Genomic DNA, 112,169 nt, shown 5'->3' with positions numbered 1-112,169 from the left:
GTTCCTCGTCGGCTGGCCTGCCACGCCGGGCGGCGCCGGCGCGCGCGACGATGGCCATGGTCTCGGACGCCTGTTCGGCGCCCATGACGGCGGTGCGTGCATTCGGCCAGGAGAAGCAGAAGCGCGGATTGAAGCCGCGTCCGCACATGCCGTAATTGCCCGCGCCGTAGGACGCCCCGCAATAGAGCGTGATCTGCGGCACGGTGGCGTTGGTCACCGCCTGGATCATCTTGGAGCCGTGCTTGATCATGCCGGCTTCCTCATAGGCGCGGCCGACCATGAAACCGGTCGTGTTGTTGAGGTAGATGATCGGCGTCTTCGACTGGCAGCAGGCCTGAATGAAGTGCGTCGCCTTGTTGGCGCCGGCGGGGTCGAGCGGACCGTTATTGGTGATGATGCCGACGGGGTGGCCCTCGATGGCGGCATGGCCGCAGACGGTCGCCGGGCCGTAGGTTTCGCCAAAGGCGAGGAAGTTGGAGCCATCGACGATGCGGGCGATCACCTCGCGCATGTCGACCGGCCGCTTCAGGTCCGCCGGCATGATGCCGAGGAGGTCTTCCGCGTCATATCGCGGCTCCTCGAAATCGGGAGCCGGATAGGGCGGCACGTCCCTGTCCCAGCCGAGCCCCGCGACGATCTCGCGCGCTATGCGCAGCGCGTCGCGGTCGTCCTCGGCCATGTAGTCGCCGAGGCCCGAAATGGTCGTGTGCATCTCGGCGCCGCCGAGCTCTTCCTCGGTTGCGACCTCCCCTGTCGCGGCCTTCAGCAGCGGCGGGCCAGCGAGGAAGGCGCGCGTGCGTCCGCGCACCATGACGATGTAGTCGGAGAGACCGGTCTGATAGGCGCCGCCAGCCGTCGAGGAGCCATGCGTCACGGTGATGACCGGCAGGCCGGCGGCCGAAAGGCGCGCGAGATTGCGGAAGGTCGTGCCGCCGTGAATGAAGTGCTCGACACGGTAGCGCAAGAGGTTGGCGCCGGCGCTCTCGACCAGCTGGATATAGGGCAGGCGGTTCTCCAGCGCGATCTCCTGGCCGCGCAGCTTCTTCTCAAGGCCCATCGACTGGAGCGCGCCGGCATCGATGCCGGCGTCCGAGGCCGAGACGTAGCAGCGCACGCCCGAGACGAAACCGATGCCGGAAATGACGCCGCTGCCCGGCACGCTCTTGTCCGGGTCTTTCGTATCCATCTGGTAGCCGGACAGCGTGGCAAGCTCGATGAACGGCGCTCCGGGATCGAGCAGCAGGGCGATGCGCTCGCGCGGCAGCAGCTGGCCGCGCTCGTGGAAGCGCGGCCCGGCGGCGGCGGAAGCGGCGCGGGCTCGGCCCTCCAGACCGCGCACCTTCTCCAGCAGGCCGAGCATATGCGTGCGGTTTGCCTGGAAGGCCTCGCTCGCGGCGGAGATGCGGGTGTCGATGACGGCCATAGTCTCAGAAGCTCTCGCGGCGACACTGCGCCGGTGTTCCGCGAGACTGTCGGCGGGCCGCCGCGCCGTCTTGCGCGGAGTGGCTGATGGCGGGCTACCCCGCCTTGGCCGTCGGGAAGATCGGCGGAATGCCCTGCGCATCAGCCGCCTTCTGCTGGGCGGCCAGCGCGCGCTTGAAGCCGTCGCGCGCCTTCAGCCGCGCCCAGTAGGCGGCCGTCTGCGGCTGGAACTCCTTCGACAGGCCCAGCACTTCGGCCAGCATCAGCGCATAGCCGATGGTGACGTCGGCGGCCGTGAAACGACCGGCCGCCAGCCATTCATTGGCGAGAAGGTGGGCATCCAGCATGCGCAGTCGGCCGAGGAACCATTTGGCGTAGTCCTCGGCGACCTGCGGCTGGCGGCGCTCCGGCGGCTCGAAGCGCGCATAGCGCAGCACCAGCGTCTGCGGGAAGGTCAGCGTCGCGTCGCTATGATGCAGCCAGTTGAGCCAGAGGCCGAAATCCTTCTCGTCGGGCGTGACGGCAAGGGGCGTCGGGCCGTGCTTGATGGTGAGGTATTCGCAGATCGCGGCGGACTCGCTCATGCGCGTCTCGCCGTCGATCAGGAAGGGCACGGTGCCGAGCACGTTGATCTCGAAATACTCCTTCGCCGCGGCGCGCGGCGGGAAGGGCAGCACCTTCAGATCGTAGGGAAGCTGCATCTCCTCCAGCAGCCAGAGTGGCCGGAACGAGCGGGCGGAGAGGCAGTGATAGAGGGTGATCATCGGTTGCTCATGCCGGGCAGCGTGCCCATGGCCTTGGAGATGATGGACAGCATCACCTCGTCGGCGCCGCCGGCGATCGAGGTGAGGCGCGAGTCGCGGTAGTAGCGGGTGACGGGCGTCTCGTTCATGTAGCCCATGCCGCCCCAGTACTGCATGCAGCTGTCGCCGACCTCGCGGCCGAGCCGCCCGGCCTTGAGCTTCGCCATCGAGGCGAGCGTGGTCATGTCCTCGCCCGCGACAAGCTGCTCGGCGGCCCGATAGACGAGGGAGCGCAGCAGCTCCACTTCGGTCTTGAGTTCCGCAAGGCGGAAATGAACCACCTGATTGTCCAGGATCGAGCGGCCGAACGCCTTGCGGCCGCTCGTATACTCGATGGTCTGGTCGATGATCCGCTCGGCCGGCTTCAGCTTGGCCGCCGCCCCCCACAGCCGCTCCTCCTGGAACTGCATCATCTGGTAGGTGAAGCCCTTGCCCTCCTCGCCGACGCGGTTCTTCTTCGGCACGCGCACCTCGTCGAAGAAGATCTGCGCGGTGTCCGAGGAGCGCATGCCGAGCTTGTCGAGCGTGCGCGCGACGGTGACGCCCTTCTCCTTCATCGGCACGCAGATCAGCGACTTGTTGCGATGGACCGGGCCCTCGCCGGTATTGGCGAGGAGGCAGATCCAGTCGGCCTGCGCGCCGTTGGTGATCCACATCTTGCCGCCGGAAATGACGTAGTCGTCCCCGTCGGAGCGGGCGGTCGTCTTGACCGAGGCGACGTCGGAGCCCGCGCCCGGCTCCGAGACGCCGATGCAGGCGACATAGTCCCCGCTGATCGCGGGGGCGAGGAACTCGCGCCTGAGTTCGTCCGAGCCGAAACGGGCGAGCGCCGGCGTCGCCATGTCCGTCTGCACGCCGATGCCCATGGGCACGCCGCCGCAGGTGATGCCGCCGAGCTCCTCCGCCATCAGGATCGCGTAGGAATAATCGAGCCCCATGCCGCCATACTCGACCGGCTTGTTGAGGCCGAGAAGCCCGAGATCGCCCATCTTCTTGAACAGGTCGTGCGCGGGGAAGCGTCCGGCTTCCTCCCAGGCGTCGACGTTCGGGTTCACCTCGCTGGCGATGAATTTCTGGAGCGTCCGGCGGACCTCCTCGTGCTCGGCGGTGAACAGCATGGCGGATTCCGTCTGGTGATGGGGGCCTGCCGGCAAGGCTAGGGCCGACGCGGTCCCGTCTTCTTGCGTGAACTGGTCATGCCTCGGCGGGGTCGTTGCGGAAGATTTCGAGACGCCGGGAGCCGGAGAAGATCGCGCGCGGCTGGAGCCCGTAGAAGCGCCGGATCGAATGGGAGAAATGGGTCGAGTCCGGGTAGCCGATATCGAGGGCGAGATGCGCCATGTTGATCGTGGCGTTGGCGTAGTTGAGCAGGTGCCGCGCCCGCTTCCAGGCCCGCACGGCGCGGAAGGCGAACCCCGTCTCCTGCTTGAACAGATGCAGGAAGCGCGAGACCGACAGGTTCACTTCCCCTGCGCAGTCCGAGGCGGTCAGCGCGTCGCCGGGGCGGGCGTGCAGCATGGCGACGACGCGGGCGATGCGCGGGTCGATGTCGCGGCGCGCGAGCGGCGCGCCGAGCGCCACCCGGTCGAAGGCCTCCGTGGTCATCTCGTGCTTCAGGGGCGTCGCGCGGAGCGTCGCATAGGCGTCGCGGATGCGGCCGGCGAGGCGGGCTTCGTCGGTCGCGAGGGCCTCGGCCTGCAATTGCGCGAGCGCCGCCGCGTCCACCGTCTCCGGCTCGATCAGGATGCCGATGGCGTGCGGGTGTTCGCTCTCGATCGTATGCTCGGCATAGGCGGGCAGCACCGCGGCCTCGACCCATCGGCTCGGCTGTCCGGAGACCGTCAGGCACAGGCGGCCTTCCATCGAGGCGAAGAGGACGAAGGAACCGAGGGTGCGGCGTCGCGGCCGGCCGAGCAACCCGGCGTAGAAGACGCGGTCAGGGCCAACCAGCATGAACCGTTCGGAACAGGCGCCTGCCCCATCCATCGCGTTCTCCCCAAGCCGCATTCGACGGCCGTTTTTCTTGTCGTTTCACGCCACTATAGGCGTTGGCGCGTTGCACGCCAGCGTGCCGAACGGCCACGGGAGGCCCGTATGGCGGGCGTCGATCCGAAGGGGCTCCCGACTAGACGAAAGTTGACACGGGTGGCAGCCATGCGGGCAGGGCATTGCTGATTTGCCCCGGCATCAGGCTTATGGCCCCTCCGCTGAACTGTGCCGGGAATCCGGCTTTTCGCTTCTGAGGAGGAGCCCCGATGAAACGCCGCAATTTCCTGGCCGCTTCCACCGCCGGCCTCGCTGCTGCCGCTGTCGCCGCGCCGGCCGTCGCCCAGTCCGCGCCCGAGGTGAAGTGGCGCCTGACCTCGTCCTTCCCGAAGTCGCTCGACACCATCTTCGGCGCCGCGGACACCATCTCCAAGCAGGTCGCGGAGATGACCGACAACAAGTTCCAGATCCAGGTCTTCGCCGCCGGTGAGATCGTTCCCGGCCTGCAGGCCCTCGACGCGGTGTCGAATGCCACCGTCGAGATGTGCCACACCTGCTCGTACTATTATGTCGGCAAGGACCCGACCTTCGCGATCGGCACGGCCGTTCCCTTCGGCCTCAATGCCCGCCAGATGAACGCCTGGCTGATCCAGGGCGGCGGCAACGAGCTGTTCAACGAGTTCTACAAGAAGTTCAACATCCACGCGATCCCGGCCGGCAACACGGGCGCCCAGATGGGCGGCTGGTTCCGCAAGGAGATCAAGACCGTTGCCGATCTCAGCGGCCTGAAGATGCGCATCGCCGGCATCACCGGCCAGGTGATGGCGAAGCTCGGCGTCGTGCCGCAGCAGGTCGCCGGCGGCGACATCTACCCGGCTCTGGAAAAGGGCACGATCGACGCGGCGGAGTGGGTCGGCCCCTACGACGACGAGAAGCTCGGCTTCAACAAGGTCGCGCCGTTCTACTACTATCCCGGCTGGTGGGAGGGTGGCCCGACGGTTCACGCCTTCATCAACTCGGAGAAGTGGAACGCCCTGCCGAAGACCTATCAGGCGGCCCTGACCAATGCCTGCGCCAGCGCCAACCAGGTCATGCCGGCCAAGTACGACCTGCAGAACCCGGCCGCCCTGCGCCGCCTGGTGGCCGCCGGCACGCAGCTCCGCCCCTTCCCGCAGGAGGTGATGGAAGCCGCGTTCAACGCGACCAACGAGCTCTATGCCGAGATCTCCGCGAAGAACGCCGACTTCAAGAAGATCATCGAGTCCATGCAGGCGAGCCGCAACGAGCAGTATCTCTGGTGGCAGGTCGCCGAGTTCACCTACGACGCCTTCATGATCCGCGCCCGCGCCCGCGCGACGCGCTGATCGGAACTTCAGTTCCACGGGTGGAGGGCCGCGCGACGAGCGCGGCCCTTTGCTTTTGGGGCCTCCGCAAGGGGTGCGACAGCGGAAGGGAGCCCTGCCGGAAAAACGGGGCTCGGCTCTGGCTTTTTGTCCCGGAATGGTGGCAGGTTCTGCGCCCCATCTCCGAATTCGGCATGATCGGGGCCATAAAGCGCGTTTGGAGGACGAAGGCGATGTCGAACAACCTGAAATTCTACATCAACGGCGAGTGGGTTGCGCCGACCGGCAGCGCGACCATCGACGTGATCGACCCGTCCACCGAGGAGGCTTTCGCCACCATCGCGCTCGGCACCGAGGCCGACGTGGACAAGGCGGTGAAGGCCGCGCGCGAAGCCTTCAAGACCTTCTCGCAGACCACCAAGGAAGAGCGCCTCGCGCTGATGCGCAAGGTCGCCGAGGCCTACAAGGCGCGCTATGCCGACATCGCCGATGCGCTGTCGAAGGAGATGGGCGCACCGAAGAAGCTCGCGCACACGGCGCAGGCCGGCATGGGCACGGCCCATCTCGCCAAGATGATCGAGACGCTCGAGAACTTCGAGTTCGAGGAATTGCGCGGCTCGACCCTGATCGCCAAGGAGGCGATCGGCGTCGTCGGCATGATCACGCCGTGGAACTGGCCGATCAACCAGATCATGTGCAAGGTCGCCCCGGCGCTTGCCGCCGGCTGCACCATGGTCCTGAAGCCGTCCGAAGTGGCGCCGATCAACGCCATCATCTTCGCCGAGGTCATGCATGCCGCCGGCGTGCCGAAGGGCGTGTTCAACCTCGTCAACGGCGATGGGCCGACCGTGGGCGAGGCGATTGCCCGCCATCCCGGCGTCGACATGGTCTCGTTCACCGGCTCGACCCGCGCCGGCATCCTCGTCGCCAAGGCGGCGGCCGATACCGTCAAGCGCGTCCATCAGGAGCTCGGCGGCAAGTCGGCCAACATCATCCTGCCCGATGCCGACCTCGCCAAGGCGGTGAAGCTCGGCGTCGAGGGCATGATGCGCAATTCCGGCCAGTCCTGTAACGCTCCGACCCGCATGTTCGTGCCGGCCGACAGGCACGACGAAGCCAAGCAGGTCGCCAAGGAGACCGCCGAGAAGCTGAAGGTCGGTTCGCCGACGCTCGACGACACCTGGATGGGTCCGGTGGTCAGCGAGATTCAGTACAACAAGATCCAGAAGCTGATCGAGGCGGGGATCAAGGAAGGCGCGGAGCTCGTCACCGGCGGTCCCGGCCGCCCGGAGGAGCTGAACCGCGGCTACTACGTGCGCCCGACCGTCTTCGCCGGCGTCACCGACGACATGACCATCGCGCGCGAGGAAATCTTCGGGCCGGTGCTGTCGATCCTGCCCTACAAGAGCGAGGACGAGATCGTCGACCGCGCCAACGACACGCCCTACGGGCTTGCCTCCTACGTGCAGTCGGGCTCCATCGACAAGGCGCGCAAGCTCGCCTCGAAGATGCGGTCGGGCAACGTCTACATCAACTATCCCGCCTGGGACGGCGGCGCGCCCTTCGGCGGCTACAAGCAGTCCGGCAACGGCCGCGAATATGCCGATTTCGGCCTCGAGGAATTCCTCGAGATCAAGGGCACGGTCGGCTACGGCGCCGCCTGAGCCTTTCGCCCTGAGAGTATCTGATTCCGGGCGGCCTCGTGCCGCCCGGTTTCGTTTCGGGGTGCCTCAGACAGTCTCGCCCGCGATGGTCCACAGCCTGTCGATGTCGAGATGAGCCGCGAGGTGGTCGGCGAAGCGGTCAAGCACCGCGTCGACCATGGCCTCATAGGCGAGGTTGCTGGTCTCCGCACCCAGTGCCGACAGGAACGCCCGGCGCATGCCGTCATCTGCAAACAGGCCGTGGACATAGGTTCCCGCGACCCGGCCATCCGCCGAGACCGCGCCGTCGCCTCGTCCGTCCGACAGCATTGCGAAGGGCCGCGCACAGTCCTCGCCCGTCGTGACGCCGAGATGCATCTCATAGCCGGAGAAGGCCGCGCCGCCGGCCGTGCCCGTCACCGCGACGAGGCTCTTGTCGCCGGTCAGCACGGTATCGGCGGCGATGAGGCCGAGGCCCGGTACCGTGCGCGCTGCCCCCTCGATGCCGTTGGGGTCCGCGATGGTCCGCCCAAGCATCTGGTAGCCGCCGCAAATGCCGAGCACCCGCCCGCCGCGCCTGACATGAGCGGCGATGTCGATGTCCCAGCCCTGCTCACGCAGGAACAGAAGGTCGTCAATGGTGGTCTTCGACCCCGGCAGCAGCACCAGCGCCGCCTCGGCCGGAAGCGGCTGGCCGGCCTCGATGAGCCGCACCTCCACGCCGGCCTCGGCCTTGAGCGGGTCGAGATCGTCGAAATTGGCGATGCGCGGCATGACCGGCACGGCGATCACCGGGCTCCCCGCGCGCGCTTCGCCGAACCCGGCCCTGAGGCCGAGAATGTCCTCGGCCGGCAGGCGCGCGGCGTCGGGGAAATGCGGCACAAGTCCGATGGCGGTCCAGCCGGTGCGTTCGGCAACGAAATGCATGCCATCCGCGAACAGCGCGGGATCACCCCGGAAGCGGTTGACGATGAAGCCGTGGACCAAAGCCGCATCCTCCGGCGAAATCACCGCCTTCGTGCCGACGAGGCTCGCAATCACGCCGCCCCTGTCGATGTCGCCGACGAGCACGACCGGCACGCGCGCGGCTTCGGCAAAGCCCATATTGGCGATGTCGCGCGCGCGCAGATTGACCTCCGAGGCCGAGCCGGCGCCTTCGACCAGCATCAGATCGGCTTCTGCCGAAAGGCGCGCGTAGGAATCGAGCACCGCTTCCAAGAGGCGCGGCTTCCAGTCCTGAAATTCCCGCGCTTTCGCCGCGCCGACCCGCTTGCCCTGCACGATGACCTGCGAGCCAACCTCGCTCTGCGGCTTCAGGAGCACCGGGTTCATGTGAACGCTGGGCGCGATACCCGCCGCGCGCGCCTGCAGCGCCTGTGCCCGGCCGATCTCGCCGCCATCGGCGGTCACCGCCGCGTTGTTGGACATGTTCTGCGGCTTGAACGGCCGGACCTTCAGGCCGCGCCGCGCGAACAGGCGCGCCAGCCCCGCCACCAGCAGCGACTTGCCGACGTCGGAGCCGGTGCCCTGGATCATCAGGCGGCGCGTCATGATCTAGAACTCGATGCCCTTCTGCGCCTTCACCCCGGCGGCGAAATGGTGCTTCACCTGCCCCATCTCGGTGACGAGGTCGGCGGCCTCGATCAGTTCCGGCTTGGCGTTCCGCCCCGTCACGACGACATGCAGGCCGTCTCGCCGGTTCTTCAGCGTCTCCACGACCTCCGCCAGCGGCAGGTAGTCGTAGCGCAGCGCGATGTTCATTTCGTCCAGCACGAGGAGGCCGATGGTCGGGTCGGCCATCAGTTCCTTCGCCTTGTCGAAGGCGCGCGTGGCGGCGGCGATGTCGCGGGCCTTGTCCTGCGTCTCCCAGGTGAAACCCTCGCCCATGGAATGCCAGGCGATGCGCTCGCCGAAAGCCTCCAGCGCGCGTCGCTCGCCGGTGTCCCATGCGCCCTTGATGAACTGCACGACGCCGACGCGCCAGCCATGGCCGAGCGCCCTGAGGATCAGCCCGAAGGCCGCCGTCGACTTGCCCTTGCCCGGCCCCGTATTGACGATCAGCAGGCCCTTCTCGAGGGTTTTCGAGGCGACCTCGGCGTCCTGCACCGCCTTGCGCTTCTCCATCTTGGCCTTGTGGCGCGCGGCCTCGTCGGTTTCCGTCGTCATCGCCGCCTCACTTCACCCGCATCGGGATTCCCGCGACCACCAGAACCACGCGGTCCGCGATGGCCGCAAGCTCCTGATGCAGCCGCCCGGCCTCGTCGCGGAACCGGCGCGCCAGCGCGTTCTCCGGTACGATGCCGAAGCCGACCTCGTTCGACACCAGCACCAGCGGGCCGGCCGCGCGCCGGCAGGCATCGACAAGACCGGCGCGCTCAGTGGTCATGTCACGTTCCGCCAGCATGACATTGGTCAGCCAGAGCGTCAGGCAATCCACCAGGACGGGCGTGTTGCCATGGGCCGATATCGTTGCGGCAAGCTCCAGCGGCGCGTCCACCGTGCGCCAGCTGTCGCTGCGCCGCGCCCTGTGCTCGGCGATGCGCGCGCGCATCTCGTCGTCCCATCCCTGCGCCGTCGCGACATAGGTCCACGGGGCCGTTTCGGCCTCGATCAGCGCTTCGGCGTGGCGGCTCTTGCCGGAGCGCGCGCCGCCGAGGACGAGGGTCATGCGGGGAAGGGGCAAGGGGTCTGGTCCGGCTTCGGTCGAAGGGCATCCATTGCAAATGCCGGCGCGGGCCGATAGTCCTACGGGCGACGGTGCCGCCTTCAAGGGCGGTGAAAAGGGAACATGGTGAGACACCATGGCTGCCCCCGCAACTGTAAGCGGTGATCCGCGCGCCACACGCCACTGGGCGGCAAGACCCGGGAAGGCGGCGCACGGAGAAGACCCGCGAGCCAGGAGACCTGCCGTCAACAGTGCTTCTCATGGGCCCATCGGACGGGGTGTTCCGCTGGCGGCTGTGTCCGGGTGATTCCCGGCTCCGTCCTTGGGAGCTTCGCCGGCATCTCGCCGGCCGTGACCGACGGAGAAGGCCCATGACGTGCTTGCGCGGCACTCGGACCCACACGTGGCGGATGCGGTGAGCCGCGCGCCATGACGACAGCCACCCAACCCGCTCCCGCCACCGGGCCGACCGCCGAACCCCCCGGGGCGATCCGCCTGATGGTCTGCACCACCTGTCGCGCGTCGGGCGCTGATCCCGACGCGCCGCGTCCGGGCGCGCGCCTCCATGCCGCGCTTGAGGATGCCATCGCCGCCGATCCCGCGCTCGCGCACCTGTCCGTCGAGCCGGTCGAATGCCTGTCGGTCTGCAAGCGGCCCTGCACGGTCGCTATCTCGGGGCCGGACCGCTGGACCTATGTCTATGGCGACCTCGACCCCGACACGGCCGCAGCCACGCTGATCGGCTTCGCCGGCCAGTATCGCGCCACCGGCGACGGCATCGTCACCTGGCGCGAGCGCCCCGACATCATCCGCAAGGGCGTCGTCGCCCGCATTCCCCCGCTTCGCTGACCGAGACCGCCATGACCGCCGCAAGCACCTCTCTTTCGAAAGTTCCCTGCACCATCGTCACCGGCTTCCTCGGCGCGGGGAAGACCACTCTCGTCCGTCACCTGCTGCAGAATGCCGGCGGGCGGCGCATCGCCGTGCTCGTCAACGAGTTCGGCGATCTCGGCTTCGACGGCTCCTTCATCGCCGGCTGCGGCATCGAGGGCTGCACGGCGGAGGACATCGTCGAACTGCCCAACGGCTGCATCTGCTGCACGGTGGCCGACGACTTCGTGCCGGCGCTGGAGAAGCTCCTGAACCGGCCGAATCCGCCAGAGCATATCCTGATCGAGACTTCCGGCCTCGCCTTGCCGAAGCCGCTGGTCAGCGCCTTCAACTGGCCGGCCATCCGCGCGCGTGTCACGGTCGACGGCGTCATCGCCGTGGTCGACGGCCCGGCTGTGGCCGATGGCACCTTCGCCGACGATCCGGAGGCGCTCGCCGCGCAGCGCGCCGACGATGTCGCGGTCGATCACGACAACCCGCTGGAGGAGGTGTTCGAGGACCAGATCCTCTGCGCCGACCTGATCCTGCTCAACAAGTCGGATGCCATCGACCTCGACACCCGCAACCGGGTGAAGCACGAGATCAACCAGCACCTGCCCAAGGCGATCAAGATCGTCGAGACGGCGCATGGCGCGGTCGAACCCGCTCTGGTCATCGGCCTTGGCGCGGCGGCGGAGGCCGATCTCGCCGCGCGCCCCTCGCATCACGAGAGCGAGGCAGACCACGACCATGACGATTTCGACAGCGAGGCCTTCCCGCTGCCGAAGGTGGCCGCTCCCGAGGAGCTTGCCGCGCGCGTCGCCAAGGCGGCGGAAGCCGCCGGCGTGCTGCGCCTGAAGGGCTTCTCGGCGGTGGGCGACAAGCCGATGCGCCTCGTCGTGCAGGGCGTCGGCCGGCGCGTCTCGCACCATTACGACCGCGCCTGGACACCGGGCGAGGACCGCGCCGGCCGGCTGGTCGTGATCGGCCTCAAGGGCTTCGACCGCGACGCGGTTGCCGCCGCGCTCGTCGGCTGAGGGAGACGCGTCGCCCGATGCACCTCCTGCCCGCCACGACCGTCACGCTGGACGAGGCCGACGCCGCCGTCGACCTCGCCCTGCCGCCCGGCGACGTGGTGGTGCTGTCCTTCTCGGACAGCGAGCTGTCGGCGCTGGCGGCCGTCGCGCGCGGGTGTGGCCTCGAGGTGCGGCTGGCAAGCCTGCGCCGTCTGCGGCACCCGCTCTCGGTCGACCTGCTGATCGAAAAGACGGTCGCGCGATCGCGCTTCGTCGTGGTCCGCTGCCTCGGCGGGCTGGACTACTGGCGCTATGGCATCGAGCAACTCTCCGCCGCCTGCCGCGCCGCCGGCATTCCGCTCGCGGTGCTTCCGGGCGACGACCGCGACGACATCAGGCTCGCCGGCTATGGCACCGTTGCTCCCGATCTGGCGGATGCCCTCCTCGCTTATTTCCGTGCGGGCGGTGGGCTCGGCAATATGGACGGCTTCCTTGCCCGAATAGGGCAGGCGCTGGGCGCGCCGCGGTGCGTGCCGCCGCCTGTGCCCATGCCGACCTTGTTCGCCGTCTCCAACGGCGCTCCGCAGGATGCGCGCGCAGTCCTCGATGGACTGCCGCCGGACCGCCCGCTCGCGCTCGTGCTGATCTATCGCTCCGCCGTCGCGGCCGGCGACACTGCCCTTTCGGTTGCGCTGGAAGCAGCTTTGGTTCAGCGCGGCCTCGCGCCGCTGGTCATCGCGCTCACCAGCCTCAAGGATCCTGCCGCCACCGCGCCGCTGGCCGAACTCATCGCGGCGCGCCGCCCGACTGTGATCGTCACGACGACCGCCTTCTCGGCGCGCGACGGCGATGGCTTCGTGCTGGATGCGGCCGACTGCCCGATCCTGCAGGCCGTGCCGGTGGGCAGTCCGCGCGATGCATGGGAAGCCTCGCCGCGCGGGCTCTCGGCGGCGGACCTTGCGATGCAGATGGCGCTGCCGGAATTCGACGGCCGCATCGGCGGCATTCCCGTCGCCTTCAAGGCCGACGAGGACTATGCCGGCGGCTTCGCCGGACGCTCTTTCGTGCCCGACCCCGAGGGCATCGATCACCTCGCGTCACTGGCCGCGCGCTGGGTGGCGCTCGCCGCGAAACCGCGAGACAAGCGGCGCGTCGCCATGGTGCTGACCGACTATCCCGCGCGCGGCGGCCGCGTGGGCTTCGCGGTCGGGCTCGACACGCCGGCGAGCGTCGCATCCATCCGCGATATTCTTCATGTAGCCGGCTATGCAGTCGGTGATCCGATCGCGCCGGATGTCGTCATGCCCGCGCTCGCGGGTGGGCATGAGGCGCTCGAACTGCCGCTTGCCGACTATCGCATCTTCCTTGACGCGCTGCCGTTTGAAGCGCGGAGCGCCCTGACGGAGGCGCACGGCGCGCCTGAAGCCGACCCCGCTTTCCGCGATGGTCTGTTCCGCTTCGGCGTCTTGCGGCTCGGCAACCTCATCGTCGCGCTTCAGCCCGCGCGCGATCCATCCGCCGACCGCAAGGCCGCCTATCACGATCCCGACGTGCCGCCCGGGCACGGCTATCTCGCCTTCTATGCGGCCTTGCGATCTGCCGAGGGTATCGACGCGCTGATCCATCTCGGCACGCACGGCACGACCGAATGGCTACCGGGCAAGGCCGTCGCGCTGTCGGCGTCCTGCTGGCCCCGCCTCGTCGTCGGCAGCGTGCCGGTGATCTATCCTTATATCGTCGACGATCCCGGCGAGGCTGGCCCCGCGAAGCGGCGGCTGTCGGCCGTCACGCTCGGCCATCTGCCGCCGCCGCTCGCCACGGCCGGGCCGGGGCCGGCGGCCGGGCTGCTGCGTGAGCTGGTCGAGGAATATTCTGCGGCGCAGGTGCTCGACCCGCGCCGCGCCGACCTTGTCGCCCGCGACATCCGCGACCGCGCCGAGGCGAACGGCCTCGCATCGGCCTGCGGCGTCACCCGCGACATGCCGATGGCCGATGCGCTCACCGCGCTCGACGCCCATCTCTGTGATCTCGCGGAATTGCCGTTCCGCGACGGCCTGCATGTCTTCGGGCGCGTGGCGCGCGACGAGGTCTCGTCGGCGGGCGAGCGCGCCGGGCTGCTGGCGGCCCTCGACGGCCGCTTCGTCGCGCCCGGCCCCTCTGGATCGCCCCATCGCGGCCGGGCCGACGTGCTGCCGACCGGCCGCAATCTCGCTACCCTCGATCCGCGCGCCATTCCGACCCGCGCCGCCGCCGCGCTCGGCGCGCGCGCCGCCCGTGCGGTGCTGGATCGCCATCTGCAAGACCAGGGCGACTGGCCGCGCCGTATCGTGATGGATCTCTGGGCCTCGCCGACGCTGCGCTCCGGTGGCGAGGATGCCGCCCACGCCATGGCGCTGATGGGCGCGGTGCCGGCCTGGGACGCGGCGTCGACCCGCGTCACCGGCTTCACCATCTTGCCGCAGGCGCGGCTCGACCATCCGCGCATCGACGTGACGCTGCGCATATCCGGCGCGTTTCGCGACACTTTCCCCGATCTGATCGCGCTGCTCGATTCCTGCGCGCGCGCCATCGCGGCTCTCGACGAGGACGATATCGTCAACGAGCCTGCCGCCGCCCGCCGTCGCGGCGAGGATGGCGCCCGCATCTTCGGCGCGGCCCCCGGCCGCTTCGGCGCGGGCGTGGCGAAGACCGCGCTCGATACGGACTGGCGGGATCGCGCCGACCTCGGAGCAACCTACCTCGCCTCTGCCAGCCATTCTTATGGAGGCGCGGGCGGCGAGGGCATCCGCAGCGACGCCTTCGCCGCGCGCGTCCGCGGCGCAGAGGCCTTCGTCCATGTCTCGGACACCGCTGGCCGCGACATTCTCGAAGCGTCGTCGGGCGCCGATCTGATCGGCGGCTTCGCGGCGGCGGCGGCAAGCCTTGGCGTTACGCCGCGCGCATACAGTCTCGACACTTCCGATCCCGAAAAGCCGCGCGGCCGGACGCTTGCCGAGGATATCTCGCGCGTCGTCCATGGCCGCCTTGCCAATCCCGGCTGGATCGACGGGCAGCTGCGGCATGGCTGGCGCGGCGCGGCGGAACTCGCGGAGGCGCTCGACAGCCTGTTCGTCTTCGCGGCGACCTCCGACGCCGTACCGTCGGGCCATTTCGACACGCTGTTTACGGCATGGCTGGGCGATGCCGTGGTCGCGGGTCGTCTCGAACGGGCCAACCGGCCGGCGCTGGACGCCATCCGCGCGCGCTTCGCCGAGGCGCGGCGACGCGAACTCTGGATCAGCCGGCTCAATTCCATCGACGCGCTATTGGCCATCTCGCCGCGCGAGGCTGCCGAATGATCCGGACGAACGCCGCCCTGCGTCGCGGCTGGTGCCCCGGCGCGCTGCGTCCCATGGAAACCGGCGACGGCTGGCTGGTGCGTCTGCATCCGCGCGGCGGCAGGCTCTCGGTGGACGACCTCCGCCGCATCGCCGATCTCGCGCGCCGCCACGGCAGCGGCCTCATCGACATCACCGCGCGCGGCAACCTGCAGCTTCGCGGCGTGCGGCCGGAGACGCATGGGCCGCTGGTCGAGGAGCTTCTGGCCACGGGCCTTGCGGATGCGGACGAGGGCGACGGGCCGCGGCGGCTGGTTCTGGCCTCGCCGCTGGCCGGCCGCCAGGCGGGTGAGGCCGTCGATGCCGCGCGGCTCGCGGAAGGGATCGAGGCGGCCTGCGCGGACCTGACCGGCCTGCCGGCCAAGGCGCTGGTCGTGGTCGATGGCGGCGGTCTGCCGCTCGAGGATATCGCAGCGGATCTGCGCCTTCATGCGGATGCGGCGGGCGCGCTGGTGATCGCGCTGCCGGATGGACGCTGGATCGGCAGCGTGGCCCCCGCCGAAGCGCCCGCCGCCGTGCGGGCCCTGCTGGCGCCGCTGGCCGAGGCGCACCGCCGCGAGCCGGGCCGTTTTCGGCGCCTGCGGGACCTGCCCGGCGAAGCGCTGGAGCCGGAGGCCGCAGCGCTCGGCCTGCATCCCGTCGACGCCCCCGTCAGGCGCCCCGCCGCGCCGCGCGCCGGCATCGTGCCCGAGCGTGGCGGAGCCTTCGCGGTGATGGCCGCCGCGCCTTTCGGCCGCCTCGATGCTGCGCAGCTGGATGCCGTCGCGGCCGTGGCGCGGAGCCACGCCGCCCATGACATCCGCACGACGCCGTGGCGTGGCTTGTCGCTGACCGGCCTTGTCGACCCCGCCGCGACGCTGGCCGCGCTCGCCGGCATCGGGCTGATCGCCGACCCCGCCGACCCGCGTCTCGCCGTCCATGCCTGTCCCGGTGCGCCCGCATGTCTACGCGGGGAAGCTCCCGCGCAGGCCGACGCCACGCGTCTCGCCATGGCCGCAGCCGGCCGCATCGCGGGCGGCCTGACCCTTCACGTCTCCGGCTGCGCCAAGGGCTGCGCCCATCCCGGCCGGGCCGGCGTGACGCTGGTCGGGCAGGGCGGCGGCTATGGATTGGTGCTTGACGGGACAGCCTCCGATCCCGCCCATGGCCGCTTCGCCGCGGACATCCTCGCCCGCCTGCTTGCCGCGCCCGGCGATCTCGCCTTCACATCCGTTCCGGACACCGTCTCGCCATGACCGCCGACGCCGCCACCCGCTCCGATTATCTGCGCGACGGCGCGGCGATCTACGCGCGCTCCTTCGCGATGATCCGCGCCGAGGCGGACCTGTCGCGATTCAGCGGAACCGCCGAGCGGGTCGTGGTGCGCATGATCCATGCCTGCGGCATGACCGACCTGCCGGCGGATGTCGAGATGTCTGCCGATTTCGCCGCCGTGGCCGAGGCGGCGCTCGCCGCCGGCGCGTCGATCCTCTGCGACGCCAGGATGGTCGCCTACGGCATCACCCGCGCGCGCCTTCCGGCCGCGAACGAGGTTCTCTGCACCCTCGACGATCCACGCGTGCCGGGCCTTGCGGAGGCCATGGGCACAACCCGCTCGGCGGCGGCCATGGAGCTCTGGCGTGAGCGGCTTGCGGGCAGCCTCGTCGTTGTCGGCAATGCGCCGACCTCGCTGTTCCGCCTGCTCGACATGCTTGACGACGGCGCGCCGAGGCCGGCCGCCGTCATAGGCATTCCCGTCGGCTTCGTCGGCGCGGCGGAATCGAAGGAGGCGCTGGCGAAGGACGGGCGCGTGCCCTTTCTCGTCGTTCATGGCCGGCGCGGCGGCTCGGCCATGGCTGCGGCCGCCGTCAACGCGCTCGCCAGCGTGAAGGAGTGAGTGCGGTGACGCTTGGTCCCAGCTTCTACGGTGTCGGCCTCGGCCCGGGCGATCCGGGCTACGTGACCGTGCGCGCCCGCGACGTGCTGGCGACGGCCGACCGCCTGGTTCATTTCTGCCGGAAGGGCCAGCGCGGCAATGCCCGCACCATCGCCGACCACATCATCGGCGCCGATCCCGCCCGCGAGATCGCGCTGGTCTATCCGGTCACGACCGAAGCGCCGGTGGCGGATGCCGCCTATGCCGGGCCCATCGCCGCCTTCTACGCGGAATCCGCGGCGCTGCTGGCGGCAGAGGCCGAGGCCGGCCGCGTCGTCGCCATCCTCTGCGAGGGCGACCCCTTCTTCTACGGCTCGCTGATGCATCTGTGGCGAAGGCTGGCGCCGCGCTTCCCCTTCGAGGTGATCCCCGGCATCTCCGGCATGTCCGGCGCCTGGACGCTGGCCGAAGCGCCGATCACCTGGGGTGACGATGTGCTGACCGTCCTGCCTGGCACGCTGCCCGAACAGGATCTCGCCCGTCGCCTGAAGGACACAGACGCCGCCGTGGTGATGAAGCTCGGCCGCAACCTGCCCAAGGTGCGCCGCGCGCTGGAGGCCGCGGGCCTCGTCGGCCGCGCCATCTATGTCGAGCGCGCGACCATGGCCGCGCAGAAGATCCTGCCGCTGGCCGAGAAGACCGACGATGAGGCGCCCTATTTCTCGATGATCCTCGTGCCGGGCGAGGGGCGGCGGCTGTGACCGGCTCCCTTACCGTCATCGGCCTCGGCCCCGGCGATCCGCGCTGGCTGACGCCAGCCGCAACCGCCGCTCTCGATGCCGCGACCGACCTCGTCGGTTATGGCCCCTATGTCGGCCGCGTAGCCGAGCGTGCCGGCCTCGTGCGCCATGCATCCGACAACCGCGTCGAGCTGGACCGTGCCCGCCATGCACTGGATCTCGCGGCCGCCGGCCGCGCCGTGGCCGTCGTCTCGGGCGGCGACCCCGGTGTCTTCGCCATGGCGGCGGCGGTCTTCGAGGCGCTGGAGGATGCGCGGCCGGAATGGGCTTCCGTCGACATTCGCGTCGAGCCGGGCATTACCGCTGTGCTGGCAGCGGCTGCGAAGCTCGGCGCGCCGCTCGGCGGCGACTTCGCGGTGATGTCGCTCTCCGACAACCTGAAGCCCTGGGATGTGGTGACGCGCCGGCTGGAAGCCGCGCTGGCGGCCGATTTCGTCGTGGCGCTCTACAACCCGATCTCGAAGGCCCGGCCGTGGCAGCTCGGCGAGGCGCTGAAGCTCGCCGGTCGCCACCGCGCGGCCGATGCGCCCGTCGCCTTCGCCCGCGCCATCGGCCGCGCGGACGAGGCCATCCGCGTCCTGCCGCTCGCGGAAGCGGAAATGGCGGCGACCACGGCCGACATGGCGACACTGGTGCTGATCGGCGCTTCCGGGACCCGAACCGTCGGCGGCGCCGATGGCAGGCGCTTCCTCTACACGCCCCGTTCGGTCGGGAGGATGCCGTGATCCTTCAGCCAGCCGACGGCCGCCTCCACCGTCTCGACCACGGGCACGCCGGGCTTCGCCGGCCGGGCCACCATCACGACGGCAATCCCGAGCGCGCGCGCGGCGGCAAGCTTCGCTTCGGTCGCCGAGCCGCCGGCATTCTTGGCGACGACGGTGTCGATGGCCGCGCTGCGCATCAGGTCGATTTCGTCGGCCAGCGCGAAGGGGCCGCGCGCGCGGATCACCGTCAGATCCGGCAGACCGTGGCCGGCTTTCGGCTCATCGATCATCCGCGCGAGGTAATGATGCTGCGGGGCGGCGGCGAAGGCGGCAAGCTCCTGCCGGCCGATGGTCAGCAGCACCCGTTTCGGTTCGCGCCCCAGGGCAAGCGCGGCGGTCGCCATGTCCGGCACATCGAGCCAGCGGTCGCCGGCAACGGGCGCCCATTCCGGCCGGCGCAGCGCGACCAGATTCACGCCGGCGGCGCGGCAGGCGGTCTCGGCGTTGAACGGCATGATCGCGGCGAAGGGGTGGGTCGCATCGACCACGGCCTTCACGCCGCTGTCGCGCAGGAATGCGGCAAGTCCGGTCGCGCCGCCGAAGCCGCCGACGCGCATGGGCAGGGCGAGCGGAAGCGGCGCGGATGTGCGCCCCGCGAGCGAAACCAGCGCGGGCACGTCCGGCATGGCGGCGACCTGTGCGGCGAGCGCGGCAGCCTCGCTCGTGCCGCCGAGGATCAGCAGCGCGATCTGATGTCCGCCGGTGTCGGTCGGGGGGCTCGCCATGGCTGACTTGTCGCGGAACGAAGCGCCCCTGTCGAGCGCGGCGATCGCGCCGTGGCTCATCGTCATCGGCATCGGCGAGGACGGTCGCGCCGGTCTCTCGGCGGCGGCGCTCCATGCGCTTGCCGATGCCGAGCTGGTCGTCGGCGGCAAGCGCCATCTCGATCTCGTCGCGCCTCTTGCGGGTGAGACGCTCGCCTGGCCGAGCCCGATCCATGATGCCTTCCCGGCCATCACGGCGCGGCGCGGCGGCAAGGTCGTGGTGCTCGCGAGCGGCGATCCCTTCCACTATGGCGTCGGCGTCCAGCTTGCCGCCCTCGTGCCGCCGGCCGAGATGCGCGTCATCCCGCAACCTTCCGCCTTCGCGCTCGCCTGCGCGCGGCTCGGCTGGGCCCAGCAGGATTGCGCCCTCGTCTCGCTGCACGGCCGCGCGCTGGAGCGCATCGTGCCGCATCTCCAGCCCGGCGCGCGCATCCTCGCTCTGTCGTGGGACGGCGCGACGCCCCGGAAGCTCGCCGCGCTGCTCGCCGCGCGCGGCATGGGCCGGTCGAGCCTGACGGTTCTCGAAGCCATGGGCGGGCCGCGCGAGCGCCTGCGCATTGCGCGCGCGGACGCCTTCGACCTGTCCGGCATCGACCCGCTCAACCTCGTCGCCGTCGAGGTCGTGGCGGATCGCGACGCGCGGGTGGTGCCGCTGGCCGTCGGGCTCGACGACGATTGGTTCGAGAATGACGGCCAGATCACCAAAGCCGAGATCAGGGCGGTGACGCTGGCGGCGCTGGCCCCCGGCGCCGGCGAACTGCTCTGGGATGTCGGCGCGGGCTCGGGTTCGATCGGCATCGAATGGTGCCTGCGTCACCCGGCGAATCGCGCGATTGCCATCGAAGCCCACGCCGAGCGCGCCGCTCGTGTTGGTCGCAACGCGCTGGCGCTGGGCGGGCTGGCCGTCATGGTGATCGAGGGCCGCGCGCCGGAGGCGCTGGCCGGCCTGGAACCGCCACATGCGGTCTTCATCGGCGGCGGTATTGCCGATCCCGCGATGTTCGATGCCTGCTGGCAGGCGCTCAGGCCGGGCGGGCGGCTGGTCGTCAATGCCGTGACGCTGGAGGGCGAGGCCCGCCTCGCCGCCCTGTTCGCCGAGTATGGCGGGACCATGCGCCGCATCGGCATCGAGCGACTGGGTGCGGTCGGCGGCAAGCATGGCTGGCGCCCGGCCATGGCGGTGACGCAATGGCGCGTGGTGAAGCCATGAGTCGCGGGTCAGGCATGATCGCGGCGGGCATCGGCCTTCGTCCCGGCACGGACGAGAAGGATATCCGCGCCTGCCTCGACCTCGCGCTCGCGCGCCTCGACCTCGCCATGGATTCCATCGGCTGTCTGGCGACGGCTGCCGCGCGCGCCGCCGAGCCGGGCCTGACCAGGCTCGCCATGGCCCTCGGGGTGCCGGTGGTCGCGATTCCCGATGAGGCCCTGCGCGGCGAGGATGCCGGCTGCGCCACCCGCTCCACCCGTGTCGTCGCCCTCTATGGCGTCGGCTCCGTGGCCGAGGCCGCCGCGCTTGCCGCCGCCGGGCCGCGGGCGAACCTCGTCCTTCCCCGCATTTCCCTCGGCCGCGTCACATGCGCGCTGGCGCGCGGAGCCTCTTCATGACGGTTCATTTCATCGGCGCCGGCCCCGGCGCGCCCGACCTCATCACCGTGCGCGGGCGCGACCTTGTCGCCGCCTCGCCGGTCTGCCTCTACGCGGGGTCGCTGGTGCCACCAGAAATCCTCGGCTGGTGCCCGCCCGGCGCACGCATCGTCGATACCGCGCCGCTGGACCTCGACGCCATCATGGCCGAGATCGAAGCGGCCCACCGCGCTGGCCAGGATGTCGCGCGGCTCCATTCCGGCGATCTCTCGATCTGGAGCGCCATGGGCGAGCAGCTTCGCCGGCTCGACGCGCTCGGCATTGCCTACACGGTGACGCCGGGCGTGCCGGCCTTCTCCGCCGCCGCCGCGACCCTCGCCCGCGAACTGACGCTCCCCGAGATCGCCCAGTCCGTGGTGCTGACCCGCACCTCCGGCCGCGCTTCGTCCATGCCGGAGCGCGAGACCCTCGCCGCTTTCGGCGCGACTGGCGCGACGCTCGCCATCCACCTGTCGATCCACGTCATCGGCAAGGTCGTCGCCGAACTGACACCGCTCTACGGCGCGGACTGCCCCGTGGCCGTTGTCTTCCGCGCCTCCTGGCCGGACGAGACGGCCATCGCCGGCACGCTCGCCACCATCGCGGCGCAGGTCGCCGAGGCGAAGCTGGAGCGTACGGCGCTGATCCTCGTCGGCCCGGCGCTGGGCAGCGCCGACTTCCGGGAGAGCGCACTCTATTCGGCCGGCTACGACCGGCGCTTCCGCCCGCGCGGCGGGGGAGGCGCATCATGATCCCGGCCCTGCCGAACCATCTTCTGCCGGCCTTCGCGCCGGGCACCGTCTGGCTGGTCGGCGCCGGTCCCGGCGATCCCGGCCTGATGACGCTGACCGCGCTCCATGCTCTCGCCGAGGCCGACGTCGTCGTTCACGACGCGCTGATCGATCCACGCGTGCTGACGCTGGCGCGTGCCGGCGCGCTGCTGGAGAATGCCGGCAAGCGCGGCCACCAGCCGTCGCCGAAACAGGCTGAGATCAGCGCCATGCTGGTCGCCCATGCCCGCGCCGGCCGCCGCGTCCTGCGGCTGAAGGGCGGCGACCCCTTCATCTTCGGGCGCGGCCACGAGGAAGCCGAGACGCTGGCGGCTGCCGGCATCGCCTTCCGTATCGTGCCGGGCGTTTCGTCCGGCCTCGCCAGTCTCGCCGTCCACGGCATTCCCGCGACCTCGCGCGACACCAACCACGCGGTCATCCTCGCCACGGGCCATCTCGCCGAGGACAAGGCGCTGGACTGGGCGGCGCTCGCTCGCACCGGCCAGCCCATCGTGCTCTACATGGCGGTGTCCAATCTGGCGCCGATCACGGCCGCCCTGATGGCGGGCGGGCTTGGCCCGGACACGCCGGCCATCGCGGTTTATCGCGTCTCGACCGATCGCGAGCAGGTGGCCGAGAGCCGGCTCGGCGACCTCGCCGGCCTTGCGGAGACCGGGGCGATCCGCTCGCCGGCCGTGATCGCCATCGGCGCCATCGCCGAGCTTCGCCGGGCAATCGCGGCTTATGTGCTGTCTCCGGCGATGGACCATCAGTCATGAAGCCGGCAAAGGGATTGCTGATCGGCGCGCCGCGCTCCGGCTCCGGCAAGACGACCGTGACGCTCGGCCTGCAGCGCGCGCTGCGTCGGCGCGGGCTTGCCGTGCGCGGCGTCAAATGCGGGCCGGACTATATCGACCCCGCATTTCACGCCGCCGCGACTGGCGCGCCCAGCTGCAATCTCGACAGTTTCGCCATGCCGGACGCGCTGATCGACCGGCTCGCGGCGGAAGCCTCGGCTGCCGCCGATATCGTCGTCGGCGAGGGATCGATGGGTTTGTTCGACGGCGTCCGCGCCGCGAAGGGTCGCACCGGCGCGAGCGCCGACATCGCCGCGCGGCTGCGCTGGCCCGTCGTGCTGGTCATCGACGTGTCGGGACAGGCGCAGTCGGCCGCCGCCGTCGCGCTCGGCTGCGCGACTTACGATCCGCGCATCAAGGTGACCGGCGTCATCCTCAACAAGGTGGCGAGCGAACGGCACCGCCGCCTCGTCGTCGACGGCATGGAGCGGATCGGGTTGACCGTGTTCGGCGCGCTGCCGCGCGAGGCGAGCCTGATCCTGCCCGAGCGCCATCTCGGCCTCGTCCAGGCCGGCGAGACGGCCGATCTCGCGGAGCGCCTCGACCGGCTGGCGGACGCCGTGGCCGCGGCCGTGAACCTCGACGCGCTTGTCGCCGCCGCGGATGCCGCGATTCCGGCGGTCGCCCATGCGAACGCACCACCGCTGCCGCCGCCGGGCCGCCGCATCGCGGTGGCGCGCGATGCCGCCTTCTCCTTCGTCTATCCGCATGTCGAGGCCGGCTGGCGCGCCGCCGGCGCCGAGATCGTGCCGTTTTCGCCGCTGGCCGACCAGCCGCCGCCGGACGATTGCGACGCCTGCTGGCTGCCGGGCGGCTATCCCGAACTCCATGCGGCAACGCTGTCGGGCGCGGCCCGCTTCCGGGAGGGCGTTCGGCGCTTCGCCGAGGCGAGGCCCGTCCACGGCGAGTGCGGGGGCTACATGGTTCTCGGCGACATGCTGGAGGATGCCGAGGGCACCGGCCATCCCATGCTCGGCCTGCTGCCGGTCTCGACCAGTTTCGCCAGGCGGAAGATGTCGCTGGGATACCGGGTCGTGACGACCGCGTCGCCGAGCGTTCTCGGGCCGGGCGGCAGCCGGCTCACGGGGCACGAGTTCCACTACGCGACGATCATCGCGTCTTCGCCGGAGGGGACGCTGGGCGAGGCGGTCGATGCCGAGGGTGCGAGCCTCGGCCCGGTCGGTCATGTGCGCGGCCGGGTATCGGGTTCGTTCTTTCACGCCATTGCGCGGGCGTGACGCCTATCCGGCGATCCGCCGCAGCAGATAGGTGTCCATGATCCAGCCCTTGGCGGAACGTTTCTCCCGCCGCAGACGCAGGATCTCCGCCTTCACCTCGCCGAGCGGACCGGCGACCAGAACCTCGTCCGGCGTGCCGAGATAGGCACCCCACCAGATCGCGATTCCGTCGGGGTCCAGGGCCTCCAGCGCCGATCCGTCGTCCAGCATGACGACCGTCGAGTCGAGATCGTGCGGCGGTCCGGCGGCGAGCCGGCGTCCGGTCGTGACGTGGATCGGCTCGCCGATCCGGTTGAGTGGAATTCCGTGGGCGGCGGCGAGCGCCTGCGGCGCGCTGATGCCGGGAATGACCTTCAGGGCGAAAGTCGCGCGGCCGGTCGCGGCCTGGTCGAGGATGCGGATGGTCGAATCGTAGAAGGCCGGATCGCCCCAGACCAGGAACGCGCCGTGCGCATCGTCAGGCAGCCCGGCAATCGCTTCCGAATAGAGCGCGACGCGCGCGCCATGCCAGCGGTCGACGCCGGCGCGATAATCCGGATCGGCCGCGTCGCGTTTCGGATTGGCGATGCGGACGATGGCAGGCATGCGGCCGTCGAGCACGCGGTCCAGGATGGTCTCGCGGATCGCCACGAGCTCGTCGGCCGCCGTGCCCTTCTCGATCATCAGGAAGGCATCGGCCGAGCGGATCGCCGCGATGGCCTCCAGCGTCAGGTGCTCCGGACTGCCCATGCCGATGCCGATGACCGTGATCGTCCTCAACCCCGTCTCCTTGCCGTCTCGCTCGCGCCGCGCAGTCCAACCTCTGCGACAGCCGGGAGCGCGGGGCAAGCCGGCATGGCGCGCGCGCCGTTTCGATTGACTTGCCAAACTACCATACTAGTTTCCGAGCATGTGCGACGCCACGTCCGCGGCACAGCGGCGGGCGCATGGGAGGAGCGATGATCCCGCAGAGGCTTCCGGCGGCGACGAGCCGCATTGCGCCACCCGACCGTCTGCTTCCCGCCGATCCGACCGCTCGCGCCATCGCGCGGCGGCTCTACGACAGCGTGGCGGCCCTGCCGATCGTGTCGCCGCACGGCCATACCGACCCGCGCTGGTATGCCGAGAACGAGGCTTTCGCCGACCCGTCCTCGCTCTTCGTGACGCCGGACCATTACGTCTTCCGCATGCTCCATTCTCAGGGCGTGCCGATGGAGGCGCTCGGCATCCCCGCGAAAGACGGTACGCCGGTGGAGACCGACCCGCGCGCGGTCTGGCGGCTGTTCGCGGCGAACTATCACCTGTTTCGCGGCACGCCGACCCGGCTCTGGCTGGACCATGCCTTCGCCGCCCTGTTCGGACTGGACGAGCGGTTGAACACTGCGAACGCGGACGCGGTTTACGAGCGGATCGACACGGCGCTGAAACTGCCGGCCTATCGGCCGCGCGCCCTGTTCGAGGCTTTCGGCATCGAGGTGATCGCGACCACGGAAGGCGCGCTCGATGACCTCAAATGGCACGCGCGGCTCGCCGCTTCCGGCTGGAAGGGGCGGGTCGTCACGACCTATCGGCCCGATGCCGTGACCGATCCGGATTTCGAGGGCTTCCGCGCCAATGTCGCGCGGCTCGGCGAGATCACCGGGGAGGATACGGCGACGTGGACGGGCTATCTGGAGGCGCACCGCAAGCGCCGCGCCTTCTTCAGGCGCTATGGCGCGACCGCCTCCGACCACGGCCTGCCCTCGGCGCGCACGGCGAACCTTTCCGTCGCCGATGCCGAGCGGCTGTTCCGGGCGGTGACGACGGGCGCGCCCAATGCGGAGGAGGCGGATCTGTTCCGCGGCCAGATGCTCACCGAGATGGCGCGGATGAGCCTCGACGACGGCCTCGTCCTGCAGATCCATCCGGGCTCGCGGCGCAACCACAACGCCTATGTTTTCGCCCGCTTCGGCCGTGACATGGGCGCCGATATTCCCGGCCGCACCGACTATGTCGCGGCGCTGAAGCCGTTGCTCGACGCGGTCGGCAACGAGCCGGACCTGAGCATCATCCTGTTCACGCTGGACGAGACCGCCTATTCGCGCGAACTCGCGCCGCTCGCGGGTCACTATCCCGCGCTGAAGCTCGGACCGCCCTGGTGGTTCTTCGATTCGGTCGAGGGCATGAAACGCTTCAAGGCGCAGGCGATCGAGACGGCGGGCTTCTACAACACGGCGGGCTTCAACGACGACACCCGCGCCTTCCCGTCCATTCCCGCCCGGCACGACGTCGCCCGCCGCGTGGACTGTGCGCATCTCGCAGAGCTGGTCGCCGACCATCGGCTTGACGAGGACGAGGCTTTCGATCTCGCCAGCGATCTCGCCTATGGCCTCGCGAAGAAGGCGTATCGGCTGTGAGGCGGCTGTCGGAAAAGACTTTGCCCGACGTGCCGGCTGTAGTCGCGCGCCCCGCCTATGATCGCGCCACGATCAGGCCGGGCATTGTTCATCTCGGCATCGGCGCGTTTCACCGCGCGCACCAGGCCGTGGTGATCGATGACCGGCTGGCGGCCGGCGAGGTAGGCTGGGGCATCGTCGGCGCCTCGCTCCGCGCGCCGGACACCTATGATGCGCTGACCCCGCAGGGCGGGCTCTACACGCTGGCGGTGCGCTCGGCCGGGCCGACGCGTCATCGCATCATCGGATCGGTCAGCGAGGTGCTCGTCGCTCCCGAAACGCCGCTGAAGCTGCTGGAACGCCTTGCCGATCCCGCCATCCGCATCGTCTCGCTGACCGTCACCGAGAAGGGCTACTGCCACGATCCCGCCACCGGCGCGCTGGCCGAGGATCACCCCGATATCCGTCACGACCTGACCTCGAACCTGCCGCGCTCGGCGGTCGGCATCATCGTCGAGGTATTGGCGCGCCGGCGCGCGGCGGGTGTCGCGCCTTTCACGGTGCTCTCCTGCGACAATCTCCCGGCCAACGGCGAGACGGTGAAGCGCGTGCTCGCCCGCTTCGCCGCCCTGCGCAATGCCGACCTTGGCCGATGGGTCGGGGACAACCTCGCCTGTCCCTCGACCATGGTCGACCGCATCGTGCCGGCGACGACCGATGCCGATCGCGAGGAAATCGCCCGCGCCCTCGGCGTCGAGGATGCATGGCCGGTCGTCGCCGAGCCCTTCTGGCAATGGGTGGTGGAGGACCATTTCCCTTCCGGCCGGCCGGACCTCGCCGCGTCAGGTGTCGAGATGGTCGGGGACGTCGCGCCCTACGAGCTGATGAAGCTGCGCCTCCTCAACGGGTCGCACTCCACGCTCGCCTATCTCGGCTATCTCTGCGGCTACGAGACGGTCGCCGACGCTATTGCGGATACCGGTATCGCCGGAACGGTTCGCCGGCTCGTGGGCGATGCGACGCCGACGCTCAGGGCTCTGACGGGCTTCGACGTCGAGGCCTACAAGGCAAGCCTCATCCAGCGCTTCGCCAATCCGGCGCTGCGCCACCGCACATGGCAGATCGCCATGGACGGCTCGCAGAAACTGCCGCAGCGTCTCGTCGCCACCGTCCGCGAACGCCTCGGCAAGGGGATGGCGGCCGGCGCACCGGCGCTCGGGATCGCCGCCTGGATGCGCTACGTTACCGGCATCGACGAGAAGGGCGCGGCCATCGACGTGCGCGATCCGATGGCGGGTCGGCTGGCGGACATTGCGCGCGAGGCCGGACCGGTTGCCGAGCGGCTGGCGCCGGCCCTGCTGTCGTTGAGCGAAGTGTTCGGCGAACTCGCCGCCGACCCTCGGCTGGTCAGGCCCGTGACGGCTGCTCTCGCCTCGCTCTATGCGGTCGGCGCGAAGGAGACGGCGCGGCGATTTCAGGCCGGGGAGCTGGCGCTCTGACGCTCAGAACGCCGTCCGCGACCGGATCGCTGCCGAGATCGTGCCCTCGTCGAGATAGTCGAGCTCGCCGCCGACCGGCACGCCATGGGCGAGCCGTGTCACGGTGACGCCGGTGCCGGCGAGCAGGTCCGTGACGTAGTGCGCGGTCGTCTGGCCGTCGACGGTGGCGTTCACGGCAAGGATCACCTCGCGCACGCCGCCTGCCCTGACGCGGTTGACGAGACTCTCGATATTGAGGTCCTGCGGCCCGACGCCGTCGAGCGGCGACAGCGTGCCGCCAAGCACGTGATATTTCGCGTTGATCGCGCCGGCGCGCTCCAGCGCCCAGAGGTCGGAAACGTCCTCGACCACCACGATCACCGAGCCGTCGCGGCGCGGATCGGTGCAGACCGTGCAGGGATCGGACGTGTCGACATTGCCGCAGGTCGAGCAGATCACGATCTTGTCGAGCGCCTCGCCCAGCGCCGCCGTCAGCGGCTGCATCAGGCTTTCGCGCTTCTTGACGAGATGCAGCGCGGCGCGGCGGGCCGAGCGCGGCCCGAGCCCCGGCAGCTTGGCCAGCAGCTGGATCAGGCGCTCGATCTCGGGGCCTGCGACGCGGCGGCTCATTGGAATGCCCTCATGTCTTGCGCCGATCCTCGGTCCATGCGCTTGCCGCGATCCTGTCGAGCGGGACCTCCGCGCCGAGCCCCTCGACGAAGGCGACGCCCTGGTCCGGGTAGAGGCAGACCTCGTGCGGAAAGCGGTTGCCGAAAGCCCAGATGACGAGGTCGGCGGAGCCGGTGTTCTCGAACGTGTGGAGTTCCGGATCGTTCGCCAGATAGCAGAAGGCATCGCCCGGTTTCACCGCAATCCGCTCGTCGCCGTGCAGCAGCATGCCGGCGCCGCCCATCACGATCAGGATCTCTTCCTGGAACACGTGACGGTGCCGGCGCGAGGCGCGGTTGCCGGGCGGCACGGTCTGGATGATCAGCCCGATCGTCTCGCTGCCGAGCGTTCGCCCGACATCGGTCATCGTGCCGCCGATCCCCGCCTCGAAGGCATAGGCGAAGGGCTTCACCTCGGAAATGGCGAGACGCCGGAGCGGCATGGAAACCTCAGAACGGCAGCTTCATGCCCGGCGGCAGCGGCAGGCCGCCGGTGACGCCCTTCATCTTCTCCTGCGCCACCACCTCGGCCTTCTTGCGGGCGTCGGCATGGGCCGCGACGATCAGGTCCTCGACGATCTCCTTCTCGTCGGCCTTCAGGAGCGAGGCATCGACGGACAGGCCGCGCAGGTCGCCCTTGACGGTCAGGCGCACGGTGACGAGGCCGCCGCCGGCCGAGCCCTCGACCTCGGTGCGCTCCATGTCGGCCTGCGCCTCCTGGAGCTTCGCCTGCATGGCCTGCGCCTGTTTCATCAGGCCCATAATGTCTTTCATGACGTCAGTCCTCGAACGGGATCAGAAATCGTCGTCCCACGGATCGACGGGCTCCCAGTTGCCGTCGTCGTCGGCGCCAGGGTCGTCGGAAGTGCCGGCGGCCGCCGGTGCCGGGGCGTCGAGCCCCTCGCCTGCGAGCGGGCGCACGGCGACGACCTCCGCGCCGGGGAACTTGGCCAGCACCGCCTGCACGGCGGGATGGGCGAGCACGCCGCGCTCGCGCGCTTCCTGCTCGTCGGCGAGGCGCTGGCGCACCGTCGGTTCGCCCTCGGCCGATGAGATGGTCACGATCCAGCGCCGGCCGGTCCATTCGGACAGCTTCTTCTGGAGGTCGCCTGCAAGGGTTGGCGCGGCATTGCGGGTGGGACGAATGTCGAGGCGCCCATCCTCGCAATGGACGAGGTGCACGTCGCTCTCGAGCTGCTGCTTGAGGCGCACGTCGCGTCTGTCGGCGCAGAGCTTCAGAAGTTCGGTGAAGCCGGCGACCACCAGATGCCGGGCTGCCGGCTCGGGCGCACGCATGGCGATAGGGGCACCTTCCGGCCGGGCCACGGAGGCAAGACGCGGCGCACCGCCGGCGACGGCCATCGCCTGGGCAGTCGCGCCGCCGCCATTGCCGCCGGTCGTCACGCGCGCAGCGGCGCTGCCGCCGACGGCGCCCGACCCATCGGCCAGCATGCGCAACGCCTCGTCCGGCGTCGGCAGGTCCGCCGCATGGGCGATGCGCACCAGCGCCATGTCGGCGGAGGCGAAGGGACGCGGCGAGCGGCCGACCTCCTCGATGCCCTTGACCAGCATCTGCCAGGCGCGCGCCAGCACGCGGTGCGACAGTTTCTCGGCAAAGTCGCGGCCGCGGCTTCGCTCGGTCTCGCTGAACGACACGTCGTCGGCCGCCGCCGGCACCACCTTCACGCGGGTGACGAAATGCACGAACTCGGCGAGCTCGGTGAGGATGATCTCGGGGTCCGCGCCGTCGTGATACTGGCTCTTGAGCTCACCCATGGCGGCCGCGAGATCGCCCCTCATCAGATGCTCGAACAGGTCGATGACGCGGGCGCGGTCGGCAAGGCCGAGCATGCGCCGGACTTCCGCGGCCTCCACCCTGCCGGCGCCGTGGGCGATGGCCTGGTCGAGCATCGACAGCGAGTCGCGCACCGAGCCCTCGCCCGCACGCGCGATGAGGCTCAGCGCGTCCGGCTCGATCTCGACCCGCTCCTTGTCGCAGATGCCGGCGAGGTGACGCACCAGCACGTCGGCATCGACGCGCCGGAGATCGAAGCGCTGGCAGCGGGAAAGCACGGTCACCGGAACCTTGCGGATCTCGGTGGTGGCGAACATGAATTTCACATGGGCCGGCGGTTCCTCCAGCGTCTTGAGGAAGGCGTTCCACGCCTTCTCCGAGAGCATGTGGACCTCGTCGACGATATAGACCTTGTAGCGGGCCGAAACCGGCGCGTAGTGAGCGCCATCGGTGATCTGGCGGACGTCGTCGATGCCGGTATGCGAGGCGGCGTCGATCTCCATCACGTCGACGTGCCGGCCTTCCATGATCGACTGGCAGTGCCGCCCGAGCCGGTCGAGATGGATGGTCGGGCGGTCGACCTCGCCGGGAATCTCATAGTTGAGCGCGCGGGCGAGGATGCGGGCGGTGGTCGTCTTGCCGACGCCGCGGACGCCCGTGAACATATAGGCCTGCGCGATCCGGCCGGTGTCGAAGGCATTCGACAGGGTGCGGACCATGGCCTCCTGGCCGATCAGGTCCTCGAAGCGTTGCGGACGATATTTGCGGGCGAGGACACGGTAGCTCGCCTGGGCCGCGGCCGGTTCCGGCGTCCCGAGATCGAACCCGGGTTCGTTCTCGGGCGGTGAATCCATGGCCAGCTGCTCGACAGGGTTCGGCGGATATCGACGGCCCCAAGCTTCGCGCGCCCGCGGTCGCGGGGCAAGCAGGGAGCCGCAGATTTCAGGTGGGAGGCTGGACACGCGACCCGAAACGGGCTCGTTACGGCTGCTTCCTTCCGGACCTGACCGGGTTGGCGAGTGTCTCGTCCACCGCCAGCCTCCCGCCCGCTATATGGCCTTAAGGGCCCGGCGAAGCAAGCGGGGGGCGTCGGCGCGCCTCATGGCCCGTAGCCGATATAATATTCGGTCGCACCCGGCGGCGGCGCCATGGCCGGGTATCGTCCGGGAATGCGGCCCGGCGCGACACCCGCGAGGACGGCCCGCACATCCCGCAGCACCTCTGGCCGGATCCGGTAGTACTGGTGGCCGAAATGGGTCTTTCCGAGTTCGTTGCTCGTCGAGCCGACATCGCTGCAATCGACGCAGATGGTGCGCCCCGGCGGCAGCCTGCTCCAGTCGAGCGGGCCGACGAGGCCGAGCCGCTCGACCCTGTTCAGGATTTCCCGGCTCGCGAACAGGGCGAGATCGCCGCCCGAACGATAGACCTGCACCATGCCGGCAATGTCGTAGAGCCGGCGCAGCTTGGCCGGAAGGCCGAGGGCATTGTCGTCCTCGTCCGCCGCCATCAGGAAGGCATTACGGAAGACCTTCTGCTGCAGCAGGTCGGGCTGGGCCTTGTGGATCGCCTGAATGGCATGGCGCAGCGCGTAGTTCCCCATCGAATGAGCCACGAGTTCGAAGGTCGCGGCCTTGCTGCGCTTGTCCGCGCGGAATGTCGTGAGGAAGCGGGTCAGCGCGTCGGCAATCCCGCGGGCCGATTTTTCGGCGGCGACACGGTCGTCGCGATAGTCGGTCGGATTGGCGCGTCCATTGGCCGGCCACGAGAAGGTGAAGATGCTGCTCGCGCCGTAATTGTCGGCGATCTGGGCCGCGCGGTTCATCGAATCGCGGAAGGTCGATGCGAAGCCGTGCAGGTGAAACAGCGAGAAGCCGGCGCGTCCCTTGAGGAGGTGGGAGCGCTGGATGGTCTCGCTCGCGAACCGGGCCGCGCCGGTGTCATCGCCGGCATTGGCGGGCGCGATCCGCTTCAGCGCCGCGATGGCGGCGGCCCCCGATTTCGGATCGATGGGGTTGTCCAGCTGAAGCGACGCCTCGTCCCAGGCCCACCCGAAATCGGCGCCGGAGCTGATCTTGTGCAGCGTGATGCGGCCGGGAATGTAGCGACCCGGCGACGTGCTGCTGGCAAAGTCGATGCCGAACAGCTCGCCGTCATTGGTCCGATTGCGGTTGGTGGCGAAATGCACAGTGATGGCAGCCATGATCATCTCCCGCGTCTTCTCGTTATGGTTGTATTGAGATGACGTTCCCGTTGCCCGTCAATTTCTTTTCCGGCCATCCGTATTCTCACTGGCCGGGCGGCCGGCGCGGGTGTTCAAGGGGCGGCCCCAGTTCAGGACGGTAGTGCCATGCCCGCGCCATTCGCCGATCTCGATCCCCGCCTCGCCGCTGATTCCGTCCCCGTGGCCGACCTTGCGCTCTGTCAGGTCAGGCTGATGAACGATGCCACTTATCCGTGGGTGCTCCTCGTCCCCCGCCGCGAGGGAGCCGTCGAGATCGTCGATCTCGCGCCGGAGGACCGCGCCACCCTCATGGACGAGATCGCCCTCGTTTCCGGCGTGCTGCGCGCCATGACCCGTTGCGACAAGCTGAATGTCGCGGCGCTCGGCAACATGGTGCCGCAGCTCCACGTCCATGTGATCGCGCGCTTTGCCGGCGATCCCGCCTGGCCCGGCCCGGTCTGGGGCAAGGCGCCCGCGCAGCCCTATGCGGCGGCCTCCCGCGACGGCCTCGTCTCGGCGCTCGCCGCAAGGCTCTCGCCTGCAAGGCCCCCCGCCGGATAGCGCGTTGCTCGGCGCTTCGCGCCATGCGAGCGTCGCCGGCCCGCCATACCAGCCAAAGCCGCTCCCATGTCAGACCTGCCGCCGCTGCCGCCCGTCAAGCTCGGCTATACCGACAACGACCTCGACCGCATGAGCGCCAAGCGCGGCGACGACATCTGGCTGACCGCCACCTTCGCCGACCCCCGCGCGCGGCTTTATGTCTTCGCCGGCGAAACGCCGATCCTGAGGCGCAACGGCGACCGCGGCGATCCGCTGTTCACCGCTGCCGAGGCGGCGGCTTTCGGCGAGCCCATCGAGACGGCGTTCCTCGGCCTTGCCAATGGCGCGCCGCGCTATGCCCGCCTGGTCAAGGAACTGGTGAAGCCCGATCCCAACGCCTACCGGATCGCCGAGATCACCGTCGACGACCCGACGCTGCTGATCACCGACATGCGCACCATCGCCATGCAGGGTGTGGTCGAGCCGCACCATCTCGGCCCCATGGCCGAGGGCAAGGCGCTGATGCACTGGCACGCCTCGCACCGCCATTGCGGCCGCTGCGGCGGCGTCACCGAGGCGAAGCAGGCGGGATGGCGGCGCGACTGCCCCTCCTGCGGCGCGCAGAACTTCCCGCGCACCGACCCCGTGGTGATCATGCTCCCCGTCGACGGCGACCGCTGCCTGATGGGCCGCCAGCGCCGCTTTCCGCCGGGCATGTATTCGGCGCTGGCCGGCTTCCTCGAGCCGGGCGAGACGGTGGCCGATGCCGTGCGCCGCGAGATCATGGAGGAGGCCGGCATCAAGGTCGGCCGGGTCGGCTACCTGTTCGACCAGCCCTGGCCCTATCCGGCCTCGCTGATGATCGGCTGCCACGCCGAGGCGCTGTCCCGCGACATCGAGATCGACACGGAGGAACTGGAGGACGCCCGCTGGTTCACCCGCGAGGAATGCTGGCAGATCCTGACCAGGCAGCACCCCGAGCGCCTGTCATGCCCGCCGCCGCTGGCGATCGCGCATCATCTGATCCGGTCCTTCGTGAACGGCGGCCTGCGCCTCAGTCCGGACGGGCTCTGACGATCTGGATCGCCCTTGCCGCCCGCGCGCCGGTCGGCTGCGGCAGCCAGATGGCCGAAATGGTCCAGGGCGGCAGGTCTTCCGCTTCGACCAGCGGCATGACGGTGGCGCCCTGGACCGCGACGCGCTTGGCGACGGCCGATGGCACCAGCGCCGAGCCGAGGCCGAGCGCCACCAGCGCCATGACGCCGGTCCAGTCGGGCGCCTCCTGAGCGATGGCGGGCCGTGCCCCCGTCGCACCGAGCGCCGCGATCACACCATCCACCGCGAGCGGCGCCGCCACGCGGTCCAGCATCACCAGCGGCTTGCGCGCGAGATTGGACAGGCTCGCCGTCTTGCGCAGCCGCGCCTCGGCGTCGGGGACGACCGCCGACCATTTCGAGGTCGCCACCAGCCTGGACGACAGGCGCGGCAAGACCGGCAGCGGCGCGGCGACGAAGCCGAGCGCGATCCGGCCCTCGGCGAGGGCCTGCGTCTGATCCTCTCGCGACAGGGGATGAAGCCGCACCGCGAAACCCTCGTCGCGCCAGACGGGATCATCGAGCAGGTCGCGGCAAACCGACACCAGCGCGTCGGGAATCGCGCCTATCCCGATAATATCGGAAGGTTCGGCTACCTCTCGCGCAAGCCGCTCCGCCCGGTCGAGCGCCGCGAGCGCCAGCCTTGCCTCGCCGATGAAGGCTTCGCCCGCCGCCGTCAGCCGCACGCGCTTGCCCGAATGGTCGAACAGCACCGCGCCGGTCTGGCGCTCCAGTTGCGCGATCCGGGCGGCGGCGGTCCGCCGTCCGACCCCGGCGGCCTTGCCCGCGACGCTGAGGTCGCCGGCATCGGCCAGCGTCAGCGCCAGCCGCATCGTGCCGAGATCGGGAATGTCTCCTGCCATCGGCGGAGAATGATGCGATTCGCCGGCTTCCCGCGAGCGGCCCTTACTCGACCACCAGCTTCTCGACCTCGGCCCGCCAGGGATTCTGCTGATAGACGCCGAGAATGGTCAGTTCCTTGGCGAAGAAGGCGAGCTCCTCCAGCGCCAGCTTCACCGGGCGGTCGTCGGGGTGGCCTTCGATCTCGGCATAGAATCGCGTCGCCACGAAGCGGCCGCCGATCATGTGGCTCTCCAGCTTCGTCATGTTGACGCCGTTGGTGGCGAAGCCGCCCATCGCCTTGTAGAGAGCGGCCGGCACGTTGCGGACCTGGAAGACGAAGCTCGTCAGGCAGTCCTGACCGGGCGCGGCCCAGATCTTCTGGCGCGACAGAATGACGAAGCGCGTGGTGTTGTTGGCGGCGTCCTCGATATCCTCGGCGAGGATGTCGAGCCCGTAGACCTCCGCCGCCAGCCTCGGGGCGATGGCGGCCTGCGCCGGGTCGCCCATCTCGGCGACCTCGCGGGCTGAGCCGGCTGTATCGGCCGCGACAATGGGCTTCAGGCCGAGCTTGCGGATGATCTGCCGGCACTGGCCGAGACCCATGATGTGGCTGCGTGCGGTCTTCACCGTCGCCAGCGATGAGCCTTTCACGCCCATCAGCTGGAAGCGGATCGGCAGGAAGAACTCGCCGATGATGTTGAGGCCCGCGGTCGGCAGCAGGTGGTGCACGTCGCCGACCCGGCCCGCGATCGAGTTCTCGATCGGTATCATGCCGAGATCGGCCTCGCCGTTCTGGATCGCGGCGAAGGCGTCCTCGAAGCTCGGGCAGGGCAGAACCTCGGCATTCGGGAAGACCGCGTTGGCGGCCTGATGCGAGAAGGCGCTGAGCTCGCCCTGGAAGGCGATACGCTTGGGCGCGAGGATCATGGGACGCGTCACTCCGATGCGGGGCGGTGTTCTTATCGCAACGGCGCAGCTTTGGCGATGAGGCCGCGCGCGCGCTCGAGGTCGGCCGGCGTATCGACGCCGAGCGGCACGGCATCGACCACGGCAACGTCGATCCGCATGCCGTTTTCCAGCGCCCGGAGTTGTTCGAGCCGCTCGCGCGTCTCCAGCGGCGCCGGGGGAAGCGCGACGAAGCGGTCCAGCGCCGCGCGGCGATAGGCGTAGAGGCCGATATGGTGATAGAGCGGCCCGTCGCCCGAAGGCGCGGTCGCGCGCGTGAAATAGAGCGCCCTCAGCCGCCGCTCCGACAGCGGTGTTCCCACGACCTTCACGACGTTCGGGTTGGTGATCTCCTCGTGCCGGGTGATGACGGCGGTGAGTGTGCCGATATCGACGGCGGGGTCGTCGAGGAGGTCCGCGGCGGCGCGCACGATGCCGGGCTCAAGCGTCGGCAGGTCGCCCTGCACATTGACGATGCGGTCGTAGCGCCGTTCCGGATCGACGATGCCAGCGGCCTCGTGGATGCGATCCGAGCCGGTCGGATGGTCGGCGCTGGTGAGTACCGCGCGGCCCCCGGCCTTCTCCACGGCCGTCCAGATCGCTTCCGAGTCGGTGGCGACCACCACCGGACCGACGCCGGCGGCCTCGGCCCGGCGCATGACCTGGACGATCATCGGCTCGCCGCCGATGTCGGCGAGCGGCTTGCCGGGCAGGCGCGAGGCGCTCATGCGAGCCGGAATCAGGACGATTGACTGGGTCATGGACGCGAAATCACGGGCGCGGGGTCTGGACGGCGGCTGATGGGGCCAGTTTGGAACCGTCGAAAGGAGCATGCGGGACACGTGGATATACGGGTTGCCTGTTGCGGCGCAAATTGGATAGTGTCCGCGCCAAATCGGCCGGCCCGTCCGCGCGTTCGCGCGCATCGATCCTTTAAGAGGCCGCCGATCCCGTGGAGCTGGTCCCGATGGACGGATTTGAATTCAACAAGGCCATGATGGCGCTGCTGCTTGTCGGCGCCTCGACGCTGGGCGGCTCCATCCTGGCCAATGAGCTGATCTACAAGCCGAAGAAGCCCGCCAAGCCCGGCTACGAGGTTGCCGTCGCGCCGGCCGGCGGCCAGCAGGCCGCGCCCGCGCAGGCCGCCGCGCCGAAGCCGATGTCGGAAGTCTTCGCCTCGGCCAATGCCGCCAACGGCCCGGCCGTGTTCCGCCAGTGCGCCACTTGCCACACGGTCAACAAGGGCGGCGCCAATGGCGCAGGCCCGAACCTCTACGGCATTGTCGGCCGCAACCATGGCGCCACGCCGGGCTTCAACTATTCCGCCGCCATGAAGGGCAAGGCCTCCGAGCCCTGGACGCTGGAAGCCATCTACGCCTTCATCACCAATCCGCGCGCCGCGGTGCCGGGCACCTCGATGTCCTTCGCCGGCATCCGGTCCGAGCAGCAGCGCGCCGACCTGATGGCCTATCTGCGCGAGCAGTCGGACAGCCCGGTCGAAGTGCCGAAATAACCGCCCGCACAGGGAAGCACGTTTGCTTGGAGGGCCGGGTCATTCCCGGCCCTCGGCATTTCCGGAAACTGCGAATCGAGCCGCCCGCACGCGCTTTTCGCGGTCTGGACCGCAAAAACTCGCTCATGACAGCGGCTGGACATCGGTTTATCCTTTCCGAGTCCCATTTTTGCCACGCTTGCCGCATTGGAACGGCGGGACTGTCCCGCCGCCCCCCGCACAAGGTTCCTCATGCCGACCATCGCCCTCGTCGACGACGACCGGAACATCCTGACCTCGGTCTCCATCGCGCTCGAAGCCGAAGGCTACCGTATCGTCACCTACAATGACGGCGCGGCCGCGCTGGACGGTTTCAAGCAGTCGCCGCCGGACCTGGCGATCCTCGACATCAAGATGCCGCGCATGGACGGCATGGAGCTCCTGCGCCGGCTGCGGCAGAAGACCGACATGCCCGTGATCTTCCTCACGTCCAAGGACGAGGAGATCGACGAGCTGTTCGGCCTGAAGATGGGCGCCGACGATTTCATCCGGAAGCCGTTCTCCCAGCGCCTGCTGGTTGAGCGGGTCAAGGCCGTGCTGCGCCGCGCCGCCGCCAAGGAGCCGGGCGCCGAGGCCAAGACCGACGCCAAGGTGCTGGAGCGGGGCAAGCTGCGCATGGACCCGGAGCGGCACACCTGCACCTGGGACGGCCAGCCGGTGACGCTCACCGTGACCGAATTCCTCATCCTTCAGGCGCTCGCGACGCGCCCGGGCGTGGTGAAGAGCCGCAACGCCCTGATGGATGCGGCCTACGACGATCAGGTCTATGTCGATGACCGCACGATCGACAGCCACATCAAGCGCCTCCGCAAGAAGTTCAAGGTGGTCGACGACGATTTCGAGATGATCGAAACGCTCTACGGTGTCGGCTACCGCTTCAAGGAGTGAGGCGGCCGCGAGCCGGCGAGACACTATGCTCGACCGCACACGACCCAGCGACAATGCCGACGCGCAGGCGGCGCCCGCGACGGCCCGCGCCCGCCGCGCATGGCCGCGCTTTGCCCATGTCGTGGCGCGTTCCGTGCGCGTGGTGCTCAACCGCTCCTTCTCCAGCCTCACCCGCCGCATCGTCGCGCTGAATCTCGCCGGGCTGGTCGCGCTGGTCTCGGGCATCCTGTGGCTGTCGCAGTTTCGCGCCGGCCTGATCGAATCGCGGGCGCAGAGCCTCATCGTCCAGGGCGAGATCATTGCCGGCGCCATCGCCGCCTCGGCGGCGGTCGACGGGTCGGTGATCCCGATCGACCCGGACAAGCTGTTCGAGATGCAGCTGGGCGGCACCGGCGCGTCGGTCGACGATCCGAGCGCGCTGCTGGAATTCCCGATCAATCCGGAACGGGTGGCCCCGGTCCTGCGCCGCCTGACCGGCCCCACCGAGACGCAGGCGCGCATCTACGACCGCGAGGGCAACCTGATCCTCGACAGCCGCACCCTCTATGGTCGCGGCGACATCCAGACGCTCGACCTGCCGCCCATCGGCGCGAAGCCGCCCTTCTACGAGAAATGGTGGAACGAGGTCCGCCGTTTCCTGCGCGGTGGCGGCGATTTCCCGATCTATCGCGATTTCGGCTTCAGGAACGGCAAAAGCTATCCGGAGGTGGCGCAGGCGCTGAACGGGCAGAAGATCAGCATGGTCCGGGTCAACGACCGCGGCGAGCTGATCGTCTCCGTCGCCATCCCGATCCAGCGATTCCGGGGCGTGCTCGGGGTTCTGCTCATGAACACGCAGGGTGGCGAGATCGACCAGCATCTCGATGCCGAGCGCTTCCAGGTGCTGCGCGTCTTCCTCGTCGCCGCCCTCGTCATGGTCGTCCTGTCGATCCTCATGGCCCGCACCATAGCCGGTCCTGTCCGCAAGCTGGCGGAGGGCGCTGAACAGGTGCGCCGCCGCCATCGCTCGCGCGAGGAAATTCCGGATTTCGGCCACCGCCGCGACGAGATCGGCCTCCTGTCGCGCTCGCTGCGCGACATGACCGACGCGCTCTATGCCCGCATCGAGGCGATTGAGCGGTTCGCCGCGGATGTCGCGCACGAGCTCAAGAATCCGCTGACTTCGCTGCGCTCGGCGGTGGAGACCCTGCCGCTCGCCAAGTCGGACTCCTCCCGCAAACGCCTGCTGGAGGTCATCCAGCACGACGTGAAGCGGCTCGACCGCCTCATCACCGACATTTCCGACGCCAGCCGCCTCGATGCCGAGTTGCAGCGCCAGGAATCGACGCGGATCGACCTCGGTCAACTGCTCGAAACCCTTGTCGTCATGGCCGAGGAGACCCGTAAGCCGGGCGAGGCCAGCGTCAGGCTGTCCTTCGAGGGAGGCAAGCGCCAGGACTTCTTCCTGCCCGGCCACGACAGCCGCATCAGCCAGGTGATCACCAACCTGATCGACAATGCCCGCTCGTTCTCGCCGGCGGACGGCGAGGTGCGCGTCAAGGCGCGCAAGCTGAAGGGCTCGATCGAGATCGTCGTGGACGACGACGGTCCCGGCATCCGCGACGACGCGCTGGAGAAGATCTTCGAACGCTTCTACACCGACCGCCCCCACCAGGATTACGGCCAGAATTCCGGACTGGGCCTGTCGATCTCCAAGCAGATCGTCGAGGCCCATGGCGGCCGCATCCGCGCGGAGAACCGGCCGGGACCTGCCGGACCGGACGGCGAGCCGACCTCGCTCGGCGCGCGTTTCGTCGTCAGCCTGCCGGCGGGCTGAGCCATGGCGACCATCCATGCCAGTGCCGTGCTGGTCGGCGCCCGGGCCATTCTCGTGCGCGGGCCGTCGGGCTCGGGCAAGTCGCGCCTCGTTCTCGACCTCCTCGACCGTTTCGGCGGAACCTTGCCGCCGGTCGCCCGGCTCGTCGCCGACGACCGCGTGGAGCTCGAGGCCGCCCATGACCGGCTTCTCGTGCGGGCTCCCGCGCCTCTTGCCGGACTGCTGGAAGTCCGCGGCCTCGGCATCCGGAAACTGGCCCATGAACCGCTCGCCGTCGCCGGGCTGGTCGTCGACCTCGATGCTCCGGACGCCGACCGCATGCCGGAGCCCGGGACGCTTTCCACCGTGCTCGCAGGCGTCACTTTGCCGCGTCAACCGGTTGCCGCCGGTGCCGCGGTGGTTCGGGCGATTCTTGCGCGATGCCAGTGGCTGGCTGGATTTCCACTCCCTGTTGCTGCGCCGCACTAACCAGCCTATCGTCTGTGAACATGCCCTTGCGCCGGCCCGCTACATGGTGAACATTCCGCTCTCTTTCGTGGTCAGGCGCGCATGGTTCGGCGCGCGGAGTGCCGGATGATCGGTCTCGTCATCGTCACGCATGGTCAGTTGGCCGTCGAGTTTCGCCATGCGATGGAGCATGTGGTCGGACCGCAGAAGCAGGTCGAGACCATCGCCATCGGCCCGAGCGACGACATGGATCAGCGCCGCCGCGACATCATCGCCGCTGTCGATCAGGTCGATAGCGGCGACGGCGTGGCCGTCCTCACCGACATGTTCGGCGGCACGCCCTCCAATCTCGCCATATCGGTGATGAGCGGGCGCCCGGTGGAGGTCATTGCCGGCATCAATCTGCCGATGCTGGTCAAGCTCGCGACGGTGCGCACTGAAAAGCCGCTTCAGGAAGCGGTGCTGCACGCGCAGGAAGCCGGCCGGAAATACATCAATATCGCGAGCCGCGTGCTGGCAGGCCATTGAGATCGTGCGAAAATCACGGTTAGACTGGCGCGCCGCATCGCTCAGGCGGCCAGAAGCTGCTGCAATCGCGCCGTCAGGCAGAGGAAATGACCGCAATGGCGGACGATAGCGCCGCGTTCTCCCCCGATGCGCCCGCAACGCCCGGCGAGGTGCTGCGCGAACTGCCGATCACCAACAAGCGGGGGCTGCATGCGCGCGCCTCGGCCAAGTTTGTCGCCTGCGTCGACCGGTTCGACGCCTCGGTGAAGGTGTCGCGCTGCGGCGAGACGGTGGATGGTTCATCGATCATGGGCCTGATGATGCTCGCGGCGGCGATCGGCACGTCCGTCACCGTCCGCGCCAGCGGCGCCGAGGCCACCGAGGTCGTCGATGCGCTCGCGGCATTGCTCGCCGACCGTTTCGGCGAGGGAGAATAGGCCGGCGCGCGGCGACAGGCGCAGCGCTTCGCAAGGATTTCCGATGACCGAACCCCAGACCCCCGAAACCCGGCCCGAACGCTTCGAGGCCGGCATCGAACGGGCGATCTTCGCCGGCCGCTGGCTGATGGCGCCGTTCTATATCGGGCTGATGCTCGGGCTGGCGGCGCTGATGGTCGTCTTCGTCCGCGATCTCGTCGCGTTCATCATCAAGGTGCCGACCGCCAAGGAAGCCGACGTGATCCTCGGCGTGCTGACGCTGATCGACCTGTCGCTGGCCGCGAACCTCGTCATCATGGTGGTGTTCTCCGGCTGGGAGAATTTCGTGTCGAAAATGGAGCACATCACGGCCCGCGACCGGCCGGAATGGATGGGCACGATCGACTTCTCCGCGCTGAAGCTGAAACTGCTCGCCTCCATCGTCGCCATTTCGGCGATCCATCTGCTCAAGGCCTTCATGAATGTCGGCGCCATGTCGGACCGGGAGATGATGTGGCTGGTCGGCATCCACGTCGTCTTCGTGACCTCCGGCGTCCTGCTGGCGTTGCAGGACCGCCTGACGGGTCACTCGCACTGATGGCCGACTGGCGCTCCTTCTGGGATGGCGAGCACGCCATCTATGTCAGCGACCGGCACAAGGACCTGCATTACCGCTCCATTGCGGACGGTATCCTCGACCACCTGCGGCTGATGGGCGCGGACCGGCAGGCGGTCCTGCTCGATTATGCCTGCGGCGAGGCGTTGGAGGCAGGCCGTGTCGCTGGGGCTGTCGGGCGTCTCGTCCTCTGTGACGGGGCACCGTCCGTCGTCGCGAAGCTGCGCGAGCGGTTCGCCTCGGAACCGAAGATCGCCTGCGCCCTGCCCGAGGAACTCGACGGCGTGCTGGCGGACGGCGGCGCCGACCTGATCGTCGTCTCATCGCTGATCCAGTACCTGTCCCCTGCCGATCTGGAGGCCCTGCTCGACCGTTTCCGCGCCAAGCTGAAGCCGGGCGGCCGCCTGGTCATCGCCGACGTAATCCCGCCGGATGCGGGGATCGTTGCGGACGTCGCCTCGCTGCTCCGGAACGCTTCGCGTGGCGGCTTCTTCCTCTCCGCCATCGCTGGCCTCGCGGCCACCGCCGTCTCGCCCTACCGCAAGCTGCGTGGCGAACTGGGACTGTCGACCTATTCGTCGGCGGAGATGATTGCGCTCCTGGCCCGCCACGGCTTTGCGGCCGAACGCCATTTGCCGAATCTCGGCCTGACGCCGCACCGCATGACCTTCGTCGCCGTGACGGTTTGACACTGACGAGGCGCTTCGGCATATCGATCATATCGTTCGTTGAAGCGAACGCGTGACATTGCGGTGCGCGATGAATCCGATTTTCGCCGACCTGCCCACCACCGTCTTCGAGGTCATGTCGCAGCTCGCGCGCGAGACCGGGGCGATCAATCTCGGTCAGGGCTTTCCCGACGATCCCGGCCCTGCCGATGTGCGCGAAAAGGCGGCGGAGGCGGTCATTTCCGGCTGGAACCAGTATCCGCCGATGATGGGCCTGCCCGAGCTCCGGCAGGCGGTCGCCACCCACTATGGCCTCCATCAGAACCTGACGCTCGACCCGGCGCAGGAGGTGATGATTACCTCGGGCGCGACCGAGGCCATTGCCGGCGCGCTGTTCGCGCTGATCGAGCCGGGCGACGAAGTCGTGCTGTTCCAGCCCATGTACGATGCCTATCTGCCGCTGGTCCGCAGGGCGGGCGGCGTGCCGCGCTTCGTGACGCTGCGCCCGCCACACTGGCGCTTCACGGAGGAAGATCTTGCCGCCGTCTTCTCGCCGAAGACGCGCGTGGTCCTGTTGAACAACCCGCTCAATCCGGCGGCGTCCGTCACCCCGACCGAAGACCTCGCGCTGCTCGGCCGCTTCTGCGAGCGCTTCGGCGCCACCGTCATTTCCGACGAGGTCTGGGAGCATGTCGTGTTCGACGGCCACAGGCACGTTTCGGTGCTCAACGTTCCCGGCCTGCGCGAGCGCTCGGTCAAGATCGGGTCGGCCGGGAAGATCTTCTCGCTGACCGGCTGGAAAGTCGGCTTTGTCGCCGCCGCGCCCGCCATCATGCGCGTGCTGGCCAAGGCCCATCAGTTCTTGACCTTCACGACGCCGCCGAATCTTCAGGCCGCCGTCGCCTATGGCCTCGGCAAGGACACCGGCTATTTCGACGGCATGCGTGCCGACCTGCAGCGCGCCCGCGACCGTTTCCAGGCGGGCCTCGTCCGCTGCGGTTTCGACGTGCTGCCGAGCGCGGCGACCTATTTCATCAATATCGATCTGGCGCCGGCCGGCATTTCCGACGATGTCGCCTTCTGCAAGAGCCTCGTCCAGCAGCACGGTGTCGCGGCCATTCCCGTCTCGGCCTTCTACGCCGAGACGCCGGTGACCTCGGTCGTGCGCTTCTGCTTCGCCAAGCGCGACGAGACGCTCGACGGCGCGCTGGAACGCCTCGCCCGCGTCGGCGCGGGCTGAGCCGTCAGGCCGTTTCGTACTGGAGGTTCGGCGAATCCGCGAGGTTCTCCGACGCCGCCGCGCAGAGTTCCGAGATGGTGATCCGGTCGAGCTGCGCGAAATAGGTGCGCTCGGCGGCCTCCACCGCCGGCACCACCACGGCCGACACGAGTGGCGAAATCGTATCGAACTCGTCGTCCGCCATCTCCACCGTCGCGCGGACGATCTCGCCGCAGGTGATGGATCTGCGCTCGCGCGCGAGATCATAGCCGCCGCGCGGCCCCCTCAGGCCCTTGAGGATGCCGCTGCGGACAAGCGCTTGCAGCAACGGCTCGAGATGGCGCGGAGGCAGGTTCTGGCGGGCAGCCAGAGCCTTGGCTGCGACGGGTCCCGAGACCGCGTGCAGCGCAATATCGACAACGGCGGCAATCGCCAGCCGGCCACGACGCGACAGGATCGGCATGATGTCCTCGACCTGATGGGCGACGTCGCTCACCCATCCGCAGCAAATCACAGATCGGTATTGGGCAGAAGGAGTATCTGGTGCATGTGCCCCCTGTCTACAACGCAGGGGATATTTTTCTCAACTACCGGTTGAACCGAATCCGCTGATACCACGCTGGGTCTCAGGCAGGTCGGGAGAGACAATCAGCTCCGCGGCGGTGACCGGGGCGATGACCAGCTGGGCGATCCGCTCGCCGCGGGCGATGGTCACCGGAGCCTCGCCGAGATTGATCAGGATGACTTTCACCTCGCCGCGATAGTCGGCGTCGATCGTGCCGGGCGCATTGGCCACGGTGATGCCGTGCTTCAGAGCAAGTCCGGATCGCGGCCGCACCTGCCCCTCGTAGCCGGGGGGGATCGCCATGGCGAGGCCGGTCGGCACGGCCGCGCGGGCAAGGGGCTTCAGCACCAGCGGTTCGCCTTCCGGCAGCGCCGCGACAAGATCCATGCCGGCGGCATGTTCCGTCTGCGCTGCGGGCAACGGCAGGCCCTCGCCATGTGGCAGGCGCTGAACGGGGATGGAAAGCCTGCTGCTCATGCGCTCTGTCCGGTCATTTGCCGGCGATCCTCTCGGCGAGCCGCGCCACCAGCGCGCGCGCCACCTCGTCCTTGGACTGGCGCGCCCAGGTCTCGACGCCGTCAGGCGTCACCAGATGGACGGTGTTGGCATCGCCACCGAACGTGCCCGTGCCGGTTGCGACGTCGTTGGCGACGATCAGGTCGCAGCCCTTGCGGGCGAGCTTGGCGCGGGCATTGTCGATGACATTGTCGGTCTCGGCGGCAAAGCCAACGACGAGGTCCGGCCGTTCCGCCTTGAGCCCCGCGACGGTCGCGAGGATGTCGGGATTCTCGACGAAGGCGAGGCTTGGCGGGCCGCCGGCGCCCTTCTTGATCTTGCCCCCCGCGACATCGGCGACACGCCAGTCGGCGACCGCCGCCGCGAACACCGCGATGGCGGCGGGCAGGGCCTTCTCGACAGCCGCCAGCATGTCGCGCGCGCTCTCGACATGCACGACGTTGACCCCGACCGGATCGGCGATCGCAACCGGGCCGGTCACCAGCGTCACATCCGCGCCGGCCTCGGCCGCCGCCCTGGCGATGGCGTGTCCCTGCTTGCCGGAGGAATGGTTGGAGATATAGCGCACGGGGTCGATGGCCTCGCGCGTCGGGCCAGACGTGACGACAACCTTGCGACCCTTGAGCGGGTGGCTCACCGCCGGGTTCGCCATCATCGCCTCGATGGCGGCGATGATCTCGGGCACCTCGGCCATGCGGCCTGCGCCGAACTCGCCGCAGGCCATGGAGCCGTCATTCGGCCCGACGACGCTGACCCCGTCGCCGCGCAGCGTCGCGAGATTGCGCTGTGTCGCCGGATGCAGCCACATCCTGACATTCATGGCGGGCGCGATCAGCACGCGCTTGTCGGTGGCGAGCAGCGCTGTCGAGGCGAGGTCGTTGGAATGGCCGTTGGCCATCTTGGCCATCAGGTCGGCGGTCGCCGGCGCGACGACCAGAAGATCAGCGTCGCGCGACAGCTCGATATGACCCATCTCGTTCTCGTCGGTCAGCGAGAACAGCTCCTGGAACACCTTGTCGCCGGTCAGCGAGCCGACCGACAGTGGCGTGACGAATTCGGTGCCGGCCCTGGTCAGGATCGCGCGCACCTTCGCACCGCGATCCTGCAGCCGCCGGATCAGTTCCAGCGACTTGTAGGCCGCGATGCCGCCGCCGATGACGAGAAGGATACGCTTGCCGGTGAGCATGTGGCGCGCCCGCTAGAGCATGCTGCGGAAAAATGGGAACCGGTTTTCCGGAAACAGCATGCGACAAAAACGACCCGGACCATGCCGGCATTCGGCACGGTTCGGGGTGGCGCGAAGGTAAGGGTTTGCGGCGGCCTTTCAAGGCCGTCGAGTGGCAGGCCGGTCGGCTGGCTGGCCTTCTAGCGGAATGGCGGCTCGTCGAAGCTGCGCAGCTTGCGCGAATGGATGGCGCCGCCGGTGCGCTTCAGCCGCTCGACCGCGTCGAGCCCGACCAGCAGGTGCTGGGCGACCGCGTTGGCATAAAAGGCGCTGGCCGCGCCCGGCAGCTTGATCTCGCCGTGCAGCGGCTTGTCGGAAACGCAGAGCAGCGTTCCGTAGGGCACGCGCAACCGATAGCCCTGCGCGGCGATGGTGCCGCTCTCCATGTCCACGGCGATGGCGCGCGACAGGTTGAACAGCCGCGCCTCCTGCGTGTAGCGCAGTTCCCAGTTGCGGTCGTCGTTGGTGACCACCGTCCCGGTCCGCAGGCGGTGCTTCAGCGCGTCGCCCGATGCCCCGGTGACGGCCGCGCAGGCCTCCTGCAGGGCGGTCTGGATTTCCGCCAGCGCCGGAATCGGGATCTGCGGCGGCACCAGCGCGTCGAGAATGTGGTCGCGCCTGAGATAGGCGTGGGCCAGCACGTAGTCGCCGATCTCCTGCGCCTGCCTCAGGCCGCCGCAATGGCCGATCATCAGCCAGCAATGGGGCCGCAACACCGCGAGATGGTCGGTGATGTTCTTGGCGTTGGATGGGCCGACGCCGATATTGACCAGCGTCACACCCGCCGTGCCCTGCCGCTCCAGGTGGTAGGCCGGCATCTGATAGCGATGCCAGGCGGAGGCGGCGACGCGCGCCACGCCACCTTCGAGACTGGACGCGTCGATGGTCTGGCCGCCCGGCGCGGTGAGCCGCAGCGCCCGGCCGGCGGCGATCTCCTCGGCGCCCCAGGCGACGAACTGGTCGACATAGCGGTGATAGTTGGTCAGCAGGATCCACGGCTGCACCGCCCGCCAGTCCGTGCCGGTGTAATGGACCAGCCGCCGCAGCGAATAGTCCGCGCGCACGGCGTCGAACAGCGACAGCGGCCGCGCGCCGTTCGGCAGTCCGTCGAATGTGCCGTCGGCCACCTCGTCGCCGACCAGCGACAGAAGCGGCGAGGGGAAGTGCCGCGCGAGCTCCGACGGGCTCCGGCCGCCGGCGGCCAGTTCGTCGACGCCGTCGAGCACGTAGGGGTAGGGGATTTCCTGCGTGCTGGGGCGCACGTCCAGCGTCGCGCCATATTCGGAGACGAGCGGGCGCAACTGGTCCAGCAGGTAGCGCCGGAAGAAGCCGGGCTGCGTCACCGTCGTCGTGTAGAGGCCGGGCTGGGAGAACTTGGCATAGGCCCGCCGGTTACGCGGCGCGGCGCGGTCCGGGGCGTGGGTGACGGCAAGCTCGGGATAGACGAAGCGGGCGCGCTCCTCCGGGGATGGCGGCTGCCCACCTGAAAGATAACGCTCCAGCGCGGAGCGGAGCGCGGCGGTCGCCTCGTCATAGAGCTGTTCGAGGCGATCGACGGCGGAATCGGGCGTAAGCGTCTGTGCCATGGCGCGACTATACAGGTTTGGCGGTGGCGGGTCGCCTTCAACCCCAGATCAGGTTCGCCGCCAGCAGCGCGGCGATCACCCACAGCGCCACGGTCGACCAGCGGTTCCGCCGCGCCTCGGCCTCGCCGATGCCCTTGAGCGATTCCGGCGCCAGCACGAAGCCCTCGCGGGTCAGGTCGTCGATCCGCTCCGACAGCATGGCGGCGCGGCCGAGCAGGGCCGGGGCCTCGCCGACGATCTTGGCCAGCGAACGCGCGCCCTCGCCGACCTCCTCGATCCGCCCGACCGGCCCGAGGTTGCGCGTGATCCATTCGCGCACCACCGGCTCCGAACTGGTCCAGATGTCGAGGCGAGGATCGAGCGAGCGCGCGACGCCCTCGACCACCACCATGGTCTTCTGCAGGAGGATCAGCTCGGTGCGCGTCTTCATGTCGAAGATGCCGGTCACCTCGAACAGCAGCGACAGGAGGTGCGCCATCGAGATCTGGTCGGCTGTGCGCGAATGGATCGGCTCGCCGATGGCGCGGATCGCCTGCGCGAACTCGTCGATGGAATGGTGGGCCGGCACATAGCCGGCCTCGAAATGCACCTCCGCCACGCGGCGATACTGCTTGGTGATGAAGCCGAGCAGGATTTCCGCGAGGAAGCGCCGCTCCTTCGGGCCGATCCGGCCCATAATGCCGAAATCGACCGCGACGAGATTGCCGGCCGCGTCCGCGAACAGGTTGCCCTGGTGCATGTCGGCGTGGAAGAAGCCGTCGCGGAGCGCGTGGCGCAGGAAGCTCTGGATCACCGTCTGCCCGAGCGCGCGCGGATCGATGCCCGCCGCCGCCAGCCCCGCCCGGTCGCCGAGGCGGATGCCCTCGATCCATTCCGTGGTCAGAACGCTTTTGCCCGTGCGGTTCCAGTCAACGACCGGCACGCGGAAGCCGGGGTCGTCCCTGGTCCGCTCGGCCATTTCGGAGGCGGCCGCGGCCTCCAGCCGGAGGTCCAGTTCGATGGCCATGGAGCGCGCCAGAGTGTCGACGATGCCGACCGGCTTCAGCCGTCGGCTCTCCGGCGCGAAGCGCTCGGCGAGGCGCGCCGCGAAATAGTAGTCGGAGAGGTCGGCCCGGAAACGGTCGGCGACGCGCGGGCGCAGCACCTTCACCGCGACATCGCGCAGGCTGTCGCCGTCCTTCACCGTGGCGCGATGGACCTGCGCGATGGAGGCGGCGGCAATCGGCGGGCCGAACGAGACGAACAGCGCATCGAGCGGCGCGCCCAGTGTCTCCGCGACGATCCGCTCGGCCTCCTTCGCGTCGAAGGGCGGCACCTTGTCCTGCAGCGCTTCCAGATCGGTGGCAATCGCCGCGCCGACGACGTCCGGCCGGGTCGACAGGAACTGGCCGAGTTTCACATAGGTCGGCCCGAGGCGGGTGAGGGCGGCGGTCAGCCGGTCGGCGCGCGTGCCCGTGCCGCGCCGCTCGACGAGCCGCGCCAGCTTGAGGCCGAGACGGGCGGCGGGCGGCAGCACCTGCGGGTCGACGAGGCCGAACACGCCTTCGCGGGCGAAGACGAAGCCCGCCCGGGCGAGGCGCGCGGCATGGACGAGGGTCGGTATCACGGGGCGGCTCGCCCGCTGGATTCTTGGCTGAGCATGATCATCTCCGAAAACCGGTTCCCACTTTTCGGGATCATGCTCTAGATCTTCCAGCCGCCGGAGAGGCAGGCAATGCCCCCGGTCATCGGCGTCACCGCGACGCGCGCAAAACCCGCCTTCTCGATCATGCCGGCGAAAGCCTCGTTGCGCGGAAACTTGCGGATCGACTCCACCAGATACTGGTAGGGCTCGGCATCGCCCGTCACCATCCGCCCCATCGGCGGAATGACGCTGAACGAATAGGCGTCATAAACCCGGTCGAGACCCGGAACGACGTCCGGCGAGAATTCCAGCACCAGCAGCCGCCCGCCGGGCCGGAGCACGCGATAGGCCTCGTCGAGCGCCTTCTGGATACGCGGCACGTTGCGGATGCCGAAAGCGATCGTGTAGCCGTCGAACGAGCGGCTCGGGAACGGCAGTTCCTCGGCATTGCCCTGCACGAACTCGACGCGCTCCGACAGGCCGCGCTTGGCGGCGCGGTCGCGGCCGACCTTCAGCATTTCGGCATTGATGTCGCAGACGGTCGCGTCTGCCCGCGTGCCCGCGCCGACCACCTTGAAGGCGACATCGCCGGTGCCGCCGGCAACGTCGAGATGGTGGAAGGCGCGCGCCTTCGGCACGCCGAGCCGCGTCACCATGACGTCCTTCCAGACGCGGTGCAGCCCCGCCGACATCAGGTCGTTCATCAGGTCGTAGCGGCCGGCCACCTTGTGGAACACGTCGTCCACCAGCCCCTGCTTGGCGTCGAGATCGACGCGGCGGAAGCCGAAATCGGTGGTGGAGGAGGCTGCTGACATGGACCGACCCTGCAATTCGGCCGGACCATAGCGGAACCGGTTCCCCGGCGCTATGTGGGGATCGCCGCCGGTTTCCCGCGGCCTCACCGGATGGTTGACCGATGCCCGAACTCCCCGAGGTCGAAACGGTGCGCCGGGGTCTCGCCCCGGTCATGGAGGGTGCGACCATCCTGGGCGCCGACATCCGCCGCCCCGACCTGCGCTTTCCCTTCCCCGAGCGCTTCGGCGAACGGCTGACCGGCCGGCGCGTCGAGGCGCTCGGCCGCCGCTCCAAATATCTGCTGGCCGATCTCGACCAGGGCGACGTACTGGTCATGCATCTCGGCATGTCCGGTTCGTTCCGCATCGAGCAGGGTGTCGTCGGCGAGTTCCACCACGAGCGTTCGCGCGATTCCGCTCACGATCATGTCGTGCTGCGCCTCTCGTCCGGCGCGACGGTCACCTACAACGATCCGCGCCGCTTCGGCTTCATGCTGATGATCCCGCGCGCGGAACTGGCCGACCACGCGCTTTTCGCCCACCTCGGCGTCGAACCGGTCGGCAACGCACTCTCGGCCGAGCATCTGGCTGAGGCTTTCCGCGGCAAGGCGGCGCCACTGAAGGCGGCGCTGCTCGACCAGTCGATCATCGCCGGCCTCGGCAATATCTATGTCTGCGAGGCGCTCTTTCGTTCCGGCCTGTCGCCGCAGCGCGCCGCCGGCACGCTGGTCACCAAGGCCGGTGCGCCGACCGCGCGGCTGGAGCGGCTGGTGCCGGTCATCCGCGAGGTGATCGCCGAGGCCATCGAGGCCGGAGGCTCGTCCCTGCGCGACCATGCCCAGCCCTCGGGCGAGCTCGGCTATTTCCAGCACCGTTTCCGCGTCTACGACCGCGAAGGCGAGGCTTGCGCGACGCCGGGTTGCGGGACCATTGTTCGCCGCATCGTGCAGTCGAACAGATCGACGTTCTATTGCCCGACATGCCAGCGATAGGAACGATCCATGCTGAAGGTCTGGGGACGGAACAATTCGTCCAACGTGCAGAAGGTCATGTGGTGCATCGGCGAACTCGGCGTTCCCCATGAGCGCGTCGAGGCCGGCCGCCAGTTCGGGATCGTCGATGAACCGCACTACCGGGCGATGAACCCGAACGGCAAGATTCCGACCGCCGAGGACGATGGTGCCATCCTGTGGGAATCCAATGCCATCTGCCGTCACCTCGCCCGCAAGCATGGACGCCTGATGCCGACCGCGCTGGCGGATCAGGCGCGGGTCGACATGTGGATGGACTGGCAGCAGACCGAGCTCGGCGCGGCGGTCGGCCCGGTCTTCCTCGGCCTCGTGCGCACGGACCCGGACAAGCGCAACATGGCGGCGATCGATGCGGCCAAGATGTCCGCCATCGCGGCCATGAAGGTTCTGGACGCTCACCTCGCCGGTCATCTCTACGTTGTCGGCAACACCTTCTCGGTGGCCGATATTCCCATGGGCGTCATGGCCTTCCGCTACAAGGCGCTGGTCCCGGAAAGCCCCGCCTACGCCAATCTCGACCGCTGGTATGCCGCCATCGGCGAACGCCCGGCTTTCCGCGCCCATGTCTCCGGGATTCCGCTGACCTGAAGCCGCCATCGGCCGGGTGCTTTGTCGCTCCCGGCCATTCCGCGTTGACTTTTGGTGGAAGCGCGGCCATAACCCGCGCCGACTTGGGAGCGGCCCGCGCCCGAGCGCGTGAGCCTTTTGAGGGTTCGCCGCCTGCAGGCCGTTCCTGAAACCCCATTGATCGATTGATCCAGATACGCGCGGAGACGTCCCGTGAAACGCACCTACCAGCCGTCCAAGCTCGTCCGCAAGCGCCGCCACGGCTTCCGTGCCCGTATGGCGACCAAGGGCGGCCAGCGCGTCCTCGCCGCCCGCCGCGCGCGGGGCCGCAAGCGCCTGTCTGCGTGAAGACAGCGCGATAGGGCAGAACCTGGGCAGGTCCGCGATCCCGTGATCGTGGGTCCGGCCCGGACACGGCGGGAGGTGCGGATGACAAGTTCGACGACACCCCGCCGCCTCGTTCGCCGCGCCGACTTCGTTGCCTGTTCCAAGGGCCGCCGTGTCGCAACGGCGGCTTTCGTGTTGCAGGAGCGCCGCCGCGGCGACGACCTGCCGCCGCGCTTCGGCTTCACCGTCACCAAGAAGACCGGTGGCGCCGTCGAGCGCAACCGCATGCGCCGCCGCCTCAAGGAGGCCGTGCGGCTTGGTGCCGCGCCTTGCGCCGCCCCGGGCTCGGATTATGTGCTGGTCCTGAACCGCAACGCGCTCGACCGTCCGTTCGACACTCTCATGACCGATCTCGCCGACGCCCTGCGCCGGGCCTCGGTTCCCCGCCCGCCGCGCCACCCGGCCGGCGCCCCGTCCTGACCTCCTGCCGACAGACCGATGGCTGACAACCGCAACTACATTCTCGCGATCGTCCTTTCGATCCTCGTTCTCGTCGGCTGGCAGTATTTCGTCGGCATGCCCCAGATGGAGCGCCAGCGTCAGCAGCAGGCGCAACAGCAGGCCCAGCAGCCGCGCCCGGCCCAGCCCGGCCAGGCTCCGTCGACCACGCCGGCGGCTCCGGGCGCGCCGGCCCCCGGCGCGGCCTCGACCGCGCCCGCCGCTCCCGGCGCCGTGGCTCCGGCGCCTGCCGGCGGCCAGACCCGCGAGGCGATCCTCGCCGCGACCCCCCGCGTCGGCATCGAGACGCCGCGGATCACCGGCTCGATCAACCTCGTCGGCGGCCGCCTGGACGACATCGTCCTGACCGGCTACCGCGAGACCACCGCGCGCAACAGTGCGCATGTCGTGCTCTTCGCGCCGGCCGGCTCGCCGATCGATCCGGTCCACCACCAGCATCCGTTCTATGCCGAGTTCGGCTATGTCGGCGTCGCCAATGCCGGCACCGCCGTCCCGAACGCCCAGACCGTCTGGACCCAGCAGGGAACCGGCAAGCTCGCCCCCGGCGCGCCGGTCGTGATCACCTGGGACAATGGCCAGGGCCTGACCTTCCGCCGCACCTTCGAGATCGACGCCAACTACATGGTGACGGTGAAGGATGCGGTCATCAATGCCGGCGGCGCGCCGGTGACGCTGCACGCCTACGGCCTCATCTCCCGCCATGGCGTGCCGCAGACCTCCGGCTATTACATCCTGCACGAGGGCCTGATCGGCGTCTTCGGCGACAAGGGTTTGCAGGAAGTCGGCTATTCCGCCATCGAGAGTGCCAAGACGCAGGCCTTCAAGGCGCGCGGTGCCTGGCTCGGCATCACCGACAAGTACTGGGCCGCCGCGCTGATCCCGGATCAGGCGCTGGAGACCGACGCCGCCTTCAAGTTCTTCCAGTCGGGCACGACCAAGAGCTTCCAGACCGACTTCCTCGCGCCCGCCGCGACCGTTGCGCCCGGCGCGACCCACGAGACCACGACGCGCCTGTTCGCCGGCGCCAAGGAAGTCAGTGTCGTCGACGGCTATGCCTCGGCCTTCAAGGTCGACCGGTTCGACCGCCTGATCGACTGGGGCTGGTTCTATTTCATCACCAAGCCGCTCTTCGTCGTCATGGACTGGATCTTCATCCAGACCGGCAATTTCGGCATCGCCATCCTGCTGGTCACGCTGCTGATCAAGGGCCTGTTCTTCCCGCTCGCCAACAAGAGCTACGCCTCCATCACCATGATGAAGAAGGTGCAGCCGGAAATGATGGCGATCCGCGACCGGTTCGCGGAAGACAAGATGAAGCAGCAGCAGGAGCTGATGGCGCTCTACAAGCGCGAGAAGATCAATCCGCTGGCGGGCTGCTGGCCGATCCTGATCCAGATCCCGGTGTTCTTCGCCCTCTACAAGGTGCTGTTCATCACCATCGAGATGCGGCAGGCGCCGTTCTTCGGCTGGATCCAGGACCTTTCGGCTCCCGATCCGACCTCGATCTTCAACCTGTTCGGCCTGATTCCCTTCACCGTGCCGGCCTTCCTGCTGATCGGCGTCTGGCCGATCATCATGGGCATCACGATGTGGGTCCAGATGCAGATGAACCCGGCTCCGACGGACCCGATCCAGGCGGTGTTCTTCAAGTGGATGCCGATCCTGTTCACCTTCATGCTGGCCTCGTTCCCGGCGGGCCTCGTCATCTACTGGGCGTGGAACAATCTCCTCTCGGTGCTCCAGCAGGGCATCATCATGCGCAAGTACGGCGTGAAGATCGAATTGTGGGACAATCTCCGTTCGATGTTCGGCGCCGGACCCGCCAAGCCGGCGGCCTGACCGCTGAACCAGGGGACTAGACGATGACCGCCGACCCGATCGAGGCGGGCCGGCTCATCTTCGCCCGGCCCTGGACATTCTGGCGCGGCACGCCGGACATGAAGCACCTGCCGCCGATGGCGGGTGTCGAGGTCGCCTTCGCCGGCCGCTCCAATGTCGGCAAGTCGAGCCTGATCAATGCGCTGGTCGGCCAGAACAGCCTCGCGCGCACCTCGAACACGCCCGGCCGCACCCAGGAGCTGAACTTCTTCCATGTCGAGGGGCCGGCCAATCCCGGCATCGTGCTCGTCGACATGCCGGGCTACGGCTTTGCCGCCGCGCCCGAGGCGAAGGTGAAGGCCTGGACGCGCGTCATCCATGACTATCTGCGCGGCCGGCAGAACCTCGCCCGCGTCTACGTGCTGGTCGATGCCCGCCACGGGCTGAAGCCGGTGGATGCGGAGGTGCTGGACGCGCTCGGCAGCGCGGCCGTGTCCTATCAGGTCGTGCTGACGAAGGCCGACCAGATCTCCGGTGCCGAGCTCAGGGCGCTCGTCGCCGCGACGCTCGAGGCGCTGAAGAAGCGCGCGGCCGCCTTCCCCGAGATCATCGCGACCTCCAGCCGCAAGGGCGAGGGCATTCCCGAACTGCGCGCCGCCATCGTCAAGGTCGCGGCTGAGCGGGGCTGACACGGCTGCGACGCCGGCTCACTTCTCAAGCCGGGCTCCGGCCGGTAGTCTTCCCCGCAACAGGGAGCGTAGCCTTGCCGCCGGGCTCCCGACGGACAAGCCGGGAGGCAATGTGAGCACTGCCGTACACCTCAAGGGTGTTTCGGTCGCATACGCTTTGGCGGGCGGCGGGAAATACGAAGCGGTTCAGCCCGTCGATCTCTCCGTCCGCGACGGCGAGTTCGTGGCCCTGCTCGGCCCGACCGGCTGCGGCAAGTCGACCCTCCTGAACATCGCCGCCGGCCTCATGCCGCCGTCGTCCGGCACCTGCGACATTTTCGGCGAGCGCCTCGCGGGCCTCAACGCCAAGGCCGGCTATCTCTTCCAGCAGGACGCGCTGATGCCGTGGAAGACGGCCGAGGACAATGTCGCCATCGGTCTGGAAGTCGCCGGCGTCTCGCGCAGGGAAGCCCACGAGAAGGCGCGCGCCATGCTCGCGAAGGTGGGCTTGTCCGCCTTCGGCGACCGCTACCCGCACCAGCTCTCCGGCGGCCAGAAGAAGCGCGTGGCGCTGGCGCAGGTTCTCGTCCGCGAACCGAAGATCCTGCTGATGGACGAGCCTTTTGGTCCGCTGGACGCCCAGACGCGGCTGATCATGAGCGAACTCCTGCTCGACCTCTGGCAGCAGGACCGCAAGGCCGTGATGTTCGTCACTCACGATCTCGACGAGGCCATTGCCCTCTCCGACCGCGTGGTGGTCATGTCGGCCGGCCCGAGCTCCCGCTTCATCGGCGAATTCACGGTCCACCTGCCGCGCCCGCGCGACATCGCGGAGGTCCGGGCCGAGCCAGCCTTCCACCGCCTCCATGCGGAAATCTGGTCGTGCCTGCGCGACGAGGTCCGCAAGACCTACGGCCTTCCCGGCAAGGCCGGCGCAGGACAGGGAGCCGCCTGATGCCCATCTCGCGCGGAAAGCTCCTGGCCCTCCAGATCCTCGTCGCGGTCGGCATCTTCGCCTTCTGGCACGTCGTCACCAACTGGCCGGTCGTCGGCGACGTGAAGACCATGCGGTTCTTCTTCTCGACGCCCTACGACGTCATCGTGCGCGTCGGCTCCATGTTCATGGAGGGCTCGGTCTACCGGCACCTCTGGATCACGCTGGTCGAGACCATCCTCGCCTTCGTCATCGGCGCCACCTTAGGCATCGTCATCGGCTTCTGGTTCGCGCGGAAGCCGCTCGTTGCCGCCGTCTTCGACCCCTACGTCAAGATGATGAACGCGCTGCCGCGCGTCGTCCTCGCGCCGATCTTCGCCCTGTGGTTCGGCCTCGGCATCTGGTCCAAGGTCTGGCTCGGCGTCACGCTGGTCTTCTTCATCGTCTTCTTCAACGTCTATCAGGGCGTGCGCGAGGTGCCGCAGGTGGTGCTCGCCAATGCCCGCATGCTCGGCATGAACGAGCGGCAGCTGCTGCGCCACGTCTACTGGCCGGCGGCCCTCGCCTGGGTGTTCTCGTCGCTGCACACCTCGGTCGGCTTCGCCGTGGTCGGCGCGGTGGTCGGCGAATACCTCGGCTCGGCCGCGGGCCTCGGCTACCTGATCCATCAGGCCGAGGGCGTCTTCGACGTCACCGGCGTCTTCGCCGGCATGGTCATCCTCATGGGTTTCGTCATGCTGATCGACGGCATCGTGACGCTGGTCGAGAAGCCGCTGCTTGTCTGGAAGCCGGGCGAGACTAAAACGGTCTGAAACCAGGACGACTTGATCGACAGGCGCCGCCGGCGCGCCGTGAAAAACGTGGAGGACGACATGGATCGCAGGCAGGTACTTTCGCTCATCGGCGCGGGCGCGGGGCTGGCGGGTCTTCCGGGCCCGGCCTTCGCTCAAGGCGCGCTGGAAAAGCCGAAGGTGACGCTCGGCGTCGGCGGCAAGCAGCTCCTCTACTATCTGCCGCTGACGATCGCCGAGCGCCGCGGCTTCTTCAAGGATTTCGGCCTCGACATGGAGATCAACGACTTCGCCGGCGGCGCGCGTTCGCTACAGGCGCTGGTCGGCGGCTCGGTCGACCTCGTGGCTGGCGCTTACGAACACACGCTGCGCATGCAGGCCAAGGGGCAGGACATCCGCTCGACCATCGAGATCCTGCGCTTTCCCACCATCGTCATCGCGGTGCGCAAGGCGATCGCCGACAAGGTCAAGTCGCCGGCCGACTTCAAGGGCCTGAAGATCGGCGTCACCGCGCCGGGTTCGTCCACCTTCATCACCGCCGTCCATGCCATGGCCAAGGCCGGCCTCAAGGCGAGCGATGCCAGCTTCATCGGCATCGGCGGCGGCGCCAGCGCGGTCGCGGCCATGAAGCGCGGGGAGATCGACGTGATCTCCCACCTCGACCCGGTCATCGCCAAGCTGGAGGCGGATGGCGACGTGGTGACCTTGATCGACACCCGCACCGAGGCCGGCACCCGCGCCCTGTTCGGCGCGTCCAATCCGGCCGCCTGCCTCTATCTGCGTCAGGACTTCATCGAGAAGAACCCCAACACCACGCAGGCTGCCGTCAACGGTCTCTACAAGGCGCTGCGCTGGATCGACAAGGCTTCGCCCGCCGAGGTCGCCGACGCCGTGCCGGAGCAGTATCACCTCGGCGACAAGGCGCTCTACATCAAGGCCGTTCAGGCCTCGAAGGATGCCTATTCCAAGACCGGCATCATGGCGCAGGACGGCATGAAGTCGGTCTTCGACATGCTGAAGGCGCTGGATGCGGAGATGGCCAACGTCTCGGCCGATATCATCGCCAAATCCTTCGACGGCCGTTTCGCCCAGAAGGCCGCGACCATCGTCACCTGAGTCTGGCGAGTGAGCCGGAGGCGCTGCCCATTCTCGTCATGCCCGGCACAAGGCCGGGCATGACGCAGTCTCCAGCCGATACTCTCCCGGAATCCGGCATCACCCCCTGCGCAGGTTGAAGCCGTGCAGGGCGGCGACGCCGAGGCAGAACAGCCCGGCGACGATCAGACCGTTGCTGCGGCCGCGGCGGTTGCCCTCGCTCTCCGCGAACGACAGGAACGTACGCCCCTCGCTGGTCGCCTCGAACACCAGCCTCAGATGCGGATCGACAAGGAAACGGACCTGCTGGCCGTAGCGCAGCCGGTCGATGCCATCGACCCACAAGGTCGGCGGCGGCGAGACCTCGATGGGGCCAAAGCCGGAAACGGACAGCAGGATCTTCTGCGTCCGGTAGGTGGAGGTGCCGCGCCGCCCGCGGCTTACCCGTACCAGCGGCGTCGTGTAGCTGATCGGCCCGACATGGTCAGCGACCGTCAGCGCGCTCCGCTCCGGTGGACGCTGCGCAAAGCCTGAGACCAGCAGGAACAGCCCCACAAGAACGACGCCGATCAGCCAGAGGACGCCCCACACATTGGGGACGTCCGCCGGCCCCGGCGTCGCCTCCGCCTCGCTCAATGCGCCTCTTCCCAGTTGCCTGCGGCGCGCGCATCGACGCTGAGTGGCACCTTCAGTTCCAGCGCCGGCTCGGGCGCCTTTTCCATGACGCGCTTGATGACAGGCAGGGTCACGTCGATCTGGTCCTCGGGCACCTCGAAGACCAGTTCGTCATGGACCTGCAGCAGCATCAGCGCGTCGAGCTTCGCCTCTGATAGCGCCGCGTCCATCCTGATCATGGCGCGGCGGATGATATCGGCGGCCGAGCCCTGGATCGGCGCGTTGATCGACTGCCGCTCGACGAAGGCGCGCTCGGACGGATTGCCGGACCTGATCGCCGGGAAGTGGCACTTGCGGCCGAAGATCGTCTCGACATAGCCGTGCTCGCGCACAAAGGCCTTCTTCTCGTCCATGTAGTCGCGGATGCCGGGGAAGCGCTCGAAATACTTTTTGATATAGGCGCCGGCCTCCTCGCGCGGAATGCCGAGCTGATTGGCAAGGCCGAAGGCCGAGATGCCGTAGATGATGCCGAAATTGATCGCCTTGGCGCGGCGGCGCACCAACGGGTCCATGCCTTTGACCGGCACGCCGAACATTTCCGAAGCGGTCATGGCGTGGATGTCGACGCCATCCGCGAAGGCCTGCCGCAGCTGCGGTATGTCGGCGATGTGGGCAAGCACGCGCAGTTCGATCTGCGAATAGTCAGCCGAGACCAGCTTGCGGCCGGGCGCGGCGATGAAGGCGGTGCGGATCTTGCGACCTTCCTCGGTGCGGACCGGGATGTTCTGGAGGTTCGGCTCGGATGACGACAGCCGCCCCGTCGTCGTCGCGGCCAGCGCGAAGGAGGTGTGGACGCGCCCGGTCTCGGCATTGATGTAGGTCGGCAGCGCGTCGGTATAGGTCGATTTCAGCTTGGTGACGGTGCGCCAGTCGATGATCTTGCGCGGCAGTTCGTGGCCCTCGTCGGCGAGGTCCTCCAGCACGCCGGCCGCCGTGGACCACGCGCCGGTCTTGGTCTTCGAGCCGCCCGGCAGGCCCATCTTGCCGAACAGGATGTCGCCGAGCTGCTTGGGCGAGCCGGGATTGAGCGGCTCGCCAGCCAGTTCCTGTATCTCCGCCTCGACGCGCGCCGCCGTCTGCGCGAAGTCGCCTGACAGCCGCGACAGCACCTGCCGGTCGACGAGAATGCCGCGCCGCTCCATGCGCGCCAGCACGTCCACCAGCGGACGCTCCAGCGTCTCGTAGACGACGGTCTTTGATTCCGCCGGCAGCCGGGGTTTCAGCACCTGCCAGAGACGCAGCGTCACATCGGCGTCCTCGGCCGCATAGGCGGTCGCCCGGTCCAGCGGCACGCGGTCGAAGGTGATGCGGTTCCGCCCCGTGCCCGTGACGCTGTCGAAGCTGATCGGCTGGTGGCCGAGATGGCGCTCCGAGAGCGCGTCCATGCCGTGCGAGCCGAGGCCGCCATCGAGCACGTAGGAGACCAGCATCGTGTCGTCGTAGGGGCGCACATCGACGCCGTGGCGGCGCAGGATCAGCAGGTCGTATTTCAGGTTCTGTCCGACCTTGAGCACGCCGGGATTCTCGGCGAGCGCCTTCAGCCGCTCCAGCGCCGCCTGCACGGGAATCTGGCCTTCGACCAACCCTGAATCGAACAGGCCGGCTTCGCCCGCCTTGTGGGCGAGCGGCACGTAGCAGGCCTTGTTCGGCGCATAGGCGAGCGAGAAGCCGACGAGATCGGCGCTCATCGCGTCGAGCGACGTCGTCTCGGTGTCGAGCGCGACGACACCGGCCTCCGCCGCCGCCTTGATGAAGGCGTCGAGGGCATCGAGCGAGGTGATGCACTGGTAGCCGGCATGATCGACCCCGACGGCCCTCGCATCGACCAGCGCCTTCGCCGCGCGGGTCGCGGCCGTCGGGGCGCCCTCCGCGACAGGCTCCGCCGCCCTCGCCGCCGCAGAGGTCGCGGCAGGTGCGGTCACCACCGCCGGCTTCGGTGCATTCGGATCGATCGCGAAAGCCGGATCGGGATCGATCTTCGCGGGATCGACGCCATAGAGCTCGCCGACCTTCTTGGTGATGGTGGTGAATTCCATCGCCTTGAGGAAGGCGACCAGCGTCCGGCCGTCGGGTTTCGCGAGCCCGGTCTCGTCCAGCGGCACTTCCAGCTTCACGTCGCGGACGAGCTGTACCAGCTGGCGCGAGATCAGCACCTTGCTGATCACGTCCGGGTTAGTCAGCGTCTCGCGGCGCTTCGGCTGCTTGATCTCGCCGGCCCGCGCCAGCAGCGTGTCGAGGTCGCCATACTCCGCGATGAGCTGCGCCGCCGTCTTGCGGCCGATGCCCGGCGCGCCCGGCACGTTGTCGGACGTGTCGCCTTCCAGCGACTGGATGTCGACGATCTTCTCGGGCGGCAGGCCTTCCCAGTATTCGGTGACGTCGCCGACCTTGTCGGCGGGCACGTTCCAGCGCTCGAATTTGTCGCCGTGGGTCAACAGCCGCTCCGGCCGGTAGCCGGGCTTGCCCTTGATGCCGCTTTCGGGGTCGTAGAAGGCGACTGAGGGGCGCACCAGCTGCATCAGGTCCTTGTCGGCCGAGATGATCAGCACGTCCGCGCCGCGCCCGCAGGCCTCATCCGCATAGGTCGCGATCAGATCGTCGGCCTCGTAGCGGTCCTGCTCGATGGCGTGCAGGCCGAAGGCGCGGATCGCCGCCCGAAACAGCGGGAACTGCGGCACCATGTCCTCCGGCGGCGGCGGCCGGTGCGCCTTGTAGTCCGGGTAGATCTCCTTGCGGAACGACTGCTCGCTCTTGTCGAGGATCATCGCGATATGGGTCGGCTTCACCCCGAGCGCGCCGTCCTCGACGAATTGCAGGACCTTGGTCGAGAACAGCCTGACGGCGCCCGTCGGCAGGCCGTCCGACCGCGAATTGTACTTCCGGTCCTGGTTCATCGACTGGAAATAGGCGCGGAAGACGAAGGACGACCCGTCGATCAGGAAGACGCGGTCGCCCTTGCCGACGGGGCGGTGGTGATCGGAAGCCATGGATATGCTGTCTCGCGCTGAGGTCGCCCCATTATGGACGCTGGCGCGCGCCGCGTCATGTCAGCACGCGGGGGACCGGCAGTCTCACCATGCGAGCATGCGCCGGCCGAGGAGCGCGCCGACCGTGCCGGTCAGCGCGATGCCGATCGTGTACCAGGTGGCCACGAAGAACGGCGAATCGTCGGCGCAGTGCAGCCCGTAGAAGAAGGCCGCGATCGTCCCTGCCGCGAATCCCGCCAGCGCGCCGGCCTGCATGGCGCTCTGCGGCGCGCCGTTGCGCAGTGCCGCGAGGAAGATCGCCAGCGGCGCCGCCGCCAGCAGCGGGATGGCGACCAGGCAGAGGGCGGAATTGTTGCCGACCAGCCGCGCGCCGAAGACAGCGGCCGGCTGTGTCGCTACCTCGTGTCCCATGCCGAACAGAAAGATCAGCGCGGGCAGCACCAGCACCGACTTCGGCAGGTCGGCTTCCGGGCGCGCGGCGGCGCGCAGCAGGGCCAGGGCCGCGACGGCGAGCGTCGCCACCAGCAGCAGCTTCTGGCCGAACAGTACGGTGCCCATGGCCGAGGCGAGATCGGGCCGCGTGCCGATCGCGAGCATCATCAGGGCGAAGGCGACCGTCGCGGCCGCGCCCGCCGCGATCATCAGCCGCCCGTGAAGGGAAGGGCCTGCCGCCTTGGCATCCCGCGCCAGTCCGGCAATGAGGTCTTCGGTCTTCATCTCACACGCTCCCGCGGAGCATCTTGGCGAGGCCGGCAAGGCCCCTGTGCAATGCGACGCGCACCGCGCCCTCGCTCATCGACAGGGCGGTCGCCGTCTCGCGCGTGTCGTTGCCGTCCACGAACATCGAGCGGATCACCGCCTTCTGGCCGGCCGGCAGGCTGTCGGCGAGCTTGACCACGTCGCGCGTCGCGATCTCCGGCTCGTTCGACGGCGCGGGGATCGCCTCGGCGAACGCGTCGATATCGACATGGCCCGATGAACCGCGCCGGCGCAGCGCGTCGATCAGCTTGTGCTTCAGGATGGCCCGCAGCCACGGCACCAGCGGCTGGCTCGGAACCCAGCTCGTCCGCTTGGTGTGGATGGCGATCAGCACGTCCTGCACGATGTCCTCTGCTTCCGCGACCGATCGGCCGGCGCGCGACAGCCCCGAGCGTGCCAACCCCCGCAGGAACGGCGTCAGATCGTGAAGCAGCCGCGCATAGGCCGCCTCGTCGCCCGCGAGGCCGGCCCGCATCCACGCGCTCCATTCCTCGTCGCGGTCTCTCACGTCGCTCCTGTTACGTTGTCATACGGATCAGCTCACACAACCGTTACAGGCAAGCGGCGCATCCCGCGACAGCTTTCGGCGGCGAGGCGCCGCAAGCTTTCGATGTTGACGTTTACGTAAACGTAGGATACCACACCGGCAGGGCGACGATGATCGCCGCGAGGAAGCCGGGGAACCGACGGGCACATGACCAGTGCAGCGGCTCATGACATGGCGGAAGTGGGTTCCATGGCGACGCTGGCGGAGCTTCTGGCCGGCACGGGCTCCGCGCCCGGCGGCAAGGACCTCCTGACCATCCGCGAGATGACCCGCACCTTCGGCGTCACCGCCCGCGCGCTGCGCTTCTACGAGGAGAAGGGGCTGATCGCCCCGGTAAGGCAGGGCCAGGACCGGCTCTACTCGCGCCGCGACCGTGGCAGGCTTCGGCTCGTTCTCATGGGCAAATGCGTCGGCTTCTCGCTGGAAGACGTGAAGGCCATGCTGGATCTCTACGATCTCGGCGACGGCGGCGTCACACAGATGAAGGTCGCGCGCGGCAAGTACCGCGAGCAGGTCGGCCGCCTCCACGCCCAGAAGCGCGACATCGACACGGCGATCACCGAACTCGAGCGGGCGATCGCGGTCATCGACGCGCGTCTCACCGACAGGAACATCCCGGCTTCCGGGGACTGACAGCCACCCACGCCGGACGGCGGATTTTTGCATCGAGCCCGCACCGACACGCGGGCCCCGCGGAGGAGAACCAGAATGCCGATCTACAAGGCTCCGGTCGAAGACACGCTTTTCGTCCTCTACGACGTCCTCAAGATGGACGGCTATGGCAACCTGCCGGGCTTCGCCGATGCGCCGCGCGATCTCGTCGAGGCGGTGCTGGGCGAGAGCGCCAGGATCTGCGAGGAGGTCATCCAGCCGCTCAACGTCGTCGGCGACACGGTCGGCTGCAAGCGCAACGATGACGGGTCCGTCACCACTCCGCCGGGCTTCAAGGAAGCTTACGACCAATATCGCGAAGGCGGCTGGATGGCGCTGTCCTTCGACCCCGCCTATGGCGGCCAGGGCCTGCCGCTGGCTCTCAACGCGGCGATCGGCGAGTACCTGTCCTCGTCCAATCTCGCTTTCGGCATGTATCCGGGCCTGACGCAGGGCGCCATGGCCGCGCTCTACGTTCACGCCAACGACGAGATCAAGCAGACCTATCTGCCGAAGATGGCGACCGGCGAATGGACCGGCACCATGAACCTGACCGAGCCGCATTGCGGCACGGATCTCGGCCTGCTGCGCTCCAAGGCCGTGCCGAACGGCGACGGCTCCTATTCGATCACCGGCCAGAAGATCTTCATCTCTGCCGGCGAGCACGACATGTCGGACAACATCATCCACCTCGTCCTCGCCCGCATCGAGGGCGCGCCGGCCGGCACCAAGGGCATCTCGCTCTTCGTCGTGCCGAAGTTCCTGCCGAAGGCCGATGGCACCGCCGGCGAGCGCAACCCGCTCTCCTGCGGCAAGATCGAGGAGAAGATGGGCATCCACGGCAATTCCACCTGCGTCATGAACTATGACGGGGCGAAGGGCTGGCTGGTCGGCGAGGCCAACAAGGGTCTCAACGCCATGTTCGTGATGATGAACGAGGCCCGCATGTCGGTCGGCATCCAGGGCCTGTCGCAGTCGGAGGCGGCCTACCAGAACGCCGTGGCCTATGCGAAGGACCGTCTTCAGGGCCGCTCGCTCTCCGGCCCGAAGGCTCCAGACAAGCCGGCCGACCCGATCATCGTCCACCCGGACGTGCGCCGCACGCTGATGACCATCCGCGCCATCAACGAGGCCGGCCGCGCGCTGATGCTCTGGACCGCGTTGCAGGCCGACATCTCGCACCGCTCCGAGGATGCGGCCGAGAAGCAGAAGGCCGAGGATCACATGGGCCTGATGACGCCCATCGTCAAAGGCGTGCTGACCGATCTCGGCTTCGACAACGCCGTGAAGGCCCAGCAGATGTATGGCGGCCACGGCTACATCAACGAATGGGGCATGGGCCAGTTCGTCCGCGACGCCCGCATCACCATGATCTACGAGGGCGCCAACGGCATCCAGGCGCTCGACCTCGTCGGCCGCAAGCTCGGCGCCAATGGCGGCCGCGCCGTGATGACCTTCTTCAACGAGGTCGGCACGTTCTGCGCGCAGAACAAGGACGACGCGGCGCTCGGGCCCATGATCGGCGCGCTGTCGAAGGGCCTCAAGGACCTGCAGGCCGCGACCATGTGGTTCATGCAGAATGCCCTGGCCAAGCCCGACAATGCCGGCGCCGGCTCGACGCCCTACATGCACCTCTTCGGCCTCGTCGCCATGGGCTACATGTGGGCGCGCATGGCGAAGACCGCGCAGGAGAAGCTCGCCGGAGGCGCGGACGAGCGCATGACCCACAAGCTGGCGACCGCGCGCTTCTTCTTCGAGCAACTGATGCCCGAGAGCGGCGCCCATCTCGCCCGCGTCACGGCCGGCGCGGATTCGATGATGGCCCTGCCGGCGGAGGCGTTCTGATGCGGGCGGGCATTTTCAAGCGAAGTGGGTACCGGTTCGCGTGAAGAAAATGCGCCAAAGATAAGAAGTGTGGAGACGGTCCTCGCGGGCCGTCTCCCCCATAAGTCCGTCTGGCGGCGGCAATGGCCGCGATGTGTAACAGCACGCCCCACCGATGGACAAAACGATCCGGGAGACTGACATGAGCGCGCTGAACCTGCCGAAGCCGGCCTGGCACACCGAAGAGCACGACATGCTCGCCGAGAGCGCGCGCGCCTTCCTCGCCAAGGAGTTCACGCCCAATCTCGACCGCTGGTCGGAAGAGGGCGTCATGGATCGCGACGCCTGGCTGAAGGCGGCGGAGGCCGGGCTGCTTTCCGCCTCGATCCCCGAGGAATATGGCGGGGCCGGCGGCGACTACAGCCACGAGGCGATCATCGCCCACGAGATCGCCCTGGCCGGCGCGGATTCCTGGGGCTGGGCCATCCACGGTCCCATCGTCGCCCCCTATATCCTCCATTTCGGCACGGACGAGCAGAAGCGGAACTGGCTGCCCAAGATGGCGTCCGGCGAGCTGATCGCGGCGCTGGCCATGACCGAGCCGGGCGCGGGCTCCGACGTCCAGGGCATCCGCACCAAGGCCGAGCGCTCCGGCAATGGCTGGGTGCTGAACGGCTCCAAGACCTTTATCACCAACGGCCAGCACGCCAACATGGTGGTGGTCGCCGCCAAGACCGATCCCTCCGCCGGCGCCAAGGGCACCTCGCTCTTCGTGGTCGAGACCGACAACGCGCCGGGCTTCCGCCGCGGCCGCAAGCTCAAGAAGCTCGGCCTCGACTGGGCCGACACGTCCGAACTGTTCTTCGACGACATGAAGCTGCCGGCCGAGGCGCTGCTCGGCTCCGAGCCGAACCAGGGCTTCTACCAGATGATGCGGTCGCTGCCGCAGGAGCGCCTGACCATTGCCGGCGGCGCCGTGGGCATGATCGAGCGCGCGCTGACGCTGACCGTCGACTACGTCAAGGAGCGCAAGGCCTTCGGCAAGCCGGTCATCGACTTCCAGAACACCCAGTTCGAGCTGGCCGACATCAAGACGCAGGCCACCATGGCCAAGGTCTTCTACGAGTACTGCGTCGGCCTGCACATCCAGGGCAAGTGCGACACCGCCATGGCGTCCATGGCCAAGTACAAGCTCTCCGACCTCCAGAACACCGTGGTTGACCGCTGCCTCCAGCTCTTCGGCGGCTACGGCTTCATGGACGAATATCCGATCTCGCGGATGTACCGGGACGCGCGCATCCAGCGCATCTACGGCGGCACCAACGAGATCATGAAACTGCTCATCGCGCGCACGCTCTAGCGCCAGCGCCACTGGTTCGAACGGGAAAGGAACCCGCCATGACCGACGTCTTCGTCTACGACCATGTCCGCACGCCGCGCGGCAAGGGCAAGTCCGACGGCTCCCTCCACGAGGTGACCGCCGTCGAGCTCGCCGCCACCGCGCTGCGGGCGATCAAGGCACGTTCGGGGCTCGACACCGCGCGCCTCGTCGATGACGTCGTGTTCGGCTGCGTCGATCCCGTCGGCGAAGCGGGTGGCGACATTCCCCGCATCGCCGCGCTGAAGGCGGGCTATGGCAACGAGGTCCCCGGCATCCAGATCAACCGCTTCTGCGCCTCGGGCCTCGATGCCGTGAACTTCGCGGCGGCGCAGGTCATGGCCGGCCAGCACGACATGGTCGTCGGCGGCGGCGTCGAGAGCATGTCGCGCATCGGCATGGGTGCGGCCGGCGGCGCCTGGCCGGTCGATCCTTCGGTGGCCGTCCCGACCTATTTCATGCCGCAGGGCGTCTCGGCCGACCTGATCGCCACCAAATACGGCTTCTCGCGCGACGACGTCGACGCCTATGCGGTCGAGAGCCAGAAGCGCGCCGCCAGGTCCTGGGAGGAGGGCCGCTTCAGGAAATCGGTCGTGCCGGTGAAGGACATCAACGGCATCACCATCCTCGACCATGACGAGCACATGCGTCCCTCGACCACGATGCAGTCGCTGGCGAGCCTCAACCCGTCCTTCGTCATGATGGGCGAGGCCGGCGGCTTCGACGCGGTCGCGGTTCAGGCGCATCCCGACATCGAGGGCGTCACCCACGTCCACCATGCCGGCAATTCCTCCGGCATCGTCGATGGCGCCGCCGCCGTGCTCATGGGCAATGCCGAGGCCGGCAGGGCCGCGGGCCTCAAGCCCCGCGCCCGCATCCGCGCCTTCGCCAATATCGGCTCCGAGCCGGCGATCATGCTGACCGGCCCGATCGACGTGACGAAGAAGCTGCTGAAGAAGGCCGGCATGTCGATCTCCGACATCGACCTGTTCGAGCTGAACGAGGCCTTCGCCTCCGTCGTGCTGCGCTACATGCAGGCGCTCGACATCCCGCACGACAGGATCAACGTCTGCGGCGGCGCCATCGCGCTCGGCCATCCGCTCGGCGCCACCGGCGCCATGATCCTCGGCACCGTGCTCGACGAACTCGAGCGCACCGGCAAGTCGACCGCCCTCGTGACGCTGTGCATCGGCGCCGGCATGGGCACCGCCACCATCATCGAGCGCGTCTGAGGGGAGCCGACATCATGAACCTCAAGAACTTCACCTGGGATCTCGATTCCGACGGCCTCGGCGTCCTCACCTGGGACATGAAGGACAAGTCGATGAACGTCATCGACGAATCCGTCGGCCAGGACCTCAACGCCGCCATCGACGCCATCGTCGCCGACCCCGCCGTCAAGGGCGTGGTGCTGACCTCGGCCAAGGACACTTTCTCCGGCGGCGCCGATCTCACCATGCTGGAGCGCATGGGCGCGACGCTGAAGGCCAACTTCAAGGCCAAGGGCCCCGACGCGGCCATGGTCGACTTCTTCGAGCAGACCCGCCAGTTCTCCCTCGTCATTCGCAAGCTGGAGACCTGCGGCAAGCCCTTCGTCGCCGCCATCACCGGCATGTGCCTCGGCGGCGGCTTCGAGATCACGCTCGGCTGCCACGCCCGCATCGCCTCCGACAATCCGAAGCTGCGCGTCGGCCTGCCCGAGGTGAAGGTCGGCCTGTTCCCCGGCGCCGGCGGCACCCAGCGTGTGCCGCGCATGGCCGATATCCAGTCCTCGTTGCAGATGCTGCTGAAGGGCGACCAGCTCAAGGCCGACCGCGCCAAGGCGATGAACCTGATCGACGAGATCGTTCCCGCCGACAAGCTGATCGAAGCCGCAAAGGCCCGCCTGAAAGCCGGCGTCGATCCCGTCAAGCCCTGGGACAAGCCGAAGTTCAAGCAGCCCTCCGGCCCGATCTACTCGGCCGCCGGCATGATGGTCTGGCCGCCCGCCAACGCCATCTACCGCCGCGAGACCTACGACAACTTCCCCGGCGCGCGGGCGATCATGAGCTGCGTCTATGAGGGCCTGCTCGTGCCCTTCGACACGGCGCTGAAGATCGAGTCGCGCTACTTCGCCCATGTCCTGCGCCAGCCGCAGGCCCATGCGATGATCCGCTCGCTGTTCCTGTCGCTCGGCGCGCTCGGCAAGGGCCTGCGCCGTCCGGCCGGCGTGCCGCCGACGAGCCTGAAGAAGGTCGGCGTCATCGGCGCCGGTTTCATGGGCGCCAGCATTGCCTATGTCACCGCGCAGGCGGGCATGGACGTTGTCCTGATCGACCGCGACCAGGAGAGCGCCGACAAGGGCAAGGCGCATTCCCACAAGCTGATGACCGATCAGGTCAACAAGGGCCGCGCCACCAGCGCCCAGCGCGAGGCGCTGCTGGCGAAGATCACCGCGACCCCGGACTATGCCGCTCTCGCCGATGTCGATCTCGTCATCGAGGCGGTGTTCGAGGACCCGGCCGTGAAGGCGGAGGTGATCAAGAAGGCCGAGGCCGCGATCCGTCCGGACGTGATCTTCGCCTCCAACACCTCGACCCTGCCGATCACCGGCCTTGCCCAGAACTCGGTCCGCCCGGACCAGTTCATCGGCATCCACTTCTTCTCGCCCGTCGACAAGATGATGCTGGTCGAGACGATCATGGCCGAGAAGACCGGCGACAAGGCGCTCGCCACCGCCCTCGACTACGTCAAGGCGATCAGGAAGACGCCGATCGTGGTCAACGACACCCGCGGCTTCTACGTGAACCGCTGCGTCGGCAACTACATCAAGGAAGCCCATCTGATGGTAATGGAGGGCGTGCCCCCCATCATGGTCGACAATCTCGCCAAGCAGGCGGGCATGCCGGTCGGCCCGCTGACCCTCAACGACGAGGTCGCCATCGACCTCGGCCTGAAGATCCTGAAGGCCACCAAGGCGCAGGTCGGTTCGCAGGCGGTCGACCCGCAGCAGGAGAAGCTGCTGACCTTCCTCGTCGAGCAGGAAGGTCGTGTCGGCAAGAAGGCCAAGAAGGGCTTCTACGACTATCCCGACACGGGGAAGAAGACGATCTGGCCGGGCCTCAAGACCTTCGTCGGCACTCAGCAGGACCCGGACACGATCGACCGGCAGGAGATCATCGACCGCCTCCTGATCACCACGGCGCTGGAAGCGGCGCGCTGCGTCGAGGAGGGCGTCGTCACCGATCCGCGCGAGGCCGATGTCGGCTCCATCCTCGGCTTCGGCTTCGCGCCCTGGTCGGGCGGCACGCTGTCCTACATCGACAATATCGGCGCCAAGGCCTTCGTCGCGAAGTGCGATGCTCTCGCGGCGAAGCATGGCGACCGTTTCGCGCCGAACAAGCTGCTGCGCGAGATGGCGGCCAAGGGCGAGACCTTCTACGGCCGCATGGCCCCGCAGAAGGCCGCCGCCTGATCGCCATCCTGCAATGGCCTTGCGAGCGGGCGGCCCATCGGCCGCCCGTTTTGGGTCGGGCGGGAGCGAGGGCCCGAATCCGACGCCCCCGTGACTTTTCGCGCACAGGAACCCGGCCTTCGTGGCGTTGCACCATCGGATGGCCTGTGCTACCGGACACGCGGCTTTGGGGGCAGAGCGCTTGTGCGCAGGCCCCCGGACAGTAATTTCCCAGTCGGGCCAAGAGTTTGCAGCCGCCGCGCGAGAATGGCGCGGCCGATGCGGATGGCGGGGCCCGACGCGCGAGACGCGAGAGACGCGGTGGCTGGCGAAGACAAGACGGTTTCCGGCATGGCGGGACGCTATGCATCCGCCCTTTTCGACCTCGCGACGGAGGCCGGCCAGGTTGATCAGGTTCAGGCCGATCTCGCCCGTTTCAAGGCCCTTCTCGACGGTTCCGACGACCTGAGCCGTCTGGTCAAGAGCCCGGTCTTCTCTGCCGACGATCAGGCCAGGGCCGTCGCGGCCATTCTCGACAAGGCCGGCATCGGCGGCCTCGCTGGCAATCTCATCAAGGTGGTTGCGTCGAATCGCCGCCTCTTCGCCATCGAGGGCGTCATTCGCGGCTTCGGCGCGCTGGTCGCGAAGGCGCGCGGCGAGATCACCGCCGAGGTGACCGTCGCCGAGGCGCTCTCCGCCGCCCATTCCAAGACCCTGTCGGCCGCCCTCAAGGACGTGCTCGGCAAGGAACCCAAGATCGAAGTGAAGGTGGACCCGGCCATTCTCGGCGGGCTGATCGTGAAGGTCGGTTCGCGGATGATCGACACCTCGCTCCGCACCAAGCTCAACTCGATTAGAACCGCCATGAAAGAGGTCGGCTGATGGATATCCGCGCCGCTGAAATCTCTGCGATCCTCAAGGACCAGATCAAGAACTTCGGCCAGGAGGCGCAGGTCTCCGAGGTCGGTCAGGTGCTCTCCGTCGGCGACGGCATCGCCCGCGTCTATGGCCTCGACAACGTCCAGGCCGGCGAGATGGTCGAGTTCGACAACGGCATCCGCGGCATGGCCCTCAACCTCGAAGTCGACAATGTCGGCATCGTGCTGTTCGGCGCCGACCGCGACATCAAGGAAGGCGACACGGTGAAGCGCACCGGCGCCATCGTGGACGTTCCCGTCGGCAAGGGCCTGCTCGGCCGCGTCGTCGACGCCCTCGGCAATCCGATCGACGGCAAGGGCCCGATCGAGGCCACCGAGCGCCGCCGCGTCGACGTCAAGGCTCCCGGCATCATTCCGCGCAAGTCGGTCCACGAGCCGATGGCGACCGGCCTGAAGTCCATCGACGCGCTGATCCCGATCGGCCGCGGCCAGCGCGAGCTGATCATCGGCGACCGCCAGACCGGCAAGACCGCCATCGCCCTCGACACCATTCTCAACCAGAAGCCGCTGAACGTTGCGGGCGCCGACGAGCACCAGAAGCTCTACTGCGTCTACGTCGCCGTCGGCCAGAAGCGCTCCACGGTCGCCCAGTTCGTGAAGGCGCTCGAGGAGAATGGCGCGCTCGAATATTCGATCGTCATCGCCGCCACTGCCTCGGACCCCGCTCCGATGCAGTTCCTGGCGCCCTTCTCGGGCTGCGCCATGGGCGAGTTCTTCCGCGACAACGGCATGCACGCCGTCATCATCTATGACGACCTCTCCAAGCAGGCCGTCGCCTACCGCCAGATGTCGCTGCTGCTGCGCCGTCCGCCGGGCCGCGAGGCCTATCCGGGCGACGTGTTCTATCTCCACTCCCGTCTGCTCGAGCGCGCCGCGAAGATGGGCGACGAGGCCGGCAAGGGTTCGCTGACCGCGCTCCCCGTCATCGAGACGCAGGCCAACGACGTGTCGGCCTATATCCCGACCAACGTCATCTCGATCACCGACGGCCAGATCTTCCTCGAGACCGACCTGTTCTTCCAGGGCATCCGCCCGGCGGTGAACGTCGGCCTCTCCGTGTCGCGTGTCGGCTCCTCGGCGCAGACCAAGGCGATGAAGAAGGTCGCCGGCAAGATCAAGGGCGAGCTCGCCCAGTATCGCGAGATGGCCGCCTTCGCGCAGTTCGGTTCGGACCTCGACGCCACGACCCAGCGCCTGCTGAATCGCGGCGCGCGTCTGACCGAGCTGCTGAAGCAGAACCAGTACTCGCCGCTCAAGATGGAAGAGCAGGTCGCGGTCATCTGGGCCGGCACCAACGGCTACCTCGACAAGCTGCCGCTGAACCGCGTCAAGGCCTTCGAGGAAGGCCTGCTCGGCAAGCTGCGCTCGGAAGGCGCCATCCTCGAAGCCATCCGCTCCTCGAAGGATCTCTCGGACGACACGGCCGCCAAGCTGAAGTCGCTCGTGGAGGGCTTCGCGGCGTCGTTCGGCTGATGCGCTTCGCATGAGCTACGTCTCCGACAGCCTCGGGCCGGGCGAAACCATCGTCCATGAAGCGACGATCCACTGGATCGTCTACTTCTGGCCCATTGTCGGGACTTTGATCAGTCTCGTGGCGGCGTATTTCGTGCCGTTCTACGGGCTGATCCTTCTGGCCGCGGCATGTCTCTGGCTCGCGGTCGCCTGGTTCATGAGCCGGACGACCGAACTGGCGGTGACGTCGCGCAAGGTGGTGGCGAAGTGGGGCTTCATCGCCCGCTCCACCATCGAGCAGCGGCTCGAAAAGGTCGACTCGGTTGCGGTCGACCAGACATTTCTCGGCCGCGTTCTCGATTTCGGGAACGTGACCATCCATGGGACGGGCATCAACGCCACGCCCATCAAGTCGATCGCAGATCCGCTGGCCTTTCGCCGCAAGGTTGAACAGGCCATCGAAGCCAGAAGGGACGTCGGCTGATGCCGAGCTTGAAGGATCTCCGCAACCGCATCGCTTCGGTCAAGGCGACGCAGAAGATCACCAAGGCCATGCAGATGGTGGCCGCGGCGAAGCTGAAGCGTGCCCAGACCGCCGCCGAGGCCGCGCGTCCCTATGCCGAGAAGATGGAAGCTGTGCTCGCCAATCTCGCGGGTTCCGTGTCGGGTGCCGACGCCCCGGTCCTGCTCGCCGGCACCGGCAAGGACGACGTGCATCTCCTGGTCGTCGCCACCGCCGAGCGCGGCCTGTGTGGCGCCTTCAACACCTCCATCGTCCGCCTTGCCCGCGAGCGCGCCCTGGCGCTGCAGGCCGAGGGCAAGACCGTCAAGTTCCTCTGCGTCGGCCGCAAGGGCTACGACCTGATCCGCCGCCAGTTCGACAAGCAGATCGTCGGCTTCATCGAGTTCCGGGCCGTCAAGCAGCTCTCCTACGCCCAGGCCGAGGAAGTCGGCGCGAAGCTGTTCCAGCTGTTCGAGGAAGGCGCCTTCGACGTCGCCACCCTGTTCTTCTCGAAGTTCAAATCGGTGATCGCGCAGATCCCGACCGCGCAGCAGATCATCCCGGCGCAGGTCGGCGGCGACGCCACCGCGACCGACAAGGCTCCCTACGAGTTCGAACCGGGCGAGGCCGAGATCCTCTCCGATCTCCTGCCCCGCAACATCACCATCCAGATTTTCAAGGCCATCCTTGAGAACGCCGCTTCCGAGCAGGGCGCGCGCATGTCCTCCATGGACAACGCCACCCGCAACGCCGGCGAGATGATCAAGAAGCAGACGCTCAAGTACAACCGCGCGCGTCAGGCGATGATCACCAAGGAACTCATCGAAATCATCTCGGGCGCTGAGGCGCTCTGAGCCACGACATCATCTAGAGGACCGTAACATGGCGAAGAAGGCGACGAGCGCGAAGGCCGCCACCGGCGGTAAGGTCGGCCGTATCACCCAGGTCATCGGCGCAGTCGTCGACGTCCAGTTCGACGATCACCTGCCGCAGATTCTGAACGCGCTGGAGACCAGCAATAACGGCGCGCGCATGGTTCTCGAGGTTGCCCAGCACCTCGGCGAGAACACCGTCCGCTGCATCGCCATGGACACCTCCGAGGGCCTCGTCCGCGGTCAGGACGTGACCGATACCGGCCAGCCGATCGCCGTGCCGGTCGGTCCCGAGACGCTCGGCCGCATCCTCAACGTCATCGGCGAGCCGATCGACGAGGCAGGTCCCGTCAAGACCGCCGCCACCCGCGCCATCCATCAGCCGGCTCCCTCGTTCTCCGAGCAGTCGACCGAGGCTGAAATCCTCGTCACCGGCATCAAGGTCGTCGACCTCCTCGCCCCCTACGCCAAGGGCGGCAAGATCGGCCTGTTCGGCGGCGCCGGCGTCGGCAAGACCGTGCTCATCCAGGAGCTGATCAACAACGTCGCCAAGGCCCACGGCGGCTATTCGGTGTTCGCCGGCGTCGGCGAGCGCACCCGCGAGGGCAACGACCTCTATCACGAGTTCATCGAATCCGGCGTCAACAAGAAGGGCGGCGGCGAAGGCTCCAAGTGCGCCCTCGTGTTCGGCCAGATGAACGAGCCCCCGGGCGCCCGCGCCCGCGTCGCGCTCTCGGGCCTGACCATCGCCGAGGACTTCCGCGACCAGGGCCAGGACGTGCTGTTCTTCGTCGACAACATCTTCCGCTTCACCCAGGCGGGTTCGGAAGTGTCGGCGCTGCTCGGCCGCATCCCCTCGGCGGTGGGCTATCAGCCCACCCTCGCCACCGACATGGGCGCACTGCAGGAGCGCATCACCACCACGCAGAAGGGCTCGATCACCTCGGTTCAGGCCATCTACGTGCCGGCCGACGACCTCACCGACCCGGCCCCGGCCACCTCATTCGCCCACCTCGACGCGACGACCGTTCTCAACCGTTCGATCGCCGAGAAGGGTATCTACCCGGCCGTGGACCCGCTGGACTCGACCTCGCGCATGCTCGACCCCCGCGTCATCGGCGAGGAGCACTACGCCGTCGCCCGCAAGGTCCAGCAGACCCTGCAGCGCTACAAGTCGCTCCAGGACATCATCGCGATCCTCGGCATGGACGAGCTCTCGGAAGAGGACAAGCTGACGGTGGCCCGCGCCCGCAAGGTCGAGCGCTTCCTGTCGCAGCCCTTCCACGTCGCCGAGGTTTTCACCGGCGCCCCCGGCAAGTTCGTCGACCTGAAGGACACCGTGAAGGGCTTCAGCGACCTCGTCGAGGGCAAGTACGACCATCTCCCGGAGGCTGCCTTCTACATGGTCGGCACCATCGAGGAAGCGGTCGAGAAGGGCCGCAAGCTGGCCGCCGAAGCCGCGTAAGCGGCTGAGATAAAGGGATCGCGCAACATGGCGACCTTCAATTTCGAACTGGTCTCGCCCGAGCGGCAGCTCTTCTCGGGTGCCGTCGAGCAGGTCGTCGTGCCGGGTGCCGACGGCGATTTCGGCGTGCTCGCCGGCCACGCGCCTTTCGTCGCGTCGCTGCGTCCGGGCATCCTGACCATCCATGCCGACGGCCAGCCGAAGCGCCTCTATGTGCGCGGCGGCTTCGCCGAGGTCTCGGACGGTTCGCTCGCCGTGCTTGCCGAGCGCGCGACGCCGGTCGAGGATCTTCACGCCGACCAGATCGACGCGGAGATCAAGGACGCGCAGGACGACATCGCCGATGCCAAGGACGATGCGACGCGCGGCAAGGCCGCCGAACGGCTCGGCCAGCTCCAGAGCCTCAAGGGCGCGCTCGGCACCATCGGCGCGACGCACTGAGCCGCCGGCAACGGCTGAAGTTCAGAAAGGCCGCCCACCGGGCGGCCTTTTGCTTTTGCGACTATATACTTGACGCACCAACCCTAGCGCTGCGGTATGCGAGTGGGGCAATCGAGCCTCCGGGGGTCGGCATGCCCTTCCTGAAATCAACCGCAGTTGCGCGGGCCGAATACGACTACGCTACATCGACGCTATCGATCTGGTTTCGCGAAAGCGGCGGGCCTTACGACTACTATCGGGTGCCTGAGAGTGTTTACGTCGGCCTGATCAACGCGCGGTCGGCGGGAATTTATTTCAACAGTCACATTCGAGACCGCTACAGCAGCAATCGCTAGTCGCGGTTCACGGTAACTGTCGCGGGACCGCTAATCTCAACGATCAGGCTCGTCCCAATTTGCACCTTGAAGGTTTCGATACCTTCGCGAGCTTCGATCTCCCATTGGAGGAAGCACGTCGGGGGAAGGCGCAAAATGCTCGTCCAGAACCACTGAAACATATGAAGCCCCATGAAAAAGCCCGGCTCACGGCCGGGCTCACCCTTCTCAGCCTTGCCTTCCGTAGGCTTAAGCCTGTGCTTAGCCACTTGCCGCAGCGCCGTGTTGAAGCGATCTTCAATCCGTCGCATTCAAGTTCGTGGACAGCCGCCTAAAATGCAGCGAACTGGTCTGCCCCAGCCTTGGCTTTGCACTCATGTTTCTTCCAAAATCCAAGAGAGAGACGCCGGACCCAGCTTCAGTCCGAGAGATCTATATCGATGAAACAAGTCAAACTAAGCACCGCTATCTTCTTCTTGGTGCGCTGACGTTGCCTCTGATTAGCCAGTCAGCGGCGACAGAAGCTATTGCCCAATGTCGTCTGCCGGAACTCCCCGCCGGTGAGATGAAGTGGGGCAAGGTCTCACCTTCCAAGCTTTCTGCGTACCAGCGGATTGTCGACACATTCTTCGGTCGCGGGGGTATGGAGGACGCTCACTTTCATTGCATTGTCGTTGATACCAGCAAGCTTGACGACGAGCAGTTCAATGGTGGTAGCCGAGAGATCGGCTTCAACAAAGAAATCTATCAGCTCGCGTCGAAGTGCGCCCGGCTGTATTCATCGCTCTTCCATCTATACCCGGACTCCAGACACACGACCCAGCGTCCTGAGGACCTGCGGCAAATACTGAATAGCGGCCGGCGGAAGCAGGGCGATCCTCGCGATTGGCCCTTTAGGCGTTGCCAATTCCGCGATTCCAAAAGCACCCCATTGTTACAGATGACGGACATTCTTCTTGGTAGCGTTGCTTATCAAGTGAATGAGCATCACCGCGCAGCAAACTCTTCCGCTGCAAAGCTGTCGTTATCTACGCATGTTTTGCAATTGGCGGGCGTTACAGACCCGTTTAGGGACACCGCCAAGGCCGGGAAATTCACCATCTGGCATCGCCAGCTTCGGGCACGCGTCCCCCGGCCCTAGTTTACCGAGGCAAACACCACCAGTCGGTGGCTCCCATCCGCACTAGGCGGAGGGCTCGGGCCGAGGGAGTGTAAAGAAACTAAGAATTGTCAATGGATTCGTCAAGAGAATCCACTGCTTAGGTCATGCCCGACGATAGAGGTCCTTGATACTTCAAGCGCTTGCCAGCGATACCACGCAGGGCTTTCCCATCTTCCTAAGGGCTACGATGCTGCCTCACGGCGTGGTGGATACACGCGCAACTTCCGAACGTGCCTGAATCCCTATCATGCAGCGTAACGTTGGTCAAGGTAAAAAATCACATAAAGGGATCATGTACCTATATCAGCTCGCTCGCCTTGATCCGCTTCACGCCGAGCGCGGCCATGTCGCTCCAGGCCTTGCCCAGCGAGCCATTGAGATCGATGGCGCGGCAGGCATCCTCCACCACGAAGGTCTGCAGCCCGTTCTTGGCGGCGTCCTGCGCCGTCCAGTTCACGCAGAAATCGGTCGCGAGACCGACCACCACGGCGCGGGTGACGCCGCGCTCCTTCAGGTAACCCGAGAGGCCGGTCGGCGTGCGCCGGTCTGCCTCCATGAAGCCGGAATAGCTGTCGACCTCCTTGCGGTAGCCCTTGCGGACGATCGTCTGGGCATGCGGCACGTCCAGTCCCTCGTGGAACTCGGCGCCGGCCGAATCCCAGGTGCAATGGTCCGGCCAGAGAACCTGCGGCCCGTAGGGCATCTGCACCATGTCGAACGGCTTCCTGCCGGCATGGCTGGAGGCGAAGGACGAGTGCCCCTCCGGGTGCCAGTCCTGCGTGAACACGACGTTCTGGAAGCGCCGGGCGATGCCGTTCACCACAGGCACGATCTCGTCGCCCTTCGGCACGGCAAGGCGGCCGCCGGGGCAGAAGTCGTTCTGCACGTCGACGACGATCAGCGCGGTCGCATTGTCGATCATGGGGCGCTCCTGGCTTCCGGCGGACGTGGCGCCAGCGGCGGTCAGCACCGTCGCGCCGGCAATCAGCACGCGCCTGTCGATCTCGAAATGGCGGGTCCCGAAACGCTTGTCCATGGCTGCCTCCCGAGCGCCGATTGCGATGGAGACAGGCTACGCCCGCCGCAGAATTGTGCGATGCGGAAGAATCCGGAGGCGGGCGTGCCCGTTCACACCGGATGGGCGAAGGGGCGGAAGGTCGCGGCCACCTGCTCGTAGACACCGCGCTTGAACGGGATGATCAGGCCGGGCAGCGCATCGAGCGTCTCCCAGCGCCAGCGGTCGAACTCGGGCTTGTGATGCCCGTCGCCCGGTCGCGCCACATTGATCTCGCCGTCCTCGCCGTCGAAGCGGAAGGCGAACCATTTCTGCGTCTGCCCGCGATACTTCCCCTTCCACGACTGCCCGGCCACCACCTGCGGCAGGTCGTAGGCGAACCATTCGGGCGCCTCCGCCAGCAGTGTCGCGGAGCGGACATTGGTTTCCTCGAACAGTTCGCGCGTCGCGGCGGCCAGCGGCTCCTCGCCGGGGTCGATGCCGCCCTGCGGCATCTGCCAGGCCGTATCGCCCGCGCCGTGCTCGGCGGTGGCGTCGGCACGCCGGCCGATGAAGGCGAGGCCCTGCCGGTTGAGCAGCACGACGCCGACGCAGGGGCGGTAGGGCAGGTCTTCGAAGCGGGTCATCGGCTGGTGTCCGGCGGCACTCGCCGTTAGCTAGCCTGCCGGCGGGCGCCGCGCCACCCCGGCCGAGACCGGAACCAGCAGGATGCCGCGGCTCTCCAGCGCCCGGGCCCAGCGCGCCAGCCGGTCGACCGTCACCGGCAGCGCCGATCCGACGCCGAGCGCGAAGCCGGTCTCCCGGGCTCTCGCCTCCAGCCGCCCCAACTGGGCGTCGAGTTCGGCGGGCGTCGGCACGCGGTCGAGATGGATGTCGCCGCGCAGCGCCGGCTGCTGGATCGAGGCGGCGATCTGCGGCACCAGGCTGCGCGCGCTGGTGCCGTCGTCGATCACCATCAGGCCGCGCCGGTGCGCCTCGCGCAGGATCGGCGCGATCGCCGCTTCCGTCGCGGTGAACTTGCCGCCCATGTAGTTGACGATGCCGGCATAGCCCTGGAACCGGCCCATGGCCCAGTGCAGCCGCTCGGTATTGCGCTCGGTGGAGAGCGTGGTCAGCAGGGTCTGCGGGCCCGGATCATTGTCGGGATAGTCGAACGGCTCCATCGGCACCTGCAGGAATACCTCGTGGCCATTCGAACGGGCGCGGCCGATCAGGCGTTCGAGATCGCTGCCATAGGGCGCGAAGGCGAAGGAGACGGCCCCCGGCAGCTTGCCGATGGCCTCCGACGTGCCGTTCGCGCTGATGCCGAGGCCGCCGATGAGGATCGCGACACGCGGCATGGAGCCGCCGGCTCCGGCGGGGGGCACGAAAGCGCGGGCATAGGCTTCAGACGGCCTGCGCCCGTCCGGCGCGATGCGCGGCAGCGGGCCGTGGCTGGTTCGCTCCGACAGGCGCGGGTCGAGCCCCGCCGCCTGAGCGGGCGGCGTCGCGGCGATGCGCACGGCCTGCGACTGGCCGGACATGCCGTTGATGACATTGACCGTCGGCCCTTCCTCCTGCGGCGTCGCCACGGGCGCGGCGGCGGCCTGCTGCGGGCTGGTCGGTTCGGCGGTGCGCGGCGGCGGCATGGCGATGGCGCTGATCGCGCGCGGCTCGCCGCCGAGCGGGTTGTGGACCACGGCGACGGCGCCCGCGAGGCCGACCACCAGCGAGCCGAGCAGGCCGGCGACGACCGGCAGCAGCGGCGGCAGGGGCCACCGTCGCTTCGTCTCGGTCTTTGGCTCGACCCCGAGCGGGGCGTTGAGGTCGTCGGTCATGGCACCCGGATGGATGCGGATCGCGCGTCCGCCCCTCTAGATGACCTTCGAGCCGTTAAGCCGCGGTTAACCACGATGGTCAAAGCGTCGGCGATCTCGCAGGGTGGGTCGGATTTTACGGAAATCACCGGCCGTGCTAGGCAGACCGGCCGTGGAGGAACTGAATGTCCGCGCCCCTCAGCGCCGTCGATACGTCGCCCGGCATCGAACAGACCATGCTCGAACTCGGCCAGCGCGCCAAGGCGGCCGCGCGCCGCCTCGCGCTCGCCCCGGCCCGGCAGAAGGATCAGGCGCTTTCCGCCATCGCCGTCGCGATCCGCGAGCGGGCCGATGCCATTCTCGCCGCCAATGCCGAGGACCTCGCCGACGCGCGGCGTGACGGCGCGGCCGCCTCGTTCATCGACCGGCTGTCGCTGACGCAGGCGCGGATCGAGGCCATGGCCGCCGGCGTCGAAATCGTTCGCGACCTGGCCGATCCCGTCGGCTCGATCATCGCCGAGTGGGACCGGCCGAACGGCCTGCATATCGAGCGCGTGCGCGTGCCGCTCGGCGTCATCGGCGTCATCTACGAAAGCCGCCCGAACGTCACGGCGGACGCCGCGGCGCTTTGCCTGAAGGCCGGCAATGCGGTGATCCTGCGCGGCGGCTCCGACAGCTTCCGCTCGACCCGCGCCATCCATCAGGCCATTGCCGCCGGCCTCGACAAGGCCGGCCTGCCCGCCGCCGCGGTCTCGCTGGTGCCGACCCGCGACCGCATGGCGGTCGGCCTCATGCTGCAGGGCCTCGGCGGCGGCGTCGACGTCATCGTGCCGCGCGGGGGCAAGAGCCTCGTCGCGCGCGTTCAGCAGGAAGCGCGGGTGCCGGTCTTCGCTCATCTCGACGGCAACTGCCACGTCTATGTCCATGGCGCGGCGAACCTCGCCATGGCCAAGGACATCGTCCTCAACGCCAAGATGCGGCGCACCGGCGTCTGCGGCTCGGCCGAGACGCTGCTGGTCGACGAGAGCTGCGCCGGCACGCATCTGAGGCCGCTGGTTGCGGCGCTGCTCGATGCCGGCTGCGCGGTGCGCGGCGACAGCCTGACCCGCATCGTCGATCCGCGCGTGACGCCGGCGACCGAGGAAGACTGGTCGACCGAGTTCCTTGACGCGATCATCGCGGTCAAGGTCGTCTCGGGCCTCGGCGACGCCATCGCGCATATCGAGCGCTACGGCTCGCACCATACCGACGCCATCGTCACGACCGACCAGATGGCGGCCGACCGCTTCATGGCCGAGGTCGACAGCGCCATCGTCCTGCACAATGCCTCGACCCAGTTCGCCGACGGTGGCGAGTTCGGCTTCGGCGCGGAAATCGGCATCGCCACGGGCCGGATGCACGCGCGCGGCCCGGTCGGCGTCGAGCAGCTCACCTCCTTCAAATACCGCATTCGCGGTACGGGGCAGATCCGCCCGTGAGGCCGCATGGATCGCGGATCGCGCCGCGCCGGCCACGGCCCGGCGTCCGGCTCGCGCTCCCGCCGCATGCGGCCGGCATGTGCATCGGCCTGTTCGGCGGTTCGTTCAATCCGCCGCACGAGGCTCACAGGCTGGTGGCGCTGACGGCGCTGAAGCGCCTCGGCCTCGACGCCGTCTGGTGGCTGGTGACGCCCGGCAATCCGCTCAAGTCCGGCGGCGGCCTTGCGCCGCTCGCCGAGCGCATGGTGGCGGCGCAGCGGCTGGCGAACCACCCGCAGATCCATGTCACCGGTGTGGAGGCGGCGCTCGGCACGCGCTTTACCTTCGACACGATCGCCGCCCTCAAGGCGCGCTGCCCCGGCGTTCGCTTCGTCTGGATCATGGGCGCGGACAATCTCGGCCAGTTTCATCTCTGGCAGAACTGGCGCGGCATAGCCGGCGCGCTGCCCATGGCCGTGGTCGACCGGCCGGGCGCGGGGCTGAGGGCCGTCGCGGGCGTCGCGGCCCAGACGCTCGCCCGCTATCGGCTGAACGAGAGCGACGGTTTGCTGCTGCCCTATGCGCCTCCGCCGGCCTGGATTTTCCTGCACGGACTGAAATCGCCGCTGTCCTCGACGGCGATTCGGCAAAAAACGCAAATTCGCTCAAATTGATTCAATCGGCTTAGCCGCGGTTCAAGAGCCGGCCCGTAGTTTCCCGCCATCTGATCCAGGGGTGGGTGGACACAATCATGAATGGGCTGATCTCCAAGAAGGCGGAGCAGTTGCTCTCCAGCGTCGACGTGCTGATCGTCGACGACAACCAGTTCATGCGCCGGGTCGTGCGCAACATTCTCACCAATATCGGCATCAAGTCGGTGCACGAGGCCTCCGACGGGCTGGCCGGGCTGGAACATATCCGGCTGCACGCACCCGACATCGTCATCCTCGATTGGGAAATGCCGATGCTGAACGGCGCGGAAATGCTGCGCATCGTCCGCAACCCGACCTCGTTTCCGGTGCCGGATGTGCCGATCATCATGCTGACCTCGCATCTCGAGCGCTGGCGCGTGACGGAGGCGACCCGCCTCGGCGTCCACGAGTTCGTCGCCAAACCCATTTCCGGCAAGGCGCTGCTGGAGCGGATCATCTCGATCATCGTCAAGCCGCGGCCGATGGTGCATCTCGATGGCTATTACGGCCCCGAGCCGCGGAAGCTGCTGGTCGAGCCGCGCCTGCGCGCCCGCTCAATCCCTCAGCCCGCCAACGTCGCCTGACGCGGCCGCCATCCATGCCGCTGGCGTGATGCTGGCCATGCGGCTTCGCGCTTGCAATGCCGGCCGGCCCGCGCTCCCTTGCACCCTCGAATGGTTCCAGGGAACGACACGATGACCGACACCAAGGCTGCCGCCCCCGCCCACCTGCCGGGCCTCTCGATGTACGACAAGCGTCGCATCGAGGCGGAAATCCTCAAGCACGTCTACGACGCGGTCACCGAGAGCCACGGCAAGGCCGAGGCGGCCAAGGTCGTCGCCGAGGCGGTGACGCGGTCCGCCATCGAGCAGGGCCAGCGTTTCGCCGCCGAAGCGCCCGCTGGCACCTCGCTTCAGGGCTTCATCGACATGCAGGATCTCTGGACCAAGGGCGGCGCGCTCGACGTCGAGGTCCTCGGTCGCACCGAGGACACCTATTCGTTCAATGTCACGCGCTGCCGCTACTCGGAGATGTACAAGGAGATGGGTCTCGGCGAGATCGGCCATCTCCTGTCATGCCAGCGCGACGGCACCTTCTGCGAGGGCTATGACCCCAAGCTGAAGCTGGAACGGACACAGACCATCATGCAGGGCGCGAGCCACTGCGACTTCCGCTTCCGCTATGGCGAGGACAAGCCCGCCGCCTGATCAGGCCGCCGGCTTGCCGATGAAATCGCGCTTGCCGACTTCCACGCCGTTGTGCCGCAGGATCGCGTAGGCCGTGGTGCAGTGGAAGAAGAAGTTCGGCAAGGCGAGGTGGGCGAGATAGGCCTGCCCCTTGAAGGTCATCGGATTGCCGCCGAGCGGCAGGGTGATGTCTCGGGTCCCGCCCGCGTCGATGGCGGCCTTGTCGAGACCCGTGACGAAGCCGATGCAGGTCTGGATTCGCTGCTTCAGCTCCTCGACCGTGGTCTCGACATCGGGATATTTCGGCAGCTCGACGCCCGCGAGCCGGCCCGCGCCGCCCTTGGCGAAATCGGTGGCGAGCTGCACCTGACGCACCAGCGGGAACATGTCAGGGGCGAGGCGGCTGTCCAGCAGCACTTTCGGATCGATCTTCTTCGCTTCCGCGAAGGCGACCGCCTTGTCGAGCAGGGCGGACAGGCTGGTCAGCATCTGGACGAAGACCGGCACGGAGAGGTCGTATAGTGCTGTCGGCATTGGGACACCCGGAAGGAGATGAACGTGCTCCGGCCATTCGCCGGACCAGGGTGATTTAACTATGGCGCCGGCCCGCCGCCATGGGGCAGATAGGAAACCATGTCCCTCCCGATTCCGCTGATCCCGGACGACCCTCAGCCGGTTCAGGGCCGCATCCTGAAAGTCGCCCTGTCGCGCTTCCGCAGCTATGCGGCGGCGGCGTTGACGCCGGGGGCGCCGCTTGTCGCGCTGGTCGGCCAGAACGGCGCGGGCAAGACCAATGTGCTCGAGGCGCTGTCCTTCCTGACGCCCGGCCGCGGCCTCCGGCGCGCGACGCTGTCGGAAGCCGCCTTCGATCAGGGTGATGGCGGCTGGGCGGTCAGCGCCACCGTCGAGGGCGCCTATGGCGAGAGCGTGCTCGGCACCGGCATCGACGGCGGCGAGGAGGAGGCGCGCACGCGCATCTGCCGCATCGACCGTGTCGCCGCTGGATCGGCGGCGGCCTTCGCCGAGCATGTCCGCGTCGTCTGGCTGACGCCGGCCATGGACGGGCTGTTTCTCGGCTCGGCCGGCGAGCGCCGCCGTTTCCTCGACCGGCTGGTTCTGGCCGTGGATGCCGAGCATGGCGCGCGGGTCAATGCGCTGGAGCGCTCGCTGCGCGCCCGCAACCGCCTCCTGGAAGAGAGCTTCCACGAGACCGCCTGGCTGGAGGCGGTGGAACACGAGACCGCGGAACTGGCGGTCGCGGTCGCGGCCGCGCGCGCGGAGACCGTGCGCCGCCTCGCCGGCCTGATCGAGGCGACGCGCGATCCCGCCTCGCTGTTTCCCTGGGCGGCGCTGGCGCTCGATGGCGCGCTGGAGGCCGGGGTTCTGGAGCGCCCGGCCCTCGACGTCGAGGACGAGTACCGCGCCGTGCTGCGCGACAACCGCTATCGCGATCGCGCGGCGGGGCGGACGACCAATGGGCCGCACTTGACCGATCTGCTCGCGGTGCATGGACCTTCGGGCGCGCCGGCCGAGCGCTGCTCCACCGGCCAGCAGAAGGCCCTGCTGATCGGGCTGGTGCTGGCGCATGCCCGGCTTGTCGCTGAAATGGCCGGCTTCACGCCTGTGGTGCTGCTGGACGAAGTCGCGGCCCATCTCGATCCCGAGCGCCGCGCCGCGCTCTACGACGCGCTGGACCGGCTCGGGGCGCAGGTCTGGATGACGGGGGCCGACCCGCAGGCGTTCGAAAGCCTCAGGGGTCGCGCGGACATCTGGACCGTGTCGCCCGGCGAGATCCGCCGGGCGTAGTCTGCGTCAGGCATATATCGGCCGGCGCTCAATGCGCAGGCGGAGCTTCCTGCGCCTTGCCACCGCGCTTGACGTAGCCGATGGCCAGCACGATCAGCGCGCCGACGACGGCGGCCGTGTAATGCGGGATCGGCGCGGCCTTGATGCCGACGGCCGTGTTCACCGTGTCGGCGACGACGAGCGCCGGGTTGAACGCCTGCATCTGCTTGAGGATGACCGGGTCGTTCAGCAGCATGTCGCCGGCGATCCAGCCGAGCAGCGCCGCGCCGGCCCAGACGAAGGCCGGAAAACGCTCGATGATGCCGAGGATCAGCGCCGAGCCGAAGACGATCAGCGGCACGGTCAGCGCCAGGCCGAAGATGAACAGCCAGACATTGCCGTGGGCCGCCGCCGCGATGGCCAGCACGTTGTCGAGGCTCATGACGGCGTCGGCAATGGCGATGGTGCGCACCGCGCCCCAGAGATTGTCGCTGGCCGCGACGTCGCCATGGCCGCCATCCTCCTCGCCGACCACCAGTTTGGCCGCGATCCAGAACAGCAGCAGGCCGCCGACCACTTTCAGGAACGGTACGGCGAGCAGATAGGTGATGACGAGAGCGAACAGGATGCGCAGGCCGACGGCAGCGCCCGCGCCGAGCAGGATGCCCATCTTGCGCTGCCGCTCCGGCAGGCCGCGACAGGCCAGCGCGATAACCACGGCATTGTCGCCGGAGAGCAGAAGATCGATCCAGATGATCTGGACCAGGCCTACCCAGAATTGACTGTCCATGCCGCTCGCTTCCCTCGCGCTCGGCCACGTTCGGCCGCAGGAAGCTGCGACATAGACTGGATTGGCCGCGATGTCAGCAGCGGCAGCCTGACGCTCCCCGCAAAAATGGCTAGGCCGCGGCGGCCGGTCTCGCGCGTCTGATCAGGTAGGCGACGCCGATGACGAACAGCGCGCCGATCACCTCCGTCGGCAGTTCGAAACGGTGCACCGCGTCGATGCCGATGGCGCGCTTCACCACCGGGTCGTTCAGCATCATGTCGCCGGCCAGCCAGCCGAGCAGGGCCGCGCCCGCCCAGACCAGGATCGGCAATCTCTCCAGCAGCTTCATGATCAGCGACGCGCCGGCAACGATCAGCGGGATCGAGATGATGAGGCCGAGGACCAGCATGAAGCGGCTGTCGCGCGCGACAGCCGCGATGGCGAGCACGTTGTCGAGGCTCATCACCGCATCGGCGATCGCCACCGTGCGGACCGCGTACCACAGCTGGTCGGAGGAGCGGATGTGATCGTCGTCGCCGGCCTCGTCGGTCACCAGCTTGATGGCGATCCAGACCAGCAGGGCGCCGCCGGCAAGGCGCAGGAACGGCAGGTCCAGAAGGGTCGCGACCATCAGCGTGAAGACGACGCGCAGCAGGATCGCGACGCCGGCGCCCATGATCATGCCGATCAGCCGCTGGCGGTCGGGCAGGTCCTTGCAGGCGAGCGCGATGACCACCGCATTGTCGCCGGACAGGATGATGTTGATCCAGACGACCTCGAGCAGCCCGATCCAGAAGATGCTGTCCATGCGCCAACGCCCCCGATCGGCAGGGGCGGATGCCCATGCCAGTCACAAGGTGCGTCATAACGCCACTGCGACATGTTGTCAGCAGCGAATCCGGCAAGGCCCCATGCGCCGGCCGCAGGGCGACGCGCGCGCGGGGCCTGCTTCGGGAAGGAGCGTCAGGCGATCGCGTCGGCAATCGCCTTGCCGCAGGCAATGGTGTCGGCCTTGCCTCCGAGGTCGCGGGTCCGGTAGTCGGCCTTGGCGAGAACCTCCTCGATGGCGCGCACGATGGCGGCCGCCGCTTCCGGCTCGCCGAGATGGTCGAGCATCATCGCCGCCGACCAGATCTGCCCCACCGGATTGGCGATGCCCTTGCCGGCAATGTCCGGCGCCGAGCCGTGGACCGGCTCGAATAGCGAGGGGAACTTGCGGTCGGGGTTGATATTGCCCGACGGCGCGATGCCGATCGTGCCAGTGCAGGCCGGGCCGAGGTCCGAGAGGATGTCGCCGAACAGGTTCGAGGCGACCACCACGTCGAACTTGTCAGGGTTGAGCACGAAATGGGCGGTGAGGATGTCGATGTGGAACTGGTTCACCGCGACATCGGGATAGGCCTTGGTCATCTCGGCGACGCGCTCGTCCCAGTAGGGCATCGAGATCGAGATGCCGTTGGACTTGGTGGCGCTGGTCAGCTTCCGGCGCGGCCGCTTCATGGCGAGTTCGAAGGCGTATTTCAGGATGCGGTCGACGCCGATGCGCGTCATGACGGTCTCCTGCACGACGAATTCGCGCTCGGTGCCGGGGAACATGCGCCCGCCGATGGAGGAATATTCGCCCTCGGTGTTCTCGCGAACGACGAAGAAGTCGATGTCGCCGGGCTTGCGGTTTGCCAGCGGCGCCGGCACGCCCGGCATCAGCTTCACGGGCCTGAGGTTCACATACTGGTCGAACTCGCGGCGCATCAGCAGCAGCGAGCCCCAGAGCGAGATGTGGTCGGGAATCTTGTCGGGCATGCCGACCGCGCCGAAGAAGATGGCGTCGGAACCGCCGATCTTCGCCTTCCAGTCTTCCGGCATCATGCGGCCGTGCTTCTCGTAGTAGTTCCAGGACGAGAAGTCGTGATGGTCGAGATCGACCGAGAAACGGTATTTCTTCGCCGCGGCCTCCAGCGCGCGGATGCCCTCCGGCATCACCTCCGTGCCGATGCCGTCGCCGGGAATGACGGCGAGTTTGTAGGTGTTAGAGCGGGCCATCTGCCTCTCCTGAAAATCCGTTCGATGTCGTCGTTGCCGGCCTGAATGACATCCAATTCAGGCCCCGTCACCTGCTTGACGCGCGCGTTTCGGCGAGGGCCGCCATGCTCTTGGCCGCCCCTTCCTACAGGCCGCCAAGCGCGTTCACCGTGAAGGCCAGAATGCCCATGTTGAACAGGAAGGCGATCATGGAATGCCCCAGCACCACACGGCGCAGATGCGTGCCGCTGATCGCGATATCCGATGTCTGGAAGGTCATGCCGAGCGTGAAGCTGAAATAGAGGAAGTCCCAGTAGTTCGGATGCTGTGTGCCGGGCACCTGGAGGCCGCCGCGATCGCCGCTGCTGCCCTCGAGATAGAAGAGATGCGCGTAATGCAGGGCGAAGATGGTGTTGGCGAAACACCACGACAGCGCCAGCGTCGCGACGATCAGGCCGACGCCATGCCAGTCGAGCGCTGGCTTGTTGGCGATGAGCGTGCCGACCGCGAACAGGATCACGACCGAAAGCAGCGCGGTGATGGCGAGCAGAGCACCGCGATTGGCGTCGTTCGCCTGCGCTGTGGTCCGCATCTGACCGGGGCTGTCGTTGAGCAGCGGCAGCGCGGACAGGAAGAAGGCGACCGCGGCTGCATCGAACCCAACCAGTAGTGCGATCCGCTTGTCGATGAACCAGAGGCTGCCGCAGGCGGCAACGAGCACGAAAATCGCCGCGAACAGGAGAAAGCGCGGCGGCGCGATCCTGCGTCCGATGCGGCTCAGGAAGGGTTCAGCCAGGATCGCCTCCATCATGCGCGAGGTCGTGCATGATAGCGCCTATTCGTTGTCGGCGCGGATCGCAGCGATGACGGCATCGGTCACCTGCCGGGTCGTCGCCTTGCCGCCGAGGTCGGGCGTGTGAAGGTTCTTGTCCGCCGTGACGCGCTCGATGGCGCGCATCAGCCGGGCCGCCGCCTTTGCCTCGCCGAGATGGTCGAGCATCATCGAGGCCGACCAGAACGTGCCGACCGGGTTGGCGATGCCCTTGCCCATGATGTCGAAGGCCGAGCCGTGGATCGGCTCGAACATCGAGGGGAATTCGCGCTCCGGATTGAGGTTGGCGGTCGGCGCGATACCGAGCGAGCCGGCGAGCGCCGCCGCGAGGTCCGACAGGATGTCGGCGTGCAGGTTGGTCGCGACGACCGTGTCGATAGTCTCCGGCTTCAGCGTCATGCGCATGGTCATGGCGTCGACGATGGCCTTGTCCCAGGTCACGTCCGGGAACTCCCTGGCGACTTCGGCCGCGACCTCGTCCCACATCACCATGGCGTAACGCTGGGCGTTGGACTTGGTGACAACGGTGAGCTGCTTGCGCGGCCGGCTCTGCGCCAGCCTGAACGCGAAGCGCATGATCCGGACGACGCCCGCACGGGTCATGATCGAGACATCGGTCGCGGCCTCGATCGGCAGGCCCTGATGGACGCGGCCGCCGACGCCTGAATATTCGCCCTCGGAATTCTCCCGCACGATCACCCAGTCGAGCTCCGGTCCCGAGACATGGCGCAGCGGCGAGGTGATGCCCGGCAGGATGCGGGTCGGGCGCACGTTGGCGTACTGGTCGAAGGGCTGGCAGATCGCGAGCCGCAGGCCCCAGAGCGTGATGTGGTCGGGAATGTCGGGATGGCCGGCGGAGCCAAACAGGATCGCGTCGTGGCCCTTGATCTGCTCGCGGCCATCTTCCGGCATCATCCGGCCGTGCCTCTTGTAGTACTCGCCGCCCCAGTCGAAGCGGTCGAAGGCGACGGCGAACTGTTCGCGCGCCGCGAGCGCCTCCAGCACCTCGACGCCGGCATCGATGACCTCCGTTCCGATGCCGTCTCCCGGAATGGACGCGATCCGATAGGTCTTCATGGGGTCCGCTTGTCGCTGGAGTGACGGGGGCGTGATGCAGTCCCATGGCCGAGCGGCGCGGCTGTGTCAATCATTCCATTGCATCTTCCATGGAAGTTGATATCAACAGCTCAGGGAGATTGTCATGGCACGGACGGCGTCAGCCGCGGCGACCGGCGACCGGCGTCCTTCGCTCGTCGATGACGCCTATGCCGCGATGAAGGAAGCGATCCGCGAGAGCACTTTCGCGCCCGGCTATCAGGCCTCGGCGCAGGAGATCGCGCTCCGGCTCGGCATGAGCCGCACGCCCGTCCACGAGGCGTCGCTGAAGTTGCAGGAGGAGGGCCTCGTCCGCATCGTGCCGAAGCGCGGCATCCTGATTTGCGCGCTGGCGCCTGACGACATCCGCGAGATCTACGACGTCATCGTCGCCATCGAGGGCCGTGCGGCCGAGCTTGTCGCTGCTCTGCCGGAGGCGGACCGCCAGGTGATCGCCGACACGCTCGAACACCGCACCGCCGACATGGAGGCCGCCTTCGCCTCTGGCGACCTCACCGCCTGGGGGCAGGCGGATGCCGCCTTCCACCGCGCTCTGATCGAGGGCGCGCGCAACGGCCGCATCGCGCGCATCGTCCAGACCGTCAACGACCAGATGCACCGCGCGCGCATGCTCACCCTGCGCCTGCGCGGCGAGTTGCCGCAATCGATCGCGGACCACCGGAGCATCATTGTCGCGATCCGGGCCGGCGATCCTTCGGCGGCTCATGCGGCGGCGCGCGGCCATCGCCTGCGCACGCAGTCCGAACTGATCCCGCTTCTGGAAAGTCTTGGCCTGAAGCATTTCTGACGGTCGCCCGCGCGGGCGGCCCAACAAAACCAGCCGCAGGCCATGCGGCGTTGCAAACGATTGGAGGAAACGATGAAACGATTGCTGCCTACCCTCGCCCTGATGGGCGCATCGCTTGCCGCCGGTCTCGTAGCGCCGGCCGCCGCCCAGACCTACCCGGCCCGCCCGATCACCATGATCGTTCCCTTCGCCGCCGGCGGCACCACGGACATCATCGCGCGCATCGTCGCGGAGCACATGTCGCGCACGCTCGGCCAGTCCATCGTGGTGGAGAATGTCGCTGGCGCCGGTGGCACGACCGGATCGCTCAGGGCCGCCCGCGCGACGCCGGACGGCTACACGATCATCATGGGCAATATGGGCACCCATTCGGCCTCGGTCGGTCTCTACCCCAACCTTGCCTACGACCCGCGCACCGATTTCGAGCCGATCATGAACGCCTCGGGCACGCCGATGATGATCGCGGCCCACAAGGACTTCCCGGCCAACACGCTGCAGGAGATGATCGCGCTGATCCGCGCCAATCCTTCTCGTTACAATTACGGACATGGCGGCGTCGGCTCGACCTCGCACCTGACCTGCGTGTTCTTCCATCACCTCGTCGGCGCGCCGGTCCAGCATGTGCCGTTCCGCGGCTCGGGTCCGGCGCTTGCGGCGCTGCTCGGCAAGCAGCTCGACTATGTCTGCGACCAGACTGTCACCATCGTGCCGCAGCTCTCGAACCTGAAGACCTACGTCGTCGCGACCCCCTCGCGCCTCGCTGTGGCGCAGGACGTGCCGACCAGCGCCGAAGGCGGCCTTGCGGCCTTCCAGGTGGTCGGCTGGAACGCCATGTTCGCGCCCAAGGGCACGCCGCGCGAGATCGTCGACAGGCTGAATGCCGCCGGCCGCGCCGCCCTTGCCGATGAAAGCGTCCGCAAGCGGCTGCTGGAGCTCGGCTGCGAAATCCCGGATGCCGCCGGCCAGACGCCGGAGGCGCTCGGCGCCCATGTCCGCGCCGAGGTCGACAAGTGGACGCCGGTCATCAAGGCGGCGGGCGTCGTCGCCGGCAACTGAGGCTCAGACGAAGAACCGCTCGAGTTCGTCCGCGACGAGCTCGGGCACTTCCTCGGCGAGATAGTGCCCGGCCGGCAGCGCGTGGCCGCTGACGTCGCTCGCCCGCTCGCGCCACAGCGCGAGGGCATCGAAGCACTTCTCGATCACGCCGTTCTGCCCCCATAGCACGAGCATGGGGCACTCGACCTTGCGACCCCCGTCGGCATCATCATGGGCGATGTCGATCGTCGCGGCGGCGCGATAGTCCTCGCAGCTCGCATGGATCGTGTCGGGGTTGCGGAAACAGCGCAGATATTCGTGCAGGGCCTCCTCGGTGAAGGGCTGAAGGCCGGCCGAGCCGGAGCCGCATTTCTTCAGCCAGTAGGCGTCGGGGTCGGAACGGATCATCCGCTCCGGGAAGGGCGCCGGCGTGATCAGGAAGAACCAGTGCCAGTAGAGCCGGGCGAACAGGTCCGTCGTGTCGCGGTACATCTCCCGTGTCGGCGCGATGTCCAGCACGGCGAGGCGGCGCACGCGCGCGGCATGGTCCAGCGCGAGGCGATGGGAGACGCGCGCACCACGGTCATGGCCGCAGAGAAAGAAGGTGTCGTGGCCGAGGGCGGTCATCACCTCGGCCATGTCCTGCGCCATGGCGCGCTTGGAATAGGGCGCGTGGTCGTCGGTGGTCGCCGGCTTGCCGCTGTCGCCGTAGCCGCGCAGGTCCGCGGCGACGATGGTGAAGCGCTCGGCGAGGCGCGGCGCGACCTTGTGCCAGAGCACATGGGTCTGCGGATAGCCGTGAAGCAGGAGCAGCGCGGGGCCGGAGCCTCCGGTCCGCACCCGGATCGTGGTTCCGCTGGTCGGCACGTCGAGGCTGCGGAAGCCCGGAAAAAGTACTCCAGCACCATCTGAATCAACCATGAAGCGCCTCCGGGCCGGGTCCTGAGAGGTTCTTGTATCCATGAAGGAGAACATTAGGTATGCCGACATTCCGACGACAGGGCCGGCAAGAACGCCCGTCGGAGTTACCGCGTACAACGACAGAGGACGCTCATGCACAAACGCCATCTCCTTGTCGCAGCCGCCGCAGCGCTTGTCGCCGGCACGCTGCCCGCCGCCGCGCAGACCTTCCCGTCGCGCCCCGTGACCATGATCATTCCCTTCGCCGCCGGCGGTCCGACCGATGTCGTCGCGCGCATCGTCGCCGAGTCCATGTCGAAGGCGCTCGGCCAGGCCATCGTGATCGAGAACGTCGCCGGCGCGGGCGGCACCACGGGTTCGACCCGTCTGACCACGGCCCAGCCGGACGGCCACACGATCATGATCGGCCATACCGGCACCCATGCCGCGTCCGTCGCGCTCTATCCGAACCTGCGCTATCACCCGGTCAACGACTTCTCGCCGATCGGCCTCGTCAACACCAACGCCATCCTGCTCACCGCCAAGAAGACGCTGCCGCCGAACACCCTCGCGGAGTTCGTCGCCTGGCTGAAGGCCAACGAGCGCACCGCCAACAACGCCCATGCCGGCATCGGCTCGGTCAGCCACACGACCTGCCTCCTGCTGCATGCGATCATCGGCGTGAAGCCGCAGAGCGTGCCCTATCGCGGCACCGGCCCGGCCATGAACGACCTCGTCGCCGGTCAGGTCGACTATCTCTGCGACCAGGTGGTCAACGTCGCCCCGCAGGTTCGCGCTGGCACGATCAAGGCATTCGCGGTCGCCCAGCAGACCCGCAACGCCGCGCTTCCGGATGTTCCGACCACGGCCGAAGCCGGCCTGCCCGCCTATCAGGTGGTGGTCTGGAACGCCATGCTCGCCCCGAAGGGCACGCCGGAGCCGGTGATCGCCAAGTTGAACGAGGCGCTGCGTACGGCCCTCGCCGATCCGAACGTCAAGGCTCGCCTGACCGAGCTTGGCGCTGACCTTCCCGAGGCCAGCCTCGCGACGCCCGCGGGCCTGCGCGCCTTTCTCGAAGCCGAGATCGCCAAGTGGACGCCGGTCATCCGCGCCGCCGGCGTGACCGCCAGCAACTGATCGGCGGCGCGTCTCGCGCAACCGAAAGCCGAATGGAGGGCCGCCGCGAGGCGGCCCTTTCCTTTTGGCCAGTCAGTTCCGGTTCGTCAGGGGATTGTCGAAACGACGGGTCCACTCCGCCAGGACGCGGTCGCGATTCTCCGCCATCCATTCGGAATTGCTCGGCGTCATGCGGCTCTCCGCCTCGCGCGGATAGTGCGGCGGCGAGCCGAAGCCATGCCGGGCGACGATCCCGTAGAATCGCGCGAACAGCTCGTTGGCCTTGGGACCGATCGCCCAGTCCGAGATCCGTCTGGCCGCGTCGGTCTGCGCGGCCGGCCGGCCGCGAACGATGGCCATGCCGCCCATTTCCCAGCCGACGCCCTCTTCCGGGATGATCACGTCCACCGGCGCGCCCAGCGCCTTTTCGCGCGCCGCGCGCATGTCGAAGCTGAGGCCGACGAGCCGCTCGCCACGCGCCGCCTGCACGCAGGGCGCGCTGCCCGAATGGGTGTAGAGCGCCACGTTGCGATGCAGTTTTTCCATGAACTGCCAGGCGGCATCCTCGCCCATGACCTGAATCCAGTTGGACACCAGCAGGAAGCCCGTGCCGGACGAAGCCGGATGCGGCATGACGATCCGGTTCCGGAACTGCGGCCCTGCCAGGTCCTGCCACCGCTCGGGCCGCGCGATGGACAGGCGCCGCGCCTCGTTCGTGTTGAAGCAGACGGCGACGACGAAAGCGTCGAGGCCGGTCCAGCTATAGGGATCGTTGGGGTCGCGGAACTGGGCTTTGAGCTGGTCGACGCCCTTCGGCATATAGGGCTCCAGCACGTTCATCCGTTCGAGAGCCAGGAGGCTCGACGTGACGATGCCGAAGATCATGTCGGCGCGCGGCGTGTCGCGCTCGGCGATGAGGCGGGCGGTGATCACGCCTGTCGAATCCCGCACCCACGCCACCTCGACGTCCGGGTGGTCGGCTTCGATCGCCGCCTTCAGCGCCGAGAGCTGATCGACCTCCGAGGCCGTGTAGATGACGAGACGGGTGCGCTGCTGTGCCTCGGACGCAGCCGGCGCGAGCATCGCGGCCAAAGCGAGGAACAGGGCGGGCAAAATCCGCGATCGTCGATCCATGCCTTGTCCGCTTGATCTGGCGCGGGTTTCGCGCAGCCGTCGCCCGGGTCATGGATGGCGACGCCGGGCGCCGGAGTCAATCGTTTGCAATCCCTATGCGATCAGGATCGCGCGGAAATCATTGACGTTGGTATGGGTCGGCCCGGTGACCACCAGCCCGTCGACGGCCGCGAAGAAACCGAAACCGTCATGGCGGTCGAGAAAGGCGCGCGGCGACAGCCCCAGCGTCTCGGCGGCCGCGAACATGCCGGGTGTGATGATGGCGCCCGCATTGGATTCGATGCCGTCGATGCCGTCCGTGTCGATGGCGAGCGCATGGATGCGCGCGCGCATTTCCGGGGGGAAGCCCTGGATGGCGACGCCAAAGGCGAGGGCGAATTCCGAGTTGCGGCCGCCGCGCCCATAGTCGCCGCCCTTCGGCAGGGCCACCGTCGTCTCGCCGCCGGAGAGGATCAGCAAGGGCGGCCGGGCCGGCAGGCCGTGATCCAGCACGCTGCGGGCAAGGGCGGCGTGAACCTGCGCCACGTCGCGCGCCTCGCCCTCGATCGTGTCGCCGAGCACGAGGGTCGGCAGGCCGGCCTTCTCGGCAATGGCCGCGGCGGCCCGCAGGCTCTCGACGGGGCGGGCGATCAGCCTGACGTCGGTGCCGCGCGCGAAGGCGGGGTGGCCGGGTTTCGGGCTTTCGCAGGCGGCGTTTTCGAGATGACGCATGACCGCCTCTGGCAGCTGCATGCGGTAGCGCGCGACGACGGCGAGCGCGTCCTCGCGCGTCGTCGGGTCGGGAACGGTCGGGCCGGAGGCGATGACCGCGGGATCGTCGCCGGGCACGTCCGAAATGGCGATGGTGACGATCCCGGCGGGATGGGCCGCCGCCGCGAGGCGTCCGCCGGCAATGGCGGAAACGTGCTTCCTGACGCAGTTCATCTGGCCGATATCGGCGCCGGACGCGAGAAGCGCCGAATTGACCGCCTTGAGATCGTCGAGCGTGAGGTCGCCGGCGGGCAGGGCGAGCAAGGCCGAGCCGCCGCCGGAGATCAGCGCCACCACGAGATCCCTGTCCGTGAGGCCCTCCAGCCGCGAGAGGATGCGCCGGCTCGCGATGAGGCCGGCTTCGTCCGGAACGGGATGCGAAGCCTCCAGCACCTCGACGCGCGAGGTCGGCACGGCATGGCCGTAGCGGGTGACGACCGTGCCTTCCAGCGGTGCCGGCCACAGCTTCTCGAAGGCCGCCGCCATGCTGGCCGCCGCCTTGCCAGCGCCGACCACCACGGTTCTGCCTTCCGGGACGTCGGGCAGATGTTCGGCGATCCGGTCGGGCAGGGCGGCCTTGATCGCGGCATGGCCGAGCGAGATCAGGAAGGCGCGCGGGTCGGTCTGATAGGTCATGGCGGGCTCCGGGCCCCTGCTTACAGGCCGGCGGCGCGCGCGTCATGCCCGCTCTCGACATCTCGCATCCGCCGGGCGTTGCGCGTATGGTCCGCGGCCACCGATCACGCCGAACGACGAGCCCGATGGATTCGACCGTAACCGAAGCCCGAGCCCATGGCCGCGCAGCCACCCGCGCGCCGCTCATCGATCCCGCCGACCTTGGCGAGCTGCTCTCCGGCATCCGGGTGAGGGCGGGCGACACGCAGGCTGCGCGCGGCGCCGTCGTGCAAGCGTTGAAAAAGGAACTGGCCGAGGCGCGCGGCAAGGCCGAGGCGCGGCTGATCGAGACGGCCGACGGGCGCGCCTGCGCCGAGGCGCTCTCCGACTTTCAGGACGAGGTGATCCGCGCGCTGTTCGTCTGGATCTGCGGGCAGCTCTACCCCTCCGACAATCCGTCGTCCGGCGAGCGCATGACCGTGGTCGCGACTGGCGGCTACGGGCGCGGCATGCTGGCGCCGGGCTCGGACATCGATCTCCTGTTCCTGCTGCCCTATAAGCAGACCGCCTGGGGCGAGAGCGTCGCCGAGGCCATGCTCTATTGCCTGTGGGACATGGGGCTGAAGGTTGGCCACGCCACGCGTTCGGTGGACGAGTGCATCCGCCAGGCGCGCGCCGATTTCACCATCCGCACCGCCATCCTCGAGACCCGCTACATTCTCGGCGACCGCCAGCTCTTCGATGAGCTGGAGAGCCGTTTCGACGCCGAGGTGGTGAAGGGCACGGTGCCGGAATTCGTCGCCGCCAAGCTCGCCGAGCGCGACGAGCGGCACCGCAAGACCGGCCAGTCGCGCTATCTCGTCGAACCCAACGTCAAGGATGGCAAGGGCGGCTTGCGCGACCTCCACACGCTGTTCTGGATCGCGCGCTACGCCTACCGGGTGAAGACCGACGAGGAACTGGCGAAGAAGGGCGTTTTCACGCGGCGCGAGGCGCAGATGTTTCGCCGCTGCGAGAAGTTCCTGTGGACCGTGCGCTGCCACCTGCACTTCCTGACCGGGCGGCCCGAGGAGCGCCTGTCCTTCGATCTTCAGCGCGAACTGGCGCCCCGCCTCGGCTATCGCGACCATAACGGCCTGGTCGATGTCGAGCGCTTCATGAAACACTACTTCCTGATCGCGAAGGACGTCGGCGACCTCACCGCCATTCTCTGCGCGGAACTGGAGGAGCGGCACGAGAAGCCGGCGCCCGTGCTCGACCGCTTCATCGCGAAACTGCGTCCGAAATCGCGGCGCGGGTTCAAGGAAAGCACGGACTTCCAGATCGACCACGACCGGATCACGGTCGCGGACGAGGAAGCCTTCACGCGCGATCCCGTCAACATGATCCGCATGTTCTGGCTCGCCGACCGCTACAATCTGGCCTTCCATCCGGACGCGATGCGGCTGCTGACCAGGTCGCTGAAGCTGGTGGACGACACGTTGCGGCATGACCCGACGGCGAACCAGCTCTTCGTCTCGATCCTGACCTCCGCCAACACGCCGGAAATCGTGCTGCGGCGCATGAACGAGGCGGGCCTGCTCGGCCGCTTCGTGCCGGATTTCGGCCGCGTCGTGGCGATGATGCAGTTCAACATGTACCACCACTACACGGTGGACGAGCATCTCCTGCGCTGCATCGGCATGCTCCAGCAGATCGAGCGCGGCGGCGATCCCAATCTCGGCCTTGCCGCCGATCTCGTGAAGACCATCCAGCCGCGCAACCGCGACCTGCTCTACGTCGCGCTGTTCCTGCACGATATCGCCAAGGGCCGGCCGGAGGACCATTCGGTGGCCGGCGCCAAGGTGGCGCGCCGCCTGTGCCCGCGCTTCGGTCTCAACGCCGCCGAAACGGAACTGGTCTCCTGGCTGGTCGAGCAGCATCTGGTCATGTCGACCATCGCGCAGTCGCGCGATCTCGGCGAACGCAAGACCATCGAGATGTTCGCCGGCGTCGTGCAGTCGCTCGAGCGGATGAAGCTGCTGCTGATCCTGACCTCGGCCGACATCATGGCGGTCGGGCCCGGCGTCTGGAACGGCTGGAAAAGCCAGTTGCTCAAGACCCTCTATTACGAGACCGAGCCGGTTGTGACCGGCGGCTTCTCCGAGGTGAACCGCTCGCGCCGGGTGGAGATGGCGCAGGAGGAATTCCGCCGCGCCGCGCCGGACAAGCTCGCGAACCTGGCTGGTGACGCGCTGGAGACCTATATCGGCCGCCACTATGCCGCGTACTGGCTGAAGGTCGATCTCGCCACCAAGATCGAGCATGCCCGCTTCCTTCTCGAGACCGAGGCCGCCGGCAAGTCGCTTGCGACGCGCGTCGACCTGCTCAACGGCCAGGGCGTGACGCACCTCACCGTGCTCGCGCCCGACCATCCGAGGCTTTTGTCGATCATCGCGGGCGCGTGCGCGGCCGCGGGCGCGAACATCATCGGCGCGCAAATCTACACGACGACCGACGGACTGGCCGTCGACACCATCTCGATCACGCGCGGATTCGATCGCGACGAGGACGAGGAGCGCCGGGCGCGGCGCATCGCGGACGGCATCGAGAAGGCGCTGCGCGGCGAGATGAAGGTCGGCGAGGCCGTGGCGGCGGTCGCCAGGAAATCGTCCAGCCGCCAGCGCTCGCGCACTTTCCGCATCGCGCCGGAAGTTGCCATCAACAACACCTGGTCGACCCGCTACACGGTCATCGAGGTGTCCGGTCTCGACCGGCCGGGCCTTCTCCACGACCTGACGGCGGCGCTGTCCCGCCACAGCCTCAATATCGCCTCGGCCTATGTCGCGACCTTCGGCGAGCGGGCGGTGGACGTGTTCTACGTCACCGACCTGATGGGCGCGAAGATCCAGACGGCGCAGCGACAGGCGGCGATCCGCAAGGTGCTGATGCAGGTGCTGGAGGAGGAGGCGCGCTGATCGCCGGCGCGAGCCGTTAACCCTGACCGGAAATGAACGCCGTCTCGCAGAATTGCCTTAACCCCCCCTTCATTGCGCCGGGATTACCCCGGAGACAGCAGGCATAGGGTGCAAAGGGGCTGACGGGACGGATGGCGAAGGGCCGCCGCGGGCGCAATGAGAGGATCGAGCCGAGCTTCGGGACGGCGCGCGGGGGCATGGACCTGCGCGCGGGGCCCGATGACCGGCCCTCCGTGCGTATCGCCGAGCCGGACCGTCCCGCACCGAAACCGCGCAGGGTGGAACGGGAGCCGGAGGTCGAGGTGGCGAAGGCCGAGCGACGTCGTGGATCGAAGCGGGGGCGCGACGAGCGCCCGCGCGGCAGGAAGCGGCGCGGCATTCTCGGCACCCTGTTCATCTGGGGCCTGACCGCCTCGATCTGGGCGGGCATCATCGTGGCCGGCGTCATCGCCTGGTACGCCGCGCATCTGCCGCCGACCCATTCACTGCAGGTGCCGCCCCGGCCGCCGAACATCGCCATCGTCGCGGCCGACGGCGCCGAACTCGCCAATCGCGGTGACACCGGCGGCGCGGCCATCCAGCTTCGCAGCCTGCCGCGCCACGTGTCCCAGGCGCTGATCGCCATCGAGGACCGGCGCTTCTACTCGCATTTCGGCCTCGACGTGGTCGGCCTCGGCCGCGCGGTTTTCACCAACCTGACCCGCAGGGGCATGCATCAGGGCGGCTCCACCCTGTCGCAGCAACTCGCCAAGAATCTGTTTCTGACCCCCGACCGGACGCTCGGTCGCAAGGTGCAGGAGGCGCTGCTGGCGCTCTGGCTGGAGCACAATTATTCCAAGGACCAGATCCTCGAACTCTACCTCAACCGCGTCTATTTCGGCGCCGGCGCCTATGGCATCGAGGCGGCCGCCCGCCGCTATTACGACAAGCCCGCGACCGCCCTGACCCTGCAGGAATCAGCGGTCATCGCCGGCCTCGTCAAGGCGCCCTCGCGGCTCGCGCCGACGCGCAATCCGCAGGAAGCGCAGGAGCGGGCCAAGCTCGTTCTCGCGGCCATGGCCGAGCAGGGCTACATCACCGAGGCGCAGGCGCGCGCCGCGCGCGACAACCCGGCCGTCGCCAGTCGCGCCGTTCCCGGCGGTTCGATCAACTACGTCGCAGACTGGGTCATGGACCTGATCGACGACTATGTCGGCAAGGTCGAGACGGACCTCGTGGTCGAGACGACCATCGTCGGCCCGGTGCAGCAGGCGGCCGAATCCGCCCTTGTCGAGACGCTGGCGCGCGGCGGCCAGCGCTATGGCGTCGGGCAGGGCGCTGTGGTGGTGCTCGACACGGACGGCGCGGTGCGCGCCCTCGTTGGCGGCCGCGACTATTCGCAGAGCCAGTTCAACCGTGCGACGGCGGCCCGTCGCCAGCCGGGATCGGCCTTCAAGCCCTTCGTCTATCTGGCGGCGCTGGAGCGCGGCCTCACCCCCGACACGGTGCGTTCGGACGCGCCTGTTCAGATCGCGGGGTGGCGGCCGGAAAACTACACGCGCGACTATCGCGGTGACGTCTCGCTGACCACGGCGCTCGCCTCCTCGCTCAACACGGTGGCCGTGCGGCTGGGGCAGGAAGTCGGTCCCCGGTCAGTCGTGCGCACGGCACAGAAGCTCGGGGTCGGCTCGGCGCTGGCGGCGAACCCGTCGATCTCGCTCGGCACGTCGGAGGTGAACCTGCTCGAACTGGTCGGCGCCTACGCGCCCTTCGCCAATGGCGGCATCGGCGTCATCCCGCACCTCATCACCAAGATCCGTACGACCAACGGCCGCGTGCTGTTCCAGCGCCGGCCGATGAACAATGGGCAGGTGGTGGAGCCCCGCCACGTCGCCATGATGAACGCGATGATGAACCAGACGACCGTGTCGGGCACCGCGCGCACCGTGCGCCTGCCGGGCTGGATCGTCGCGGGCAAGACCGGCACCAGCCAGGAATTCCGCGACGCCTGGTTCGTCGGCTATACCGGCCGCTTCGTCGCCGGCGTATGGCTCGGCAACGACGACGGCACGCCGACCCGCCGGCTGACCGGCGGCGGACTGCCCGTCGAGGTCTGGAACCGCGCCATGGCGGAGGCCCATCGCGGCCAGCAGGTCGTCGACCTGCCGGGCAACTGGCGCTCCTTCGACGCGCCGGGCCGCATCCTGCCGGGCGAGGGCCTCGACCAGCCGATGACCATGTCGCGCATCGAGCAGCGGCAGCCGCAGCCGCAGCCGCAGCGCACGGCCCAGCGGCCGGGCGGCACCGAGAATCCCGGCGATGTGATCCGCCCGCCGGCGGGCAACGGCAACGGTTTCTTCGAGCGGCTGTTCCGGTAGCAATCTCGCATTGCCGCGTTTTCTTCACGCGAACCGGTGTCCACTTCGCTCGAAAACGCTATGGACGCTCAGTCCTTCATCAGGACGAGGCGATGCAACGTCGCCTTGCCGAGGTCGAACAGCGTCCACGAGGCCGCGAAGAACACGAGGTATTTGTTGGTCACCGGCACGCCGACCAGCGCGTGGGCCTTGTCGCGGTTCTCCGCCAGCCGGTCGAACCAGGCGCGCAGCGTCGGCCGGTAGTCGTGCCGGGAATCATGGACGAGACGGAAGCCGGCCTCCCCCGCCCAGTCGAGATGATCTTGATGCAGCGACAGCGTCGAGCCTGGAAAATAGGCCTGCGCCGCCACCATCGCCGCCGGCCAGCGATCAGTGCCGTTCAGCGAGAAGAAGTGGAACACGGCCCGCCCGCCCGGCTTCAACGCCGCATGCAGCCGCTTGTAGAGCGGCAGCACCTCGTCCGGCTTGATGTGCTCGAACGAGCCGATCGAATAGATCTTGTCGTAGGTCTCGGTGCCGTAGTCGCGGGTGATGAAGTCGCCGAGCTCGGCGTTCAGCCCGAGCGTGCCGCGCACATAGGCGAGCTGGTCATGCGAGAGCGTCAGTCCGGACAGGTTCTCGGAATCGCCGGTATGGGCGTGGATGTGCTTCATCATCGAACCCCAGCCGCAGCCGAGTTCGATGATCCTCTCGCCGGGTTTCGGGTCGAGCAGCGAGAGGATGTGGTTGGCCTTGTTGAGCTGCGCGTCCTCGATCGTCTCGCCGGGCGCGTTGAAATCGGCGCAGGTGTAGAACATGAAGCGCCGGTCGAGGAACAGGGCGTAGAAGTCGTTGGAGACGTCGTAGTGATACTCGATCCCTTCGGCGTGGGACGGCTCCAGGAAGCGCCGCAAGATGCGCTCGCGGCGTGGCCCCGGCGGCCAGGCGTCGATCAATGATTGGACGGGTGCCGGTTGCCGCGTGGTGATCAGGCGCCAGAGCGGCTCGGGATCGACGGGCTTCGCGGATCGCGCGAAATAGAACGGCAGCGCGTAGCCGATGCCGTAGCCGAGCGTCTCCCTGATCCCCTGCGCCGCGCGCACCGGCCACGATGCCGTGTCGAGCCGCAATTGGGCGCGCGTGCCCGAAGGCGTTTCGGCCACTGGTAGGTCGGTCATGCACGGCCTCGCGCGCTCTTCTCGGGCCGCACCCGCGCGGCGATCCAGTTCGACAGCTCGAGCCGGCGGCGGCCCTCTTCGGTCAGTTCGGTGTCGAAACCGTGCCGCCAGGCGACCGCCGCGTCGGCCGGATCGGTATCGAGCGCGTCGAGGTCGGCGCGCCAGCGGCCAAGTTCGTCCATGGTGCGGAAGAAGCCTTCCTCGATCAGCCTCGTGCCCAGCGCGCCGCCGATGGCGGCGACCTCGCCGAACGAGAATTCCGGGTGGTACTGCACCGCCCAGGCGGTGGCCTTGCCGACCCGGATCTCCACCGCCTGCACCTCGCTCATGCCGTTGGAGGCGAGCAGCGTGGTGCCGGGCGCCATGGTCTCGACCTCGTCCTGATGGATGGCCGGCGCGTCGAAGGCCGCCGGCCGGCCAGCAAGCATGGCATGGGCGCGGCCGGCCTCGTTCGGCACGATCTTGCGGGCGAAGCCCATCTCGCGGCCCCTCGGATTGCGGCGAACCACCCCGCCGGCCGCCGTCGTCAGGATCTGCAGGCCCCAGCAGGAGCCGAAGACCGGCGTGCCCGATGCGAAGACCTGCCGGGCGAGGTCGATCTGCGCGGTGATCTCCGGCGTCATGTCGTAGATGTTCAGCGACGAGCCGGTCAGCGCCACCGCGTCATAGCCGGCAAGGCCGCCGGAATCGGGCAGGTTGGCGCCGGGGTCGGCCGGAAAGCAGAGGTCGACGACCGCATCCGGTGCGAGATCCCTCAGTACCTCCGCATAGGCCTCGGACGGCGTCGCGCCGCGGTTTTTAGCATGCCGGGCGCGGTCGGCCGCGTTGTTGCCTTCGACGACGAGGATGCGGAGAGACATGCGGACGGAATTCCAAGGGGGAACGACCAGCCGAGTTTGCACTGCGGAACGGGACAGGAAAAGGGCTTCGCCATTGCCCGCAGGTCAGAAACGCGCCAATAGGTTGGGAACAACGACGTGCGGTGACCGCACAACAGGCCGCGCCTTGGACCAGCCCGCAGAACCCTTCCGGCAGATCGACCGCGATCACATGCTGGGCCTCGAAAAGGGCCTCGCCGTCATCGCCTGTTTCGACGCCGGCCATCCGCGCCTGACGATCGCCGACATTGCGCGGATGACGGGCCTCACGCGCGCGACCGCGCGGCGCTGCCTCATCACCCTCGCGCGCATCGGCTATGCCGAGACGGATGGCCGCCTGTTCACGCTGACCCCGCGCGTGCTCCGGCTCGGCTATGCCTATCTGTCCTCGACGCCGCTGACGACCATTCTCCAGAGCGCGCTGGAGCGGCTCTCGGAGGAGATCGGCGAGAGCTCGTCGGCCTCGATCCTCGACGGCAGCGAGATCGTCTATGTGGCGCGGGCCGCCACCCGGCGGATCATGTCGGTTGGCCTGTCGGTCGGCGCGCGGCTGCCGGCCTTCTGCACCTCCATGGGCCGCGTGCTGCTGGCGGCGCTGCCGGACGAGGAGGCGCGCCGGCGCATCGAGGCCATGCCGCGCGCGCCGCGTACCGGCAGGACAGTGACCGATGCCGACGCGATCATGCGCCTCCTTGAGGGCATCAGGCGTGACGGCCGCGCGATCATCGACCAGGAGCTGGAGATCGGGCTGACCTCGATCGCGGTGCCTGTCTTCGACATTCGCGGCCGGACGCTGGCGGCGATCAATGTCGGCACGCAGGCGACGCGCTTCCCGCCGGATCTGCTGGTGCGCGATCTGCTGCCGAAACTGAAGGCCGTGCAGGCCGATCTCGCCCGTATCCTCGGCTAGTTCGGGGCTAAACCCTGTGGGCGGCGGCCGCGCCCTGTTGAAATCGCGGCAGGCACCTGCCAGCGTCCCGGCCATGCATCAGCTTCGCCCGCCAGCCGCGACAGAGGAGGCCGCCAATCCGGCGGACAGCCGCGTCACGCCGCTGATGGAGCAGTATATCGAGATCAAGGCGGCCAATCCGGACTCGCTGCTGTTCTACCGGATGGGCGATTTCTACGAGCTTTTCTTCGACGACGCCGTCCGCGCCTCGCGCGCGCTCGGCATCGCGCTGACCAAGCGCGGCAAGCATCTCGGCGAGGACATTCCCATGGCCGGCGTGCCGGTCCATGCCGCCAACGACTACCTGAACCGCCTCATCCAGCTCGGCTTCAAGGTCGCGGTCTGCGAGCAGGTCGAGGACCCGGCGGAGGCGAAGAAGCGCGGCTCCAAGTCGGTGGTGAAGCGCGACGTCGTGCGCCTCGTCACGCCCGGCACGCTGACCGAGGACACGCTGCTGGAGGCGCGGCGCTCGAATTACCTGCTTGCCGTCGCGCGCGCCAAGACCTCCTCTGCGGGCTTGGATGGGTTCGGCCTCGCCTGGGTCGATATCTCCACAGGCGAGTTCCGCGTCGCGGAGACGGATGGCGCGCGGCTGGCCGCCGAGATCGCCCGCGTCGACCCGCAGGAGATCGTCGTCTCGGACGCGCTGTTCGCCGATACCGAATGGGGCGACTTCTGGCGCGGCTACCGTTCGGTTTCGCCGAGCCCGCGCGACCTGTTCGATGGCGCGACCGCCGAGCGCCGGCTGGCCGCCTATTTCGGCGTCAAGACGCTGGACGGGTTCGGCGCCTTCTCGCGGCTCGAGGCGACCGCTGCCGCCGCCGTCGTCACCTATGTCGAGCGGACGCAGATCGCCTCGCGCGCTCCGCTGTCGCCGCCGGTCCGTGAGCCGGCCGGCGTCGCCATGCTGATCGATGCGGCGACCCGCGCCAATCTCGAACTCGTCCGCACGCTCGGCGGCGAGCGGCAGGGCTCGCTCCTCTCCGCCATCGACCGCACGGTGACGGCGGCCGGCGCGCGCATGCTCTCCGGGCGGCTCGCCAATCCGCTGACCGATCCGGCCGCCATCGACAGGCGCCTCGACGCGGTGGCGGCGCTGGTCGCCGGGTCCGGGCTGCGCGCGGACATCCGCGCCCATCTCGATGCTGCGCCCGACATGGCGCGGGCACTGACCCGCATCGCCATGGATCGCGGCGGGCCGCGCGATCTCGCCGCCATCGGGCAGGGACTGGTCGCCGCCTCGGCCCTCGCCGAATTCGTGTCCGGCGCGGCCGCCGGAGAATTGCGGCAGGCCGCCGAAGGGCTGGCAAGGCCCGATCCCGCCGTCGCCGCCCTGCTGGCCTCGGCGCTGGCCGACGACCTGCCGCTCATGAAGCGCGATGGCGGCTTCGCGCGCGCGGGCTACAGCGCCGCGCTGGACGAGACGCGGGCGCTGCGCGACGAGAGCCGGCGCGTCATCGCCTCGCTTCAGGCGCGCTATGCCGAGGAGACCGGCGTCAGGACGCTGAAGGTCAAGCACAACAATGTGCTCGGCTATTTCGTCGAGGTCTCCCAGCAGCACGGCGACGCGTTTCTCAAAGCCCCGCTGAACGGCACCTATATCCACCGCCAGACCATGGCCGGCGCCATGCGCTTCACGACCACCGAGCTCGGGGCGCTGGAGGCGAAGATTGCCGGCGCGGCCGACCGGGCGCTGGGGTTGGAGCTGGAGATTTTCGGCGAACTCGCGGCCACCGTTCTCGCCGCCTCGGGGACCATCAAGGCGGCGGCCGACGCGCTCGCCGTGGTCGATGTCGCCGCGGCGCTGGCGACGCTCGCGGTCGAGCAGTCCTACGCGCGCCCGCTGGTCGACGGTTCGCACGCCTTCGCCATTGCTCAGGGTCGCCATCCCGTGGTCGAGCAGGCCCTGCGCTCAGGCGGCCCCTTCGTCGCCAATGACTGCGACCTCTCGGGCAGCGAGGCGGGCAATGGCAGTGGGCGCATCTGGCTGATCACCGGCCCGAACATGGCCGGTAAATCCACCTTCCTGCGCCAGAACGCGCTGATCGCGGTGCTGGCCCAGATGGGTTCCTTCGTGCCGGCGGCCTCGGCCCATATCGGCGTGGTGGACCGGCTGTTCTCGCGTGTCGGGGCGGCCGACGATCTCGCGCGCGGACGCTCGACCTTCATGGTCGAGATGGTCGAGACGGCGGCGATCCTCAACCAGTCCGGTCCCCGCGCCCTCGTCATCCTCGACGAGATCGGTCGCGGCACGGCGACTTTCGACGGCCTCTCCATCGCCTGGGCGGCGGTGGAACACCTCCACGAGACCAACCGCTGCCGCTCGCTGTTCGCCACCCATTTCCACGAGCTGACGGCGCTGTCGAAGCGGCTGAAGCGCCTCCACAACGCGACAATGCGCGTGAAGGAATGGCAGGGCGACGTGATCTTCCTGCACGAGGTGACCGACGGCGCGGCCGACCGTTCCTACGGCATCCAGGTGGCGAAGCTCGCGGGGCTGCCGCCCTCCGTGGTCGAGCGCGCACGGCAGGTCCTGTCCGAGCTGGAAGCGACCGACCGCGCCGCGCCGGTCAGGCGCATGGTCGACGATCTGCCGCTCTTCGCTGCCGCGCCGCGCCCGGCCCCGGTCGCAAAGACAGACCCGGCGCTGGACCTGCTCGATGGTCTCGATCCCGACGACATGACGCCGCGCGAGGCGCAGGAGGCGCTCTACGCCCTCAAGGCTAGGCGCGCGAAGGGCGCCTGAACCGGATGAAGGCGAGCAGCGCCGCCGACCACAGGATCGGCAAGGCGAGGCCGACGAGGATGCCAGTCCACACATAGCCCGCGCGCGCGAAGAGGTGGATCGCCAGCAGGAAGGCGGTGAATCCCACCAGCATGATCAGCCCGTTGATGAAGGCCGCCGCGACGACCGCCCCGCCGAGCCGCCGGTGCATCAGCAGGATGAAGCTCGAATAGCTCGCCGGAAACAGGGCGGCATAGCCGGTGATGGAGGGGCCGACGCTTTCCGAGACGAGGATCACCGAGACGACGACCGCGACGACGATCGCGGCACGCAGCGGAATATCGAACCAGCGACGGCGCGCGGGCGGCGGCGTGGCGGCCGTCCGCCAGCCCCAGGTCGCCGCGATGGCGGCGGCGAAGACGACGAGGTTGATCGCGACGGCTGATGTCGTCGTCCACGCGAAGGCCCTGACGACCAGCATCGCGGCGATCCACGCCGCGATCAGGCCGGCATAGGACAGGATCAGTCCCGAGCCGCGGCGCGCCAGCGCGGCATAGGCGAGCGCCGCCGGCACGATGGCGACATTGCCGGCAAGGCTTGCGAGCGAGGCTTCGGCGATGAACGGCGCGTCGTGGTCGAGCGCGAGCAGCACATAGGCCGGCCCGGTCGAGACCGGCAGCGACAGCACCATGGCGGCGAGGAACGGCCGCGTCCGCTCGGCGACCAGCGATGCGGCGACGACGATGACGGCGGTTGTGAGCGCCTTCAGGATGAGCGCGAGGAAGGACAAGACGGTGGTCCGCGGGGAGGGGGCTATCCGTCTATCGGGTTCGCGATGGCTGCGGCAGCCCGCCCGGATCATTCCTGCCTTTCGCAGGAATGATCCGGATTCCTACATGATCGCGTTTTCCTCGCGCGAACCGGTGTCTACTTCGCTTGCAAACGCGTCAGTGCAGGACGCGCCCGCCATTGGCGTGCATCTCGGCGACCAGCGCGGCCACGCCCTCGAGATGCGGATTGACCGCCAGCGCCGCCTCGAAGGCGATCAGCGCCTCCGCCTCGCGGCCGTGGCGCAGGCAGATCTGCGCGAAGCCGGACAGCGCGCCGAAATGCCGCGGCTCGCGCCTCAGCGTCTCCATGATGTCGGACACCGCATAGGCATCGTCGCCCCTGATGAAATGCAGCGTCGCACGCTTGTTCCAGGCTTCCGACCATTCGGGGCGGGCATCGACCAGCGCATCGAGCACGAGATGGGCGATGTCATAGTCCTTGGCAGCGATGGCGTTGATCGCCTGTTCCATCGCCTCGTCGGCGTAGTCGTCCTCGTGATTGGTCCAGATCGCCCAGATCAGATCCTGCAATTCATAGGCGGGTTCGTGCGGCCGGAAGCGCGACAGGTCGCGAAACAGCCCATCGAGGCGGCGCGGCTGGCCGGGCGCCGGCTTCATCGTATCGAGGCTCAGCACGAGCTTGATGCAGTCGTCGAAGGCGATCAGATCGGCCACAGGCACTCCGCTTGTCTTCCCCGGCCCCCCTCCCGTCAGCACCGGAAGGTGAAACCTTAGCTGGGGATCGCAGATCGGCAAGCCAAGATGATGGCAGGCCCGAAGTTGATCGAAATGTGAGCAGTCCGATCTAGGGAAGCCGTCGGCGCGCTTCGGCGAGATGCTCCACGGCATCGGCCAGGGCCGGACCCGGGCAGACGGTCAGCGCGGCCGGCAGGGTGACGCGTCGCTCCGACGGAAAGAGCCGGGCGAGGACCGGATGCAGCAGCAGCGCAGAGCCGTGATCGGCCGCGCGCGCGGCCGTCTCGCTCACCACCAGCGCATCGGGGCGGGCGGCGACGATCGCCTCCAGCGGTACGAAGCGGCCGAGCCCGGCCGAACCCTGGTCGGCATGGCGGAAGCCGGCCCGGGACAGCACCTCGCCGGTCAGCGAGGCGGCACCGGCCGCGTAGCCGCGCCGCTCGTAGGGCAGTGCCGCCGGCATCCGGCCGAGTTGCAGGGGCAGGGCGTCGAGGCGCGCGGCCAGCGCTTCGCCGCGTTCGGGATGGCCGACCAGCGCGGCGATGCGGCGGATTTCGGCCTGGGTCTCGGCGAATGTCGCCGGCAGCGCCATGCGCTCGACCCGGAAGCCCCGCGCGGCAAGGATCCGGGCCGTGCCCAGCCGGTCGAGCGGCCCGACCAGAACGAGGTCGGGGTTCAGCGACAGCACCTCCTCCGCGGTGCCGCCTGTCTGCGGCAGCCCTCTGGCCGCATCGGCGGCGGCCGAGATCGCGGGGTCGGTTGCGAGCCGCGACAGGGCGACGATCCGATCGCGGTCGGCGAGCGCCAGCACGAACTGGTCGGCGCAGAGGTTGAGCGAGACGATGCGTCGCGGCGGTTCGGAGGCCATCGCCGGGACGATACAGGCCAGCGCAACCGCCAGCGCTGCCGCGAGGCGGCCCGGCCTCACGCGGCGTGAGGGGTCGGCGCTTGCGCCAGCAGCGCGCGCAGGCTCGCCTCGTCGCGGGCGCTGCGCAGCTTCTGGACATTGCCGGGGTCGCGGGTGAGCCGGGCGATCCGCGACAGCGCCTTCAGGTGGTCGGCGCCGGCGCCCTCGGGGGCGAGCAGCGCGAAGACCAGGTCCACCGGCTGGCCGTCAATGGAATCGAAATCAACCGGCTTCTCCAGCCGTGCGAACAGGCCGGTGACCCGCGCCAGTTTCGGCAGCTTGCCGTGGGGAATGGCGATGCCGCTGCCGGCGCCGGTGGAGCCGAGGCTTTCGCGCGCGCTCAGCGTGTCGAAGATTTCCGAGGCCGGGCGGCCCGTGAGTTCGGAGGCCCGGGCGGACAGGGCCTGCAGGAGCTGCTTCTTCGAATCCGCACGCAGGGCGGGGATGATCGCGCCTTCTGCTATAATGTCTGGAAGCGGCATCGGCTGCCTTCTCGGAAAGTGCGGGCCAGTTCGCGGCCGTCAATAGGGTCCATGCAATGACGGTGCCATGACGGGGGATCAGCCCCCCGGCCGGCCGGTCCGTCAGGCTGGCCCGTTCGGCGGCGACGGCGGGTCCACCCACCCGACATGCCCATCCGCGCGCCTGTACACCACATTCACGCGCCCGTGAACCGCATGATGGAAAACCACGGCGGAAGCGCCGGTCATATCCAGTTCCATGACGGCGTCCGCCACGGTCATCCGGCGCAGGCTGGCCGTCTGCTCCGCGATGATGACCGGCTCGAAGCTGCCGGCACCGTCGTCGCCTGCGGCCTCGTCGGGCGCCTCGATGATATAGGAGGGCATGGCCACCGCCGACATGGCGAGATTGCCAGCGCGGTCCTTCAGTCGCTTGGAATAGCGCCGCAGACGCTTTTCGATCCGCTCCACACCGAGATCGCAGGCCGCATAGGCATCGGCCGCGAAGGCCTCCGCCTGCAAGGTCGTGCCCGTGGGGGTGTGGAGGGCCGCAACCGAGCGGAAGCCGTGCGCTTCCTTCTCCACGGTGACGTGGCCGGTCACTCTGCCGTCGAGATATCGCCCTGCGGCCTCACTGACACGTCCTGCGATCCGATCACGCAACGCCTCGCCGATATCGAGGTTCTTGCCGGAAATCCGCAGGGCCATGAGGCTCCTCCGCCTGTCTGTTCGAATGTGCCGGCGCCCGATGGTGCGACGGTCCCGAAGCCTTCTTCTTATGCTCTCAGGGGTAAGGACTGGCGGCGGACAAGTCAATGCGACAGGGGTGGTACACCCACCAGCGCCACACCGCGCCGCGGGCTCAGCGATCGGGTACGAAAGGCGTGCCGAGAGACGCCGGCGCCTGGCTGCCGCGCCGCCCGGCGCTGATCAGGACCAGCACCAGGATGGTCGCGAGATAGGGCAGGGCCGACATGAGCTGGCTTGGAATGCCGAGTCCCTGCGCCTGCGCGTGCAGCTGGAGAACCGTGACGCCGCCGAACAGATAGGCGCCGATGGCGGCGCGCAGCGGCAGCCAGCTGGCGAAGACCACGATGGCGAGCGCAATCCAGCCGCGCCCAGCGGTCATGCCCGGCGACCAGAACGGAGTGTAGGCGAGCGACAGATAGGCCCCCGCGAGGCCCGCGCAGCCGCCGCCGAACAGCACGGCGAGGAAGCGGATCTTCAGCACCGAATAGCCCAGCGCATGGGCCGAGGCGTGGCTCTCGCCGACGGCGCGCAGCACCAGTCCGGCGCGGCTCCTGAACAGGAACCACCAGACGCCGGCGAGCAGCGCCACCGAGGCATAGACGATGGGGTCTTGCGCGAAGACGAGCTTGCCGACGACCGGGATGTCGGAGAGGTAGGGAACGACGATCCTGGCCATCGGGTCGCGCCGCGCACCGATGAAGTCGCGCCCGATCAGGCCCGACAGGCCGATGCCGAGGATGGTCAGCGCAAGCCCGGTGGCGACCTGGTTGGCGGCGAGGCCGAGGGTCAGTCCGGCGAACAGCGCCGCCATGGCCATGCCGGCGGCAACCGCGGCGAGAACGCCGAGCAGTGCCGATCCGGTCAGGATCGCGACCGCGAAACCGGTGGCCGCGCCGACGATCATCATGCCCTCGACGCCGAGATTGAGGACGCCGGAGCGCTCGACCACGAGTTCGCCCAGCGCCGCGATGAGGAGTGGGGTCGCGGCCGTGACGACGGTGAGCAGGATCGCTTCGAACAGGCCCATCAGGTGGTCCTCCCTGCGGAGAGGATGCGCAGGCGATAGAGCAGGAAGGCGTCGCAGCCGAGCACGAAGAACAGCAGCAGGCCCTGGAACACGCGCGTCACATCGAGCGGGATGCGCATGGCGATCTGCGCGTTTTCCCCGCCG

The 112,169-nt window shown here is 68.4% G+C and carries 110 protein-coding genes, 1 other RNA gene and 1 riboswitch (2 of these 112 running past the window's edge); of the genes, 61 read left to right on the top strand and 50 right to left on the bottom strand.

From position 1 onward, the window contains the following. The 4 genes from JNK84_RS16035 to JNK84_RS16020 all read right to left on the bottom strand — a co-directional run. Positions 1-1,423, bottom strand: the 5' portion of a protein-coding gene (locus JNK84_RS16035) for an acyl-CoA carboxylase subunit beta (RefSeq protein WP_293425604.1). It extends 200 nt beyond the left edge of the window; only the first 1,423 of its 1,623 coding nucleotides appear in the window; its start codon is at positions 1,421-1,423; the stop codon falls past the left edge of the window. Between the two features lie 94 nt (positions 1,424-1,517). After that, positions 1,518-2,186, bottom strand: a complete 669-nt coding sequence (locus JNK84_RS16030) for a glutathione S-transferase family protein (protein WP_293425602.1) — start codon at positions 2,184-2,186, stop codon at positions 1,518-1,520. Continuing rightward, entirely contained in the window at positions 2,183-3,343 is a 1,161-nt protein-coding gene (locus JNK84_RS16025) for an acyl-CoA dehydrogenase family protein (RefSeq protein WP_293425600.1), read from the bottom strand. The genes JNK84_RS16030 and JNK84_RS16025 overlap by 4 nt, the downstream gene beginning before the upstream one ends. Positions 3,344-3,419: 76 nt before the next feature. After that, on the bottom strand, positions 3,420-4,211 hold the full coding sequence (locus tag JNK84_RS16020) for an AraC family transcriptional regulator (RefSeq protein ID WP_293425598.1): 792 nt from the start codon (positions 4,209-4,211) through the stop codon (positions 3,420-3,422). 269 nt (positions 4,212-4,480) lie between these two features. On the opposite strand from JNK84_RS16020, the gene JNK84_RS16015 reads away from it, so the two are divergent. Together JNK84_RS16015 and JNK84_RS16010 are read left to right on the top strand one after the other, a co-directional pair. Continuing rightward, positions 4,481-5,575, top strand: coding sequence for a TRAP transporter substrate-binding protein (locus JNK84_RS16015; RefSeq protein WP_293425596.1), 1,095 nt, complete (start codon positions 4,481-4,483; stop codon positions 5,573-5,575). Positions 5,576-5,787: 212 nt separating this feature from the next. After that, positions 5,788-7,218, top strand: coding sequence for an aldehyde dehydrogenase family protein (locus JNK84_RS16010; protein ID WP_293425594.1), 1,431 nt, complete (start codon positions 5,788-5,790; stop codon positions 7,216-7,218). A gap of 66 nt (positions 7,219-7,284) precedes the next feature. Here JNK84_RS16010 and JNK84_RS16005 read toward each other — a convergent pair whose 3' ends face one another. Genes JNK84_RS16005 through cobU form a run of 3 tightly spaced genes read right to left on the bottom strand, consistent with a single transcriptional unit; the run spans position 7,285 to position 9,865 of the window. After that, positions 7,285-8,748, bottom strand: coding sequence for a cobyric acid synthase (locus JNK84_RS16005; protein WP_293425592.1), 1,464 nt, complete (start codon positions 8,746-8,748; stop codon positions 7,285-7,287). A 3-nt stretch (positions 8,749-8,751) separates the two neighbouring features. Then, entirely contained in the window at positions 8,752-9,363 is a 612-nt protein-coding gene (gene cobO / locus JNK84_RS16000; protein WP_293425590.1) for a cob(I)yrinic acid a,c-diamide adenosyltransferase, read from the bottom strand. A 7-nt stretch (positions 9,364-9,370) separates the two neighbouring features. Continuing rightward, entirely contained in the window at positions 9,371-9,865 is a 495-nt protein-coding gene (gene cobU, locus JNK84_RS15995) for a bifunctional adenosylcobinamide kinase/adenosylcobinamide-phosphate guanylyltransferase (protein WP_293425923.1), read from the bottom strand. 70 nt (positions 9,866-9,935) lie between these two features. Further along, a riboswitch (cobalamin riboswitch) is annotated at positions 9,936-10,123 on the top strand. 168 nt (positions 10,124-10,291) lie between these two features. Between cobU and JNK84_RS15990 the strand changes: the two genes are divergently transcribed. The 7 genes from JNK84_RS15990 to cobJ are packed head-to-tail and all read left to right on the top strand — an operon-like array spanning position 10,292 to position 18,505. Next, the gene (locus JNK84_RS15990; RefSeq protein WP_293425589.1) at positions 10,292-10,711 is read left to right on the top strand and encodes a DUF1636 domain-containing protein; all 420 of its coding nucleotides are present in this window, start codon (positions 10,292-10,294) and stop codon (positions 10,709-10,711) included. Positions 10,712-10,722: 11 nt separating this feature from the next. Then, positions 10,723-11,769, top strand: a complete 1,047-nt coding sequence (gene cobW / locus JNK84_RS15985) for a cobalamin biosynthesis protein CobW (protein WP_293425587.1) — start codon at positions 10,723-10,725, stop codon at positions 11,767-11,769. 17 nt (positions 11,770-11,786) lie between these two features. Then, positions 11,787-15,086: a cobaltochelatase subunit CobN gene (gene cobN, locus JNK84_RS15980; RefSeq protein WP_293425585.1), complete on the top strand. Its 3,300-nt coding sequence runs from the start codon at positions 11,787-11,789 to the stop codon at positions 15,084-15,086. Continuing rightward, positions 15,083-16,360 carry a precorrin-3B synthase gene (gene cobG / locus JNK84_RS15975; protein WP_293425583.1) on the top strand — a complete coding sequence of 426 codons (1,278 nt, stop codon included), beginning with the start codon at positions 15,083-15,085 and terminating at the stop codon, positions 16,358-16,360. The genes cobN and cobG overlap by 4 nt, the downstream gene beginning before the upstream one ends. Further along, positions 16,357-17,001, top strand: a complete 645-nt coding sequence (locus JNK84_RS15970; RefSeq protein ID WP_293425581.1) for a precorrin-8X methylmutase — start codon at positions 16,357-16,359, stop codon at positions 16,999-17,001. The genes cobG and JNK84_RS15970 overlap by 4 nt, the downstream gene beginning before the upstream one ends. Positions 17,002-17,006: 5 nt before the next feature. Beyond that, the gene (locus tag JNK84_RS15965) at positions 17,007-17,741 is read left to right on the top strand and encodes a precorrin-2 C(20)-methyltransferase (protein WP_293425579.1); all 735 of its coding nucleotides are present in this window, start codon (positions 17,007-17,009) and stop codon (positions 17,739-17,741) included. Then, complete coding sequence (gene cobJ, locus JNK84_RS15960) at positions 17,738-18,505, top strand: precorrin-3B C(17)-methyltransferase (RefSeq protein WP_293425577.1); 768 nt, start codon at positions 17,738-17,740, stop codon at positions 18,503-18,505. Before JNK84_RS15965 ends, cobJ begins: the two co-directional genes overlap by 4 nt. Here the strand turns inward: cobJ and JNK84_RS15955 are convergent. After that, the gene (locus JNK84_RS15955; protein WP_293425576.1) at positions 18,472-19,269 is read right to left on the bottom strand and encodes a cobalt-precorrin-6A reductase; all 798 of its coding nucleotides are present in this window, start codon (positions 19,267-19,269) and stop codon (positions 18,472-18,474) included. The genes cobJ and JNK84_RS15955 overlap by 34 nt on opposite strands. Here JNK84_RS15955 and cbiE point away from each other — a divergent pair. Genes cbiE through JNK84_RS15930 form a run of 5 tightly spaced genes read left to right on the top strand, consistent with a single transcriptional unit; the run spans position 19,268 to position 23,799 of the window. Continuing rightward, a complete protein-coding gene (gene cbiE / locus JNK84_RS15950; RefSeq protein ID WP_293425574.1) occupies positions 19,268-20,518 on the top strand; it encodes a precorrin-6y C5,15-methyltransferase (decarboxylating) subunit CbiE in 1,251 nt (416 codons plus the stop codon). The genes JNK84_RS15955 and cbiE overlap by 2 nt on opposite strands. Then, positions 20,515-20,916: a cobalamin biosynthesis protein gene (locus tag JNK84_RS15945; RefSeq protein ID WP_293425572.1), complete on the top strand. Its 402-nt coding sequence runs from the start codon at positions 20,515-20,517 to the stop codon at positions 20,914-20,916. Before cbiE ends, JNK84_RS15945 begins: the two co-directional genes overlap by 4 nt. Next, positions 20,913-21,686, top strand: a complete 774-nt coding sequence (gene cobM, locus JNK84_RS15940; RefSeq protein WP_293425571.1) for a precorrin-4 C(11)-methyltransferase — start codon at positions 20,913-20,915, stop codon at positions 21,684-21,686. Before JNK84_RS15945 ends, cobM begins: the two co-directional genes overlap by 4 nt. Continuing rightward, positions 21,683-22,483: a uroporphyrinogen-III C-methyltransferase gene (gene cobA / locus JNK84_RS15935; protein ID WP_293425569.1), complete on the top strand. Its 801-nt coding sequence runs from the start codon at positions 21,683-21,685 to the stop codon at positions 22,481-22,483. Before cobM ends, cobA begins: the two co-directional genes overlap by 4 nt. After that, entirely contained in the window at positions 22,480-23,799 is a 1,320-nt protein-coding gene (locus JNK84_RS15930) for a cobyrinate a,c-diamide synthase (protein ID WP_293425567.1), read from the top strand. Before cobA ends, JNK84_RS15930 begins: the two co-directional genes overlap by 4 nt. A 3-nt stretch (positions 23,800-23,802) precedes the next feature. Here JNK84_RS15930 and cobF read toward each other — a convergent pair whose 3' ends face one another. Next, positions 23,803-24,558 (bottom strand): precorrin-6A synthase (deacetylating), encoded by a 756-nt coding sequence (gene cobF, locus JNK84_RS15925; protein ID WP_293425565.1) that lies wholly within the window; start codon positions 24,556-24,558, stop codon positions 23,803-23,805. Positions 24,559-24,737: 179 nt separating this feature from the next. On the opposite strand from cobF, the gene uxaC reads away from it, so the two are divergent. Together uxaC and JNK84_RS15915 are read left to right on the top strand one after the other, a co-directional pair. Continuing rightward, positions 24,738-26,174: a glucuronate isomerase gene (gene uxaC, locus JNK84_RS15920; RefSeq protein WP_293425563.1), complete on the top strand. Its 1,437-nt coding sequence runs from the start codon at positions 24,738-24,740 to the stop codon at positions 26,172-26,174. A gap of 20 nt (positions 26,175-26,194) precedes the next feature. Beyond that, a complete protein-coding gene (locus JNK84_RS15915; RefSeq protein ID WP_293425561.1) occupies positions 26,195-27,652 on the top strand; it encodes a mannitol dehydrogenase family protein in 1,458 nt (485 codons plus the stop codon). A gap of 3 nt (positions 27,653-27,655) precedes the next feature. Here the strand turns inward: JNK84_RS15915 and recR are convergent, their stop codons facing one another. From recR to JNK84_RS15885, 6 genes are all read right to left on the bottom strand, one after another. Then, positions 27,656-28,261: a recombination mediator RecR gene (recR, locus tag JNK84_RS15910; RefSeq protein WP_293425559.1), complete on the bottom strand. Its 606-nt coding sequence runs from the start codon at positions 28,259-28,261 to the stop codon at positions 27,656-27,658. Between the two features lie 10 nt (positions 28,262-28,271). Beyond that, positions 28,272-28,742: a cupin domain-containing protein gene (locus JNK84_RS15905; RefSeq protein WP_293425557.1), complete on the bottom strand. Its 471-nt coding sequence runs from the start codon at positions 28,740-28,742 to the stop codon at positions 28,272-28,274. A gap of 7 nt (positions 28,743-28,749) precedes the next feature. Further along, positions 28,750-29,073 carry a YbaB/EbfC family nucleoid-associated protein gene (locus JNK84_RS15900; protein WP_293425556.1) on the bottom strand — a complete coding sequence of 108 codons (324 nt, stop codon included), beginning with the start codon at positions 29,071-29,073 and terminating at the stop codon, positions 28,750-28,752. 21 nt (positions 29,074-29,094) lie between these two features. Next, positions 29,095-30,948 (bottom strand): DNA polymerase III subunit gamma/tau, encoded by a 1,854-nt coding sequence (locus tag JNK84_RS15895; protein ID WP_293425554.1) that lies wholly within the window; start codon positions 30,946-30,948, stop codon positions 29,095-29,097. A 92-nt stretch (positions 30,949-31,040) separates the two neighbouring features. After that, positions 31,041-31,137: signal recognition particle sRNA small type (gene ffs / locus JNK84_RS15890), an RNA gene on the bottom strand. Between the two features lie 56 nt (positions 31,138-31,193). Continuing rightward, positions 31,194-32,294 (bottom strand): alpha/beta hydrolase, encoded by a 1,101-nt coding sequence (locus JNK84_RS15885; RefSeq protein ID WP_293425553.1) that lies wholly within the window; start codon positions 32,292-32,294, stop codon positions 31,194-31,196. Between the two features lie 147 nt (positions 32,295-32,441). Here JNK84_RS15885 and JNK84_RS15880 point away from each other — a divergent pair, with 147 nt between their 5' ends. Further along, on the top strand, positions 32,442-32,876 hold the full coding sequence (locus tag JNK84_RS15880) for an HIT family protein (RefSeq protein ID WP_293425551.1): 435 nt from the start codon (positions 32,442-32,444) through the stop codon (positions 32,874-32,876). A gap of 66 nt (positions 32,877-32,942) precedes the next feature. Continuing rightward, complete coding sequence (nudC, locus tag JNK84_RS15875) at positions 32,943-33,929, top strand: NAD(+) diphosphatase (RefSeq protein WP_293425549.1); 987 nt, start codon at positions 32,943-32,945, stop codon at positions 33,927-33,929. Here nudC and JNK84_RS15870 read toward each other — a convergent pair. From JNK84_RS15870 to JNK84_RS15860, 3 genes are read right to left on the bottom strand one after another with little or no spacing between them, the layout of a single operon-like run. Next, positions 33,910-34,812, bottom strand: coding sequence for a LysR family transcriptional regulator (locus JNK84_RS15870; RefSeq protein WP_293425547.1), 903 nt, complete (start codon positions 34,810-34,812; stop codon positions 33,910-33,912). The genes nudC and JNK84_RS15870 overlap by 20 nt on opposite strands. A gap of 43 nt (positions 34,813-34,855) precedes the next feature. Next, the gene (locus JNK84_RS15865) at positions 34,856-35,719 is read right to left on the bottom strand and encodes a prephenate dehydratase (RefSeq protein ID WP_293425545.1); all 864 of its coding nucleotides are present in this window, start codon (positions 35,717-35,719) and stop codon (positions 34,856-34,858) included. A 32-nt stretch (positions 35,720-35,751) separates the two neighbouring features. Continuing rightward, positions 35,752-36,498, bottom strand: a complete 747-nt coding sequence (locus tag JNK84_RS15860; RefSeq protein WP_293425543.1) for a 3-deoxy-manno-octulosonate cytidylyltransferase — start codon at positions 36,496-36,498, stop codon at positions 35,752-35,754. Between the two features lie 206 nt (positions 36,499-36,704). Between JNK84_RS15860 and JNK84_RS15855 the strand changes: the two genes are divergently transcribed. The 9 genes from JNK84_RS15855 (at position 36,705) to JNK84_RS15815 (ending at position 43,887) form a co-directional block, all read left to right on the top strand. Further along, positions 36,705-37,250 (top strand): c-type cytochrome, encoded by a 546-nt coding sequence (locus JNK84_RS15855; RefSeq protein ID WP_293425541.1) that lies wholly within the window; start codon positions 36,705-36,707, stop codon positions 37,248-37,250. A 231-nt stretch (positions 37,251-37,481) separates the two neighbouring features. Then, positions 37,482-38,177: a response regulator transcription factor gene (locus JNK84_RS15850; RefSeq protein WP_293425539.1), complete on the top strand. Its 696-nt coding sequence runs from the start codon at positions 37,482-37,484 to the stop codon at positions 38,175-38,177. A 25-nt stretch (positions 38,178-38,202) separates the two neighbouring features. Further along, the gene (locus JNK84_RS15845) at positions 38,203-39,993 is read left to right on the top strand and encodes a sensor histidine kinase (RefSeq protein ID WP_293425537.1); all 1,791 of its coding nucleotides are present in this window, start codon (positions 38,203-38,205) and stop codon (positions 39,991-39,993) included. A 3-nt stretch (positions 39,994-39,996) separates the two neighbouring features. Then, entirely contained in the window at positions 39,997-40,461 is a 465-nt protein-coding gene (locus tag JNK84_RS15840; protein ID WP_293425535.1) for an HPr kinase/phosphorylase, read from the top strand. Positions 40,462-40,566: 105 nt separating this feature from the next. Continuing rightward, positions 40,567-40,968, top strand: a complete 402-nt coding sequence (locus tag JNK84_RS15835) for a PTS sugar transporter subunit IIA (protein ID WP_293425533.1) — start codon at positions 40,567-40,569, stop codon at positions 40,966-40,968. Positions 40,969-41,063: 95 nt separating this feature from the next. Next, positions 41,064-41,384, top strand: a complete 321-nt coding sequence (locus JNK84_RS15830; RefSeq protein WP_293425531.1) for an HPr family phosphocarrier protein — start codon at positions 41,064-41,066, stop codon at positions 41,382-41,384. A 43-nt stretch (positions 41,385-41,427) separates the two neighbouring features. Next, a complete protein-coding gene (locus tag JNK84_RS15825; RefSeq protein WP_293425529.1) occupies positions 41,428-41,961 on the top strand; it encodes a TIGR00645 family protein in 534 nt (177 codons plus the stop codon). Continuing rightward, positions 41,961-42,668 carry a class I SAM-dependent methyltransferase gene (locus JNK84_RS15820; protein ID WP_293425527.1) on the top strand — a complete coding sequence of 236 codons (708 nt, stop codon included), beginning with the start codon at positions 41,961-41,963 and terminating at the stop codon, positions 42,666-42,668. Before JNK84_RS15825 ends, JNK84_RS15820 begins: the two co-directional genes overlap by 1 nt. Before the next feature lie 70 nt (positions 42,669-42,738). After that, complete coding sequence (locus JNK84_RS15815) at positions 42,739-43,887, top strand: aminotransferase (RefSeq protein WP_293425525.1); 1,149 nt, start codon at positions 42,739-42,741, stop codon at positions 43,885-43,887. Positions 43,888-43,891: 4 nt separating this feature from the next. On the opposite strand, the gene JNK84_RS15810 is transcribed toward JNK84_RS15815, so the two are convergent. From JNK84_RS15810 to ubiE, 6 genes are all read right to left on the bottom strand, one after another. Next, positions 43,892-44,329 carry an Rrf2 family transcriptional regulator gene (locus JNK84_RS15810; RefSeq protein ID WP_293425921.1) on the bottom strand — a complete coding sequence of 146 codons (438 nt, stop codon included), beginning with the start codon at positions 44,327-44,329 and terminating at the stop codon, positions 43,892-43,894. Between the two features lie 120 nt (positions 44,330-44,449). Next, complete coding sequence (gene dut, locus JNK84_RS15805; protein WP_293425524.1) at positions 44,450-44,908, bottom strand: dUTP diphosphatase; 459 nt, start codon at positions 44,906-44,908, stop codon at positions 44,450-44,452. Between the two features lie 13 nt (positions 44,909-44,921). Continuing rightward, on the bottom strand, positions 44,922-46,133 hold the full coding sequence (gene coaBC, locus JNK84_RS15800; protein ID WP_293425522.1) for a bifunctional phosphopantothenoylcysteine decarboxylase/phosphopantothenate--cysteine ligase CoaBC: 1,212 nt from the start codon (positions 46,131-46,133) through the stop codon (positions 44,922-44,924). Between the two features lie 179 nt (positions 46,134-46,312). After that, complete coding sequence (locus JNK84_RS15795) at positions 46,313-47,758, bottom strand: AMP nucleosidase (protein ID WP_293425520.1); 1,446 nt, start codon at positions 47,756-47,758, stop codon at positions 46,313-46,315. A gap of 37 nt (positions 47,759-47,795) precedes the next feature. Then, positions 47,796-49,364, bottom strand: a complete 1,569-nt coding sequence (gene ubiB / locus JNK84_RS15790; RefSeq protein ID WP_293425518.1) for a 2-polyprenylphenol 6-hydroxylase — start codon at positions 49,362-49,364, stop codon at positions 47,796-47,798. Between the two features lie 77 nt (positions 49,365-49,441). Then, positions 49,442-50,197 (bottom strand): bifunctional demethylmenaquinone methyltransferase/2-methoxy-6-polyprenyl-1,4-benzoquinol methylase UbiE, encoded by a 756-nt coding sequence (gene ubiE, locus JNK84_RS15785; protein WP_293425516.1) that lies wholly within the window; start codon positions 50,195-50,197, stop codon positions 49,442-49,444. A 101-nt stretch (positions 50,198-50,298) separates the two neighbouring features. Here ubiE and mutM point away from each other — a divergent pair, with 101 nt between their 5' ends. The 9 genes from mutM (at position 50,299) to JNK84_RS15740 (ending at position 57,947) form a co-directional block, all read left to right on the top strand. Beyond that, positions 50,299-51,168, top strand: coding sequence for a bifunctional DNA-formamidopyrimidine glycosylase/DNA-(apurinic or apyrimidinic site) lyase (gene mutM / locus JNK84_RS15780; protein WP_293425515.1), 870 nt, complete (start codon positions 50,299-50,301; stop codon positions 51,166-51,168). Positions 51,169-51,177: 9 nt separating this feature from the next. After that, positions 51,178-51,795, top strand: coding sequence for a glutathione S-transferase family protein (locus JNK84_RS15775; protein WP_293425513.1), 618 nt, complete (start codon positions 51,178-51,180; stop codon positions 51,793-51,795). Between the two features lie 192 nt (positions 51,796-51,987). Beyond that, positions 51,988-52,122, top strand: a complete 135-nt coding sequence (gene rpmH / locus JNK84_RS15770) for a 50S ribosomal protein L34 (RefSeq protein WP_038305233.1) — start codon at positions 51,988-51,990, stop codon at positions 52,120-52,122. A gap of 81 nt (positions 52,123-52,203) precedes the next feature. Next, positions 52,204-52,581, top strand: coding sequence for a ribonuclease P protein component (rnpA, locus tag JNK84_RS15765; RefSeq protein ID WP_293425507.1), 378 nt, complete (start codon positions 52,204-52,206; stop codon positions 52,579-52,581). 18 nt (positions 52,582-52,599) lie between these two features. Next, positions 52,600-54,459 carry a membrane protein insertase YidC gene (gene yidC, locus JNK84_RS15760; protein ID WP_293425505.1) on the top strand — a complete coding sequence of 620 codons (1,860 nt, stop codon included), beginning with the start codon at positions 52,600-52,602 and terminating at the stop codon, positions 54,457-54,459. Positions 54,460-54,482: 23 nt separating this feature from the next. Then, positions 54,483-55,127 (top strand): ribosome biogenesis GTP-binding protein YihA/YsxC, encoded by a 645-nt coding sequence (gene yihA, locus JNK84_RS15755; RefSeq protein WP_293425503.1) that lies wholly within the window; start codon positions 54,483-54,485, stop codon positions 55,125-55,127. 112 nt (positions 55,128-55,239) lie between these two features. Beyond that, complete coding sequence (locus tag JNK84_RS15750; protein ID WP_293425501.1) at positions 55,240-56,061, top strand: ABC transporter ATP-binding protein; 822 nt, start codon at positions 55,240-55,242, stop codon at positions 56,059-56,061. Positions 56,062-56,066: 5 nt separating this feature from the next. Next, positions 56,067-56,852 carry an ABC transporter permease gene (locus JNK84_RS15745; protein ID WP_293425919.1) on the top strand — a complete coding sequence of 262 codons (786 nt, stop codon included), beginning with the start codon at positions 56,067-56,069 and terminating at the stop codon, positions 56,850-56,852. Positions 56,853-56,912: 60 nt separating this feature from the next. Continuing rightward, complete coding sequence (locus tag JNK84_RS15740) at positions 56,913-57,947, top strand: ABC transporter substrate-binding protein (protein ID WP_293425499.1); 1,035 nt, start codon at positions 56,913-56,915, stop codon at positions 57,945-57,947. Positions 57,948-58,046: 99 nt separating this feature from the next. Here JNK84_RS15740 and JNK84_RS15735 read toward each other — a convergent pair whose 3' ends face one another. The 4 genes from JNK84_RS15735 to JNK84_RS15720 form a co-directional block, all read right to left on the bottom strand. Further along, positions 58,047-58,562, bottom strand: a complete 516-nt coding sequence (locus tag JNK84_RS15735; protein ID WP_293425497.1) for a hypothetical protein — start codon at positions 58,560-58,562, stop codon at positions 58,047-58,049. Then, on the bottom strand, positions 58,559-61,588 hold the full coding sequence (gene polA, locus JNK84_RS15730) for a DNA polymerase I (protein WP_293425495.1): 3,030 nt from the start codon (positions 61,586-61,588) through the stop codon (positions 58,559-58,561). The genes JNK84_RS15735 and polA overlap by 4 nt, the downstream gene beginning before the upstream one ends. Before the next feature lie 84 nt (positions 61,589-61,672). Beyond that, positions 61,673-62,305, bottom strand: a complete 633-nt coding sequence (locus tag JNK84_RS15725) for an NrsF family protein (RefSeq protein WP_293425493.1) — start codon at positions 62,303-62,305, stop codon at positions 61,673-61,675. Position 62,306: 1 nt separating this feature from the next. Next, positions 62,307-62,855 (bottom strand): sigma-70 family RNA polymerase sigma factor, encoded by a 549-nt coding sequence (locus JNK84_RS15720; protein WP_293425491.1) that lies wholly within the window; start codon positions 62,853-62,855, stop codon positions 62,307-62,309. A 186-nt stretch (positions 62,856-63,041) separates the two neighbouring features. Between JNK84_RS15720 and JNK84_RS15715 the strand changes: the two genes are divergently transcribed. The 12 genes from JNK84_RS15715 to JNK84_RS15660 all read left to right on the top strand — a co-directional run bounded on the left by JNK84_RS15715 (position 63,042) and on the right by JNK84_RS15660 (position 76,185). Further along, positions 63,042-63,527 (top strand): MerR family transcriptional regulator, encoded by a 486-nt coding sequence (locus JNK84_RS15715; protein WP_293425490.1) that lies wholly within the window; start codon positions 63,042-63,044, stop codon positions 63,525-63,527. 75 nt (positions 63,528-63,602) lie between these two features. Beyond that, a complete protein-coding gene (locus tag JNK84_RS15710) occupies positions 63,603-65,390 on the top strand; it encodes an acyl-CoA dehydrogenase C-terminal domain-containing protein (RefSeq protein ID WP_293425488.1) in 1,788 nt (595 codons plus the stop codon). Positions 65,391-65,571: 181 nt separating this feature from the next. Next, positions 65,572-66,729, top strand: a complete 1,158-nt coding sequence (locus JNK84_RS15705) for an acyl-CoA dehydrogenase family protein (protein ID WP_293425486.1) — start codon at positions 65,572-65,574, stop codon at positions 66,727-66,729. Positions 66,730-66,767: 38 nt separating this feature from the next. Next, the gene (locus JNK84_RS15700; protein ID WP_293425484.1) at positions 66,768-67,979 is read left to right on the top strand and encodes an acetyl-CoA C-acetyltransferase; all 1,212 of its coding nucleotides are present in this window, start codon (positions 66,768-66,770) and stop codon (positions 67,977-67,979) included. Between the two features lie 14 nt (positions 67,980-67,993). Continuing rightward, a complete protein-coding gene (locus tag JNK84_RS15695; RefSeq protein WP_293425482.1) occupies positions 67,994-70,201 on the top strand; it encodes an FAD-dependent oxidoreductase in 2,208 nt (735 codons plus the stop codon). A 300-nt stretch (positions 70,202-70,501) separates the two neighbouring features. After that, complete coding sequence (locus JNK84_RS15690; RefSeq protein WP_293425480.1) at positions 70,502-71,062, top strand: F0F1 ATP synthase subunit delta; 561 nt, start codon at positions 70,502-70,504, stop codon at positions 71,060-71,062. Beyond that, a complete protein-coding gene (gene atpA, locus JNK84_RS15685) occupies positions 71,062-72,591 on the top strand; it encodes a F0F1 ATP synthase subunit alpha (RefSeq protein WP_293425478.1) in 1,530 nt (509 codons plus the stop codon). Before JNK84_RS15690 ends, atpA begins: the two co-directional genes overlap by 1 nt. 10 nt (positions 72,592-72,601) lie before the next feature. Beyond that, complete coding sequence (locus JNK84_RS15680; protein ID WP_293425476.1) at positions 72,602-73,054, top strand: PH domain-containing protein; 453 nt, start codon at positions 72,602-72,604, stop codon at positions 73,052-73,054. Beyond that, positions 73,054-73,926, top strand: a complete 873-nt coding sequence (locus JNK84_RS15675) for a F0F1 ATP synthase subunit gamma (protein ID WP_293425474.1) — start codon at positions 73,054-73,056, stop codon at positions 73,924-73,926. Before JNK84_RS15680 ends, JNK84_RS15675 begins: the two co-directional genes overlap by 1 nt. A 28-nt stretch (positions 73,927-73,954) precedes the next feature. Next, complete coding sequence (gene atpD, locus JNK84_RS15670) at positions 73,955-75,409, top strand: F0F1 ATP synthase subunit beta (protein ID WP_293425472.1); 1,455 nt, start codon at positions 73,955-73,957, stop codon at positions 75,407-75,409. Positions 75,410-75,436: 27 nt separating this feature from the next. After that, positions 75,437-75,850, top strand: a complete 414-nt coding sequence (locus JNK84_RS15665; protein ID WP_293425471.1) for a F0F1 ATP synthase subunit epsilon — start codon at positions 75,437-75,439, stop codon at positions 75,848-75,850. Positions 75,851-75,981: 131 nt separating this feature from the next. Then, positions 75,982-76,185, top strand: coding sequence for a KTSC domain-containing protein (locus JNK84_RS15660; protein ID WP_293425469.1), 204 nt, complete (start codon positions 75,982-75,984; stop codon positions 76,183-76,185). Here the strand turns inward: JNK84_RS15660 and JNK84_RS15655 are convergent. Then, the gene (locus JNK84_RS15655; RefSeq protein ID WP_293425467.1) at positions 76,182-76,475 is read right to left on the bottom strand and encodes a hypothetical protein; all 294 of its coding nucleotides are present in this window, start codon (positions 76,473-76,475) and stop codon (positions 76,182-76,184) included. The genes JNK84_RS15660 and JNK84_RS15655 overlap by 4 nt on opposite strands. Before the next feature lie 8 nt (positions 76,476-76,483). Between JNK84_RS15655 and JNK84_RS15650 the strand changes: the two genes are divergently transcribed. Further along, positions 76,484-77,305 (top strand): DUF3800 domain-containing protein, encoded by an 822-nt coding sequence (locus tag JNK84_RS15650; protein ID WP_293425465.1) that lies wholly within the window; start codon positions 76,484-76,486, stop codon positions 77,303-77,305. 319 nt (positions 77,306-77,624) lie between these two features. On the opposite strand, the gene pncA is transcribed toward JNK84_RS15650, so the two are convergent. The 3 genes from pncA to JNK84_RS15635 form a co-directional block, all read right to left on the bottom strand. Next, on the bottom strand, positions 77,625-78,362 hold the full coding sequence (pncA, locus tag JNK84_RS15645; RefSeq protein WP_293425463.1) for a bifunctional nicotinamidase/pyrazinamidase: 738 nt from the start codon (positions 78,360-78,362) through the stop codon (positions 77,625-77,627). Between the two features lie 92 nt (positions 78,363-78,454). After that, a complete protein-coding gene (locus JNK84_RS15640) occupies positions 78,455-78,967 on the bottom strand; it encodes an RNA pyrophosphohydrolase (RefSeq protein ID WP_293425461.1) in 513 nt (170 codons plus the stop codon). A 30-nt stretch (positions 78,968-78,997) separates the two neighbouring features. Continuing rightward, the gene (locus tag JNK84_RS15635) at positions 78,998-80,158 is read right to left on the bottom strand and encodes a divergent polysaccharide deacetylase family protein (protein WP_293425459.1); all 1,161 of its coding nucleotides are present in this window, start codon (positions 80,156-80,158) and stop codon (positions 78,998-79,000) included. A gap of 164 nt (positions 80,159-80,322) precedes the next feature. Between JNK84_RS15635 and JNK84_RS15630 the strand changes: the two genes are divergently transcribed. From JNK84_RS15630 to JNK84_RS15615, 4 genes are all read left to right on the top strand, one after another. Then, entirely contained in the window at positions 80,323-81,615 is a 1,293-nt protein-coding gene (locus tag JNK84_RS15630; protein WP_293425458.1) for a glutamate-5-semialdehyde dehydrogenase, read from the top strand. A gap of 77 nt (positions 81,616-81,692) precedes the next feature. After that, positions 81,693-82,268, top strand: a complete 576-nt coding sequence (locus JNK84_RS15625; protein ID WP_293425456.1) for a nicotinate-nucleotide adenylyltransferase — start codon at positions 81,693-81,695, stop codon at positions 82,266-82,268. Positions 82,269-82,345: 77 nt separating this feature from the next. Next, on the top strand, positions 82,346-82,870 hold the full coding sequence (locus JNK84_RS15620; protein ID WP_293425454.1) for a response regulator: 525 nt from the start codon (positions 82,346-82,348) through the stop codon (positions 82,868-82,870). A 111-nt stretch (positions 82,871-82,981) separates the two neighbouring features. Then, the gene (locus JNK84_RS15615; RefSeq protein WP_293425452.1) at positions 82,982-83,494 is read left to right on the top strand and encodes an L-2-amino-thiazoline-4-carboxylic acid hydrolase; all 513 of its coding nucleotides are present in this window, start codon (positions 82,982-82,984) and stop codon (positions 83,492-83,494) included. On the opposite strand, the gene JNK84_RS15610 is transcribed toward JNK84_RS15615, so the two are convergent. Continuing rightward, positions 83,495-84,007 (bottom strand): DUF1993 domain-containing protein, encoded by a 513-nt coding sequence (locus JNK84_RS15610; RefSeq protein ID WP_293425451.1) that lies wholly within the window; start codon positions 84,005-84,007, stop codon positions 83,495-83,497. Between the two features lie 99 nt (positions 84,008-84,106). Here JNK84_RS15610 and recF point away from each other — a divergent pair, with 99 nt between their 5' ends. Further along, positions 84,107-85,279, top strand: coding sequence for a DNA replication/repair protein RecF (gene recF / locus JNK84_RS15605; protein ID WP_293425449.1), 1,173 nt, complete (start codon positions 84,107-84,109; stop codon positions 85,277-85,279). Positions 85,280-85,307: 28 nt separating this feature from the next. Here the strand turns inward: recF and JNK84_RS15600 are convergent, their stop codons facing one another. The 5 genes from JNK84_RS15600 to JNK84_RS15580 all read right to left on the bottom strand — a co-directional run bounded on the left by JNK84_RS15600 (position 85,308) and on the right by JNK84_RS15580 (position 89,955). Next, positions 85,308-86,048, bottom strand: a complete 741-nt coding sequence (locus JNK84_RS15600) for a TerC family protein (RefSeq protein WP_293425447.1) — start codon at positions 86,046-86,048, stop codon at positions 85,308-85,310. Between the two features lie 109 nt (positions 86,049-86,157). Further along, a complete protein-coding gene (locus JNK84_RS15595; RefSeq protein WP_293425445.1) occupies positions 86,158-86,835 on the bottom strand; it encodes a TerC family protein in 678 nt (225 codons plus the stop codon). A gap of 155 nt (positions 86,836-86,990) precedes the next feature. Further along, positions 86,991-88,067 carry a tartrate dehydrogenase gene (locus JNK84_RS15590; protein WP_293425443.1) on the bottom strand — a complete coding sequence of 359 codons (1,077 nt, stop codon included), beginning with the start codon at positions 88,065-88,067 and terminating at the stop codon, positions 86,991-86,993. Between the two features lie 124 nt (positions 88,068-88,191). Then, positions 88,192-88,857 carry a DUF1345 domain-containing protein gene (locus JNK84_RS15585; protein WP_293425441.1) on the bottom strand — a complete coding sequence of 222 codons (666 nt, stop codon included), beginning with the start codon at positions 88,855-88,857 and terminating at the stop codon, positions 88,192-88,194. Positions 88,858-88,881: 24 nt separating this feature from the next. Beyond that, complete coding sequence (locus tag JNK84_RS15580; RefSeq protein ID WP_293425439.1) at positions 88,882-89,955, bottom strand: tartrate dehydrogenase; 1,074 nt, start codon at positions 89,953-89,955, stop codon at positions 88,882-88,884. 124 nt (positions 89,956-90,079) lie between these two features. Between JNK84_RS15580 and JNK84_RS15575 the strand changes: the two genes are divergently transcribed. Further along, positions 90,080-90,781 carry a GntR family transcriptional regulator gene (locus JNK84_RS15575; RefSeq protein ID WP_293425437.1) on the top strand — a complete coding sequence of 234 codons (702 nt, stop codon included), beginning with the start codon at positions 90,080-90,082 and terminating at the stop codon, positions 90,779-90,781. A 72-nt stretch (positions 90,782-90,853) separates the two neighbouring features. Then, positions 90,854-91,837, top strand: coding sequence for a tripartite tricarboxylate transporter substrate-binding protein (locus JNK84_RS15570; protein ID WP_293425435.1), 984 nt, complete (start codon positions 90,854-90,856; stop codon positions 91,835-91,837). 3 nt (positions 91,838-91,840) lie between these two features. Here JNK84_RS15570 and JNK84_RS15565 read toward each other — a convergent pair whose 3' ends face one another. Beyond that, positions 91,841-92,737 (bottom strand): alpha/beta fold hydrolase, encoded by an 897-nt coding sequence (locus JNK84_RS15565; protein ID WP_293425433.1) that lies wholly within the window; start codon positions 92,735-92,737, stop codon positions 91,841-91,843. A 132-nt stretch (positions 92,738-92,869) separates the two neighbouring features. Here JNK84_RS15565 and JNK84_RS15560 point away from each other — a divergent pair, with 132 nt between their 5' ends. Next, positions 92,870-93,853 (top strand): tripartite tricarboxylate transporter substrate-binding protein, encoded by a 984-nt coding sequence (locus tag JNK84_RS15560; protein ID WP_293425431.1) that lies wholly within the window; start codon positions 92,870-92,872, stop codon positions 93,851-93,853. A gap of 72 nt (positions 93,854-93,925) precedes the next feature. On the opposite strand, the gene JNK84_RS15555 is transcribed toward JNK84_RS15560, so the two are convergent. Then, positions 93,926-94,966: a putative 2-aminoethylphosphonate ABC transporter substrate-binding protein gene (locus JNK84_RS15555; RefSeq protein WP_293425429.1), complete on the bottom strand. Its 1,041-nt coding sequence runs from the start codon at positions 94,964-94,966 to the stop codon at positions 93,926-93,928. Positions 94,967-95,059: 93 nt separating this feature from the next. Continuing rightward, positions 95,060-96,352, bottom strand: a complete 1,293-nt coding sequence (locus JNK84_RS15550) for a glycerate kinase type-2 family protein (RefSeq protein WP_293425428.1) — start codon at positions 96,350-96,352, stop codon at positions 95,060-95,062. A 125-nt stretch (positions 96,353-96,477) separates the two neighbouring features. Between JNK84_RS15550 and JNK84_RS15545 the strand changes: the two genes are divergently transcribed. Then, positions 96,478-99,288: a [protein-PII] uridylyltransferase gene (locus JNK84_RS15545; protein WP_293425426.1), complete on the top strand. Its 2,811-nt coding sequence runs from the start codon at positions 96,478-96,480 to the stop codon at positions 99,286-99,288. Positions 99,289-99,419: 131 nt separating this feature from the next. After that, on the top strand, positions 99,420-101,645 hold the full coding sequence (locus JNK84_RS15540; protein WP_293425424.1) for a transglycosylase domain-containing protein: 2,226 nt from the start codon (positions 99,420-99,422) through the stop codon (positions 101,643-101,645). A gap of 68 nt (positions 101,646-101,713) precedes the next feature. On the opposite strand, the gene JNK84_RS15535 is transcribed toward JNK84_RS15540, so the two are convergent. Continuing rightward, complete coding sequence (locus JNK84_RS15535) at positions 101,714-102,802, bottom strand: class I SAM-dependent methyltransferase (RefSeq protein ID WP_293425422.1); 1,089 nt, start codon at positions 102,800-102,802, stop codon at positions 101,714-101,716. After that, complete coding sequence (locus JNK84_RS15530; protein WP_293425421.1) at positions 102,799-103,662, bottom strand: type 1 glutamine amidotransferase; 864 nt, start codon at positions 103,660-103,662, stop codon at positions 102,799-102,801. The genes JNK84_RS15535 and JNK84_RS15530 overlap by 4 nt, the downstream gene beginning before the upstream one ends. Positions 103,663-103,852: 190 nt before the next feature. On the opposite strand from JNK84_RS15530, the gene JNK84_RS15525 reads away from it, so the two are divergent. Together JNK84_RS15525 and mutS are read left to right on the top strand one after the other, a co-directional pair. Beyond that, complete coding sequence (locus JNK84_RS15525; RefSeq protein WP_441343262.1) at positions 103,853-104,590, top strand: IclR family transcriptional regulator domain-containing protein; 738 nt, start codon at positions 103,853-103,855, stop codon at positions 104,588-104,590. 73 nt (positions 104,591-104,663) lie between these two features. Next, positions 104,664-107,375 (top strand): DNA mismatch repair protein MutS, encoded by a 2,712-nt coding sequence (mutS, locus tag JNK84_RS15520; RefSeq protein ID WP_293425417.1) that lies wholly within the window; start codon positions 104,664-104,666, stop codon positions 107,373-107,375. Here mutS and JNK84_RS15515 read toward each other — a convergent pair. The 7 genes from JNK84_RS15515 to JNK84_RS15485 all read right to left on the bottom strand — a co-directional run. Next, positions 107,353-108,144 carry a hypothetical protein gene (locus JNK84_RS15515; RefSeq protein WP_293425415.1) on the bottom strand — a complete coding sequence of 264 codons (792 nt, stop codon included), beginning with the start codon at positions 108,142-108,144 and terminating at the stop codon, positions 107,353-107,355. The two genes, mutS and JNK84_RS15515, sit on opposite strands and share 23 nt — an antisense overlap. Positions 108,145-108,301: 157 nt before the next feature. Then, positions 108,302-108,859, bottom strand: a complete 558-nt coding sequence (locus tag JNK84_RS15510) for a tetratricopeptide repeat protein (RefSeq protein ID WP_293425414.1) — start codon at positions 108,857-108,859, stop codon at positions 108,302-108,304. Positions 108,860-108,989: 130 nt separating this feature from the next. Beyond that, a complete protein-coding gene (locus JNK84_RS15505) occupies positions 108,990-109,808 on the bottom strand; it encodes an ABC transporter substrate-binding protein (protein WP_293425412.1) in 819 nt (272 codons plus the stop codon). Beyond that, positions 109,805-110,269 carry a PTS IIA-like nitrogen regulatory protein PtsN gene (gene ptsN, locus JNK84_RS15500; RefSeq protein WP_293425410.1) on the bottom strand — a complete coding sequence of 155 codons (465 nt, stop codon included), beginning with the start codon at positions 110,267-110,269 and terminating at the stop codon, positions 109,805-109,807. The genes JNK84_RS15505 and ptsN overlap by 4 nt, the downstream gene beginning before the upstream one ends. Before the next feature lie 102 nt (positions 110,270-110,371). Then, positions 110,372-110,956, bottom strand: coding sequence for a ribosome hibernation-promoting factor, HPF/YfiA family (hpf, locus tag JNK84_RS15495; RefSeq protein WP_293425409.1), 585 nt, complete (start codon positions 110,954-110,956; stop codon positions 110,372-110,374). 154 nt (positions 110,957-111,110) lie between these two features. Further along, on the bottom strand, positions 111,111-112,025 hold the full coding sequence (locus tag JNK84_RS15490; RefSeq protein ID WP_293425407.1) for an ABC transporter permease: 915 nt from the start codon (positions 112,023-112,025) through the stop codon (positions 111,111-111,113). After that, a protein-coding gene (locus JNK84_RS15485; RefSeq protein WP_293425405.1) for an ABC transporter permease crosses the window boundary here: on the bottom strand, positions 112,025-112,169 show its 3' end. Its footprint extends 932 nt past the window's final position; 145 of the gene's 1,077 nt are visible here — the last part of the coding sequence; its start codon lies off the right edge, out of view; the stop codon is at positions 112,025-112,027. Before JNK84_RS15485 ends, JNK84_RS15490 begins: the two co-directional genes overlap by 1 nt.

Origin of the sequence: Phreatobacter sp. (assembly GCF_016793595.1) — a bacterium.
Classification (GTDB): Bacteria; Pseudomonadota; Alphaproteobacteria; order Rhizobiales; family Phreatobacteraceae; genus Phreatobacter.
The sequence above is the reverse complement of the archived record's forward strand: the minus strand, read 5'-3'. Positions and strand labels throughout refer to the sequence as shown.

Coding starts and splice junctions, on each gene's coding strand:
- JNK84_RS16030 (WP_293425602.1), bottom strand. CDS start 2,186: ATGATCACCCTCTATCACTGCCTCTCCGCCCGCTCGTTCCGGCCACTC.
- JNK84_RS16025 (WP_293425600.1), bottom strand. CDS start 3,343: ATGCTGTTCACCGCCGAGCACGAGGAGGTCCGCCGGACGCTCCAGAAA.
- JNK84_RS16020 (WP_293425598.1), bottom strand. CDS start 4,211: ATGGATGGGGCAGGCGCCTGTTCCGAACGGTTCATGCTGGTTGGCCCT.
- JNK84_RS16015 (WP_293425596.1), top strand. CDS start 4,481: ATGAAACGCCGCAATTTCCTGGCCGCTTCCACCGCCGGCCTCGCTGCT.
- JNK84_RS16010 (WP_293425594.1), top strand. CDS start 5,788: ATGTCGAACAACCTGAAATTCTACATCAACGGCGAGTGGGTTGCGCCG.
- JNK84_RS16005 (WP_293425592.1), bottom strand. CDS start 8,748: ATGACGCGCCGCCTGATGATCCAGGGCACCGGCTCCGACGTCGGCAAG.
- cobO (WP_293425590.1), bottom strand. CDS start 9,363: ATGACGACGGAAACCGACGAGGCCGCGCGCCACAAGGCCAAGATGGAG.
- cobU (WP_293425923.1), bottom strand. CDS start 9,865: ATGACCCTCGTCCTCGGCGGCGCGCGCTCCGGCAAGAGCCGCCACGCC.
- JNK84_RS15990 (WP_293425589.1), top strand. CDS start 10,292: ATGACGACAGCCACCCAACCCGCTCCCGCCACCGGGCCGACCGCCGAA.
- cobW (WP_293425587.1), top strand. CDS start 10,723: ATGACCGCCGCAAGCACCTCTCTTTCGAAAGTTCCCTGCACCATCGTC.
- cobN (WP_293425585.1), top strand. CDS start 11,787: ATGCACCTCCTGCCCGCCACGACCGTCACGCTGGACGAGGCCGACGCC.
- cobG (WP_293425583.1), top strand. CDS start 15,083: ATGATCCGGACGAACGCCGCCCTGCGTCGCGGCTGGTGCCCCGGCGCG.
- JNK84_RS15970 (WP_293425581.1), top strand. CDS start 16,357: ATGACCGCCGACGCCGCCACCCGCTCCGATTATCTGCGCGACGGCGCG.
- cbiE (WP_293425574.1), top strand. CDS start 19,268: ATGGCTGACTTGTCGCGGAACGAAGCGCCCCTGTCGAGCGCGGCGATC.
- JNK84_RS15955 (WP_293425576.1), bottom strand. CDS start 19,269: ATGGCGAGCCCCCCGACCGACACCGGCGGACATCAGATCGCGCTGCTG.
- JNK84_RS15945 (WP_293425572.1), top strand. CDS start 20,515: ATGAGTCGCGGGTCAGGCATGATCGCGGCGGGCATCGGCCTTCGTCCC.
- cobM (WP_293425571.1), top strand. CDS start 20,913: ATGACGGTTCATTTCATCGGCGCCGGCCCCGGCGCGCCCGACCTCATC.
- cobA (WP_293425569.1), top strand. CDS start 21,683: ATGATCCCGGCCCTGCCGAACCATCTTCTGCCGGCCTTCGCGCCGGGC.
- JNK84_RS15930 (WP_293425567.1), top strand. CDS start 22,480: ATGAAGCCGGCAAAGGGATTGCTGATCGGCGCGCCGCGCTCCGGCTCC.
- uxaC (WP_293425563.1), top strand. CDS start 24,738: ATGATCCCGCAGAGGCTTCCGGCGGCGACGAGCCGCATTGCGCCACCC.
- recR (WP_293425559.1), bottom strand. CDS start 28,261: ATGAGCCGCCGCGTCGCAGGCCCCGAGATCGAGCGCCTGATCCAGCTG.
- JNK84_RS15905 (WP_293425557.1), bottom strand. CDS start 28,742: ATGCCGCTCCGGCGTCTCGCCATTTCCGAGGTGAAGCCCTTCGCCTAT.
- JNK84_RS15900 (WP_293425556.1), bottom strand. CDS start 29,073: ATGAAAGACATTATGGGCCTGATGAAACAGGCGCAGGCCATGCAGGCG.
- JNK84_RS15895 (WP_293425554.1), bottom strand. CDS start 30,948: ATGGATTCACCGCCCGAGAACGAACCCGGGTTCGATCTCGGGACGCCG.
- JNK84_RS15885 (WP_293425553.1), bottom strand. CDS start 32,294: ATGGCTGCCATCACTGTGCATTTCGCCACCAACCGCAATCGGACCAAT.
- JNK84_RS15880 (WP_293425551.1), top strand. CDS start 32,442: ATGCCCGCGCCATTCGCCGATCTCGATCCCCGCCTCGCCGCTGATTCC.
- nudC (WP_293425549.1), top strand. CDS start 32,943: ATGTCAGACCTGCCGCCGCTGCCGCCCGTCAAGCTCGGCTATACCGAC.
- JNK84_RS15870 (WP_293425547.1), bottom strand. CDS start 34,812: ATGGCAGGAGACATTCCCGATCTCGGCACGATGCGGCTGGCGCTGACG.
- JNK84_RS15865 (WP_293425545.1), bottom strand. CDS start 35,719: ATGATCCTCGCGCCCAAGCGTATCGCCTTCCAGGGCGAGCTCAGCGCC.
- JNK84_RS15860 (WP_293425543.1), bottom strand. CDS start 36,498: ATGACCCAGTCAATCGTCCTGATTCCGGCTCGCATGAGCGCCTCGCGC.
- JNK84_RS15855 (WP_293425541.1), top strand. CDS start 36,705: ATGGACGGATTTGAATTCAACAAGGCCATGATGGCGCTGCTGCTTGTC.
- JNK84_RS15850 (WP_293425539.1), top strand. CDS start 37,482: ATGCCGACCATCGCCCTCGTCGACGACGACCGGAACATCCTGACCTCG.
- JNK84_RS15845 (WP_293425537.1), top strand. CDS start 38,203: ATGCTCGACCGCACACGACCCAGCGACAATGCCGACGCGCAGGCGGCG.
- JNK84_RS15840 (WP_293425535.1), top strand. CDS start 39,997: ATGGCGACCATCCATGCCAGTGCCGTGCTGGTCGGCGCCCGGGCCATT.
- JNK84_RS15835 (WP_293425533.1), top strand. CDS start 40,567: ATGATCGGTCTCGTCATCGTCACGCATGGTCAGTTGGCCGTCGAGTTT.
- JNK84_RS15830 (WP_293425531.1), top strand. CDS start 41,064: ATGGCGGACGATAGCGCCGCGTTCTCCCCCGATGCGCCCGCAACGCCC.
- JNK84_RS15825 (WP_293425529.1), top strand. CDS start 41,428: ATGACCGAACCCCAGACCCCCGAAACCCGGCCCGAACGCTTCGAGGCC.
- JNK84_RS15820 (WP_293425527.1), top strand. CDS start 41,961: ATGGCCGACTGGCGCTCCTTCTGGGATGGCGAGCACGCCATCTATGTC.
- JNK84_RS15815 (WP_293425525.1), top strand. CDS start 42,739: ATGAATCCGATTTTCGCCGACCTGCCCACCACCGTCTTCGAGGTCATG.
- JNK84_RS15810 (WP_293425921.1), bottom strand. CDS start 44,329: ATGCCGATCCTGTCGCGTCGTGGCCGGCTGGCGATTGCCGCCGTTGTC.
- dut (WP_293425524.1), bottom strand. CDS start 44,908: ATGAGCAGCAGGCTTTCCATCCCCGTTCAGCGCCTGCCACATGGCGAG.
- coaBC (WP_293425522.1), bottom strand. CDS start 46,133: ATGCTCACCGGCAAGCGTATCCTTCTCGTCATCGGCGGCGGCATCGCG.
- JNK84_RS15795 (WP_293425520.1), bottom strand. CDS start 47,758: ATGGCACAGACGCTTACGCCCGATTCCGCCGTCGATCGCCTCGAACAG.
- ubiE (WP_293425516.1), bottom strand. CDS start 50,197: ATGTCAGCAGCCTCCTCCACCACCGATTTCGGCTTCCGCCGCGTCGAT.
- mutM (WP_293425515.1), top strand. CDS start 50,299: ATGCCCGAACTCCCCGAGGTCGAAACGGTGCGCCGGGGTCTCGCCCCG.
- JNK84_RS15775 (WP_293425513.1), top strand. CDS start 51,178: ATGCTGAAGGTCTGGGGACGGAACAATTCGTCCAACGTGCAGAAGGTC.
- rnpA (WP_293425507.1), top strand. CDS start 52,204: ATGACAAGTTCGACGACACCCCGCCGCCTCGTTCGCCGCGCCGACTTC.
- yidC (WP_293425505.1), top strand. CDS start 52,600: ATGGCTGACAACCGCAACTACATTCTCGCGATCGTCCTTTCGATCCTC.
- yihA (WP_293425503.1), top strand. CDS start 54,483: ATGACCGCCGACCCGATCGAGGCGGGCCGGCTCATCTTCGCCCGGCCC.
- JNK84_RS15740 (WP_293425499.1), top strand. CDS start 56,913: ATGGATCGCAGGCAGGTACTTTCGCTCATCGGCGCGGGCGCGGGGCTG.
- polA (WP_293425495.1), bottom strand. CDS start 61,588: ATGGCTTCCGATCACCACCGCCCCGTCGGCAAGGGCGACCGCGTCTTC.
- JNK84_RS15725 (WP_293425493.1), bottom strand. CDS start 62,305: ATGAAGACCGAAGACCTCATTGCCGGACTGGCGCGGGATGCCAAGGCG.
- JNK84_RS15715 (WP_293425490.1), top strand. CDS start 63,042: ATGACCAGTGCAGCGGCTCATGACATGGCGGAAGTGGGTTCCATGGCG.
- JNK84_RS15710 (WP_293425488.1), top strand. CDS start 63,603: ATGCCGATCTACAAGGCTCCGGTCGAAGACACGCTTTTCGTCCTCTAC.
- JNK84_RS15705 (WP_293425486.1), top strand. CDS start 65,572: ATGAGCGCGCTGAACCTGCCGAAGCCGGCCTGGCACACCGAAGAGCAC.
- JNK84_RS15700 (WP_293425484.1), top strand. CDS start 66,768: ATGACCGACGTCTTCGTCTACGACCATGTCCGCACGCCGCGCGGCAAG.
- JNK84_RS15695 (WP_293425482.1), top strand. CDS start 67,994: ATGAACCTCAAGAACTTCACCTGGGATCTCGATTCCGACGGCCTCGGC.
- atpA (WP_293425478.1), top strand. CDS start 71,062: ATGGATATCCGCGCCGCTGAAATCTCTGCGATCCTCAAGGACCAGATC.
- JNK84_RS15680 (WP_293425476.1), top strand. CDS start 72,602: ATGAGCTACGTCTCCGACAGCCTCGGGCCGGGCGAAACCATCGTCCAT.
- JNK84_RS15675 (WP_293425474.1), top strand. CDS start 73,054: ATGCCGAGCTTGAAGGATCTCCGCAACCGCATCGCTTCGGTCAAGGCG.
- atpD (WP_293425472.1), top strand. CDS start 73,955: ATGGCGAAGAAGGCGACGAGCGCGAAGGCCGCCACCGGCGGTAAGGTC.
- JNK84_RS15665 (WP_293425471.1), top strand. CDS start 75,437: ATGGCGACCTTCAATTTCGAACTGGTCTCGCCCGAGCGGCAGCTCTTC.
- JNK84_RS15660 (WP_293425469.1), top strand. CDS start 75,982: ATGCCCTTCCTGAAATCAACCGCAGTTGCGCGGGCCGAATACGACTAC.
- JNK84_RS15655 (WP_293425467.1), bottom strand. CDS start 76,475: ATGCGACGGATTGAAGATCGCTTCAACACGGCGCTGCGGCAAGTGGCT.
- pncA (WP_293425463.1), bottom strand. CDS start 78,362: ATGGACAAGCGTTTCGGGACCCGCCATTTCGAGATCGACAGGCGCGTG.
- JNK84_RS15640 (WP_293425461.1), bottom strand. CDS start 78,967: ATGACCCGCTTCGAAGACCTGCCCTACCGCCCCTGCGTCGGCGTCGTG.
- JNK84_RS15635 (WP_293425459.1), bottom strand. CDS start 80,158: ATGACCGACGACCTCAACGCCCCGCTCGGGGTCGAGCCAAAGACCGAG.
- JNK84_RS15630 (WP_293425458.1), top strand. CDS start 80,323: ATGTCCGCGCCCCTCAGCGCCGTCGATACGTCGCCCGGCATCGAACAG.
- JNK84_RS15625 (WP_293425456.1), top strand. CDS start 81,693: ATGTGCATCGGCCTGTTCGGCGGTTCGTTCAATCCGCCGCACGAGGCT.
- JNK84_RS15620 (WP_293425454.1), top strand. CDS start 82,346: ATGAATGGGCTGATCTCCAAGAAGGCGGAGCAGTTGCTCTCCAGCGTC.
- JNK84_RS15615 (WP_293425452.1), top strand. CDS start 82,982: ATGACCGACACCAAGGCTGCCGCCCCCGCCCACCTGCCGGGCCTCTCG.
- JNK84_RS15610 (WP_293425451.1), bottom strand. CDS start 84,007: ATGCCGACAGCACTATACGACCTCTCCGTGCCGGTCTTCGTCCAGATG.
- recF (WP_293425449.1), top strand. CDS start 84,107: ATGTCCCTCCCGATTCCGCTGATCCCGGACGACCCTCAGCCGGTTCAG.
- JNK84_RS15600 (WP_293425447.1), bottom strand. CDS start 86,048: ATGGACAGTCAATTCTGGGTAGGCCTGGTCCAGATCATCTGGATCGAT.
- JNK84_RS15595 (WP_293425445.1), bottom strand. CDS start 86,835: ATGGACAGCATCTTCTGGATCGGGCTGCTCGAGGTCGTCTGGATCAAC.
- JNK84_RS15590 (WP_293425443.1), bottom strand. CDS start 88,067: ATGGCCCGCTCTAACACCTACAAACTCGCCGTCATTCCCGGCGACGGC.
- JNK84_RS15585 (WP_293425441.1), bottom strand. CDS start 88,857: ATGATGGAGGCGATCCTGGCTGAACCCTTCCTGAGCCGCATCGGACGC.
- JNK84_RS15580 (WP_293425439.1), bottom strand. CDS start 89,955: ATGAAGACCTATCGGATCGCGTCCATTCCGGGAGACGGCATCGGAACG.
- JNK84_RS15575 (WP_293425437.1), top strand. CDS start 90,080: ATGGCACGGACGGCGTCAGCCGCGGCGACCGGCGACCGGCGTCCTTCG.
- JNK84_RS15570 (WP_293425435.1), top strand. CDS start 90,854: ATGAAACGATTGCTGCCTACCCTCGCCCTGATGGGCGCATCGCTTGCC.
- JNK84_RS15565 (WP_293425433.1), bottom strand. CDS start 92,737: ATGGTTGATTCAGATGGTGCTGGAGTACTTTTTCCGGGCTTCCGCAGC.
- JNK84_RS15560 (WP_293425431.1), top strand. CDS start 92,870: ATGCACAAACGCCATCTCCTTGTCGCAGCCGCCGCAGCGCTTGTCGCC.
- JNK84_RS15555 (WP_293425429.1), bottom strand. CDS start 94,966: ATGGATCGACGATCGCGGATTTTGCCCGCCCTGTTCCTCGCTTTGGCC.
- JNK84_RS15550 (WP_293425428.1), bottom strand. CDS start 96,352: ATGACCTATCAGACCGACCCGCGCGCCTTCCTGATCTCGCTCGGCCAT.
- JNK84_RS15545 (WP_293425426.1), top strand. CDS start 96,478: ATGGATTCGACCGTAACCGAAGCCCGAGCCCATGGCCGCGCAGCCACC.
- JNK84_RS15540 (WP_293425424.1), top strand. CDS start 99,420: ATGGCGAAGGGCCGCCGCGGGCGCAATGAGAGGATCGAGCCGAGCTTC.
- JNK84_RS15535 (WP_293425422.1), bottom strand. CDS start 102,802: ATGACCGACCTACCAGTGGCCGAAACGCCTTCGGGCACGCGCGCCCAA.
- JNK84_RS15530 (WP_293425421.1), bottom strand. CDS start 103,662: ATGTCTCTCCGCATCCTCGTCGTCGAAGGCAACAACGCGGCCGACCGC.
- JNK84_RS15525 (WP_441343262.1), top strand. CDS start 103,853: ATGCTGGGCCTCGAAAAGGGCCTCGCCGTCATCGCCTGTTTCGACGCC.
- mutS (WP_293425417.1), top strand. CDS start 104,664: ATGCATCAGCTTCGCCCGCCAGCCGCGACAGAGGAGGCCGCCAATCCG.
- ptsN (WP_293425410.1), bottom strand. CDS start 110,269: ATGCCGCTTCCAGACATTATAGCAGAAGGCGCGATCATCCCCGCCCTG.
- hpf (WP_293425409.1), bottom strand. CDS start 110,956: ATGGCCCTGCGGATTTCCGGCAAGAACCTCGATATCGGCGAGGCGTTG.
- JNK84_RS15490 (WP_293425407.1), bottom strand. CDS start 112,025: ATGGGCCTGTTCGAAGCGATCCTGCTCACCGTCGTCACGGCCGCGACC.